Consider the following 112,244-nt stretch of genomic DNA (forward strand, 5'->3'; position numbering starts at 1 on the left):
GCTGCGGGACGAGGGCCAGGTGATCGCCCTGGTCAAGCCACAGTTCGAGGCCGGGCGAGACGCCGTCCCGCGTGGCGGCGTGGTGCGCGACCCGGCCACCCACCGTGCGGTGCTGCTGCAATTCTGCGAGGACGCGTCGGGCGCGGGCTTCTCACCGGCCGCGGTGATCGGCTCGCCGATCGTCGGCGCCGACGGCAATCGGGAGTTCCTGGTCCTGCTCTCCTCCGGACATGAGCCTCGGCCGGGATGGTTCTCGCAGGTGGACACGGTGGCGCCCTCGCCCGTATGACGGGCGCGGTACGATGGCCGCCATGAAGCGCAAGCCGGCCGCGGCTGCCGAACAGCTGAGCGTCTTCGAGGAGCTGGCGGCTCTGCCCGAGCCGATCCATGAGCCGGCGCCGGACACGATGCGCCAGATCGTCTCGCTGCGGATGCCCGACGCGCTGCTGGAGCGGGTCGAAGAGGTGGCCCGGGGGCGCGGCGTCTCCCCGTCGAGCCTGATGCGCGCGCTGATCGCGGCGGGATTGGATCGGTCATACGCCGCCGTGACCCCGGACGAGCTGGCGGCGGAGCTGGCCTCACTGCGGAAGGGGATCGACGAGATCGTCACGAGGCTGCGGACGAGCGAGTGAGCCGTTTCGGTTTCGCGTTCAACCCGACCAACCCACAGGCCCGCGCCGCGCTCGAGCGTGCACGGGCGTGGTGCGCCGCCAACGGGGTCGAAGCGTGGGACGCGGAAGCCGACGATGTCGATCGGATCGCTGCGGAATGCGTGGGGAGCGAGCTGATCTGCGTGCTCGGCGGGGACGGGACGTTCCTGCGCGCGGCGCGCGGCATCGGCGACTCGGCGGCACCGACCCTGGGCGTCAACCTGGGGCGCGTCGGGTTCCTGGCCAAGGTCGAGACCGACGACCTGGAGGAGGCGCTCTCCAAGGTGGCGAGCGGCGACTTCGCGCTCGAGGATCGATTCCGAATCGAGGCCACGCTGCTTCGAGCGGACGGTGAACAGCTGCGGCATGCCTGCCTGAACGAGGTGGTGGTGGCGCGCGGGACCCGGGTGCGAATGATCCAGGTCGAGGTCGAGGTCAGCGGCAGCCACCTGGCGACCTGGGTCTCCGACGGCGTGGTGGTTGCCACGCCGACGGGCTCGACCGCATATTCCTTCAGTGCCGGCGGCTCGGTGCTCGATCCCCGGCTGCGGAACATGATCATTACCTCGGTCGCCGGCTACCTGTCGCCGCTGCGCAGCGTGGTCGCGGGCGAGGAACAGGTCGTACGACTGTCGCTGCGCCAGGCGGTCTCGGGCGCGACGATCAGCATCGACGGGCAATGGGATCTGCCGATGGCGGTCGGCGAGACGGTGGAGGTGCGCGCGCTGCCGGTGCCGCTGCGCATGGTCGAGCTGAGCGGCGGCACGCCGTTCTACGACCTGCTGCGCACCAAGGCCTCCCTGCTGCCGTACTGACGCGACGCATGGCCGATGCGGCCGTCGATCCGGCACTGGACGCCGCCATCCGCGCGTTCCTGGACGAGCTGCAGGTGGAGCGCGGCCTGTCGCCGTTGACGGTGGCCGCCTATCGGCGCGACCTCGCCCAGTTCGCGGCGGTCGCGGGAAGGTCCTGGCGCCACGACCCGGAACCGGTGCGCGACTTCGTGAATGCGCTCCGGCGCGATGGGCGGCGGCCGAGCACCCAGGCGCGCAAGGTGGCGGCCATCCGCAGCTTCTATGGCTTCGCGCTGCGCGAGGAGCTGGCCGATCGGGACGTCGCCGCCCTGCTCGATGCTCCCAGGGCGGGAAGCTACCTTCCCGATGTACTGAGTGCGGAATCGGTCGCCAGCATCCTGGATGCGCCACCCGCCGATGACCCGGTCGGGATCCGCGATCGGGCGATTCTCGAGCTGCTGTACGCGTGCGGGCTGCGGGTCAGCGAGCTGACCGGCCTGGACACCGACCGGCTGGACCTTCCCGGGCTGCAGGTGCGCGTCATCGGGAAGGGCAACCGAGAGCGGAGGGTGCCGATGGGGGAGGAGGCGCGTGAGCGCATCCATCGCTACCTGGCCGGCCCACGCGCGACCTGGGCGGGGCGACGACCCAGCCCAGCCGTCTTCGTCAGCCAGCGGGGCGCACGGCTGGCGCGCGAATCGGTCTGGCGCCTGGTGAAGCGCTGGGCGGCTGCGGCGGGGGTCGAGGCGCGGGTGACGCCGCACACCTTTCGGCACAGCTTCGCCACGCACCTGCTCGAGGGAGGAGCCGACCTGCGGGTGGTTCAGACGCTCCTTGGCCATGCTAGCATCAGCACCACCCAGCTCTACACGCACCTGACCGGAGAGCGCCTCCGCGAGGTCTACGCGCGGGCGCATCCACGAGCCTGACCAGAAGCGGAGCACTCCGATGAGTTACGCGCGGAACCTTCTCAGCCGGGGCGAGGAGGTCGTCTTCGAGAGCCGCCAGCACTGGTTCGCGGTGCTCGGCGAGACCTGGCCCTTCGTGATTGCGGCGGTCCTGGCTTTTGCCGTGCTGATCTGGAGCTCGAGCAGCGACTCGACCCAGCTGCTCCAGATCCTCCAGATCGTGTCGCTGGTGGCACTCATCGTGTCGCTGGCACGCGTCGGGCTCAAGGTGTGGTCCTGGCGCAACCAGGAGTACCTGGTCACCACCAAGCGCTTGATCAAGGCCGAGGGCATCTTCAACAAGGCGATGTCCGACTCGAGCCTCGAGAAGATCAACGACGCGCACCTGACCCAGAGCTGGATCGGACGCATCTTCGACTTTGGGACGCTCGACATCCTGACCGCCGCCGACGAATCGATGGGGATCCAGGACTACTACATGCTTGCCGACCCGGTTCGTTTCAAGATCGCGATGCTCAACCAGAAGGAGAAGGTCGAGCACCCGGACCTGGCGCCCCCTCCGCGCATGCAGGCGCCCAGCACCTCGCCGGCCATGCAGCGCGCTGAGCCGATGGCGCCGCGCGCCGGATCCGATCGCGTGGCCCAGGTCCCGATGGAGGCATCCGCCGCGGCGCCGGCGGCTCCGGCGCCGCCCGTCGCGCCCGCCGCTCCGAATGCCGAGCCGCCTTCTGCCGCGGAGCAGCTCACCGCCACCCTCGAGAGCCTCGCCGCGCTGCGCGATCGTGGCCTCATCACGCCCCAGGAATACGAGGCCAAGAAACGCGACCTGCTGGAGCGGATGTAGGTGGAGGAACCCCGCCGCTCGTTCTCCGACGGGGTCTACGGAGCGGAGCTGGAGCGGCGCATCGATGAGGCGGCGGCGGTCATCCGGGACCGCATCGGCGTCGTCCCACAGCTTGCGTCCCCGCGCCTGGCGATCGTCCTCGGCTCCGGGCTGGGGGGCGTGGTTGAGCTCCTCGATCCCGAACCGCGGGTCGTCATCCCGTACCGGGAGATTCCGCACATCCCGGTGGCCACCGTGGCCGGGCATGCCGGGGAGCTGGTCGCCGGCCTCGCATCGGGGATCCCGCTCCTGCTCCTGTCCGGGCGCGCGCATGGGTACGAGGGCTGGTCGCATCGGCAGTCGACCATCCTGCTGCGCGCGTGCCTCAGCCTGGGCATCGGGACGCTGGTGGTGACCAACGCATCGGGTGGGATCAATCCGGCATTCGATCCGGGTGACGTGATGCTGATCGCGGACGTCGTCAACCTGTCCGGCGACAATCCGCTGGCGGGGCCCAACCTGGACCGCTTCGGTCCGCGCTTCGTTTCCATGACCGATGCGCTCGACGCGAACCTGCGCGCCCTGGCGCGAACCGCGGCCGAGCGAGCCGGGGTCACCCTGCAGGAAGGCGTGTATCTGATGCTGGCGGGGCCAAGCTACGAGACGCGCGCGGAGCTGCGCATGCTGCGTACCCTTGGCGCCGATGCGGTCGGCATGTCGACCGTTCCGGAGGTCCTTGTGGCGCGGCACCAGGGGGTGCGGGTGCTTGGCTTCAGCCTCGTGACCAACAAGGCGACGCCGGAGATGGAGGGCGAGGTGACCCACGAGGAGGTCCTGGCCATGGGCCCGATCGGTGCTGCGCGTCTCACGGCGGTCCTGGGTGAGCTCCTGCCGGAGCTCGGGTAGGTGCTCTTCGGATCGCTCACGCTGGCGGAGCTGGTGGGGATTGCCATTGCGCTGGTGTTGGGCATCACGTTCCATGAGTTCAGCCACGCGCTGGTCGCGGACCAGCTTGGCGACCACCGGCCGCGGGCCCTCGGACGGGTCAGCCTGAACCCGCTGCGGCACCTCGATCCGCTGGGCTCGCTCTTCTTCCTGCTCGCCGGCTTCGGCTGGGGCAAGCCCGTCCCGGTGAACGCCTACGCCCTGCGGCCCGGGAGGACCGGCCTGACCTACGTCGCGCTGGCCGGCCCGATCGCGAACTTCGCGGTAGCTGCCGCGGTGGCCGTCCTCTTTCGCGCGTTGCAGCTGGCGGGACTGCTGGATGCTCCCTTCCTCCGCGACGTGGTGGCGCTGACGGTGTACTTCAATATCGCGCTCGGCCTGTTCAACTTCATCCCGATCCCACCACTGGATGGGTACAACGTGGTGCTGCCGCTGCTGCCGCCGAGCCAGTCATTCGTCGTGCAGCGCTACGCGCAGTACGGGTACGTCGCGCTGCTCCTGTTGCTGGTGCTCTCCTACGGCCCGGGCAACGGCCCCCTCGGATGGCTCTTCGGCATGGCGTCGACGATCGCGGGGCTGATGCTTGGGACATAGGGTTGCGGAGTTCATCGGCCATCTGACGGCTCGCGTCGATCCGGGCGAGATCGAGCGTGCACGCCCCCTCCTGCCCGATACGGCGTGGCCGCTCTTCGCGGGGATGCCCACCGCCGACCGGCGCCACGCCCTCGACGTCGCCGCACGGCTGGTCGCCTCCGGGCAGCGGGAACCGGACCTGCTCGCCGCCGCGCTGCTGCACGATGCGGCCAAGGGCCACCGCATGCGCCTGTGGCACCGCGTCGCAGGCGTCCTGCTCGAGGCGGTCGCTCCGCGAGCGCTGCGGCGCCTCGCCTCGCCGGATCAACGATCGTGGCGCTACCCGTTCCACCTGTACCTGCAGCACGCAGCGCTCTCCGCCGACGCGGCCCTGGCGGCAGGCTGCAGCCCGCGCGCCGCGGCCCTGATCCGCGGTTCGACCGACCCGGCTGATGCGCCGCTGGCCGCCGCCCTGCGCCACGCGGACGAGGGCCGCTGACGCCATGTCACAGTTCGAGCCGATCGAGATCGTGCAGGCATCGGTCGACGCGATTGCGGTCGACAGCGCGGGCGCGACGGGGCCTGGCTTCGAGGTCCAGCTGCCCACCTTCTCGGGCCCGCTCGCGGTCCTCCTGCACCTGATCGAGTCGCGCCAGCTCGACGTGCTGACCGTGCCGCTGGCCGAGCTGGCGGACGCCTACGTCGCCCACCTGGCCGAGCATCCGGTCGACCCCGCGCAGCTCGCCGAATTCGTGGCCGTGGCTGCCCAGCTGATCCTGCTCAAGTCTCGCAGCATGCTCCCGGGCGAGGTACTGCCGATCAGCGCGGATGCGACCGACGAGCCCGATGAGGAGGAGCTGCGCCGACGCCTGGTCGAGTACCGGGCCCTGCGGGACGTGGCTCGCGCCCTGGGCGAGCGAGACCTGGTTAAGCCGATGCAGCGTCGCGAGCCGCGGGAATCGGATCTGCCGGTGGCCAGCCTGACGCCACTGCCGGTCGCGCTGCTGGTCGAGGCGATGCGGGCCCTGGCGGCGATCCCCGAGCCGGAGCCCGCGCCGCCCGAGATCGTGGCCCGTGAGATCACGATCGCGATGCAGATCACGGTCCTGCGAACCGCGCTGGCGGCCGGCGGCCGCGTCGTGCTCCAGCAGCTGCTGGCCTCATGCCGATCGCGCACCGAGGCGACGGTCACGCTGCTGGCAACCCTGGAGCTGGTCAGGCGTCGACAGGTTCGGGTTCGCCAGCGCGAGCTGTTTGGTCCGATCTTGCTGGAGACGATGGCATGACCGCGGCCGACGAACTCGGCGCCTTCCTGGAGGCGCTGCTCTTCATCGCCGAGCGACCGCTGAGCAGCATCGAGCTGGCCGAGCTGGCCGGCGTGCCGCGCCAGGAGGGCGAAGCAGCGCTCGCGAGATTGGCCCAGGACCTCGCCGCGGACCACCGGGGGCTGCGCCTGCAGCGCATGGACGACGCCTGGCAGCTCGCCACCGCCCCCGAGGTCGGGGAGCGGCTCGCGACCTATGCGGCCCGCGAAGAGGCACGCGTCACGCCGGCGGCGCTGGAGGCGCTGGCGGTGGTCGCCTATCGGCAACCGTGCACCCGCGGCGAGGTTGAGCGCGTGCGCGGCGTCGACTCGGACTACGTGCTCCGATCCCTCCTCCATCGGCGCCTGCTGGTCGAGATGGGCAGGCGGGACACTCCCGGCCGCCCGATCCTGTACGGAACGACCTTCGCCTTCCTCGAGCGCTTCGGCCTTACCTCGCTCGACGACCTGCCACCGATCGAGGAGGGCAACCCACCGACGCTGCCGGCTGCCGAGCAGCCGGAGCCGGTCGATGCCGGCTGAGCGGATCCAGAAGCTGCTGGCGCGGAGCGGCGTCGCGTCGCGGCGCGGAGCCGAGGTCCTCATCGCGGCCGGGCGCGTCACCGTCAACGGCCGGCCGGCGCGCCTCGGCGACAGCGCCGACCCTGGCGCGGACCAGGTGGCAGTCGACGGCAAACCACTGCCGGCCGCGTCGGCGACCGTTCACTACGCCGTCCACAAGCCTATCGGCCTCCTCTCGTCGGCGCACGATGAGCGTGGCCGTCGCTCGGTCGTGAGCCTGATCGATGCCGCGGGGGCCGCCCGCCTCTGGCCGGCCGGGAGGCTGGACGTCGATTCCGAGGGCCTGATGGTGCTCACCAATGACGGCGACTGGGCCAACCGCGTCCTCCACCCGCGCTACGGGGTCGAGCGCGAATACGCGGTGCTGGTCGATCCCACTCTGACGCGCTCGGACATGGAGGCGCTCCTGGCCGGTGTCGAGCTCGACGATGGACTTGCGCGGGTGCTGGCGGTCCAGCTGGCGCTGCCTCCACCGGAAGTGATCCGATCCTCCCCCGAGCGCGGTCGGTGGTTGCGGCTGCGGGTGGGGGAGGGTCGCAAGCACGAGGTCCGGCGACTCTTCGCGGCAGGCGGATACCGTGTCGAACGGCTGGTGCGAACCCGCCTCGGGTCGCTCTCCCTGGACGGCCTGGGCGAGGGGGAGTGGCGCGCGCTGCGCCCCGCCGAGGTGGAGGCGATGGCAGGCGCACGACCGAAGGTCAGGGCGGCCATTGCGCGCAAGCCGCTCACCGTGGCCGTGGACGGGCCGTCCGGCTCCGGCAAGAGCACGGTCGGGTACGCGCTGGCGCGGCGCATCGGTGCGACCTTCGTCGACACCGGGCTGATGTACCGGGCCCTGACGCTCGCCGCCCTGGAGCGGGGCATCGATCCCGCTGACGGCGAGGCACTGGGTCGCCTGGCCCGGGAAGTGCGCATCGAGGTCCGCCGGCCACGCCACGAGCAGACCGATCGTCGCGAGACGGTGCTGCTCGACCGGCGGGACGTGACGAAGGAGGCCCGCGCACCACGGATCGATCGGGTCGTCTCGTCGGTCAGCCGTCACGCCCCCGTGCGCGACGCGATGCTGCACGTCCAGCGCTCGGCCGCCCGACGTCACGACACGGTGATGGTCGGCCGCGACATCGGCACCGTGGTCCTGCCCGACGCCACGCTGAAGGTCTTCATGACCGCCGCCGCCTCGGTGCGCGCCGCGCGCCGCGCTGCCGAGATGGGGCGTCCGGATCGCCTGGATCGCTACCTGACCGAGATCGAGGAGCGCGACGCGGCGGACATCGGTCGCGAGGTTGCGCCCCTGCGCAAGGCGCCCGGGGCGCTGGTGCTCGACACCGGCGAGGTGGAGGTCGAAGCCTGCGTTGACGCCATCGTGGCGCACCTGCCGCCCCGACCTCCCGAGCGATGAGCACCTGGTTCTACTTCCCCGGCGCGGTGATGACCGCGTGGCTGAAGTGGCTGCTGGGCGGCGGCCACGTCGAGGGGATCGAGAACGTTCCGCGCTCCGGCCCGTTCATCATGGTCAGCAATCACACCTCCAACCTCGACCCGCCCTTCATCGGCGGCGCGATCGGGCGTCACATTGGTCGCCCGATTCATTTCATGGCCAAGGTGGAGATCGACGACTGGCCGCTGATCGGCTGGCTGGCGCGCGGGTCCGGCGTCTTCTTCGTGCGGCGCGGAGCGGGCGACCGGGGTGCGCAGCGAATCGCGCTCGAGCACCTGGCCGCCGGCCGGCCGATCGGGATCTTTCCGGAGGGGACTCGGTCCCGGACCGGCGTGCTGCGTGAACCGAAGGTCGGCGTGGCGTTGCTGGCCATGCGCAGTGGCGCGCCGATCCTGCCGGTGGGGATCAGCGGCAGCGGCAAGATCTTTCCCGGGCGCAGCCGGTGGCCGCACCGCACCCGCGTCGACATCTGCATCGGGAAGCCTTTCCAGCTGCCGCATCAGCCGACCGGGCGCCTCGATCGTGAGGCCATGACCGAGGCGACGGAGCGGATCATGCGGGAGATCGCGGCGCTCGTGCCCGAGTGGCAGCGGGGTCGATATCGGCCCGGACCGATAGAATCGGGGGAATGAGCACAGCCGTTCGACCCGAGGTTCGCATCGCCGAGCGCGCCGGCTTCTGCTATGGCGTACGCCTGGCGATCGACAAGGCGAAGCACGCCCGCGACGAGGGCAAGGAGGTCACCACACTCGGACAGCTGGTGCACAACCCCGGCATAAAGGCCGATCTGTCGGACCGCGGAATCCGCACCGCCGATCTGGCCGACCAGGTCGAGGGCGGGACGCTCGTCATTCGCGCTCACGGCGTCCCGGCGACGGAGCTGGAGCAGGTGCGTGGCAAGCCGGACCTGGAGGTGATCGATGCCACCTGCACCTGGGTCCTGCAATCGCAGAAGGCGGCCCGCGAGCTCGCTGAGGCGGGCTACACCGTGTGCATCATCGGCCACGAGGACCATCCCGAGGTGAAGGGCGTGCGCTCCTACGCCGGTGAGCGCCACGTCGTCGTCGACGACATGGACCGCTCCACCTGGGAGCGGGTGCCGCACACGAAGAAGATCGGCGTCCTGTCGCAGTCGACCATCCTGCCCTTCAAGCTCGAGGAGTTCGCCGCTTTCTGCCTGCGACGGTGTCACGACCTTCGCGTGGTCAACACCGTCTGTCCGGTGACGCTGACGCGCCAGGCCGATTCGGTGGTGCTGGCCGGCGAGGTCGACGCGATGATCGTGGTCGGCGGCAAGAACAGCAGCAACACCAAGGAGCTGGCCGTCAAGTGCGCGGAGGTCTGCGCCGATACGGTCCACGTCGCCGACGCCGATGAGCTCGAGGCCGAGCACCGCGACTGGGTAAGCGGCAAGGCGCGGATCGGGATCACCGGCGGGACTTCGACTCCGGAGGTGGACCTCGAGGAGGTCCGCGACCGGATCTACGCCCTGACCGGATAACGGCAGTTCCTTCGCAATGACCTCCCGGTAATCACAACGACCTGATCGGTCGTCGATCGCGTTGCTTTGATGACGGCAGGCTCATGGTTTGACGTGTTTGGCGCGTTACCTCGTCTCCTTCATTACCCTGGGGTCATATGTGCGGCGGCTGACGTGGCCTCGGTGGGAGCAGCAGCAAGCCATCCCCGTCGAGCGGCATCCCGGTTCGGATCGAGCGCCACACCGCGGCGGATGACCTCTGCAGTACGGGTGCGATTGCCGGGCGGATGGTGGCCAGGACGGACCGCGAGCGGCGCGTCCCCGGCACCGCCAGAACGAGCCTCACCTGCCTGCCGAACTGCTGCGCAAGCGCCGCGCGCTTGAGCTGAGCGGCTCGGAGTTGTGCCTGGAGGTCAACCAGCCCACCCTCCACTTCGATGTGCAGGATCTCGTCGCGTCCCACCAGGACGAGATCGGCGGCACGTCGATCTCCACCGGCGACCGGGTGCTCCATGCGCACGCGCCAGGATCCATCTGTCTGCGCCACGATTGCCTGGACCGCGCCGAGCTGGCCGCGATCTCGCAGCGGGACTCCATCGGCCGGGAATAGCCGGAGGCTCAGATCGTGTCCAGCCGCGGCGGCGAGGGCGCACGCGGTGGGCCAACTTGGCCGCTGCCGCCCATGCTCCACGCGGCTGACCAAGCTCTGGCTGACCCCTGCGAGCTCCGCGAGGCGTCGTTGCGAAAGGCCCCCGGCGGTACGCGCCAATCGCAGTTCCATGCCGAACCGCCTGGCCAGCGACTCGCTTCGCGCACGGCCAGCCCTGGCGTGCCGTGTTGACCGAGGGCGCATCGGCCGAGCATGCGACGGGCCGCTTACGGGCCGCTTACGGACCGCTTACGAGCCGATTCGCCGGGCCTCCTCCGCAGCGGCAGGCGGGGCCGGCTCGAGCAGGCGCCGCAGGCGGCGTCGCAGCAGCTTGTAGGACAGGTGGCGCTGCGCGATCTCGAAGTTGCGACGGGCGATGCGGCGCTGACGAGCCGGATTGGCGAGCACGGCGCGCACCGTCGCGACGGTCTCATCGGTGATGGCGCCGTCGATCTCGATCAGCTCCATGCCGAGCGGCGCGATATCCGCCACGTAGACCGGGTATCGGTTCACGAGCACCGGCTTGCCGTGGAAGACGGCCTCGATCAATGCGTTGCCGAACCCCTCGTACAGGCTCGGATAGGAGATCAGGTCCGCCGCGACATACGCGTCGCCCAGGGTGTGGGCCGGGCCGATCGGGATCCCCTCATGGTCGGGCTCGAACCGATCTGCGGCGTACTGCAGGCGGACGCCGGCACGTGCCGCCTGGAGCTCGAGCTGTACGAGGTACTCGAGTCCCTCGTCGCCGGCCGGGCTGGTGATCAGCAGCACCGAGTCGCGGTCGCCGAGTCGTCCGACGAGGTCGATTGCCAGCTCGATCCCCTTGCGTGGAACGACGCGGGTGGGCTGCACCACGAGCAGTCCGGAGTCTCCCATCCCCAGCTCGCGTCGCATTCGGTTGCGCACCTGCCGGCGGTGGGGCGGCAGCGGCTGGTTGAAGTCGAACACGTTCGGGATGACGAGCGACTCCAGGCCCCGTCGTCTTCGAAGCTGCGCCCCGGCAAGGCTGTTGATGCTGACGTGGCGGACGTTGGGAAGATCCGGAGGAAACGCGCTCTCCAGGATCTCGGGTACGACCGACCCCGCGAACCGATCGCGCTCCCACCAGTAGTCGTGGTGGTGGCCGATGGTCGGGATGCCGATCTGCTCAACCAGCCGGCGCAATGCGACCCCCAGCGGAAGGTGCATCGGGATTGCCCAGGCGTTCTCGATGATGAGCGCCTCGAGCCGGTGGGCGGCGAGCCAATCGCGCAGGGGCGGCAGGAGCTGGCCTGCGAGCCGCTCGATCTCGCCCAGCACGGAGTCCGGGTCGCTGGCGGGGTCGAATGCCGCCGCCGTGACGCGTGCGGCCGGCGGGTAGGCGAAGTGCATGGCGGGGATGAGGCGCGCGTTCGAGCGGAGGGCATCCAGCTCGCCGGCGCACAGGCGCACCTCGTGTCCCAGGCCGAGGAGAACGGTCTCCCACTTGGCGGCTTCGAAGGTGACCCCATCCACCCCGGCCAGCCGGGTTCCAACGATCCCGATCCGCATCCCGGCCATGCTACCCGTACACTCGGGGACATGTCCCTTCCCGTGGTCGCCATCGTCGGCCGCCCCAATGTCGGCAAATCGACCCTCTTCAACCGGCTGGTGGGGGAGCGGGTGGCGATCGTGGAGGACATCCCGGGCACCACGCGCGACCGGGTCTACGGCGTCGGCGAGTGGAATGGGCGCCGCTTCACCGTCGTGGACACGGGCGGGCTGGAACTGGACCCAGGCACCCACATCGAGGAGCGGGTCCAGGACCAGGCCCGGGTGGCGATCGAGGAGTCCGACCTGGTCCTGTTCGTGGTGGATGCGGCGGCCGGCATCGCCCCGCTCGACCACGAGGTGGCCGATCGCCTCCGGCGCGCCGGCAAGCCGACCATCCTGGTCGTGAACAAGGCCGACAACCCTCGACGCGAACACGAAGGCGCGGAGTTCTACGCCCTCGGGTTCGAGCCGACCATCGCCGTCAGCGCGCAGCACGGCCGCAGCACCGGCGACCTCCTCGACCTGGTGGTGGACGCCATCCCCCCGGCGGAGCCCGGCGAGGCGACGCCGGAGGCATCGGTGTATGACGAGGCGGGCCTGGCCGAGGGCGACCTGGCCGAGCTGGCCGAGACTGAGATGGGGCCGCCCCGGGTGGCCATCGTGGGCCGCCCCAACACCGGCAAGTCAACGTTCATCAATCGCGTGCTGGGCGAGGAGCGGATGATCGTCTCCGACCTGCCCGGGACCACCCGTGACCCGGTCGACTCTGCAGTGCTGGTCGACGGCGAGCCGATGATCCTGGTCGACACCGCCGGCATCCGGCGCCGTGGCTCAGTCGATCGTGGCATTGAGCGGTACTCGGTCCTGCGCGCCATGAAGGCGATCGAGCGGGCCGATGTCGCGGTCGTCATGGTCGACGCCACCGAGGGGTACACGGCCCAGGATGCCCATGTCGTCGGCCACGTGCTCGAGGCGAGCAAGGGGATCGTGCTGGTCCTGAACAAGTGGGACGCCCTGGAGAAGGATGGCCACACCGCCGATGAATGGCTGAAGACCCTCCGCCGCGAGGCACCCTACCTCGCCTGGGCCGACATCGTCTTCGCCTCCGCCCAGACCGGTCAGCGGGTCGAGCGTATCCTGCACGAAGCGCGTCGGGTGGCCGAGGAGCGCTTCCGTCGCATTCCGACCGGGGAGCTGAACCGCCTGGTGACCGATGCGGTCCGTGCTCACCCTCCGGCGCACGTCCGCAATCGGCAGCCGAAGATCCTGTATGCCACGCAGGTGGCGATCGGTCCGCCGACCTTCGTCGTGTTCGTCAACGATCCGGAACTGATCCACTTCAGCTACCGACGCTACCTCGAGAACCGGATCCGGGCCGAATACGGCTTCCTCGGCACGCCGATCAAGCTGATCTTCCGGCAGCGCGTCTCCGAGGATGCCGCGCGACGCTCCGCTCGCCCCCGCCGGGTCGTCCGTTCCAGCCGACGCTGAGCATGAAGCCCCGGATCCTCCTCTATACCGGGAAGGGTGGCGTCGGAAAGACGAGCGTGGCCGCGGCGACCGCCCTGGCCTGTGCGAAGCGCGGCTATCGCACCATCGTCCTGTCGACCGACATCGCGCACAGCCTGGGCGACGTCTTCGGGGTCGAGCTCGGGCCGCAGCCGAGGGAGATCTCGCCGAACCTGTGGGGCCAGGAATCGGACGTCTACTTCAACGTCGATCGCTACTGGGGACGCATCCAGGAGTACGCCGCCAGCGTCTTGCGCTGGCGTGGCCTCGACGAGGTGCTCGCCGAGGAGATGACCGTGCTGCCAGGCATGGACGAGGTCGGCAGCCTGCTGTGGATCGCCGAGCACCACGACTCGGGCGACTACGACGTGATCGTGGTCGACGCTGCGCCGACCGGTGAGACGCTGCGCCTCCTCTCCCTTCCCGAGGCGGGAAAGTGGTGGATGGAGAAGATCGAGCCGATCGGGAGGCGGATCACCAAGCTGACCGGACCGTTCATCCAGCGGGTGGTCGGGATGCCGATGCCCGGGGATGAGGTCTTCAATGCGGGCGAGGAGCTCTTCCGCCGACTGGAGCACATGCACGACCTCCTGATCGACCCGGATCTGACATCGGTGCGCGTCGTCCTGACGCTGGAGCAGGTCGTGATCAAGGAGGCGCAGCGCTCCTTCACCTACTTCCACCTCTATGGCTACCCGACGGACCTGGTCATCGCCAATCGGGTCCTGCCCGATGAAGTGGGATGGAAATACTTCCGGGGGTGGTACGAGCGGCAGCAGCGATACGGCCCTATGGTCGAGGAGGCTTTCGCGCCGATCCCGATCCTGCGTGCCCCGTTCCTGGATCGGGAGGTGATCGGGTTGCCGGTGCTCACCGAGCTGGGCGAACAGCTCTACGGCGACGCCGATCCGACGATGCAGTTCTACGTCGGTCGCCCGTATTCGGTGGCGCGCCAGGACGGCGAGTTCATCCTGTCGGTTGAGCTGCCGTTCGCGACAAAGGAGCAGATTGCGCTGTCGCGGCACGCGGATGAACTGGTGATCGACGTCGGTACCTGGCGGCGCAACCTGGTCCTGCCGCGCATCCTTGTCGAAGCGACCACACTGGGCGCCAAGTTCGACGACCATATTCTCAAGATTCGCTTCGCCGCCCCGCAGCGAAGCACGAATGGAGGTGGAAAGCGTGGCAGAAACGGATAACGCGTTGAATGCCGACCTCGAGGCGCGCATCGCCGACCTCGAGCGCCGCATGCCGCGCGGCGAGCGTCGCGAGAGCCTGGAGACGGCCTTCTGGGCAGTGATGCGCAACGTCTTTCCGAGCGAGACGCGCAGCCACATGAAGGCCGCCGGCCGCGAGCAGCTACTCGCCGCCCGGAGCTACCTCGATCACTGGATTGCCAAGATGGAGGCAGCGCACGAAGAGGAGAAGCCGGCGGCGCGCGAGAGCATCGAGGTCGAATGACCGACCAGGTGGGGGTGGTTGGCGCCGGCGCCTGGGGCACCACGCTCGCCATCAAGCTCGCCGCCGCCGAGCGACCAGTCACGCTCTGGGCGCACACCGCCGAAGCGGGTGAGGAGCTCGCCTCCCTCCGCGAGAACCGCCGCTACCTGCCGGGGGTCGTCTTTCCGCCGAACCTGCGGGTGGCGACCGACGATGCGTACCTGGCCGAGCCGCATCGCTCGTTCGTGCTGGCCGTCCCCTCCGCGCACCTGCGTGAAACGTTGCAGCGCCTGCGCCCCGCACTCTTCGCCGAGGCGTCCCTGCTGAGCGTGGTCAAGGGGATCGAGCAGGGGACGCACCTGCGCATGAGCGAGGTCGTCGAGGAGGAGCTGCCCGGCCGTCGGGTGGCGGCGCTCTCCGGACCGAACCTGGCGCAGGAGATCGCGGCCGGCCTCCCGGCGGTGAGCGTGGTTGCCTCGCCCAATGCCGAGCTGGCGGCGGAGTTCGCCAGGCTCCTGGGGAGTGACCGCTTCCGCCTCTACACCAATCCGGACATCGTTGGCGTCGAGCTCTGCGGAGCCCTGAAGAACGTCGTCGCCCTCGCCGCGGGATTTGTCGATGGGCTCGGCTTCGGCGACAGTGCCAAGGCGGGCATCATCACCCGCGGGCTGGCCGAGATGACGCGGCTGGGGGTCGCGGCCGGCGGGCAGCAGCTCACCTTCGCGGGCCTGGCCGGGGTGGGCGACCTGATCGCGACCTGCATGAGCCCGCTGTCGCGGAATCGGCGCGCGGGCGAGCTGATGGCGTCCGGTATGTCATGGGCCGATGCCGCGGGACATCTGAACGGCGTGGCGGAAGGGGTCGACACGGTTCGCGGCGCGCTCCAGCTGGCGGTCGAGTGGGGCGTCGAGATGCCGATCGCGGAGCAGGTCGCCGCGGTCGTTCACGAGGGGCGTCCGCCGATGGACGCCGTCACGGAGCTGATGTCGCGGGTTCAGAAGGATGAGCTGAGCGGCCTCCGGGCATAGGTCGCGGGGTAGACTCCGTCCGTGGCGCCGCGCTATGTCCCCGAGGACTCACTGCAGAGTCCGCGCTTCACCGGTCCCTCTACCTTTGCGCGGCTGCCGCACGTCAGGACAGTCGAGGACGTCGACGTGGCTATTGTCGGCGTCCCGTTCGACACCGGCGTGACGTATCGGGTCGGCGGTCGCTTCGGCCCGAATGCCGTCCGCGCGGCGAGCGTGATGCTTCGGCCATATAACGCGAACCTGGACGTGAAGCCGTTCGAGGTTCTCTCGTGCGTGGACTACGGCGACGTGGCGATCGTACCCGGCTACACGCAGCGCAGCTATCAGCTGATCGAGGAGGCGGTTGCGCCGATCGTCAAGGCGGGAGTCGTCCCGCTCCTGATCGGCGGCGATCACGCCTGCACCCTGCCGCATCTGCGCGCCACGCGATCCCTGGGTCCCGTGGCCGTCATCGATTTCGATGCGCACACCGACGCCTGGGACGGCTACTTCGGCGAGAAGTACAACCACGGCACCTGGATGCGACGGGCGATCGAGGAGGGACTGGTCGACGCCGCCCATTCGATCGAGGTCGGCCTGCGCGGGTCGCTCTACGGCGCCGAGGACTGGACCGGCCTGCGCACCGAGCTGGGGCTGGAATACCTGACGACCGAGGACGTCTTCGCGCTGGGTCCGATGGTGGTCGCCTCCCGCATCCGGGAGCGTGTCGGCGATCGGCGGGCCTTCATCACCTTCGACATTGACGTGGTGGACCCGGGGTTCGCCCCCGGCACCGGCACGCCCGAGGCGGGCGGACCATCGGCGCATGACATGCTGGCCGTCCTGCGCGGGCTGACCGGGATCGACTTCGTCGGCTTCGACGTGGTGGAGGTGATTCCGGCCTACGATCCTGCCGCACAGACCGCGACGTTGGCGGCCAACCTCGCCTACGAGATGCTCTCCCTGGTCGCGCTCCGACGCGCTGGCGCCTGAGGCCGTGCCGGAGGACCCCAGGCTCGAGGCGCAGACCGATGCCACCGGGCTTTGCGTGGCCACAGGGCAAACGAGCGGCCGCCTGCTTCACCTTCGACGTCGACGCGGAAGGCGCGCGTTGCGAACGACAAGGTCCATCGTCACCCGCCCTCCGGAGGTCGCGCCAGCGATGCGACGCGACGCTGCATGATGGCGCCCCTGCGACGCCCGGCGCACGCTCTTTTCGCACGAGAGCGGCTCTGGCACCCAGCTGCGCTCGGCCCGTCCGAGGTTATGGTCGGGCGGACTTGGGATGGCCGTCTGGACGGTCGAGGTGGGCGAAATATGCAGCCAGTGGACTCAGCCTGACCGGTTTCCACCCGAATCACGTCACTGCTAGTCCGCCCTGACATGACGGTGTCTCCGCCAGGCGGCACCCCGGCGCCTCGTCCCGGCCCGTGGCTCGATCCCAACGGACGCATCCTATACTGGGGCGGCGTGGTCGTCGGGGCGTAGCGCAGTCCGGTAGCGCACTTGAATGGGGTTCAAGAGGTCGCTGGTTCGAATCCAGTCGCCCCGACCATCAACCCTGGCTCTCAGCTTGGTGCGTCGGCGAGGAACACGCGCACGAGGCCGTGAAGGCCGTGCTGCTCAAGGACGGAACGTTCGCGAGCCTTGGCGCGACGCACGACGCGGCGCCTGATCACCTCCGCATACTCGGTCGTCGCAGCGATGAGAGCGGCCATGGAGAGCAGCCTGGCGAGCATCACGGTGTCCGCGGTCATGCTTGAAACGATCCGACCTGGGCCAGGCGCCCTCAAGAGGACGATGGTCATGGCCCGGTGAGCGGCCCTAGCTCACGTCCCACATGACGGCGTCAATCAGGGGACGATAGACCGAGTAGCTGAATTCAGCGCCGATGGGGAGATCCATAAACTTGGTCACTTCCCGGTTCAATCGGCCCCATTCGCTCTTCTCGTCGCGGGCTCCTTCGTGCATGGCATCGAAGGTGGCAAACGAGTCGAGCCGCAAGAGCACGCGGTACTCGCCGGCGTGCTTCTCCGAGGACATGGACACGACGTAGGTGCCGAGATACTCAATCCCGGGAGGTACGCTCTTCTTGAGGGCAGCGTCGTTATCGGTGATCCATTTCTGGAACGCTTCCTCCTTGCCGCGCTTGATGTTGAAGCCCTGCTCAGAAATCAACGACATTTGAGAACTCCTTGCTGCCAGGGGGGCACGCGCATCGGTGAAGTATGCGCTCGCGAGCCGCCTTATCCTTCGGGCGGGAGGAGATAGAGGGGAATGCTCAGCATCTCATTCGGCAACCCAGTCGCGGGCCGAATTCGTCCACCCGGCTCGCCGTTCATCGTCGGCATGTTTCGCGTGACCGCGAAGTTCGAGCAGATCGACGACGACCACCCGACACCGCACCAGGGCGTCGACATCGGCGACGGCAGGCCCGGCGGCGAACCGCGAGCCCGGTCCGGGTCGACAACCGCAAGGGTCTGGTGCTTCTCGACCGCACCCGATTCCGGTCCTCCCCGTTCATCGAGGCGGCCAACATCATCGTCGAATTCGCGAAGGATACCGAGGTCGCTCCCGACTTCATCGTGAACGGTGGCTTGGCAAGTGGTTCGGCAAAGTGGTACGGCGCCTGGGGCAAGACGCCGAACGCACGCCAATCGTCCGGACAGCAAGACGCCCGGCCCATGCGGGCCGGGCGTTTGCGAATCGCTACCGAGACGCTCGCGCGCCCCGGTGGGGATCGGTGCTAGGCGGCAGAGACCTTGCCGGCGCGGGGACCGCGCGGGCTGGACTCGACCTCGAAGTTGACCTTCTCGCCACCGACGAGACGATCGAACTCAAGGGAGCGATCGAGCCCGTCACGGTGGAAGAAGTACTCCTTGCCGTCATCGGCCGCAATAAAGCCGAAGCCGCGGTCGGAGACGACCTTCTTGATGGTACCTGCGGTCATGTGGACCTCGTTCTCTTCTCGAAGTGAGCCGACGACGCACGGCCGGCTCGAGAAGGAACCTGACGACCACGCGGGAGACTCCCAAGGGGGGAGAGTGCCTCCAGTCTACCGTGGATCGCCGATTTGTGCTCAGCGACCGCCCAGCGCGGTCGCGTAGGATGGCTGGACCCGATGACAGACGCACTCGGCATTACTGCCGCCACCTACGGCGTCCTGATGGCGGTTTCGCCCCTGCTGCAGATCCGCCGCATGCTCGAGACGCGCTCCTCAGCCGACGTCTCGCTCGGCTACCTGTGGGTGATCGAGATCGGCTTTGGGCTGTGGATCGCCTATGGGCTGTCGCTGCCCAACCTGGCGATCGTGATCCCCAACTCGGTTGCGCTCACCGTTGGCCTGGCCACGATCCTCGTGGCACGCCACTTTCGTGGATCGGGGCCGATGTAGCATCCCGCGGTGGATCCAGCGCTCGCCCTGCCCTCCGGTCCGCCCTACTCCCTCCGCGCTCGACTGCTGACGACGCTGGCCAGTGGTGGCCTGCGCTACGAGCCCGATGCCAGGATCGAGGTGGATGGCGGGGGACGGCTCGCGAAGGTCGAGCGCTGGCATGACGATGCGGACGCTGGGTCGGCGCTGGACCTGCGGCCATGGGTCCTGCTGCCCGGCCTGATCGACCTGCATGCCCATCTCCCGCAGCTGCCCAACGCGGGAGTCGGTGCCGGGCTGGACCTCCTGACCTGGCTCGAGCGATACATCTTCCCGCTCGAACGCGACTTCGACGTCCCGACGGCTGAGCTGATCGCACCCGCTGCCTTTCGCGCCTTCGCGCGGGCCGGCACCACCACCGTGGTCGCCTACGGGGCCCTGTGGGTCGAGAGCCTGGACGCCTGCTTCGACGCTGCTGAGGCGCACGGCATCCGGGCGGTGATCGGCAAGGTGATGATGGATCGGCTCAGCTACGACACCGATCGGGATCCGTCCGAGGTGCTCGAGCTGTCGATGCGGCAGTCCACCGAGCTGTGCGCGAAGTGGCATGGGCGTGACGATGGGCGGCTGATGTACGCCTTCACGCCTCGCTTCGCGGTCAGCTGCTCGGCCGAGATGCTGCGTCGCTCCGCCCTGGCCGCCAGCGAGGCCGGCGCCTACTGGCAGACCCATCTCGCGGAGGACCGCCAGGAGATCGCGGAGGTGGGACGGCTCTTTTCCGAGGCCACCGACTACACCGATGTCTACGACCGGGCCGGCGGACTCACGCCCCGCGCGATTCTGGCGCACGGGATCCACCTGTCCGATCGAGAGGTGGCTCGGCTGGCCGAAAGCGGCGCCGTGATCGCCCATTGCCCCAGCTCGAACCTGTTCCTGGCCAGCGGCGCGATGCCGCTGGCACGCTATCTCGCCGGCGGCGTCCGCGTCGGACTGGGCTCCGACGTCGCAGCGGGACCCGATGCGTCCCTCTTCAGCGTGATGCGCGCCGGGGCATACACCCAGAACGCCCTGCGGGCCGCCGGTCTGAGCGACGCGGCAGCGCTGAGCCCTGGCGACTGGCTCCGCCTCGGAACCCTGAGTGGCGCCGAGGCGCTCGGCCTCGAGGACCGCATCGGCTCCGTCGAGGTGGGAAAGGAAGCGGACCTGATCGTGGTCGACCCCTCGGTGACGCTCCCGCTCGAGGGCGTTGGCGCTCGTGACGAGGAACTACCGGACGAGATGCTCAGCCGGCTCATCTTCCGGGCGCATCCGTCCATGGTCCGCGGAGCCTGGGTGCGTGGGCGTCTGCTGGCCGCCTGATCCGGCTCGCATCGGCTAGGCTAGCGGCCATGAGCATGGACCGAGTCCTCCAGATCCTCATCAACGCGGGGGCGCTGTACGCGGCCGTCTTCGTGGTGGGTGGGATCGAATTCGTCGGCGAGTGGTGGAAGCTGCTGCTGGTGGCGCTCGCCTTCAGCCTGCTGAACACCTATGTCCGCCCGATCCTCCGCATCCTGACCCTCCCGATCAGCGTCATCACGCTGGGCATCTTCCTGCTGGTCATCAACGCGGCGATGCTGCTGGTCACCAGCGCCATCAGCGACCAGCTGACCCTTGGATTCCACGTCGCTGACTTCGGAGCCGCCTTCCTTGGGGCCATCGTGGTCGCGATCGTGGGCTGGATCCTGTCGATGGTGATCGGCGCCGCCCGGATGCCCACCAGGGCCCTCTGACGAGCAGGGCCTCAGGGGGGATCGGCTTCGCTTTCGTCCTGGCGGCCGCGCTGGCGATCGTGCTGACCGGGCCGCTCCTCCTCTTCAACCCGTGGCTGGTCAGCGCCGAGCAGGCGCGCCACGGCGTTCCCCAGTCGCTTGGCACGGATCAGGCCAACGTCGACCGGGTGACGGTGGCCATGCTGCGCGACCTGTTCGTGGACGGAGACTTCGCCGCGAGCCTGGATGGAGACGCCCCGATCCTGGATAACTCCGAGCGCAGCCACATGTCCGATGTGGGGGCCATGGTCCGAATCCTGGCCGGCCTCGAGGTCGCAGCGATCTTCGTCCTCGTGATCACCGCATGGTGGCTGCGCGGCGAGCCGGCGCGCCGCGGCCGGCTCCTCCTCAGGGCGGCGCTTGCCGTCGGCGCCGTCGCACTGGCGCTTGGGCTCTTCTTCGCTGTCGCCTTTGACACGGCCTTTGCGGCCTTCCACGCGCTCTTCTTCCGCGAGGGGACGTGGCAGTTCGGCCCCGAGTCGAACCTGATTCGCCTCTTTCCGGAGCCCTTCTGGTTCGAGACATCGCTGCTGGCCGGTCTCGCGATCGTGCTCGGATCTGGGCTGGCTGCCTGGCTGGCTCGTGGTGGGATGAGGTCAGGCTCGGCCCGGCGCTGAGGCTCGGCTACACTCGCGCGCATGGGCCCGTCGATTCGCATCGGCCGTATCTTTGGCGTCCAGATTGGCCTGCACCCCTCGTGGTTCGTGATCGCCCTGCTGTTGACCTACACCATCGCGGAGGGCCAGCTGCCGGCCGTATACCCGAATTGGGACGGAGTGCTGTACTGGGTCGTCGGCGCGGTGATCTCCCTCCTTTTCTTCGGGTCGGTGCTTGCCCACGAGCTGAGTCACGCCCTGGTGGCGCGCCGTTTCGGTCTCAAGGTCAAGGACATCACACTCTTCATCTTCGGTGGCGCGGCGAGCCTTGAGGGAGAGACGAAGCGGCCGCGCGATGAGGCGCTGATCGCGGCGGCCGGCCCATTGACGAGCCTGGCCATCGGCGCCATCCTGTTCGCCATCGGCCTGGCGATTCGCCAGCCGCAGCTGGGGGCGATCGTGGGATGGCTCGGCTTCATCAACGTCACGCTCGGCATCTTCAACCTGATCCCCGGCTTCCCGATGGACGGCGGGCGGATCCTGCGCGCGATCCTCTGGAAGCTGCGCGGCGACCGAAGCGCCGCGACGCGCAACGCCGCCGGTGTCGGGCGCCTGTTCGGATACCTGCTCATCGCGGGCGGGGTGTTCTTGATCTTCCAGGGGGGAGACGTGCTGTTCACCGGCGTCTGGTTCGCGTTGATCGGCTGGTTCCTCTCGAACGCGGCCGAATCGACCATCGCCCAGGTGAGCGTCGAGCATGCGCTGCGCGGGATCAAGGTTCGCGAGGTGATGGAGAGCGATCCTCCCTCGATCGCGCCCAACGAATCGGTCGCCGACCTCGTCAACGAGCGTCTCATCCGTGGCGAGCATCGGTCGTTCCTGGTGCGTCATGACGATGGGGGACTGGCCGGCATCGTCACCCTCTCGGACGTGCGCCGCATGCCCCGCGAGAACTGGGAGGCGGCCAGGGTGACCGACATCATGACCCGCTACGCCGACCTAGCTACCATCGGCCCCGACGCCGAGCTGGAGGCAGCCCTCAAGCTGCTCCAGGAGCGGGAGGTGAACCAGCTGCCGGTGGTCACCGATGAGGGTCGCACCGTGGTCGGGCTGCTGACCCGGGCGGGCATCCTGCGACTGATCGAGGCACGGATGCGCCTGGGTGTCTGACCCGATGCTCTCCGTCGAGGAGGCGCGCACCCGGATCCTGTCCCGCGTCCGATTGACCGAGCCGGAGTCGATCCCGCTCCGCGAGGCCCTCGGTCGCGTGCCGGCCGTAGCGAGCGTCACCGCCGCGGTTGACGTGCCGCCCTTCGCAAACTCGTCGATGGACGGCTTCGCCCTGCACGTCGCCGATGCCCCGGGTGAGTTGGCGCTTGCCGGCGAGGTCGCAGCCGGGGCGAGCTCGCTGCCGGCGCTGCAGCCGGGCACGACCGTCCGGATCATGACCGGCGCGCCGATCCCGCCGGGCGCCGATGCGGTCGTCCCCCTGGAAGAGGCGGAGATGGTCGGCGAGGATCGCGTCCGCCTGCCGATGATGGAGGCAGGCACCTACGTGCGCGCCCGCGGGCACGACACGCGCCGCGGCGAGCACGTGGAGCTCGCACTCGAGCCGCTCTCCCCGGCGACGATCGGGGTCCTGGCTTCGCTGGGGATGGGGCAGATCGCCGTCCGGCGGCGTCCACTGGTCGCCATCCTCTCCACCGGCGACGAGCTCGTGGCGCCCGGGGGGACACTCGGCCCCGGCCAGATCCACGATGCCAATACCGTGTCGCTGGCCGCCGCCGTGGTCGAGGCAGGCGGTGAGCCGATCATCCTGCCCCGCGTCGTCGACGAGCGCGGAGCGATCGAGGCGGCGCTCCAGGAGGGAGCAGCGGGCGCGGACCTGCTGGTCGTCAGCGGCGGCGTCAGCGTGGGCCGCCACGACCATGTCCGGGCCGGGATCGAGCGACTCGGCCATCTGGCCTTCTGGCGGATCGCGGTCCAGCCCGGGAAGCCACTCGCCTTCGGGTCGATCGGGGATCGACCGGTGATCGGCCTGCCGGGCAACCCCGTGAGCGCACTCGTGACGTTCGAGCTCTTCGTGCGGATCCTGCTGCGCGGAATGCTCGGACTGCCCGGCGACGGACGGCTGCACGTCACCGCGCGTCTCGACGCGACCGTGCCCAAGGACCGTGAGCGCCGGGCGTACCTGCGTGTCGTCCTTCGACCGGACACTGATGGCTGGCTGGCCAGCCCGGCCGGCGGGCAGGGGTCGGCGCAGCTTCGCTCGCTCGCCGCTGCGGATGCCCTGCTGGTGGTCCCGGAGGGGGAGGCGGCGGGAGAGGCCGGCGCTCGCTACGATGCCGTCCTGCTGCGAGGAGTCTCGTGAATCCATCTCACCTGGGCCCGGGCGGCGCGCCACGGATGGTCGACGTCGGGGGCAAGCCGGTCACCGCCCGCCGCGCGGTCGCGACGGCCAGCGTGCGGATGCGGCCGGAGGTGCTGGGCACGCTGCTGGATGCCGGCGGCCCGAAGGGGGATGCCTTCGTCGTCGCCCGGCTGGCCGGGATAGCTGCGGCCAAGCGCACCTCGCAGCTGATTCCGCTGTGTCACCCGATCGCGCTCGACCGGGTCGACGTGGAGCTGACTGCCGAGCGCGATGCCGGAGTCGTCACCGTCCGGGCCGAGGCACGCGCCACCGCACGCACCGGTGTCGAGATGGAGGCGCTGACCGCGGTGAGCGTGGCGGCGCTGACGCTGTACGACATGGCCAAGGCGTTGCAGCGCGACATCGTGATCGAGCACATCGAGCTGATCGCCAAGGAGGGCGGTCGGAGCGGGGCGTGGTCGAGGGAATTGGACGACGCTGCCCCAATCGCGGCCACCGCTGAGCACCAGGCCAAGGTCATCACCTGCTCGACCCGCGCCGCGGCGGGGGAGCGCACGGACGAATCCGGCCCGGCGATCGTCTCCGCGCTGCGCGAGGCGGGCTTCGACGTTGCGCCCGAGCCGATCCTGCTCGCGGACGACGAGGACCTGATCGCCTCGACGCTGGCCCGACTGGCCGATGCCGGGGCGCGGCTGATCGTCACCAGCGGGGGCACCGGGCTGACGCCGGGTGACCGCACCCCTTCTGCAACGCTCCGCGTCGTGGACCGCGAGATCCCCGGCCTGGCCGAGCTGATGCGTGCCGCCGGCATCGCATCCACACCGATGGCCTCGCTGTCGCGGGGCGTGGTCGGGGCCCGCGGGACGACGCTGATCGTCAACCTTCCAGGGTCGCCGCGGGGCGCGATCGAGTCGCTGCAGGCGGTCATGCCGGTCCTGCGGCATGCGCTCGAGCAGCTCGCCGGGGGAGATCACTAGCGCGGCTTGGGCCGAATGCCGATAGGGACCAGGAACGACCGCATTTCCCTCGGCTCGTGTCGAAATATGCCGCCCGCGGCATCCGAATGACCTGCCTCGACACCTCACTGGTCATTGCTAGTCCGCGCGGGCATGACGCCGGGGGAGCCGGGTAGCCGGGTAGCATGGCCGGCATGGAGGTCGGGATCCCGTTCTACCCCCTGATCGTGCTGCCGGCCACCGTCGCCATCGCGCTCTTCTGGCGCCGCGCCGGCCGCCACCTGGCCGTGCTGCGCGCCGGGCGGCCGATTGACCGACTCGACCAGCCCCTGCGCCGAATCTGGGGCGTGATCGTCTACGTCATCGCCCAGCGGCGGCTCCTCAACGAGCTGGGCCCGGGGCTGATGCACGCCTTCATCTTCTGGGGATTCCTGGTCCTGCTGGTGACGACCGGGAACTACTTCACCAACGGGCTGGTGGAGACGATCCTGCGCTGGCCGCTCGGCGGCATCGGCTGGATGGCCGCGGTCGCCATCGCCAACCTGTTCATCGGCCTGGTGCTGGGCGCCCTGGTGTATGCCACCTGGCGGCGGGTGGTGCAGCGGCCCGCCCGCCTGGCCCTGAGCCGGGACGCCTTCATCATCCTGGCCATGATCCTGGGGGTCGTCGTCAGCGAGGTGGCCGGCGACGCCCTGCGCTTCGTGGCCCAACCGGACGATCCGGCGCGCGTGGCGGCGATCCTGGCTGGCCCGGTCTCCCTGGCCCTCGAGCCGATCGGGCCCGATGCCGCCGCGACCGGCTTCGGCATCTTCGCCTGGCTGCACATCGGCTTTGTGATGGCCTTCGGCACGTACCTGCCGTACAGCAAGCACCTGCACATCGTGACCAGTGAGCCGAATGTCTACCTGCGCAACCTCGAGCCGCGCGGTGCCCTACGCAAGATGGACCTGGAGGCCGAACCGGCGCCGGGCGAGGAGCTGGTGTTCGGCGCCAAGGGCCTGAAAGACCTCACCTGGCGGCACCTGCTCGACGGGCTGTCGTGCACCGAGTGCGGCCGCTGCATGGAGTTCTGCCCGGCCTCGATGACCGGGAAGACGCTCTCCCCCAAGCACTTCATGGAGGGCCTGCGCGACCAGATCGTTGCCGCCGAGACCGCCCTGGCGGCGGCGGCCGGTGCGCAGCGCGCGGCGAAGGGCGGCGCATCCGGGGGAGTGGAGGCGTCCGAGAGCGCGCTGAGCCTGGCTCGCGAGCGAGCAGTTGACGCGCTTGCGCTGCCCCTGGTCGACCACGCCATTCCGGAGGAGGCGGTCTGGCAGTGCACCACCTGCGGCTGGTGCGTGGAGGGCTGCCCGGTCCTGATCGAGCACGTCGACAGCATCGTCGAGATCAGGCGCAACCTAGTGCTGGAGGAGAGCCGCTTCCCCAAGGAGCTGAACGCTGCGTTCCGAAACATGGAGACTGCCGGCAACCCGTGGGGACAGCCGCCCAGCGCTCGACTCGACTGGGCGAAGGGGATGGACGTGCCGGTGCTCGGGGCGGACGCCAGCTCGCCGGAGGCCGGTGCCGCCGCCCATCGCGGGGTCCTGTACTGGGTCGGCTGTGCCGGTGCCTTCGACGATCGAAACCGCAAGGTGGTGCGAGCGATGGCCGCCCTCCTCAAACAGGCCGATGTCCCGTTCGCCGTGCTCGGGCCACGCGAGACGTGCACTGGTGACCCGGCGCGCCGGGCCGGCAACGAATACCTGTTCCAGATGCTGGCCGAGGAGAACGTCGCCACGCTGACGATGGCCCACGACGAGCACAGCGTCCGAACCATCGTGGCCAGCTGCCCCCACTGCTTCAACACGATCCGGAATGAGTACCCGCAGTTCGGCCTGTCTGGCGTGGAGGTCGTTCACCACACCCAGCTGCTGGACACCCTGATCGCCGATGGCAGGCTCCGGCCCGATCGCAGCAACGAGGCGGTGGTCGCCTATCACGACGCGTGCTACCTGGGCCGCTACAACGAGGTATACGACGAGGGTCGGCGCGTGGTGGAGGCGGTCCCCGGCCAGTCGGTGGTCGAGATGGAGCAGCATCATCGCAAGGGGCTGTGCTGCGGCGCCGGCGGCGCGCGGATGTGGATGGAGGAGCGTGAGGGCCAGCGGATCAACCATCGCCGCACCGAGCAGGCGCTGGCAACCTCGCCGTCGGCGATCGCCACCGCCTGTCCCTTCTGCCTGGTCATGCTCCGCGACGGCGTGACTGACCTTGACCGCGCTGATGTCGCGGTCCGCGACGTCGCGGAGCTGCTCGCGGACGCGACCGACGCCTGGTCGCTGGAGGTTCGCGATCAGTCGTTGAGCCGCGGATTCCGCAGGATCTGGCCGTAGGCACCGCCGCGGGCGGCCCGGCCCGGCCGCCAATCGGCTAGCATCGGAGGCTCAGAAGGGAGGGACAGGTGGCCGTCGTCGAACGCCGAGAGGTAGATCGCGCCCGGGTCAAGGCGATCGTGGAGCGCGAGGAGGCAGCGTATCGCGCGCGCACGCCGCGCAGCGCCGAGCTCCACAAGCGTGCGCTCGAGTCGATGCCGCTCGGTGTCGCCAGCTCGTTCCAGACCTACGACCCGTATCCGCTCTTCATCACCGAGGGCCACGGCTCACGCATGTGGGACGCCGATGGAAACGAGTACCTCGACTTCGACATGGCCCTTGGCGTGCTCGCGGCTGGCCACTCGCATCCCGCCTTCGTGGAGGCGATCCAGCGACGAGCGGCGATCGGCACCGCCTTCACCTTCCCGATCGAGGAGCAGGTGCTGGTTGCCGAAGAGCTGAAGCGACGCTTCCGCGCCGACCTGGTCCGCTTCAGTAACTCGGGCACCGAGGCGACCATGGACGCCATCCGGGTGGCGCGCGGATTCACCGGTCGCGAGAAGATCATCAAGTTCGAGGGCGGCTATCACGGCCACCACGACGATGTTCTGATCAGCATCCAGCCGCCGCGCGACATGATCGGCGACGTGGATGCCCCCAACAGCGTCCCGACCAGCGCCGGGATCCCACGCAGCCGGATCGCGGAGACGGTCGTCGCGCCATTCAACCAGCCCGAGATCGTGGAGAGCATCCTGGAGCGCCACCGCGGGGAGATCGCCGCGATCATCGTCGAGGCGGTCCAGTTCAATATCGGTGTCGTGCCGCCCGAGCCGGGCTTCCTGGAGCGGCTGCGGGAGCTGGCGACCGCCCACGGCAGCGTTCTCATCTTCGACGAGGTGAAGACCGGGGTCGTGATCGCATACGGCGGCGCGACGGAGTATTTCAACGTCCTGCCTGACCTCTTCTGCCTGGCCAAGAGCATCGGCGGCGGGACGCCGATCGGTGCCTTCGGCGGCCGCGAGGAGGTGATGCGCGTGATCGAGGGTGGTGCCAAGGCGCCGCTGATCGAGACCGAGCTGGCGCACTCGTCGTTCGGCGGCACCTCCCGGGTCGCCCACATGGGCACGATGAACGGCTCGCCGCTGGTGATGGCGGCGGCACTGGCGGTGCTGACCAAGGTGCTGACGCCCGATGTCTACCCACGCCTGCAGGCGATGGGCGATCGGTTGACGGCCGGAAGCCAGGAGATCGTCGACACGTACGGGCTGCCGGGCTACGCCATCAACGTCGGGCCGAAGGGGATCGTGATGTTCGCGCCGCAGCGGGTCACCGGCTATCGCGACTTCATCGGCCTGGATGACGAGCTGTGGGCATCCTCGTTCTGGTTCCTCGCCAACCGCGGCATCCTCATCCCGCCCGCCCCCGACGACCAGTGGACGCTCTCGGTGCAGCACACCGACGACGAGATCGACCGCTACCTGGCGGTCTTCCGCGAATGGGCGATCGAGGTGGCCGGCTGACGAGTCGTGAGGCGTATCGGCTCGCGTAGGGAGCATCGGGATGCTTGAGCGATGGGCGAGGCCCTGGGCGCGTCTGTGGAACGGCACCGCGGGGGTGATAGACGCCATCTACCGCCGCCTCGGACGCACCGGGAAGCTGCTCCAGGACTTCCTGAACGGATCCTGGCTCGGCCACTCGCTGCACCCGGTGCTGGTCGACGTGGTGGTGGGCGGCTGGACGGCGTTGGTCCTGCTCCAGGTGCTGAGCTGGCTCGGCGTGGGCGACATGCGGGTCGCGATCCTCTGGGTCCTGGGGCTCACCTGGTTGACGGGCCTGTCGGCGATCGTCACGGGGCTGACCGACTTCAAGGACACCGCCACCGGGGACGAGCGCCACGTGGTGGGCCTCCACGGCCTGATCAACATCACCGCGACCGCGGTCCTGACTGGCGGGTTCGTGGCGCTGCTGGGCGAAGCGGACGCGATCGCCGGCTGGCTGATCGTGGCGGGTTTCGGGGTGCTCAGCGTCGGCGCCTTCATCGGCGGCCACGTCGTTTTCAAGTACGGTTACATGGTCAACCACAATGCCTTCTCGGGAGGCAAGAAGGCGAAGGAATTCACCCCCATCCTGCCCGCGGCGGACCTCGCCGAGGCGACCCTTACCAAGGCGATGCTCGGCCCCACCGCGCTCGTCGTGGTGCGGCGCGGCGACCTCGTCTTCGCCCTCAAGGAGACCTGCTCGCACGCGGGCGGGCCGCTCTCGCAGGGCACGCTGGCTGGGTACACGATCGTCTGCCCCTGGCACGCATCCGCGTTCCGCATCAGTGACGGCGCAGTGCGGCACGGTCCCGCCGCCACCCGCCAGGTCGCCTATCGCGCTCGGATCAGCGGCGACCAGGTGGAGGTCCAGGGACCGATCACCTAAGCAGCCGGTCAATTCGTGCCCGCCGGATACGGGCCCGACGGCCCTGATTCGGTATCCTGCTGACGCTGTCTCCGCACACCCGTCCGGTGAAAGGACCCGCGTGACCTACCGCCCCACCGCTGATCACGATGAGCTGCGCGCCGTGGTGCGCGAGCTCGCTGACAAACGCGTGGCGCCGCGCGCCGCCGAGATCGACGCCACGTCGGAGTTTCCGTGGGACCTCAAGGAGCTGCTCGCCAAGCAGGACCTGCTGGGCATCTCCTTTCCGGCGCGATTCGGGGGGACGGAGCTCGACAACATCTCGCAGGCCATCGTGGTCGAGGAGATCGCGCGGGCGGATGCCACCACCAGCCTCATCGTCCTGGTGCAGAAATTGGGCTCCCTGCCGATTATGGTTGCCGGCACCGAGGAGCAGCAGGCGCGCTACTTCCCGCGCCTGGCCAGCGGGGAGTGGCTGGCTGCGTTCGGCCTGACCGAGGCCGGCGCGGGGAGCGATGTTGCCGGCATTCGGATGCGTGCGCGGCTCGACGGCGACGACTACCTGCTCAACGGCAGCAAGCGCTTCATCACCCATGGCTCGATCGCCAACCTGGTCACCATCTTTGCCGTGACCGATCCCGAGGCCGGCGGGCGCAACGGGCTGAGCGCCTTCATCGTCGAGACCGACAGCCCGGGCTTCTCAGCGCCGCGCCTCGAGCACAAGATGGGGATCCGGGGCTCACCCACCGCCGAGCTGCACCTCGACGACGTCCGGGTCCCGGTCGGCAACCGGCTCGGGGCAGAGGGAGAGGGGTTCGCAGTGGCGATGGCCACCCTCGACCGATCGCGCCTATCAATCGCGGCCCAGGCGGTCGGCATCGCCCAGGGCGCGCTCGATTTCGCGGTTGGCTACGCGGCACAGCGCGAGCAGTTCGGCGCACGGATCGCCGACCTGCAGGGAATTCAGTTCATGCTCGCCGACATGGCCAGCGGCGTCGAGGCGGCCAGGCAGCTGACCTATGCCGCCGCGGCCGCGGTGGACGCGAATGCCCCCGACCTGGCGTATTGGACGAGCTCCGCAAAGCTGATCGCGGGCGATATGGCCATGCGCGTGACCACCGATGCGGTGCAGGTCCTGGGCGGTTATGGCTATGTGAGCGAGTACCCTGTCGAACGCATGATGCGCGACGCAAAGATCACTCAGCTGTACGAGGGAACACAGCAGGTTCAGCGAATGATCGTGGCGCGCCAGCTCCTGCGACGGGCGGGCGTGCCCCGGCCATCCGGGTAGTAGGGGAGTTCGGACCATCAGCCTGAAGATCGTGGTCTGCATCAAGCAGGTGCCCGCGACCACCGCCGAGAAGCGCTACACCGCCGACTTGCGGCTGGACCGAGCCGCCGCAGAGGCGGTGATCAATCCGCTGGACGAGTACGCCATCGAGCAGGCGCTGCGACTGCAGGAGTCCGGCGCGGTCGAGTCGGTCGGCTTCCTGTCGATGGGCCCCGAGCAGGCTGCCGAGGCCCTGCGCCGTGCGCTGGCCATGGGCGGCGACGACGCCACCCTGGTCACCGATCCGGTCCTCGCCGGGGCCGATGCATGGGCAACCGCACGGGTCCTGGCAGCCGCGCTCGACAAGCTGGCTCCGGACGTGGCCCTCATGGGGATGGCGTCCGATGACGCACGGGGCTCACTCGTCCCCGGCGCGGTGGCTGCCCTTCGCGGTATGCCGCTCCTCTCCTATGGCTCGGAGCTGCGCATCGAAGGCTCGTCCGCTCGCGTCCGTCGCCTGACGGCTGACGGGTTCGACATCGTCGAGGCGCCACTTCCCGTGGTCGCCAGCGTGACCGACCAGGTCGGCGAGCCGCGCTACGCATCCCTGAAGGGGATCATGGCCGCCAAGCGCAAGCCGATGGAGACCTGGGGCCTCGCCGACATCGGCCTCTCGCCCGATGAGCTCCACGGTGCGGCGCTGACCCGGGTGGTGGAGGCGCGCAAGCCGGAGGCCAAGTCGCCGACCGAGCGCGTCGAGGACGTGAGCGCCGACGAGGCCGTGACACGGATCGCAGATTGGCTCGCCGCCAGGAAGCTCATCTGATGAGCAATGACGTCGCCTTTCTCGCCGAATTCAGCGGAGGCTCGCCGACGCACGCGGCGCTCGAGCTGGCTGCGGGCGCTGCAGACCTGGCGGAAGGGAGCAAGGGCGCGGCGGTGGCCCTCGCCTACGGTCCCGGTGCGGCCGATGCAGGGGCGCTCGGCGCCGCCGGGGCGTCCCGCGTCCTCGTCCTGGGCGATGAGCCATCGCCCGCCATCACGCACGCCGCTGCGGCCGCTGCCGTCGTTCGTGATCTCAACCCGCTTCTTCTCCTTGCGCCTGCGACACCAAACGGCCGCGACTTGGCAGCCGCCCTGGTGGGCCTGGTGGCGCTCCCGGCATTCGGGCCGGTTCGCGCGGTGCGCATCGAGGCGGGCCGCGTGCGGACCGAGCAGGCCACCCTTCAGGGGACGGTTATCACCGTCAGCGAGCCGACCGACGACGCCGGCCAACCGGCGATCGTGCTCGTCCTGCCGAGCACCTTCACGCCGCGCGAAGGCGGAAGCGGCGCAGCGAAGGTCGAGCCCGCCGCAGCGTCCGAGGCGGGGCCGCTCGGCGCGGCGCGCATCGTCGAGTCACACCCCGCCGAGGCCGCGGTCGCCAACCTCGAGGAGGCGAGCGTCATCGTGGCCGGGGGACGCGGTGTCGGCAGCGCCGACGGCTTCGCGCCGCTGCACGAGCTGGCGGCTGCGCTGGGTGGTGCGGTCGGCGCCAGCCGTGCCGCGGCCGACGCGGGCTGGGTCCCGTACCAGCTCCAGATCGGGCAGACCGGCAAGGTCGTCAAGCCGGCGCTGTACGTCGGGTGTGGGATCAGTGGCGCGATCCAGCATCGGGTTGGGATGCAGACCGCCGAGAACGTGCTGGCCATCAACAAGGATCCCGACGCGCCGATCGGCGAATTCGCCGACCTGTTCGTGGTGGGAGACCTGTTCACCATCGTCCCGAAGCTCACCGCCGAGATTCGGCGCCGAAAGGGACGCTGACCACCATGGGACTGCTCGGCAGACGCCGGCCAAAGCGCGTGCACGGCCGGGAGCTGCAGGCATATCGGCGCGACCTCGCCGAGCTGACCACCATGATCGACCTGGAGCTGACCACGCTCGGTGACCTGGTCGACGCGTTGCGCCGCCGCGATGCCGATCCTGACGAGGCCGTGGTCGACCTGCAGGCCGGCGAGGAGAAGCTCGACCTCGCCGCCGAATCCCTGCGCGAGATGCTTGCGCCCATGGAGCTGCATGGGCTTCACGCCGAATACGAGGGGAGCCTGGAGCGCGCGTTGCGCGGGATCGTCACCGCGGAGCGCGGCTGCGGGATCACCCGGCTGCCCTACCGGCGACTCGACGATGAGGAGCCGCTCATCTATTGGAAGCGCGGCCATCTGAACATCCTCCATGCTCGCCTTCGGATGCAGGAGGTCGTTGCCACGCTGCTGACCTGGGAGCCGGGGATGCCGGCCGAGGCCACCGTCGCGGCACGCCTCGGCCGCGCCCGCTAGGTCAGAATCGCCCGCGGAAACGGGCAGATCAGGGCACATGTTGTGGTATGCTCCCTGCCGGTACCACCACTGGTGTAGTCCGCACGGGGAGCCTGCATGCTCTGTCCACGCTGCAACGAGTCGGGCACGCGGGTCATCGACTCGCGCGACCTCGAAGGGGGAAGCACGATCCGCCGCCGGCGGGAATGCGAGCAGTGCTCGTATCGGTTCACCACCTACGAGCGGCCCGAAGGGGCCCGCCTCACCGTCCTCAAGCGCGAGGGGAGCCGCCAGGAATTCGACCGGGGCAAGCTCCAGGCGGGGCTGATGCGGGCGCTTGAGAAGCGTCCGGTGACCCTCGCGCGGGTGGAGCAGGCGGTCGACGACATCGAGAGCGGCCTCCGCGCGCGCGGCGAGCCCGAGGTCACCAGCAAGGAGATCGGTCGCCTGGCGACCGAGGCGCTGCGCGACATCGACCAGCTCGCATACATCCGCTTTGCATCGGTCTATCACAGCTACGAGGACATCTCGACCCTCAAGCGCGAGGTCGACCGGCTGATGAAGCAGCGCACGCCCGCGGACGGCTAGTGGTCCTCTCCGACCGAGACATCCGGGCCGAGATCGCCGCCGGCCGGATCGTGATCGATCCGTTCATCTCCGAGGCCGTGCAGCCGTCGAGCGTTGACCTGCACCTCGACCGACGCTTTCGCGTCTTCCGCAACAGCCGCTACCCGTTCATCGACGTGCGAGCCGATCAGCCCGAGCTGACGGAGCTGGTCGAGATCGGTGGCGATGACCCATTCATCCTGCACCCCGGCGAGTTCGTGCTGGGGTCAACCCTCGAGCGGGTCGCGCTGCCGAACGACCTCGTCGCCCGATTAGAGGGGAAGTCGAGTTTAGGGCGGCTGGGCCTCCTCATTCACTCCACGGCCGGCTACGTCGACCCCGGCTGGGAGGGGAACCTGACCCTCGAGCTCTCGAACGTGGCCAACCTTCCGATCACCCTGTATGACGGGATGAAGATCGGCCAGATCAGCTTCCAGCGCCTCTCGAGCCCGGCCGAGGTCGGTTACGGCGACGCGAGCATCGGGAGCAAGTACCGCGGACAGCGGGACCCGACGGCCAGCCTGTACCATCGGGACTTCGAGCGAGGCCGCATCAAGCGCTGAGCCCGGCTGATATCCGGAGTTCGACGTAACCGAGCCACTCTTCGCCATCACGCCTGCCCGCCAGGCACGCATCTACGCCGGCGACGTCCGCGTTCGCGTCCTGCGCGCGGGCTGGTTTCGGCCCGATGCCGGCGGTTTCTTTGGCGTCGTCCCGCGACCGCTCTGGTCACGAATGGTCGAGGCGGATGAGCGTGGCCGGATCCTGTGCCGGCTCAACCTGCTGCTGGTGGAGGCGGGCGGCAAGCGCGTCCTGATCGAGACCGGCACCGGCGTCCGCATGACCGACAAGGACCGCGACATCAAGGGGGTCGAAGGGGGCGATCCGGCGGCAGCCCTGCGGGCCGTGAACGTCGATCCGGCGAGCATCGACTTCGTGGTGGTCAGCCACCTGCACTACGACCACGCCGGCGGCATGGTCGACGTCGACGGTCACCCGAACTTCCCCGAAGCGCGGTATGTGGTGCAGCGCGACGAGTCGGAGGCGGCCCACGGCGACGAGCTGCGCCTGGCGGGGATCATGGAGCGCGACCAGCTCGACCTCGTGCGCGCGGCCGGCCAGCTGGCGGAGGTGTCCGGCGAGGTGGAGCTTGTCTCCGGCGTGAGCGTGCTGCCGACCGGCGGCCACACCCGCGGCTCGCAGGCGGTGCTGTTGGGAGTCCGCAGCGAGGGACGCGAGGAGGATCTCGGTGAGCATGCGATCTTCTGGGGCGATCTGATCCCCACCCGCTGGCAGATCCCGGTACGCTGGACGAGCGCCTTCGATGACTACCCGATCCAGGCGATCGAGGTTCGAAACGAGCTCGTGACGCGCGCCGCCGCGGAGGGCTGGTGGTGCTACTTCACCCATGACCCCGGTGAGCTGCCAATCCAGATCGAGGCGACCGCCAGGGGATTCCAGGTCAGGAGTGAACCTTCGTGAAGACCCGTGTCAGCATCCTCCTTTCTCTGGCCCTGACGTTGGCGGGTTGCGGCTCGGGCTCCACCGAATGGACGCCGCTCCCCTCCGGAGCCGAGCCACCTGCGGCCTGTGCTCGGGCCGATGCCGACGGCGTGATCGCGATCTCCGCCGATCAGCTCCGCTTCAGCGCCCCCTGCATGGTCGCCCCAGCCGGCGTCGCGTTCATGATCCGCTTCACGAACGATGAGTCGGACGTGCACAACGTGGCGATCTACGCGGACCGCTCCAAAGCGGCCGCAGTCATTGTCGGCGACACGATCAGCGGGCCGAACAAGACGATCGACTATCCGGTCGAGGTGCTGGCCGCGGGCGAGTACTACTTCGATTGCACGATCCATCCCGCGATGAACGGCGCCCTGTACGTGCGCTAGGCGGGTCCCAGCAGCTCCTCGATCATCTCCAGCATGCGCGCCGGAGCCAACGGCCCGATCACCTCGCGCACCACCGTCCCGTCACCGTCGACGAAGTAGTGCCGCGGCAGGCCGGCCCGCGGCGACCAGCGGTAGAAGTTGTCGAGGCTCGGGTCGAGCAGGATGGGGTAGTCGATGGCGTAGCGCTCAACGAAGTCAGCCACTGAGGCGCTTGACTCTCCCCAGTCCACGCCCAGGACCAGCAGCCGGTCGCCGTAGGCATCGGCGAGGCGCTGCATGGCCGGCATCTCGGTGCGGCACGGCTCGCAGTTCGTGGCCCAGAAGTTGACCCAGGTGATGCGGCCCGCTCCCTCGGCGAGCGTCCAGTGGCGGCCATCGAGGTCGTCAGCCGAGATCGACGGAGCAGGGCGGCCGACGAGCGTCCCCTGCGTCCCGGCATCGTCGTCTCGCAGCAGGGGAATCGCCGCGAGGACGGCGAGAGTGACGGCCACGAAGCCGATCGCGATCACCCATAGCAGGGAACCTCGGCGCGCCCGTAGAAAGCCCACCGATCAGGCACCCAGCTCCGCAAGGAGCGCATGGAGGTCAGGAGCGGTGATCGGCGCTTCGAGGCGGTCGATCCCGTCAACGCCGATGACCGGGACGCGGAAGCCGTAGCGCAGCACGAGTGCGTCATCGGCCTCGATGTCGATCCGTGCATACCCTTCGCTTCCCAGCATCTCGTCGAGCAGGACGCGGGACTCGTCGCAAAGGTGGCAACCGTCGCGCTCGTAGAGGGTCACCCGCAACGGTCCTGCCATGGCCCGATGATAGGATCTCCGAGGCGCCGCCCCCGTAGCTCAGCGGATAGAGCGAGGCCGTCCTAAGGCCTGCGTCGGGGGTTCGATTCCCTCCGGGGGCGCTTCCAAGTAAGGCCGAGCCGAAGAACGGGCGGACCGGAGCGGCCCCACACGATTTGCTACCCTCCGCCGATGAAGCACTTATCGCTGTTCCTGGTGGCTCTTCTTCTGGTCGGTTGTCGCTTGGCTGGCGCGCCTGGGGCGTCCACCTCGCCCGAGGCGTCGACACCGTTTGTGGGGCCTGTCTCCCCAACCCCCGGGCCGCCTGCCTCACCCGAGTCGAACACGCGGTCGTTCACGCCCATGATCGAGTCGCCCGAGATCGGGGTGGACTACGACGTCTACCTGTCTCTCCACTGCGGATACGCGAACGTCCAGCAGGTCGGGTTCGGGGGGACGGAGTGGAGTTTCACGGAGAACGGATCCGCCGATTCGATCTTCGTGGAGGGAACCCTCCGGCTGGTTTCTGCCGACTCAGCTACGCTGACGGTGGATGGGGTTGCTCATCCCTTGGTCCCAGCGACCGATGACGGGGGGCCCATCTGCATCTGACCTAACCGCCGCGGGGGCGTGAGTCGCGACCGTTCGACCAGGCATGCGGCTCCGACACCCGCAACACGCAGGCGCCTCGCCACGCTGCCCGCGTCCGGCGGCTCCGCCGTGGTCTTCCTACGGTGACGGGCTGGCGTACCAATCGAGGGGGTCGGCTTTACTTAGTGAGCCCTCGATTCCCTCCGGGGGCGCCATCACCGACTGTTTCCCCCGCGGCATGAGCGACTCCACGCGTGATACGCGCCTGCAACGTTCTCCACCGCACCATCGGACAGTCTCGGGTGGGTCGCCATGGCTCGCCCGTTTGTTGGAGGAGATAGAGCCCATGAGTCAGACCAATGTGAACGTCCCGGGCAGCAACTCGGACGGAATGGGGGCCGGCATGATCGTCGGCCTGATCCTGGGAGTGATCGTCGTCGCTTTCCTCATCTGGTGGTTCCTGCTCAACGGCGGAGGCGGGGGAACGCCGGCGGATAGCAGTGCGCCGCTGCAGAGCGTCGTGGAGAGCATCCTGCCGACCGGCAGCTGAGCAGGCTCCCATATTCGGGGTGGGTACCGCGTCCTACTGGGCGGTCGCGGTACCCACTCCGTTCAGCATCACGACCCCGGTGATGATCAGGCCGATGCCGACCACCTTCACTGTGTCGAGCGTCTCGCGGAACAGGAAGAAGCCGATCACCACGATCGCGGCCGTCCCGACACCGGACCAGATCGCGTAGACCACACCCAGGGGGATGGTTCGCAGGCTCATCGACAGCGCGTAGAAGCTGAGCGCATAGCCGGCAACCACCACCACCACCGGAATCGGCCTGGTGAATCCGTCCGACAGCTTGAGCGAGACCGTGGCGATGATCTCGGAGCCGATCGCGATGGCGAGCCACAGCGCGGGATGCATCGGTCTACCTCGTCAGATGAAGGTGAACAGCCCCGCCATGCGGGCGAAGGCATTGGTCAGGATCAGCACCCCCATCGCCATGATGAAGAGGCCGGAGGCGACCTGTACCCAGCGACTGTGGCGTCGGAGGGCGTTGAGCAGCGGCCGCATGCGAGGCAATGCCACCGCCGCGGCAAGGAACGGGACCGCCAGACCGGCCGAATAGGCGACCAGCAGCAAGGCCGCCACCCAGGCGTCCTGGCTCGAGGCGCCCATCGTCAGGATGACACCGAGAACGGGGCCGATGCAGGGCGTCCAGCCGATGCCTACCAGTGCACCCAGCGCGAGGGCCCGCGCCGAACGGGCGGCGGGGAGGATGTCGGCACGTACGCCCACGCGCATGAAGCGGTCCAGCACGGGACCGAAGATGCCCGTCGTGACCAGCCCGATCCCGATCACCGCCACCCCGGCCAGTTCGCGGACCCCCTCGATCCGGAAAAGGACGCTTCCGAACAGGCCGACCGAGGTGCCGAGCAGGACGAAGAGGATGCTGAAGCCGGCGACGAACAGGAGCGCCTGGCCGAATACCGGGCCGCGCCAGGTGTGCGCCGCCGAGCCGGATCCGGCGACCGTCGCCGTTTCGCCGAGGAATGCGAGGTAGACCGGGACGAGCGCAAGCACGCACGGAGAGACGAAGCTCAGGATGCCGGCGACGAAGGCGAGGGCCAGGCTGACTTCCATCAGCGGACCAGGAAGGCAGCCGGGTTGGCCCCCGGCTCCAGGGTGATCGGCTGGGCGATGATCCAGAGGCTCAGCACGGTGTAGCCGATCATGAGCAGGACCAGGGGCAGCCCGGCCAGGATCGGGCGGCGTGCCGAATCTTGCAGGGCGCGGCGATGTGCGAGCACCACCGCGGCGACATGCCCCAGCACGATGGCGCCAACGGACAGGTACCAGACCGCGCTGATCGGCAACCAGTCGAGCGGCGGCGCGACCGTCGAGAGGGGATCGGAGATGAGGATTGGAATCCAGACCGCGCCCTGGATGACCAGAGTCAGGTAGTGGGCGATCAGATAGCCACCGGCGATCGGCAGCAGCGTGGCCGCATAGGCGCCGACGACGCTTCCGAGCGCTGACGGTTGCCGGTCGGCGTCATGCATGCGAAGGGTCACCCACGAGGCCAGGATGAAGATTCCCAGGAATGCGAGCCAGACGACCAGCAGGAGGATCGTCTGCACCGCCAGCACGGTGTTCAGCGCCCCGATCACCGGAAGCAGGGAGGTAAACAGCAGGTTCATGGCCGATCCGAACGGCGCCGTCTCCTGCAGGCCGTCGTAGGTCACCGCCGAGAGGACCAGCACGATGAAGGCCGCCTCTGACCAACCCGCCCTGCCTACCTCGGTCAGCCCCGCAAACCATGGGCGCAGCTCCGGACGGCGCTCTCCGGGCTCGGCGGCGACAGCGCACTCTGTGCAGTCCACACAGTGAGCGGGATCACATTCCTCGGAGCATCCCTCGCAGGTCTGTGGTACTACCACGCGCCGCCCGATCGGCCCGACGCGGCCGAACCAACCCAGGTACAGCTCAAACAGCTCCGCGTTGTGCAGCCAGGCGACGCGGCCGAAGAGGACCATACCCAGCAGCGTGAGGACGGTATATCCACCGAGCAGGACCGCGATCGTGGTTGGCGCTGTGCGATCCGGGAGGATGAGCTCCGCCCAGATGGCGAAGCTGAGAAGGAAGACCGCCGGCCAGCGACCCAGGGCGGCGGGGTAGCCCAGTCCGGCGTCCAGGTGGTCGAAGCCGATCAGCCTGGACAACCGCTCCAGGCCCGTGAACAGCGTGCGGAACGGGCTCATGGCGGGCCAGGGATTGCCGATCAGCACGCCGATGATGGGCAGCCCCACCCACATCCCGATCCAGAAGAGAACCGCCGGGAACGGAGAGATCGGATCCACCACGAGGCCGAGCGCGATCGTGCCGAACCACCAGGCCAGCCCGACCACTTGCAACGCGACCAGCGACCTGCTCGCCAAGGCCGGGCTCAATGGGCGGGTTGGGTATGCCGCCACCCGCCCAGCGGGACGCACGACCAGAACTGCCACCACGAAGGAGAGGGCGACGGTTGCCCCCGCCGCGGTCAGGTACAGGCCAAGGGGGACCGGGAGCGTGAAGACTCCGCCGAGCGCGTGCGCCGCCACCGGGAGTGGGGCCAGCGCCAAGAGCGCGGCGGCGATCAGTGGCGCGCTGGCGAGTCGCCTACCCCTCATGGACGGTGAGCAGTCCGACCTCGACCTCCGAATCATCGGCAGAGTGCAGCTCGATCACGAATTGGCCAGCCCGGTTGGCGGTGAAGGTAAAGGTCGCCGTGCCCCCCGCCTCGACCGTGACCTCGTCGTCGTAGCCATGGAGGTGAAGCTCTCCGCCGCGCTCGGAGGCGATCTCGATCGTCACTTCCTGGCCCTTGCAGACGTCGATCGATTCCGGGTCGAGCCGCTCGCCGCTCAGTGAGGTCTCGCGCTGCACCGCGCTCGCGTCGCAGTCGTCGGGCAGGTGAGCCTGCTCCACACAGCCAACGATGACCGCCGCGAGCAGGAGCAGGGCGATGGCGGTCCTCATCGCGCGACGTCCGTCCAGGTGGCGAGCAGGTCGTTCGCTGGTCCATCAGTGGTCATTCACGGAGAGCGTAATCGAGAACCCCGTATGCGGGTTGCGTCACTGCCCGCCTTCATTCCTCGGCGAAGAAGGGATCGTCGCCGAACAGCTCCAACCAGCGTCGCCGCATCTGGCGCACGGTTGCCACCACGGCGGCGTCGGAGGTGCCCGGCGGCAGCAGGCTGACGATCGCCGCCTGCACCGGTTCGCTGCCCTCCATCCCGAGCAGAGCGAGGTAATCGCGCACCCGCTGTGCCGGGGTCTTGCCGTGAGCGCGCGTGCGTACCAGCACATCGGCCTCGTGATCGAGGGCGCCCTCGTACTCGACCTCGCTCCGCTCGATCTCGGCGAGCAGCGCGGGGACGTGGTCGAGCCGAGGGTCCGAGTACGCCCAGCGCACGAACGAGTCGATCGCCGCTGGCTGGCGGTCGTGATGGCGCGCGTGGAAGGCCTGGAGATACTGCTGCCGCTCGGTCTCCGAGCGCGTCAGTGCGATCTGCGCCACCTGCCGCATCTCGGGTGTCCATCGGCGTAGAGACTCGACGAACTGTCGGAGGGTGAGGCTCCCCGCTGGCTGCGGCCGAAAGCGGTGATCATGGGTCGGCTGCACGGGCCCGTATACTAGCCCCCGCATGCGCCGCCTGACCTCGCGGGGCCGGCTGCCGCGCCTTGTCGCAGGCTTCGCAGCCATCCTCCTGGCCTTCACTTCGTCGCTGCCGGCGCATCCCGCCTCCGCAGCCGGTCCGGCATTGCGCTATGTCGGTGGCGAGCCCGCCACGCTCGATCCAGCCTTCATCGGCAGCGCCGGCGATGTGCAGTTTCTGCTTCAGCTGTACGCCGGCCTGACACGCCTCGACGAGGACGGCAAGCCATACGCCTCGCTCGCCGAATCGTGGTCGATGAGCGACGACGGTCGCACGTACACGTTCCGCATGCGATCCGGGCTGACCTTCAGCGATGGCAGTCCGCTCGATGCCACCGACGTGCGTCGCTCCTGGCTCCGGATCCTGGACCCCGCCACGGGGTCGAGTGCGCCGGACGTGCTCAGCGTCATCGAGGGTGCTGTCGAGCGACTTGCCGGCGGCTCGGAGGATGGCGTGGCCGTCGAAGCATCCGACGCACGGACGCTGACCGTCCGGCTCAAGCACGCCGCCGCCTACTTCACCGCGATTGCAGCGACTCCCACGGCGTTCGTCGTCCCACGCACAGCGACCGGGACCGACGACAGCTGGCAGTCGATCGACAACTCCATCGGCTCCGGGCCGTACGTCGCCCGCGGGACCGATGGCGCCGATCTGGTCCTGCGGGCCAACGATCGGTACGTCGCCGGCCCACCGCCGATCACCGAGATCCGCTGGGTTACCGATCTGACCGGGGACTCAGCCACCGCCTTTGCTGACGATGAGGTCGATCTGGCCAGCGTCGGGTCGTTCGATGCGGGATGGCTCGCCTACGACCGCGATCTCGGGCCGTTGCTGCACCGCTCGGCGGCGCTCGGCATCCAGTATTTCGGCTTTGACACCACCCGGCCTCCGTTCGACGACGCGAGGGTGCGCCGAGCGTTCGCCCTCGCCCTGGATCGGCCGCGCCTGGTGACAAACGCCGAGGGGAGCAGCGGCACGCCGGCCTCGAGCGTGGTGCCGCCGGCGCTGTGGCCGGACGGGCTCGAGGACGACCACGTGACCGATCTCGACGAGGCGCGCCGCCTCCTCGATGCGGCTGGATACGAGGATCGGACCCGCCTCGGCACGATCACGGTGAACGGCTCCGGCCTGGGTGTCGGACCGGCCGTGGCGATCTGGGAGCAGGAGCTGGGCGTGCAGTTCGCGGTTGAGACGATGGAGTTCAACGACTACCTGAAGGCGTTGGTCGTCGATGCAACGCAGGTCTTCACCATCAACTGGATCGCCGACTATCCGTCCCCGTACGCGCTCTACAGCCTCCTCCTGCTGCCCGATGCAACGAGCAACTACGGCCACTGGGACGATGCCGAATTCGTGCGGCTGCTGGAGGCGGCATCCGGCGCCGAGAGCGAGGCAGACCAGGCGATCGCCTACCGCGCGGTCGACGACCGGGTCGACAGCGAGGTACCCGTCATTCCATGGGCCTATGGCGCCGGCTGGTGGCTGGTGCGGCCGGGCCTGCGCGGGCTGGGCAACCTGACCACTGGCCTCCTCGACCTTGGGAGGGTGTCGTGGGAGCCGTAATGCGACGCGGCGCCCGGCTGGCGACGATCTTGCTGGCTCTGACGATCGCCCTGCCGCTTCCGACTGCCGCATTCAGTGGCTTCGGCTCCATGACCGCGAGCGCGACCTACGGGGGGCAGATGCGCTTCGCCGTTCAGCTGCCCGGTGGCCCGCCCGACCAGCTCGAGCTGCTGCTGCGCTTCGCAGGCTCCGACTCCACGGTCGTCGCCCCGGTGGACCCGGGCCCGTCGAGCGCGGAATATGTGTGGGATACCGGCACCCGGCACATCACGCCGAACACGTCGATCGCATATCGATGGCGGGCGACGACCGGCGAGCAGGTGAGCCTCAGCCCCGAGAAGACCCTCCTCCATGACGATGACCGGCCGGGACTCGACTGGCATGCGGTGCGGATCGGAGCCGCCACGGTGCACTGGTACGGCGGGGCCGAGACGCTGGCTCGCCATTTCGGCTCTGTCTCGGCGGACGCTGCCGCGACGGCGGAGACGCTCCTCGCTCACGACCTGGCTGGCCCGATCGACATCTTCGTCTACGACTCGCGCGACGACTTCTTTGGCGCCCTGGGATCCGGTGCCCACGAATGGACCGGCGCGGCGACGTTTCCGGCCCTGCGCACGATCTTCATGTGGCGGCGGGGTGGGTCGAACAGCTATCTCGAGACGACGATGACCCATGAGGTGACGCACGTTGTCTTCCAGGACGCCACCACCAACCCATTCCACGAGCCGGCCAAGTGGTTCAATGAGGGCCTGGCGGTGTGGTCCGAGGACCAATCGGCCAGCGGACATGAGGGTGCCGTCCGATCGGCCGCCGATGCGGGTGCTCTCCTGGCCTTCGACGGCATCACTGAGTCCTTCCCGATCGGCGATCAGGCGGCGCGCCTCGCGTACGACCAGGGGGCCACGATGGTGGAGATGATCATCGACACCCACGGCCGGCAGGCGATCGCCGCCATCGCCGCCGCATGGCGGGATGGTGCGGGCGACGACGAGGCGCTCGAAGCGGGGACCGGAGTCCCTGTCGACGAGCTGTATGACGCCTACTTCGCGTCGTTCGGTGTCCCGGCGCCGACCGCAGTGCAGCCCGCACCGATCCTGCCGTCGAACGTCGACAAGCCGCCTCAGCCGGAAGTCCCCGCCCCTGCCGGCGAGAGCGCCGCTCCCTCAGTCTCCCCCGTGCAGGAGCCCGTGGATTCGAGTGGCGATGTGGGCTGGATCCCGGCCGTGGCCCTCATCGGGTTAGGGGTGGGGGTCGCCGTGGCCCTCGTCGCAAGTCGGCGGCGACTCCACGCACAGCCATGAGCATCCGTCGCAGGCGACTGCTGGTCAGCCCGCAATGGGCGGTCAGCATCGCCGGGGCGCTGGCGGTGATCGGCTTCGTCGGGTACGCCCAGTGGAACGGGTCGCCGGAGAGGGCCCAGTTCACCACCTCGGTCCAGCAGGTGCTCGCGGACCAGGTCTCGCAGCTCGAGGAAGAGCAGGCGGAGCTTCGTGGCCAGCTCGCCGCGGCAGAGGCGCAGGTGCTGGAGTTCCAGAAGGCTTCCACGACCTCGACATCGGCCCTGGCGGAGGTGAATCGGCGCCTGGAGGATGCGCGTCTGGCGGTCGGTCTGACGCCCTTGCGAGGGCCCGGGGTGGTGATCGAGATCGCCGACTCCAACCGCGTGATCCCCGACGGCGAGAATCCCGCCAACTACATCGTGCTGGTCGACGACCTGCGCGACATCGTGGTCGCGCTCTGGGCATCGGGCGCCGAGGCGATCGCGATCAACGGCGAACGGCTGGTGGCGACCTCGTCAATCTATGGGGTGGGAGCATCGGTGCTCGTCAACACCGCATTTCTTTCGCCCCCGTTCCGGATCCAGGCGATCGGTGCCGAGGGCCTGCTCGACCGGTTCGCTACGAACCCAACCTTCCTGGGTCGCGTGGCTCAGCGCATCGAGGTGTTCGGGCTGGAGTTCGCGAGCCAGACGGCGGATGCCATTGAACTGCGAGCCTTCGTCGGCAACACCCGATTCCGCTGGGCTGTCCCGGCCGAAGAGCCGCCCTGATGAAGAGTCGCGTTGCGCAGGCGACCCTCTTTGCAGTGGCCATGCTGATCGGGCTGCTTGGGGTTGGCCAGCTGAATTCCCAGGCGCGCCCGATCGAGATCAGCCGTCTGTCGGCGCCCGAGCTGTCGACCCTGATCGAGACGCTCACCGCGCGCAACCGCGAGCTGCGCTCCGGCCTGGCCGACATCCGGGAGCAGCTGCGCCAGTACGAAGTGTCCGGTCCGCAGGGCGAGAGCGCCCTCCAGGTCAGCCGGGAGGATCTCCGACGCATCACCGCCTTCGGCGGACTGGCGGCGGTTGACGGGCAGGGGATCGTGATCGATGTGGACGGCAACCTCGATGCGATCGCGCTCAATGACCTGGTCAACGAGCTTCGCAACGCGGGCGCGGAGGCGATCGCGGTCGATGACGTACGGATCACGGCTCGCTCGGTGGCGACGGAGGGTCCGCGCGCGCTCGAGCTCGACGGGGTCGAGATTGGGGAGCGGTTCTCGCTGCGCGCGATCGGGTCGCCGGACGGGCTGCTTGGCGCGATCGAGCGCCCTGGGGGGATCATTTCGCAGCTGGAGCTGTTCATCAAGGCAACCATCCAGATACGGCAGGCGGAGTCGTTGGAGCTGCCGGCGACCGCCCTCTCGTTGCAGCCGGTGGTCGGCAAGCCGGTCGAATGAGGAGACGATGCAAGAGCTGATCGACCTGGCCCTCGACGTTGCGCGAAGCGCGGGCGCGGGGTATGCCGACATTCGCATCGTTGAACGGGGGACCGAGTCGCTGACCGTCAAGAACGGGAATCTCGCCGAGGCGAGCTCCAACCGGTCAGCCGGATTCGGTGTCCGGGTCCTGGTCGACGGGGCGTGGGGATTCGCCGGCAGCTCGCGGATGGAGCGGGCCGAGGTGGAACGCACGGCCCGCGAGGCGGTGGACATCGCGCGGGCAAGCGGCCTGGCCTTGCGGGAGCCGATCGTGCTCGACGACTCGCCGGCGGCCGTGGCGGTATACCGCACCCCGTATCGCGAGGACCCCTTCGAGGTGCCCCTGGACGAGAAGCTGCGTCTGATGTTCGAGGCCGATGCGGTCATGGGCAAGGTCGCGGGCGTCACCCTGCGGACAAGCAGCATGGATTTCGGTCGGGAGCGCAAGACCTTCGCGTCGAGCGAGGGCGCCCGCATCGAGCAGGAGATCGTTGATTCCGGGGCCGGGATCGAGGCGATGGCCTTCAACGAGCACGAGGTCCAGCGCCGCAGCTACCCCCAATCAGCGGGGGGTCAGCACGTCACCGGCGGCTTCGAGGCGATCCGCGACCTGCACCTGGATGACAACGCCCAGCGCATCGCCGAAGAGGCGGTCGCACTGCTGGATGCGCCGCAATGCCCGTCGGGCGAGATGACGCTGATCGTCGACTCACCGCAGCTGGCGCTCCAGGTGCACGAGTCCTGCGGCCATCCGATCGAGCTGGATCGCGTGCTGGGTATGGAAGCGAGCTTCGCGGGGACGAGTTTCCTGACCATCGACAAGCTCGACAAGCTGCAATACGGCAGCGAGATCGTGAACATTGAGGCCGATGCGACCGCGCCCGGGGGGCTCGGCACCTTCGGCTTCGACGACGAAGGAGTGGCCGCCCAGAAGGTCCCGATCGTGACCGCCGGGCGCCTCGTTGGCTATCTCACCAGTCGCGAGACCGCCCCGATCATCGGTCGCCGCAGCATGGGCAGCAGCCGCGCCTCCGGCTGGAACGTGATTCCGCTGATCCGCATGACCAACGTCAACCTGCTGCCCGGCGTAGCCGGCACGCTCGACGACCTCATCGCGGACACGTCCGAGGGTCTCTTCGTCAGCACCAATCATGCGTGGAGCATCGATGACCGACGCCTCAACTTCCAGTTCGGGACGGAGGTCGGCTGGCTGATCAAGAACGGTCGGCTGACGCAGATGGTCAAGAACCCCACCTATACGGGGATCACGCCGCGCTTCTGGGGCAGCTGCGATGCGATCTGCAGCCCGTCTGAGTGGACCCTGTGGGGCGTCCCGAATTGCGGCAAGGGGGAGCCGATGCAGACCCACGGTGTCGGCCACGGCGCCGCCCCCGCCCGTTTCCGTGGGGTGGAGGTCGGGGTCGGGCGATGGTAGAGCCGGGCGGCCGGGATCCGGCGGCGCTCGAGTCGCTGCTGACCCACGTGCTCTCCCTGGCGACCGACGCCGAGGCGGAGGCGATCTTCACCGAGCGGAATGCGGCACTGACCCGCTTCGCCAACTCGCGAATCCACCAGAACGTGGCCGAGCGTGATGCGACCCTGCGCATCCGGTTGGTGCGCGACGCTCGCACCGGGGTGGCCAGCACCAACCGACTCGACAATGATGGGCTGCAGGAGGCGGTGGAGCGCGCTTCGGCGACGTTGGCGCTTGCAACCCCGAACCCGCATGGTGCACCGCTGGCCGACCCCATTCCGTCCACTGCCGATGCTGAGCTGGGCTTCGTGGCCGCCACCGCTCGGGCCGATCCAGAGCTGCGTGCCGCGGGCGCCCGCGCTGTGATCGCCGCCGGCGATGCGGCGCACCTCGAATCCAGCGGAGCCTTCTCGACCGAGACGGCCACCCTCGCCGTTGCCAACTCGCGCGGCATGCGGAACACGCACTCGGTCACACAGGCCAAGCTGCTGACGGTGATGATGGACGGCAACGGCGCGTCGGGCTACGCCCAGGCGACCGGCCCGGATGTTCGCGCCTTCGACCCGGCGGCGGTGGGCGAGGAGGCAGCGGACAAGGCATCCCGGAGCACCGATGCAGTTGAGCTCGAGCCCGGCGAGTACCCGGTCATCCTCGAGGAGTACGCGGTCGCGACGATCCTCGAATACCTCTCCTGGATGGGTTTCTCCGCCCTGGCCGTGGAGGAGGGGCGCTCGTTCATGGACCTCGGCCAACGGATCATGGGGCCGAACGTCTCGATCTGGGACGACGGCCTGGATCCGCTCGGGCTGCCGACCGCGATTGACTACGAGGGCGTCCCCAAGCAGCGGGTCGACCTGATCAGCGACGGCGTGGCGCACGCGGTGGTCCACGATACCGCGACGGCGGCTCGCGCAGGGGTCGCCTCGACCGGGCATGGTCTGCCCGCACCGAATGCCTTTGGCCCGATGGCTTGGAACCTGTTCATGTCCCCAGGCTCGAGCGCCAAGGAGGTGATGCTGTCAGGCATCGAGCGCGGCGTGTGGGTCACGCGTTTCCACTACGTCAACATCATCCACGCCAAGCGGGGCATCCTGACGGGCATGACCAAGGACGGCACCTTCCTGATCGAGGACGGCCGGATCACGCGCCCGATTCGCAACCTGCGATTCACCCAGTCGATCCCCGAGGCGTTCAGCGCCATCGAGGCCATCGGCTCCGAGACCCGCCTCGTCGCGGCGGAGTACTCCGGCATCAACGCGCGGGTGCCGGCCCTGCGGCTCGCGAAGTTCGCCTTCACCGGAGCCACCGGCGCCGAGGCTCAGGGCTAGTTGTGGCCGCGGTCGACCTGCGCATCGGCGACCGGATCGCGCTGCGCAAGGCCCACCCGTGCGGCGCCCGGGAGTGGCGCGTGACCCGCATCGGGGCGGACATCGGGCTGGTCTGCGAGGGCTGTGGCCATCGGATCCTGATGGACCGGCTCGACGTCGAGCGCCGCTTCACCGCGCACCTCGAGCGCGGCCCGCGGACGGAGGACTGACCGATGGCCCACATCGAGCTGCCTCCACACGTTGAGCTGCCGGCCGATCTGCCGGTCTCCGAGCCTTCCGGCTCGGTATTTGCGAATCGCTCGTTCGTCCTGTTGTGGGTGGCCCAGGTGCTCAGCCAGCTGGCCAGCAACATGGTGCTGGCCGGACTCATGGCCACGGTGGTGCTGGCAACCAGGTCGAACACGGCCAACGCCGTCCTGATCCTCACCTTCCTGGTGCCGGCGGTCGCCTTCAGCGCCATCGCCGGGGTCCTCGTCGAACGCAGCGATGCACGCCTGATCATGCTTGCCTCGAACCTTCTGCGCGGTGGCGGGATCGTCCTCTTCCTGCTGGTCGGCAGCAACGTCGGGCTGATCTTCGTCATCAACCTCCTGGTCGCGACGGTGACCGCCTTCTTCGTGCCGGCCGAGCTGACGGCGATCCCGCGCCTCGTCGATCGACGGCAGCTGATGGCTGCCAACTCGACCTTTGTGCTGACCATCAACGCAACCTTCGCCATCGGCTTTGGCTTCCTGGGCCCGCTGCTGCTGACGACCGCAGGAGTGGAGGCCCTGTTCATCGTGGTGGCGGTCATGTTCGGCCTCGCTGCGCTCGCGATCGTGCCGCTGCCGGCCGTCCCACCCGAGAAGCACGCGGAGATCGGAGTGAGGGAGACCGGGCAGGCGCTCACCGTGGTCTTCGACCAGCTGAAGGAGGGCATCGCCTTCGTGCGCGGCCATCGAGCGATCGCCTGGTCGCTGGCCTATCTCGGGATCGCTGCCAGCCTGATCGCGGTGATGGGTGCCATCGGGCCTGGCTTCGCAACGGACATCCTGCTGCTGCGGCCCCAGGACTTCTTCTTTGTGATGGGTCCGGCGGGCATGGGCGCCGTGCTTGGAATCCTCCTGCTGAACGCATACGGCGGCAAGATCCCGAGACGGCTCCTCATCGACTGCGGTCTGGTGGCAATGGGCGTGACCCTGATCGCCCTTGCGCTGGTGAAGCCGATCACCGTTCTCGTGTCGCCTGCCCTGGAGCCGATCGAAAACAACCTGCCGGCCGCCCTCAGCCCGCTCCTGTCGCTGATCGCTCTCGTCGTGGTGATCGCGATCACGGCCGGTGTGGAGTACGCGTTTGTCGCCATCCCGGCTCAGACCGCCCTGCAGGAGGACCTGCCGGTGGAGGTCCGTGGCCGGATCTTCGGCATCCTCAATACCCTGCTGTCGGTTGCATCCTTCCTGCCGGTTCTGGTCGCGCCAGCTGCAGCCGACCTGGTGAACATCGCCTTCAAGGGCGCTGGGATCCCGGTCGTGATGGCCATCCTGGGACTCGTCACGCTGGGGCTGGGAATCGCCTCATGGCGCCGGAACAGGGCCGCGGGGTTGCACCGCGCCGACCCGGCAGGCCCCGCCGCGGCATGACGACGCGGGTCCTCGCCGCATCCATCCTGGTCGCTTCGGCCGTCATCGCCTGGATGGCGATCACGTTCGCCGTCGTGGCGCGCGCTCTGCAGGCGGCGATCGCCATCTCCCTGGTGTACGTCGCCTATCTCGCGCTGCGCGGCTACGGGGCGATGCGTGACGCGCATCGTGCGACGGCTACTCCGGGCGATCAGCCATGGGTCACGCTCCTGGTCGCCGCCCGCAACGAGGCACCGGTGATCGCCGCCACGCTCGCTTCGCTGGCGGCACAGGACTACGCACAAGCCGGGGAACGCCGCTTCGACATCGTCGTCGTGGACGATGGCTCGACCGATGAGACCGGGGCGCTGGCCCGCCATGCGGCCAGCACGCAGCCGGATCGGATCCAGGTCATGCGCCGCGAGCCCGGGGTCGGGCCCAGGACGAAGGCGGCGGCGCTGGCCTTCGCCCACGCGCACACGCGAGGCGCGGTGATCGGGGTGCTGGACGCCGACGCAGGCGTGTCCCCCGAGTTCGTGACCCGGGTCATGCGCGCCTGGCAGGCCGATCCGGGTGCGGCCGCCATCCAGGCCCAGCGCCGGGTCCACAACCGCGGCCACGGCTGGTTCGCCGCGGCACAGGACGAGGAGCTCCTGATGGACATGGCCAGCCAGTGTGGCCGGCGTGCCACCGACGGCACCGCCGAGCTCCGCGGCAACGGCATGTTCGTGCGGCGCGATGCGTTGGAGCGGCTCGGCGGCTGGAACCCGACCGCGCTGACCGAGGACCTTGAACTCTCGACCCGCCTCGTTGCGGCGGGGGAGCGGATCGCCCTGGCTCCGCAGGTGGAGGTCGGAGAAGAGGCGGTGACGACGCTCCCTGGCCTCTGGCGGCAGCGGCTGCGCTGGGCGGAGGGGAGCATCCGGCGCCTGATCGAGCTCGGGCCTGGCCTGCTGCGTGCAGAGCACGTGCCGCTCAGCCGGAAGCTCGATTTCCTGGCATTCACCGGCGAGTTCGTGATTCCTCCGCTCTTCGTGACGACGATCATCGCCAGCCTGCTGACCATCCCGCTGCCACGCGCCGCCGACTGGACCGTCCCGGCGTCCCTCTTCCTGGGGTACGGGATCGGGTCGTTCCTGCTTGCTCTCGCCGGGCTGGCGGCGCAGGGAGAGCGGGGGCCTGGGCTCATTGGACGAGCCGGCAGGGGCTCACTCTTCCTGTCGCACTGGCTGCTGGTGGTGCCCGCCGCCCTGCTGCGGATCGCGGCCGGCCGGCATGCGACGAGCTTTGTCCAGACGCGCCGCACCGGGCACCAGCCAAACAGATAAGCGGCCACGCATGAACGTGATGCAGGGTCGCATGGCGGAGCGTAGGATCGCGGCACGCGCTCGCCCGATGGCGAACGGATGGAGGCGATTGGCATGGCGGAGCACCCCGACGACCCACAGGCGTTTCACGTCGACGAGGATCCTCTGCAGCCCGTAGGCCCTGGACTGGATACGCCGCTGGCTGCGTCGTTCGATCCCACGCGGCTGGACTTCGGCCACTACGCCGGCAGGACGCTGCAGGAGCTTGCCAGCGTCGACCCGGACTACCTGCGCTGGCTGGTGCGCCATCCTTCGGGGGTGCGGTACCGGGCCGAGATCCATCGGGTGCTCGGGGTCGCGCCGTATTCCACCGACTGGAATCGCTGAGCGCCGCCGAGGCAGGCATGGCCGGCATCGAGCGACGGAGCTTCAACGAGCCCGACGAGGTCTATCCAACCGATGACGGGAGCCGCGCCGAGCTGATCCAGATCGGCGACAACATGGTCATGCGCTCGGTGATGCAGCCCGGCTGGAGCTGGGAGCAGTACGTCAAGCCGATGGGCGACGATCCCTCCTGCCCAATGGAGCATCGAGAAGTGATCCTGTCCGGTCGCATCCGCTACCTGATGGACGATGGGACCGAGGTGATCGGCCGGGCGGGGGACTACCTCGAGATCTCGCCGGGTCACCTCGCCTGGGTGCTCGGCGACGAGCCCTGCGTCACGATCGACTGGTAAGCCCAGATGTCCTGGACGGTTCGCTCGGTGATCGCAATGGTGCTCTGGGTGATTGCCGGCCTGCTGACCCTCTTCTTCATCTTCTCGGGCTGGTGGATCTTCGCGCCGTTCGCCTTCGCCAGCGGAACCGGCGGCAACGTGCTCATCCTGCTGTTGACGATCGCTGGCCTGGCGCTCGCCGCACATCTGATCGGGCGCCGCGCGCGCAGCTGATCCAAGCGCGCGGTGGACCCATCCGACTGACGGCGGCTTTCCACTGCGCCGACTACTTCGCCCATTTCGCGCCGGATGCGACGTTCGTGTTCTATACGACCGCGGCCTTCCTCGGCGCGCGCGCCGAGTACGAGGCCGAGTTCGACCGCTGGGAGGCGGACGGCTTCCGGGTCTTGTCGTGCGACTCGAGCGACCAGCGCGTCCAGGTGGCCGGCGATGCCGCGGTCTTCACCCATCGCGTTGCCACCCGCGCCATCATCGGCGGCGAGGAGGTCGCCTCCGACGAGCGCGAGACCATCGTCTTCCGGCGCGAGCCGGACGGTCGCTGGCTGGCGATCCACGAACACCTGTCCGCGACCCCCGCCGCGTCCTGCCCGTCGATGGCTCGCGCGATCGGCGTCGTCGGCGTCCAAGTCGCGCCGCGCCCGTACGACGTTGAGGTAACCTTGGACAAGTTCAGCCACGAGGTCCGCCGCCTGGCAGCGGCCTTCCCGGCCCTCGACCTGTATGTCTTCCCGGAGCTCTATCTATCGGCTCTCGGCTCCTACGGTGACGATCCGCCCGCGGGGTACGCGGCGAGCGTCGCCGAGCTAATCCCAGGACCGCTCGCAGAGCGAGTGGCGGACTTGGCGAGACAAGTCGGCAAGTGGATCGCGGCCGGCTCGGTCTACGAGCGGGCCGGCGACCGGATCCACAACACGGCCCTCGTCGTTTCGCCCGCCGGCGAGCTCGTTTCGACGTACCGAAAGCTATTCCCGTGGATGCCTTACGAGGAGACCGACCCGGGTGATGCGTACGCGGTCTTCGACATCTCGGGGGTGGGTCGGTTCGGGCTCGCGATCTGCTACGACGGGTGGGTGCCAGAGATCCCACGTACGCTGGCCTGGCTCGGCGCCGAGGTCATCCTCCAGCCGACCGCCACGCGGACTGTCGACCGGGAGCAGGAACTCGTCCTCGCCCGGGCGAATGCGATCGTCAACCAGGTCTTCGTCGTCTCCCCCAACAACGGCGGGATGTTCGGCGGCGGGCGCTCGGTCATCGTCGATCCAGAGGGGCGGCTGATGGTGGTCGGTGGGTCTGGCGAGGAGTTCCTGACCCAGGTCCTCGACCTCGACGCGGTCACCACGACGCGCGAGTACGGGACGGCCGGCCTGAAGCGGCTCTGGAAGCAGCTCCGCGACGCTCCGCCGCCACTCGCCGGCCCTTACCGCCATGGCTTCGCCGCAGGGCTGGTCATGGACAGGCTCGGACCGCTGTCGGGTCCCGGCTCAGGAAGTGCGACTCGCCGCGACGACGCGGGATCAGGCTAAGCACCGGCGGATGGTTCCGGCGTATCGGCCGCGTCTCCCGGCGGGGATCGACGAGCTCCATTGATGATTCGTCCGACTCAACTGAGCACGAGACTGGACGAATCGGTTGGCGGCTAACTCGGCTGTTTCGAGCAGTGGCTTGATGTGCTGTAATACGAATCGGCTCGGCTGAAATAACAACAATGTCTTACAGGCATGAGTTCATCCTGAGCACGATATCGGCGGGCGGCTAGCTCAGCTGGTTAGAGCACTTGCTTGACATGCATCCGCCGCCGAGCGCTGTGCTTCGAGCGTAGGAACGGGACCGTGATCGGCATAATTATGTGTTCATCGTCGAACACGCCCGAGCCGCTGTAACGGCTCAGGAGCCTCCCAAGACTCTTCGGAAGGTCAGAAGACCTCCACGATGCCCAGACTCGGGCCGCCGCGCGGCCTGCCGGACCGCTCACCGAGTACGCGTGGACCTAGTCCCGCTCATGTGTGAACTTCGACACTGCGGTCAGGCGATCGCGCGCCGCGACCGATCAGCGCCGCTGAATGCGAGGCAGCCACCGTCCCGTCCTTTCGTGGTAGGCGGCATAGGTTGGCCCGTGGCGCCCGGCCAGTTCGCGTTCCTCGTCACGCACCCACGTGGACGGCAGCACCGGTCCGTCGAGCGTCAGGTACGCGAGGAGGACCACGAGCATGACGGGGTTGAGCGTCAGGAGCAGCATGCCGATGGGCAGGAGGAAGAAGTGAAGGTAGAACGGGTGACGGATGGACGCATAGATCCCGCTCTGCAACAGCTCACGCTCATCGGTCGCCATTCGGTACACGTTGACCGCAAGGATCCGACCCACCCAGAACAGGATCACCAACCCGGCTGCGGCGCAGGCGACGCCCAGGATCTGGAGTGGGAGCGCAAGGGGGCCGCCGTAGGTAAGCGACGGTGCGTACAGGAGACCGAGCGGAACACCGAACCCATCGACGACGAACAGGGTCGGGACCAGGACGAGCCCCGTGCGCGCACCGATTTCCCAGGCCCGCCAGGCGAATGGGCGCGCACCGCGGCAGGCCCGGGCCTCCCGCTCAGCCTCGAGCTCGCGGCGCCTCGCCTCCGTGTGCTTGGTGTTCTCCCACCGACTGACCAGGATCCAGCCGGCCAACCAGGCAGCCGAGATGACAAGCACGAGGACCGCGACGGCGTCGTTCGGCAGCATCACGCATCACTCCTCGTGGCATTCACCTTGCGCATGAGCGCCGGGAAATCTTCGGGAGCAGTTGTCGCCCCACGCACCAGCCCGGAGCGCGGACTGGATCCCGCGGCTGCCGTCGCGGTCTGACGCGCTCATTCCCGATCAAGTCGCTGGCAGCGGTCACGGCAGTTCCCCCGATCGCGCCTGCGGATGTGCCCACATCACATACGCCAGGGGCCAAAGCGCCAGGATGCCGGCCGCGGCGATGACGTAGGGCGCCGCGCTGAGAGGGGCGAAGCGCGCGGCAGCCATCACGACCAGCGCGCCAACGACGAGCCAAGTCGCCGGCCTGCTCGTGACCCCGCTGCGAGCAATCGCCATCCCGAAGCCAAGTGCCCCAACGGCGAAGCTAATCCCGCCGGTCAACAGAATGGGCACGAACCATGGAATCAGCGCGGCTTGGATCGCCGCGCCGTCGGCTCCAGTTTCGGCAGCAGCGAGTGGGGCGAATTCCATTCCCGGCAGGACGGCGAAGAGGGTGCTGCCCAGGACGATGAACGGGAGCGCCGTGGCGCTCCAGCGCTCCTCGCCCGCCTCGCGGAGGTAGCTCCGGATGGCGATGAAGGCGAGCATCGCAAGCCCGTAGCCAACGGCGACGGCGAGGTGTGCGATGCCCCAGCGCGTCGTGTCGGCCGCCGCCGCTGCGGCGATCGTCATCGGGTCCGTCGGGTGGTGCAGAAAGGGGTGGTATGCGAATCCGGCCAACAGCACCGCGGGAGCAACGGCAACGATGGCCGCTCGCCATCGCGCTCTCGTCGTATCGATCTGGCCCATGGCGTTCCTGCTTTCTCCCGCGGTCGCGGGTACCTCCAAAGCTGGGTTCAGCCCCTTTCGGCTCTGATTGACCGAGCGGACGGCCGGCGGACCGGTTCGTCGGCGCGAGCCGCGATGGCTGCGACGACGTGCTCGGCGTCCCTTCCCACCCCCGGCAGGAATCCGGACGACATCGCGTACTGGAAGAACAGGCCGACGAAGTAGAGGCCGGGCTCGTCGCCGACGATCCCGCGGTAGTGCCGCGGCTCATGCCCTGCCGCATCGATCACGGGGAGGTCGATCCACGAGAACGCCGGGCGGTATCCCGTGCACCAGATGACGTTCGCCACCTCGAGGCTGCGCCCGTCTTCCAGGACCGGCAGCCCGTCGCGGACGCCCACCACCCTGCCGACGCGTTCGACTCCGGCGGCGGCCAGGTCGGATGGCTTGACCCGGACGAGCGGCTGGCCGTGCGAGAGCAGCTTTGGGCGCATTCTCCGGCCGAGCGGGGTGTCGACGGTTAGCAGGTGGTGCGCGATGAATCGGAACAGCAGCGGCAACACGACGCGCCGCGCGATGAGGCTGTCGATGCGGAAGGGGACGACACCGACCTCCTTCCCCGCCAGCGAGGTCGCGTGCCGGGCCGCGACCTCCACCGCAATCTCGCCGCCAGAGTTGCCGACCCCCACCACCAGCACATTGCCCTCTCGGAGCTGAGATGGATTGCGATACTCCGCCGCGTGCAGCTGGACGATGCCAGGATCCAGCTCGCCGGCAAACGGAGGAACGAACGGCACCTGGTGGCTGCCCATGGCCACGACGACGTTGTCGGCCGCGAACCGCATGGTGCCCGCTGTCAGCTCGAATCGGTCGCCGCGCCTTCGCAGGCGGTCGACCCTGACTCGCGTCCGAACGGGGAGCTCGAACCGGGCGGCATACGCCCCGAGGTAGTCGGCCATCTCATCCTTGGTGGGGAATGAGTCGGCTCGCCCGGGGAAGGGCATCCCCGGCAAGGCGTCGTAGCGAGCCGCGCTGAATAAGCGGAGCGAGTCCCACCGTGTACGCCACGCGTCACCGATCCGCGCATGGGCATCCAGGATCACAAACGGCAGGCCGCGCCGCGCCAGGGAATGGCCGACCGCCAGGCCTGCCTGACCGCCGCCGATGACCACGGTCTGGACGTGCACCACGTCGTTCGGCTGACCCTGGGTCATCTCGTTGCGGCCGGCGATGTCCATGCCGGGGAGGCTATTGGGGAGCGGAGGTCCTGAGAATCGGGAGTTCTCCCCACGTGACGAGGCCATGCTCCATCGCAAACAGCGCTGCGGCGGCCCGACTCGAGAACCCGATCTTGGCGTACGCGTTCTGCACGTGGCGATCGGCCGTCTTGACCGAGATCCCGAGCGCCGCGGCCACCTGCTTCGTCTGGTAGCCGCGCGCCAGCAGCCCGATGACCTGGGCCTCGCGCCCGGTTAGCCCGGCCGGCCGCTCTAGCTGCGGGACGGGTTGGCCAGACGCCTCGATCACCGCAGCCACCGCCTCTGCGTCCAGCCGGCCTGCGCGCACTTCCTGGCTGAGGGCCACGGCCGCCTCCTCCAGCGACAGCGCTTGGCGGTACGGCCGCAGCTCCGTCATGGCGTGATGGACATCGGCGGCGGCGAGCAGGCGCGCGGGCCGGTTGATGCCCGCCGCCGCCGCCCCCCTGTGATAGCCGGAGCCATCGAGCCGCTCGTGATGGAAGCTGGCCACCGGAGCCAGGGCGGCAAGAAACGGGGAACGGGTGAGCACGCGTTCGGTGTGATAGGCATGCAACCTGACCGCCTCCCATTCGTCCGGCGTCAGCGGCCCGGGCTTCTGCCAGACCTTGACCGGGACGGCGACCCGCCCCACGTCGTGGACCAGGGCGCCGCGCCGAAGTGCGACAACCCCGCTTGCGTCCAGACCGAACAGGTGGCCGGCATTCGTGCACAGCCTCGCCACGCCTCCCGAATGACCGACCAGGAACGGCGAGGCGAGGTCGGCGAAGTCGCCCACGGCGGTGAGCGCCCGATCGATGGCGTCGCCGCTGAGGGTGACCTGCGGGGTCGGCTCGCACCCCAGCGTCTCGACCCAGGCGGACCCGTCGTCATCGGCCGCGAGCAGGCCGGCGGCCCCATCTGCAAGTGTCGCGGCAACTACTGGATCGAAGGCCCTGCCGGCTCGTCGGCGGATGACGCTGGCCGCGTACTCCGGGCCGCCCAGCATGCGTTGGAAGGCGGCATCCCGAGCGACCTGGGCGATCCGCACCGCGAGCGGAATCCCGTCGCCCCTGGCATGATTCGGGTCTCCCTTCCCATCCCATCGCTCGTCGATATACAGGAACATCGCTCCGATCTCCGCGGGAAGGCCCAGCCGGTCGGTGAGCATCTGGGCCACTTCGCATAGCGCGGCTACCTGACCCGGGAAAAGGCGAGCCAGCTTCGGAAGCCCGTAGGCGAGCTGCCGCACTCGCAGGAGTGGGGTTCCGGTCGGCGGAGCCACCGCGCGCATCAGGCCGGCGACGCGCTCAGCGGGCGCGCCGAATCGGACCGGAGCGCCGTAGGTCGTGAGCGAGTTGTGATGGCCGAAGATCTCGGCGGCGATGTCGGCATTCGCCGTGCAGCCGACGTAGAACAGCAGGCAGGTGTAATACGTCTGCGACGCAGTCTTCGCATCCACGCCAAGCCGCTCGCCCAGTCGCATCGCGATGAGTGTGCTCTGCAGCCCATGCTCGAGCGGGACGCCGATTCCGAGGTCCGTCGCCAGGGACAGCGCTGCGATCACCTCGGCAGCACGGATCTGTTCGCCGGGATTCGGTGCGTCCGGTGTCACGTTCTGATCGCCTTTAGGGTGAACGCTCAGCTTGACGGCTATGTCTATCACGCTCGGCCTAACTTATTCGTTCGAGAGAACGCAAGCCAGAGGAAGCCCAGGTGCGTCGGGTGGACGACCACATACCGGCTCGCGGAGCCGCCCTCGACCGGCTTGAATTGAGTGTGGGTCGTTTGCGGGTGTGCCAGCGATGACCCGGTTAGACGCCATCGCGCCCGGAAATCGTACAAGCAAGAGTTCATCGAGCGCTGTGGTCAGGAAATCGCGCTTAGTTATGAGTTCTGATACGATCTCGGTCCGCTCGATGAACGTCTTGTCGGATAGGCAAGTGTTCATCCTGAGCACGAATTCGGTGGGCGGCTAGCTCAGCTGGTTAGAGCACTTGCTTGACATGCAAGAGGTCACTGGTTCGAGTCCAGTGTCGCCCACCAAAATCATCAATCTACGCACGACATGACCGCCATAACGGGGTCGAGCATCGAGGCGGTGCCACCCGCAGGGAAATCTGTGAGCGCCTACGAAAGAGCCTGCGGCGGGCATCTGGGCCATCCCTTCGCCGACGGTCCGCGGCCGACGGGATTGCGCTACTGAATCAACTCAGCCGCGCTGAAGCTGGAGCCGACGTCCCAGGGATGGCGCCGACCGCCGCCTCGTCCTAGCGTGCCACCTTCTCCGTCACGTCGACCTGGGTGTAGATGTGCACCTTGTCGACGAAGGTCCAGTTGCGGTCGGGGAGGAGCGGCAGGTCCATGCCGAAGTACGCGTGGAAGATGGCGCGGAACTGGTTGACCGGCGTGATCGAGTCGTACAGTCCGGCCTCCTGGGGCGTCTTGCCGGGCAGGTAGTAGGCACTCAGGATCCCGAACTTCTCCTCCAACTCCGCCCGGGTGGCCTTCGTCCAGTCCAAGCCACCCTCGGCGATGGAGCGCGCCGGTCGGGGCCCTTCGTCGGCCTGGATAATCACGATCGGCCGCTCGGAGGCGGGCACGGCAAGGAGCGAGCCGAGCCAGTCGAGCACTTGTGAGTTGGCGAACTGCACCTGGTCCGCGTAGTTGACATTGCGGGTGCGCGCGTTCTCTTCCTCCGCCGCCACGAAACTGCCGTCGGCGTGGAAGATGTACGGATCATGGGGCAGGACGAAGTGAGCGTGCACGAACTTTGGCCCGCCGAGCGTCGAGGCGTGGTTCAGGCGGGCCCACTCGTAGCGGATCTGGTTCCATCGGTTCCGGCGCCAGTCGATTGGAGCCTCGGGGCCGAGCCCTTCGAAGGCGCGCAGGATCGTTGAACGTTCGAGCACATCGAGGAACTCGGACGCCAGCTGGTCGTACACGTAGCTGATCTCGGCCGACGGGTGGCGTGCTGTGGGTCCCCATGTGCTGCCCAGGTACAAGAACCGATACCCGGCGCTGCCGAGGTAATGCTCCACCTGGAAGGGAGCCGAGAGGTCCGAGTAGACCGGTCCCCAGTCGTGGTCGGCCGTGGCCCGCTCGCGAAGCGAGGCGAAGTCCAGGTAGTCCATGCTGCGTGACGAAACCATGCTCAGGGCGGTGACGATGTAGTTGGCGGTGGCGTGCTCAGCGACGTAGAAGCCGCGTGCCCGCAGGTCATCGAGGAACGGCGAGTTGTCGTAGTCGTAGTACTTGTCGATGACGTTGCCTGACCCGTATCGGTCCAGGATGACCCAGTACACATCCGGCAGCTCCTGCCCGGGGCTGGGTGCCGGGCTCATCGTCAGCCCAGGACCGGTCACCACCCCGCCGGGGCGCACGTTCAGGGAGAAGGCGGCGATGAGCAGCAGGTTGAAGCACACGAGCAAGGCTCCGATGACATTGAGTGGCACCACAACGCGCCTGGCGAGGCCCTCGAAGCGCCAGATCATCGAGATGCCGATAACAGCCACCAGCGCCCACGCGCTGACCAGCACCCAATGCCCGAGCAGCATCTTCCCGATCCAGTCCCAGGCCATCCCGTAGGTGAAGAAGAGGACCACCAGGAGCGTGCTCATCAGCGCGGCTGATGGCCAGCTGCGGGTGAGTGCCCAGAAGACGAGGAGCGCGCCGAGGGTGATGCCGAGCGAAACGCCCAGCGGCAGCACGACTTCGTACGGCGCGATTGCCTCGTGCACGTTCTGCGCGTAGAGGAAGACGACCGGGTAGGCGGCGGCCAGGATCGGGTAGACCGGTACGGCGGTCGCGCGGAGGAGTCGGCCCGATTTGGTCATGAGCGCCGATTCTCGCACGACGGGGGGTGATGGCGGCAGCTCGCGGAGGTCCCCGGCGTGGCCACAACCCGCGTCCGGGGACGTTCCGTGACCGTCATGACGAACCCTGATGCCGAGTGCCGCCACCCTCACGGCCACTGCATAGGCCGCGATGCTTGACATGCAAGAGGTCACTGGTTCGAGTCCAGTGTCGCCCACCATGAACCCTGGCTGACCAGCCGCTCTCCTGCGCTGGCGACTGTCGCGCGTACAGCCGGGAGTACTCTCCGGGTACTGCATCAGACCGCACTCGCCGAATTTAGTGCCGTCGCTGACGCGTCATCGATCTGCCGGAAGTACTACTTCGTCATGGTCCTTCCGTCGCGGAGTCGCCATCCTCTGGGCATGTCCAAGCCGATCGCGTCCACACAGGATCGCCTTTCCGCTCGCGGTCTCCGCGGGCCGGCCGCCGCCGCCGGGGCTGCGGTGATCAGCCTTTCGCTGCTCCTGTCCGTCGGTCCGGCGCTCGGCGCCGGCAACAGCAACGGTAATGGCGCCAACGGAAACGGCTCCAGTGGCGGCGGAACTGGGACGTCGGGCAACGTGAAGGTCCACGATGCCGCGACCGGCGTGGAAACGTCAGGCGGCGACAACGAACCGCATGTGTGTGACTTCTGGCTTGGTTTCACCCTCGACGCCCCGTTCGAGGCCGGCACCTGGGTCGTGGTGAGCTGGGCGCCGACGGGCGATGGGTCGACCGTGGTCTCGGGCGTATACGACACGGCTGGCGATGGAATCGACAGTTCGAGCGTCATCGAGGTGCCGGCTGGGCACTATCGAGTTGAGTGGGCTGCCACCGGCGCTACGGTCAGCAAGAAAAAGACCTTCTGGGTCGATGCCGGATGCGATGAGTCGGAGACGCCCGCGGATGAGCCTCCCGTCGAGGAAGCGGCATCGCCGGTCGAGGAGTCCCCAGCAGAGGAACCCGCGCCACCCGCGGACGAGTCCGTCCCTCCGAGTGATGAGTCTCCGGCCGAGGAACTGGTCTCGCCGGTCGAGGAGTCCGAAGTGGAGCAGTCCTCAGGCGACGATCCTCCTGGAGATGAGTCTCCGGTCGAGGAACTGGTCTCCGCAGCTGAGGACACGCCAGTCGAGGAAGTCGCTTCGCCGGTCGACGAGCCGCTCCCTCCCGTGGATGAGCAGCGAGGTCCGGCCGATGAGTCCGGCGTCGAGGAGCCTGCCACGCCCGGCGACCAGACTGTCGCCGAAGGCGATGGCGCGCCCTCTGATGAGCTTCCTGCGACTCCCGGCGACGAGACAGTCGCTGACGGTGACGGCGCGCCGGCGGATGAGCCTCTGGCCACCCTCGGCGATGCGTCGGTCGAAGAGGCACCCGCCCAGGCGGTCGATCCGGGCTCGACCGACCCGGGAACTCCTCCCACGCAGGACCAGCTCGACGGCACCGCCACCTCAACGGAACCGACGATGTCGGACACCGCAATCCAGACCCTCCCCGTGTCGAGCGGTCTCGTGACAACCTTCCTGGTGCTGCTGCTGCTGCTGATCGTCGTTCACGCCACCGCCCGTCGCGGGAAGCGCGGCGGTATCCACGCATGACTGACGGCGTTCTGTGGTCCGGATCCAGCTACCCTAACGCGGGCTTTTCTTCCCGCTCGAGGTGAACCGTGAGCTTCCTGTCGAAGGGCCGCCGCGGCAAGGAATCGGAAGAGCCGCCGACGGATGAACCGACGGCCACGCAGCTTGCGGTGGTGGAATTCTGGGCCGCGGGCCAACGCACGCTGGCCGGCATGGATCTCAGCCAGGGTCGCCTGACAGACCTCATCAATCGCCAGGACATCCTGCCCGTGGTGCTTCTCGACGAGCGGCCGGAGGACCTCTCGCAGCCAATCGAGAAGCGCGCCGATCAGCAATGGACACATTTTCTGATCTGGGACGCGCTTCTCATCGTGCCTCCGCCGCGAGCGACCGATCCATCACGGAGGCTGCATCGCCCGAAACAGCCGGTCGAGCTCGTCATCGGCCCATTCGTCGTTTCCGGCATGGTGCACATCCCGCCCGGCGCCCAGGCGGCTGGCTTCCTGCTTCGTCAGAACCTCAGGTTCGCCCCCCTGACGCGGGCCGTGGTGCAGGACAGCGGGCGCGAGGGGTTCGAGCAGCGCGCTGAGGTGATCCTGGTCAACATGCGGCGGGTCGAGACGATGCGGGATATCGGTGTCGAGGAGCCAGAGGGACCGTCTAGTTAGAGAGGGTGTCGCGCCAATCGACTGACGGGCTATCAGGCAGCCCCGGACAACATCAGCGCATTGCGGATGCGCTCGGCATCCTCCACATCGGCGAGGCGTGCCAACCAGTTGGGCTCCAGGTCCCGGACGACCGAATCGAGGTCTTCTGCCTCGAGCTCGCGAAGGAGCCCATTGGCACACAGGGTCAACAGGACCGATGCGATCTGTGGGTCGTACCAGGTGCCGGAGCGGGCATGGATGGTCGTGGCGGCCGCCTGCGCACCCTCCTGCGCGACCGCAATCTCGAGACCGTCGGTGAGGGTCACGATGCGAGCGAAGAGTGGGATCGCCTCGCCGGTCAGCCCCATCGGCAGGCCGCGGCCGTCCCAGTGCTCGTGGAGCGCCATCACCGTGACGGCGACCTCCGGACCGAATCCCGCTCTCGTTGCGAACTGCGCTCCGCGGCGAACCCGCCGGTGCTCGGCCGCGATGCGTTCCTCGTCCGTGCCGCGGGCGACCGGCATCAGGCGACGCATCATGGCCGGGCGCGCCGAGCCAGGGTCAACGTCGGAGACGCTGCCGGCATCGTGCATCAGGGCGGCGTAGAAGAGCCCAAGCCGATCTCGATCGGCGATGCCCATCGCCTCGGCCAGGCGCATCGACAGGTGGCAGGTGCGCACGGCGTGGCCCGGCTCGTGTCCGGCCAGTTCGTCCAGCGTGGGTGCCATCTCCAGCAGGAGGTCGGCCACGCGTACGGCGTGCCGCGGATACGCGTTGTGTGCCGTTGCTTCGGCTCTCATGCGGGCCAGTGTCGGGCGCCCGGCGCTGAGCGGGAATGGCCCCAAGGTACCCCCGGGTACCGCCCTCACGCACGGGCTATCGTAGACCGATGTCCGAGCCCCTCCGCCCCGCGCCACCGCCTGCCGCGGTCATCTTCGACCTGGACGGGACACTGGTCGACACGGTCGAGTCGCGGATCAAGGCGTGGCTTGCCGTCTTCCGGGAGGAGGGGATCCCCGCTGAGCGCAGCCATGTTGCCGCCCTGATCGGGACGGATGGAAAGCGCCTGCCCCGCGAAGTGGCCACCGTCGCTGGAATCACGCTGGAGGCCGGACGACAGGAGCGCATCGACGCCCGTTGCGGCGCCATCTTCGCCCGGTTGAATCGCCAGCCGCAGCCGCTGCCCGGCGTCCATGACCTGCTCCGGCGCCTCGAGGTCGCCGGCGTGCCATGGGCGATCGCCACCTCCAGCCGGCGCGAGCAGGTGGCTGCCTCGGTCGACGCCCTGGACCTGGACCGTCCGCCCCTCGTCGTCGATGGCACGCACGTCGAGCGTGCCAAGCCCGCCCCGGACCTGCTGCTGCGTGCCGCCGACGAGCTGCACGCCGAGGCGGCGCGCTGTTGGTACGTCGGCGATGCGACCTGGGACATGCTGGCAGCCTCGGCCGCCGGCATGATCGCGGTCGGAGTCACCAGCGGGGCGGTCGATGCCGCAACGCTGCTCAACGCCGGCGCCCGCCACGTGGTCGCCTCCCTTTCCGAACTCCGGGTCTGACGCGGTGCCGCTCGAGACATATCGGTCCAAGCGCGACTTTTCGCGGACGCCCGAGCCCGAGCCGGGAGCGATCGGGCAGGGGAGCGGGCGTTTCGTCGTGCAGCGCCATCGGGCCAGCCGCCTGCATTACGACCTCCGTCTGGAGGTTGGCGGCGTGCTCGTCAGCTGGGCCGTCCCGCGCGGCCCGACCCTGGACCCCGATCAGCGCCGCATGGCGATGCGCACCGAGGACCACCCGATCGAATATCTCGACTTCGAGGCGACGATCCCGTCCGGCCAGTACGGCGCGGGCGACATGATCGTGTGGGACTGGGGCACCTTCAGTCCCGAGGAGACCGACGATCCGGCCGCGGCACTGGTCGCCGGTGAGCTCAAATTTCGGCTGAACGGCCAGCGCTTGCGTGGCCGCTACACGATCATCCAGACGGGCGGGAAGCGGGATGCCTTCGGCCGGAAGTCTGAGCCGGGCCAGTGGCTGCTGATCCACAAGCGAGACGATGACGCGGTGGCAGGTTGGGATGCGGAGGAGCATCTCACCAGCGTGAAGTCCGGCCGAACCAATGACGAAGTGGCTGCGGGGATCGCGCCCCATGTGCTTGCGCCGCCGCCCAGCGTGGAGCCGGAGCCGGATCTCGCCGCCGCGCGCCCCGCCGCGCTTCCTGACTTCGTGAAGCCGATGCTCGCCACCCTGACCGAGGGCGCATTCGACGATCCGGACTGGCTGTACGAGATCAAGTGGGATGGATATCGGGTCGAGGCGGTGGTACAGGGGAAGGGGGTTCGGATCTGGACCCGCAACCGCATCGACGCCGCGGTCTATTTCCCCGACCTGGCCGGCCCGCCCGACTGGATCGTGGCGCGCGAGGCGGTGGTGGATGGCGAGGTCGTGGCCCTCGACCCCGATGGCCGTCCCGATTTCTCGCTCCTCCAGGATCGGACCGGGCTGCGCGGCCTGGAGGCGGCCACCGGACGGCGCTCGCCGGATTCGCCTCGGCTCAGCGCAGACGAACGGAAGGCGATCCCGCTCGCCTACATGGTCTTCGACCTGCTCCACCTCGACGGCAGCTCCCTGCTCGACGTGCCGCTCGAGGAGCGGAAGCGTCTCCTCCATCGGGTGATCCGGCCGCATCCGCTGGTTCGCTACGCGGCCCACGTGGTCGGGGAGGGGGAGGCCTTCGTTCGCGCTGCCGCGGGTCGGGGCCTGGAGGGGGTCGTCGCCAAGCGACGCGCCAGCCGCTACGAACCGGGCAAGCGATCAGGGGACTGGCTCAAGATCAAGCTGCGCCGCGAGCAGGAGCTGGTGGTCGCGGGATGGCTGCCCGGGAAGGGGAGCCACGCCGACCTCGGATCGCTGATCGTCGCCGTCAATGCCGATGGTCGCCTCCGGCATGCGGGCCAGGTCGGCAGCGGCATCTCTGCCACCATGCGCCGGCAACTCCTCAAGGCCTTTGAGCCGCTGCAGCGCGAGGACTCGCCGCTGGATCCCGTGCCGCGCCTGCCGGCTGCGCGATGGGTCGAGCCACGCATCGTGATCCGCGCGGAATTTGCAGAATGGACGTCTGATGGTCTGTTGCGACAGGCGGCCTTCAAGGGGATCGAGGTGGGGAAGGAGCCTGCCGCGGTGGTTCGCGAAGAGGCACCGCCCGCCGCGCGGGTCGCGGCCCGCGCGCCTGCCGCAGCGCGCAACAGGAGATCAGATCACCTGAACACCACAGTGGTGGAGGCGACCGCTGCGGAGCTCTCGGCCCTCGACGCCATGGATCGCGACGGCACCTGGCAGGTTGCGGGCCACGAGGTGCGCGTGACGAACCTCGGCAAGGTGCTCTTCCCCTCCGCGGATGGGCATCCGGCGCTTACGAAGCGTGACCTCATTCGGCATTACGTGTCGGTGGGACCGATCCTCGTGCCGCACCTGGCGGGTCGCGGCCTCAACCTCCAGCGCTTCCCCGATGGAATCGGAAAGCCCGGCTTCTGGCAGAAGGATCTGCCCGGCCATGCGCCGAGCTGGATCGCGCGCTGGTCCTACACGGGAAGCGAGGGGGCCAAGGATTACGTGGTCGTCGATCGCGTCGCGACGCTCGCATGGCTGGCGCAGGAGGGCGCGATTGAGCTGCACCCGTGGACATCTCGCACGGAGGCTCCGGACCGGCCAACCTTCGCGCTGATCGACATCGACCCGGGAACCGAGACGACGTTCGATGAGATCCTCGTTCTGGCACGGCTGTATCGGACCGCGCTCGAGCATCTGGGGGTGATCGGCCTTCCGAAGGTGAGCGGCAAGCGCGGCGTCCAGATCTGGCTGCCGATCGAGCCCACCTCCACCTTCGAGCAGACCCGTGACTGGGTCGAGGCGCTCTCGAAGGCGGTGGGCCAGATGGTCCCCGAGCTCGTCAGCTGGGAGTGGTCGAAGCGCGACCGCGCCGGCCGAGCTCGGCTCGACTTCACCCAGAACGCGATTAACCGGACGCTGGTGGCACCCTATTCGGCTCGACCATCAGCAGGAGCCCCCGTCTCGGCGCCGATCACGTGGGACGAGCTCGACGATCCCGAGCTCGCACCCGACCGTTGGACGATCAGCTCCCTGCCCGATCGGGTCGCGGCCTTGGGCGACCTCTTCGCGCCTGCCCTGAGCCTGGCCCAGAAGCTGCCACCCCTGTGAGCGGCAAACGAAAGGCCGCGGGTGGAGCGCCGATCCTGGGAGTCACAGGAACGGAGCCGCCCGCGGCGAATTGCGAACGGTAAGGGGGCGACGGATCTAGCTGGGCCAGCCGCCGCCGGTGTGTGCGCTGCGCATTCCCGTCTCCCTCTCAAGGCAGCCGCCTCGCATGAGACGTGACCGCACACAGACATTCGTACCCGGAGGTCGCCCCTTCAATCACCCATCCGTACCTGCGTGGCGAGGGCCGGGCAGTACTTCCGGGGGACGCACTGGTCAAATGGGACTTGCCAAGCCCCGTATACTCCCGTCAATGCCGCGTACCCGCCTGCCGCTACAGAGCACTGCGCACGACAGCGCACTCGCCCAGCAGATCGGCGCGCGCCTCCGGGACGCACGCAAGCGGAGCGGGCTGACACAGCAGCAATTGGCGGGCGATCGGTACACGAAGGCGTACGTCAGCGCGCTCGAGACCGGGATCGCGCGCCCGTCGATGGTCGCGCTCAGCTACCTGGCCGAGCGGCTTTCGCTCCCACCCAGCCATTTCCTGGACGAGCAGAATCCCACGTGGAGCCGCTTGGCGGTCGACATGACGCTGGCCTCCGGAGATTGGCAGGCCGCCGCCGATGGCTACGCGTCACTCCTCGACATCCCTCTCGATGACCTTGGTCGCGCCGAGGTCCTCCGTGGTCGCGCCGAGGCGCTGGCACGCCTGGACAAGGGGAAGGACGCGGTCACCGCCGCGGCGGAGGCGGCCCGCCTCTTCAGCTCGCTTGGACGCGTCTCGGACGAGGCGCTGGCCCGCTACTGGCTGGCGTACGGGCTCTACCTCTCGGACCAGGAGGCGGATGCGCAGAGCCTCCTCAGCTCGCTCCTCGAACGGGTACGAGCGGGCCTGAAGGTCGAGCCTGACTTCGAGATGCGCCTCCTGATGGCACTCGCCGCCGTAGCGTCGCGCAGCGGCGACCACGCGCGGTCGCTGACACATCTCGAGACCGCCCGCGGCCTGGCCGAGGACCTCGACGACCGGCGACGCGCGATGTTCCTCTTCAACCTGGCCATCAGCTACCAGGAGACCGGGGATCTGGAGGCAGCGATCCGGACGGGGACGCAGGGGCTGGCTCTGCTTCGCTCCGCGGGTGCGGTCTTCGAATCGGCGCAGATCGAGAACACGCTGGCGCTGGCGTATCTGTCCAGCGGCAATGTCGAGCGTGCGGCAGAACTCGCCGACGAAGCTCGCGCCGCGTTTGAGGAGGTTGGCGACGACCGCTTCCTGTGCGCCGTGCTTGATACCGATGCGCAGGTCGCACTGGCCCAGGGTCGCCTCGATGACTCGGCGGCTATAGCCCGCCGGGCGATCGAGATGGCACGGGCCACCGGGAATCGCGGGGTCGAGCTGACTGCGATGCTCACCGAAGCTCGCGCGCTGCGCGCGAACGACGACGCGGAGGGGGCAGAGGCGCGCTACGACGAGGCGGCGATCCTCGCCCGAGCGGGGCACTCAGCCGGACGGACGCGCGAGGTGCTGCGGGAGTGGGCCGAGCTGCGCGCGACGCTGGGTGATCACCGTGGGGCCTACGAGTTGACCAGGGAGGCGCTCGCGGTCAAATAACGGTTGACAGGTGCGGTCCGGTGCAGTTACGCTGCCGACAGGGAGTTGGTCTGGGTACCCGCCAGGTGCAATGCCGGCGCGGGGCCAACTCTGAGCCGGGGAATCGGGATCGGAGATCGGGCACAGCTCCGATCCCAATGCCCGGCGAAATCAGGACGCCATCGGTGTTTCGACCAGCGTGAAGCGCCCTGCCGCGAATGGTTCGACCGCACCGGGCAGGTAGATTCGCATCGCGTACTCGCCCGGACCCCATGCGTCCAGCAGCGTCGCGCTGAGCACTTCGAAGGCAAGGACCCGCGAGGTCGGCACGATGCCCTGCTCACCGTCAGACAGCGACTGCGCGACCGTCTCGGTGCCATCGGCATTGAGCCGGATGATCTCGACCAGGACTGTTTCCACCCCCGGTGCGGCCGGCATGCGCACTGAGTAGGCGAAGGGGTCGCCATCCCGGAAGCGATCGGTCGGCTCGACCGCCTCCCCGCTGACGGGGTCCAGGGCGGTTCCATACGTGATCGGCAGGGGATCAGGCGCACTTGGCGAAGGCGTAGGGGACGGAAGTCCCGCCTCCGAGCCGGCACGTCCAACCAGGAAGGCCACGACGCCCACACCCAGCGCAGCCGCTGCCCAGGAAAGCCAGGTCTGCGCCCGGGGGCCCGGTCCTCGGCGCCGCTCGGCCGCCATGAGCCGTGTCTGCGACGGACGACCGCGCCCAAGGCTGAACCGCGAGCCATTAAAGCGGCTGCCCATGTCGGGCTCAACTCTAGCGAGGCGATTCCAGATACGATTGGCGCGATGGCCCGCCGCGTGTTCGACTTCGACACCCCTGACCGATTCGTTGCCGGCGTGATCGGCGAGCCCGGTGCGAGGACGTTCTACCTCCAGGCTCGGCAGGGGGGTGCGCTGGTCAGCATCGGGCTGGAGAAGACGCAGGTGGCAGCCCTCGCCGGCCGGATGTCCGAGCTGCTGGACAGCGTCGAGGGGCTCTCAGGTGAGCTTCCGGCAGCGGTGGCGCGCGATGACAAACCGCTCGACGAACCGACAGTGGAGCTGTTCCGGGTAGGAGCCATGGCGCTGGCCTGGGATGCCACTGCCGCGCAGATCGTGATCGAGGCACAGCCGCTGGGGGTGGACGCAGCCGCTGGCGAGATGCCTGACCAGGCGCCGGCCAGCCCCGATTTGTTTCGGGTGCGGGTCGAGCCCGCTCGAGCACGCGATTTCATTCGGCGCGCCGCCGCCCTGCTTGCGGCCGGGCGGCCGGCCTGCCCCTTCTGCGGACAGGCGCTGGAACCAACGGGCCATTTCTGCCCGAAGACGATCCTGAACTGATGCCCGAGGTGGGGGGCCAGAACGCCGACCACGCAGGATTCGACCCCGAGCTGCCGATCGCCTGGCTCGAGCCGGGGCAATTGGGCGACACTCTGCCGGGTCGCCTGGGCCTCACCATCCTGCCCGGCAAGCGTGGAACCTCGTTTCGCTATCCGGGGCGCACCTACCAGCGCGATCTGGACCACGACTTCGCGCTGCTCAGGGCGGTCGGCGTGGAGCGGCTGATCCTGCTGGTCGAGGACGCGGAGCTGCGGCACTGGAGCGACCCCGGGATCGTCGAGCGGGGGTATGCCGCCGGTGTCACCGTGCTCCGGCACCCGATCCCGGACGGGCGACCGCCCGACTCCACGGCCGAGATGCAGGCCATGCTCGACGAGATCCGGGAGGGGCGCGCGGCGGGAAATGTGGCGGTGGCGTGCATGGGCGGCGTCGGACGCACCGGCACGGTCGCGGCCTGCGCCCTCCTCGAGGGCGGAATGACACCCGATGCTGCCATCGCGACCGTTCGAGCGGTGCGGCATCCGACCGCGGTCGAGAGCGCTGAGCAGGAGCGGTTTGTGCGCTCGTTTGCGGAGGTCGCTACCGAACGAGAGCGCTCCTAGTCGGCCTGGACGGAAGCGTGGCCGGGAGACCGGCGACCTCCACGAACCGGCATAACGCGTTCGCGAGGCGCATCTGCTGAACGGTCCGCGCGCCTACCCGAGGCAGATCCGGAGAGGCGACCACCATGGCGACGCAACGGGCACGCGACGTCGCGACGTTGAGCCGATGGCCGCTGTACAGGAAGTCCATTCCCCGCGGCGCTTCCTCGCCGCTCGAGGCGGCCATGGAGTAGATCGAGATCGGCGCCTCCTGGCCCTGGAACTTGTCGACCGTGCCGACCCGAGCGTGCGGGAGGAGGCGCTGGATGGCGCCCACCTGCGCGTTGTACGGCGTGACGATGACGAGCTCGTCCCAGCCGATGCGCAGTTCGGCGCCGTGGTGGTCGACCCACGTCGCGCCCTCATCGACCAGCGAGCGTGCCAACGCCGCGATGACTGCGGCCTCCTCCTCGGACTCGTTGTCATTGCCGCGATGTGAAACGGGGAGCCAGCGAGGCCCGGTGCCCCCAGCGATCCCCGGTACACGGATCGCCTGGCGCTCGAGGTTCGGCTCCGGCTGGAGGCGGCCGTCGTAGAAGGTCTCCGAGGTGTATCGGCACAGATCCGGGTGAAGCCGCCACGTCGTTGCGAGGAAGAGTCCCTCGGACGAGGGGATGGTGGCGGCGCCATCGAGGAGATGGGCGAGTGCGGAACGCTCGGCCCCGGGTGGGTGGCTCCCCTGGATCACCTGGTCGAGCTGTTGTGGGTCACCGAGCAGCACGATGGACCTGGCAGTGTGCGATGCCGCCATGACGTTCGCGAGAGACATCTGGCCGGCCTCGTCGACGAAGAGGACGTCTACGGCATCGGCCATGCTGGGGGAAGCCCAGAGCCACACCGTCCCGGCGACCAGGTTTGCTTCGCCGCTCGCAAGCGCAGAGGCGGCATGTGCCGCGTCCTTCGCGAGTGCGACCCGTTCGTCGGGATGCTTCTGCTCCTTGTCGGCCTTCTGCAGTGGGCGGACCGGAACCTCGTCCTCCGCGGCAGCGACAAGGACTTCCTTGATCAGGTTGCCGATCACCTTGTGGCTGTTGGCGGTGATGCCGACTCGCTTCCCGGCCCGCAGGAGCGAGACGATCATGCGCGCGCCGGTGTACGTCTTGCCGGAGCCCGGTGGTCCTTGAATCGGCAGTGTCGCGTGGTCGAGCTGGAGTGCCAGCCGGCGCGCTGCTGCCAGCTGGCTCTCCGTGGGCTGGCGCAGCTCGTCGCCCGCGGCCTGGCCGGCGCGCGGTGCGCTTCGGAGCAGCAGATCGCGGGCAGCCCGGTATCGGCCCTCGGCGTCGATCCCATGGTCGGCGACCCACTCGCCGATCTCGTACAGACGCAGGCGCTGCTGCACGGTCCCGACGATGCCGAGCGCCACCAGGCTGGCGGGGTGCGGATCAAGAGCCAGTCGCTTGATGTCGATGGTCCGCGCCGCGTGGTCGATCGCACGCACCAAACCGATCGTCCACTCGCCGAACTTGGCGTTCGGCTTGAGCTGCGCCTTCCCAGGATCGTAGACCGCGTCATGAACCGACACCCGGTATTCCTGCGCCGGGAAACGATAGCGCCAGACCTGCCGCCCTTTCGGGTCAGGCTCTTCGAGCGGTTCGACGGGCTCAAGGCCTCCGATCGGGTCGGTCTCCTCGATCAGCTGGCTCGCATTCAGCGCAAGGAGACGGTAGAACTGCCACCAGGTCGCCTTGTCCTCGCGTCGGTGCCAGCTCAGCAGCTGGGCGAGCAGCCACGCCGCCTTCTGCTCGGTTGACCGCTCTGCTGGGTCAGCCGGCACGTCGAACGTGAGACGCGCTTCGAGCTTTGCCACTCGATCCAGCTCGACGGCCTGCTCCTCAGCCGGGGAGGCGTCGCGCCGCGCCGGCCGACCGACGTCGGCGCCGATGGCCTGGGCGAGCTCCAGCCGTCGGGCCTCCAACCAGTCGCGGAGCTCCCGCGTGCTGATGACGTCGTCGCGGTTGTAGCGCTCGATCCGCGTCAGATGGTCGGCTGCGGGGCGCTCGCCCTCGCCCAGCTCGAGCCACTGCTCGAAGGCGACGATGCTCGAGCCCGCGTCGCGGAGATCGACCTCCCGCTCGTAGCCGTACAGCGGCTCCAGCTTCTTCAACCCGTAGCTCTCGACCGATGCGCGCAGCGCCTGGCGCACGATGCGATGCAGGTCGACCATCACCCCCCCGCGCAGCAGCCGATCGACCTCCATTTCGCGTGTGGCGTGCTTGCCCATCAGGTGCTTGAGCGCACTCGGCTCGTAGGAATGGAAGTGATAGATATGCCCGTCGGGGAAACGGTCGAGGTGCGCGGTGAAGAGGTCCATCAGGGTCTCGAAGGCTGCCTTCTCGCCCGCGAAGGTGAACCCGCCGTCGGTATCGGTCGACCAGATCGCATGCCACTGCCCGTCGTTGTCCATCACCCCGAAGAGGTACTCCAAGCCATCTTCAAAGGCGTACGGGTCGCCCTCGATGTCGAAGAAGAGATCTCCGGCAGATGGGAGCGGGAGCGAGGCAAGGCCGCGCTCCGGATCGACCTGCTGCCCGGACTCGGGAAGGAGCAGTTCGTACTTGATGATGCCTGCCATCCGCCCCTCGAGCTGGATGCGAGCCTGCTCGCGGACCCGCTCCAGGGTCCGCTCGGTCGAACCATCGAGGGGTGGCACGAGCGGGAGCGGCAGCGTGCCGAGATGGGCCAGCGTCGTCACCGCGCGATCGACAAGGCCGCGTCGCTGTTGGCGGCCGATCCCGGCAACGAGGCTCAGGTGATCGTCGGCGCGCCGCCGTGCCTGGCACTCCACCGTCCAGCGGCAGACCTGGCAGTGCTCGACTGGATCCGGGTAGGTTCCGACGGGTGGATATGACGCGGGCCGTGCCTCAGGCCCAACCGTTTCCTCGAACCGCTGCTTGGCCGCTCGGTAGTAGGCCATGAAGTCGTCCACGCGCAGTCGAACCGTCTCGTGTGCGCTCCCCCCAAGGGCCACGTGCAACCACTCGGGCTGGATCCCCTGCAGGGCGGTGAGCTGGTCGACGTAGCTGCAGATCTGCAGGACCGCGCCCGCCTTGACATGCCTAGCCAGCTTGGTGTCGGCCACCTCGTAGTGGAATGGACCGTAGATGCTTGGCCGATCCGGCGATTCTCGCCGCAGCAGAAAGTCGGCATGGCCGCGCCATCGGCCGCGGAAGAAGGCGGCCTGGTAGATGACCTGGGCGCCCAACCGCATCGCCTCCACCGTCGCCGCGGCCGCCATGCGCAGCGCTTCGGCGTGGTCCGACGAGTACGCGTCCGGGGTGATCGTGACGACCGATCGACCGTCGGAGGCGAGATCGGCCAGGTATCGCTCCTCGTGCTCCACCCCGCGCTTGCGGAGCACGTCCAGCTCGGGATCGGGGAGGTGCGGACGCTCGGCCAGCCCGGCCAGCGCGGCTCGCTCGAGCTGGCTCAGGTGCTCGCAGGCAAGGAACCCGACGAGATCGGTCGCCGAGTAGACCGGGCTGCCATCGATCAGCTGCATGCCGTTCGAAGACTAGCCTTCTGAGCGACAGGTCGGGTGTCGCGCGAGGCGCTACCCTCCGACAGGCTCGCTTCGCAGAATGGTCAGTGCCCAGCCGCAGTCAGAGGTGACGCGCAGGAAGAGATCACCCACCAGCTCCGGATGCGACGTGAAGAAGTCGCCGTACAGGTTCCCCGGCGCCGGGGCAGTGCCGAGCGTGGCTCGCACCGTGGGCACCGCCTTCCCGCTTCCAGGAACCAGATCAGCAGAGATCGAACAGGCGCTGCCTCCGGGCAGCACGGCAGCGACCCAGCGCACCGCGTAGTTGGCGTCCTCGATGCGGATCGGACCGTACTCGCCGTTTCCCTCGTGGGCGAAGCCGGCGACAATCGGATTGAAGGGCAGTTCGAACGTGGCAGGCACCAGATAGGGCTTCGGCATGAAGCCGGCAGCGACCCAGCCCTCCTCGAAGGCTGGCTCCGCGGCATCCGCGTCGCGGACCAGGTACCAGCCCCAGCTGTCGGTGCGCACCGGTCCAAGCATGACCACGAGGTCGCTGCCGGTGGGCAGCAGCTTCAGCACGCCCTGGCTCAGCCCAGGTCCCGAGCGCACGCGCAGGCCGGAGGCGGCGGTGGTGACCGTCGTCCCCGCCGTGAAGGTCGGTATGTCGTCGGGTCCGGGGGTTGGCACCGGCGTGGCGGTGGCGGGCGGGTCCGATGTCGATGGCTGCACGCTTGCCGCCTGCGATGCGTCGGCGCTCGACGACGGGGAGGCGCTCGGCGATCCGAAGAGGCAGCCAGAGAGCAGCGTCGAGAGGGCCAGGGCGATTGGAGCGGGGCGTCGCATGCGGGCAGCCTAACGCAACGCTACGATGCTGGACATGACCACCAAGATCACCAAGACCGATACCGACTGGGCCCGCGACCTCACCCCGGAGCAGTTCCATATCCTGCGCGAGAAGGGAACCGAGCGGGCATTCACAGGAGCCTACTGGGACGAGCATCGGCCCGGCGTCTACCGATGCGCCGGCTGTGGTGCCGATCTCTTCACCTCGGACACCAAATTCGACTCTCGCAGTGGCTGGCCGAGCTTTTACGCCCCGGCTGACCCGGCGGCCGTGGAGGTCGAGAGCGACCGGGCCTTCTTCATGGTGCGCAACGAGGTGCACTGCTCCGCCTGCGGGGGGCACCTCGGGCATGTCTTCGATGACGGGCCGAACCCCACCGGCCTGCGTTACTGCATCAACTCGGCAGCCCTGCAGCTCGAGCCGAAGCCTGAGGAGTAACGGGCTCCCGCCTCAGCGCACCTGGTCAGTCACGTCGATGTAGGTGTAGATGTCTGACTGGTCGGGCCAGATGTAGTTGCGGTCCGGCAGGATCGGCAGATCGAGGCCGAACTCTGCGTTGAAGAGGACGCGGAACTGGTTGACCAGCGAGATGGAGGAGTAGAAGCCGGCCTCCTCCGGGTCCTTGTCCGGCAGGTAGACGGCATTGAGGATCTCGAACTTCATCCTCAGCACCTCGGGCGAGGCGGTCCTCCAGTCGTAGCCGCGCTCGTTGCGGCGATAACCAGGCGGCCACGGTCCCTCGTCTCCCAGCAGCATGATGATCGGCCGCTCGTCCGCGGGCACGTCCAGCAGCTGGTCGACCCATTCGAGCATCTGCGCATTGGTGTACTTCAGCTGCTCGACGTACGCCTCCTCGTGCGTCAGCTCACGCTCTTCGTCAGCGGTGATGAAGCGGCCGTCAGGATGGAAGACATACGGCTCATGGTTGAGCGCCAGCTGGGTGTGGATGAACTTCGGGCCGCCCAGCGTCGAGGCGCGTCGCAGTGAGCGCAGCTCGTAGACGGTCTGGTTGTAGCGGTTGCGGCGCCAGTCGTAGGGCGCCTCCGGACCCAGGTCCTCGAAGACGCGCAGGATCGTCGCGCGCTGGAGCACCTCCAGGAACTCGGAGGTGAGCTTGTCGTAGACGTAGTTGATTTCGGCCGAGGGATGCTGGCCCATCGGGTTCCAGAAGGTCCCAGCGTAGATGAAGCGGTAGCCGAGGCCGTCGAGGAACTGCTGCACCTCGAACGGAGACCGGAGCGCGCGGTAGATCGGGCCCCAGTCGTCCGCATCCTTTGCTTGCTCGCGCAATGCAGGACCGTCGAGATACTCCAGGTCGCGCGCCGCCTGGATCGCCGGGGCCGTCTTCAGGTAGTTGGCGGTGGAATCCTCCGCGATGTAGAAGCCGCGGTCGCGCAGGGCGTCAAGGAACGGTGAGTTGTCGTAATCGAAGTCATCCTTGAGCACCCTCCCTGACCCGTACTCCTCGAGGATGATCCAGTACACGTCTCTGCGATTCACCGGGACAGGCGCCTCGCCGCTGGCCGTGACCCCCGACCCGCTGTTCGCGGCGGTCGGCCGGACGTTGAAGACGAATGCGCCGATGGTCACCAGGTTGAAGAGGAGCGCCAGCCCGGTGATCACGTTCAGCGGCAGCGACAGACGACCCGCCAGGGCATGGAAGCGCCAGATGAAGGACAGGCCGATGACGGCGACGAGCAGCCACGCGACGATCAGCACCCATTGCCCGAGGAGCATCGTCCCGAGCCAATCCCAGGCCATGCCGTAGGTGAAGAAGAGGACGAGCAGCAGCAAACTGGCCAGGCCGGCGGCTGCCCAGGCGCTGGTGAGGGCCCCGACGATTCCCATCACGATCAGCGTCGCCACGATGCAGATCGCGAGCGGTCCGAAGATCTCGGCCGGGGCGATCGCCTCCTGCACGTTCTGGGCGTACAGGTAGATCACCGGGTAGGCCGCGGCCAGGACCGTGTAGATAGGCAGGCCCGGCACGCGACGGACCCAGGTCGGGGCAATCACTAAGCGGGGATTGTGGCACGGCAGGTCGTTGACCGGGGCTCGACGATCAGCGATGCTGCGGCCATGGTCGTGCCCACCATGGACCTGCGTTTACGCGACGGGCGGTCGCTGGACGTCTTCCTGGACGGCCCAGCGACCGGCACGCCGCTCGTCTATCACTTCGGGACACCGGCCGCCGGTGGCCCGACCTTCGCACCAATCGTCGACGCGCTGGCGGAGCGTGGCCTCCGCTATGTCAGCTTCTCCCGCCCCGGGTATGGATCGTCGACGCGGCGGCCGGGTCGTGACGTTGCGGATGTCGTGGACGACACCGTGGCCGTGCTCGACGCCATCGGCGCGGAGCGCTGTCATGTCATCGGCTGGTCTGGAGGGGGACCGCATGCCCTCGCCTGTGCAGCTCGGATGCCCGCGCGGGTGGTCAGCGTCGCGACCATCGGCAGTATCGCGCCCTATCCGGCCGAAGGACTCGATTGGATCGCGGGGATGGGGGCCGAGAACGTGGAGGAGTTCGAGGCGGCACTGACCGGGTCCACGGAGCTGATCGCGTTCAAGGAGCGAGTCGCTCCTGTGTTTCGCGACGTGACGCCCGAGCAGGTGGCGGAGGCGTTCGGCGACCTCATCGACGACGTGGACCGCGCGTCACTCACCGGTCCCTTCTCGGAGTGGATGGCGGACGACATGCACGAGGCCCTGCGCATCGGCTATTGGGGCTGGTTCGACGACGACATGGCCTTCACGCGACCGTGGGGCTTCGCGCTCGACGAGATCCGCGTGCCCGTCTTCATCTGGCAGGGGGGGCATGACCGGATGGTGCCGTTCGCCCACGGGGAGTGGCTGGCCGCCCACATCCCCGGGGCGCAGGCCCGTCTCTTCCCGGAGCACGGTCACCTGACGCTGGCGGTCGACTCCATCGGGCGCATAGTGGATGAGATGTTGTCCGTAGGCCTATGAGGGTCCGCGCCACCTCCACGCCGGGCTTGCTGCTGGCGCTGGCGGTGCTGAACCTTACAACTGCGGGAAGTTTGGTGGCCGTCGCGACGGCAAAGCTGACCGCTGGGGTCGTCACTCCGACCTCGGGCACGACGGCAACGTCGTTCCAGTTCTCGGTGCATTTCGTCGGAAGCACCACCGATGAGGCTGTGACCGTCACCGCATCGGTGGCAGGCCGCACGGTGCCGCTGTCCCGTGCCTCAGGCACAGCGCGGAACGGGACATGGACCGGCTCGTCGACCCTGCCCGTGGGCAGCTGGACTGTGACGTATCGATCCACGAGCACGGGGCTAACGAATCCAACCTTCAGGATGCCTGGCCAGGTGGTGGTGACCACGCCGACACCCTCTCCCACGCCTCGGCCGACGCCGCGGCCCACCCCCAGGCCGACGGCAAGGCCTACATCGGTGCCCGCCACGGCCACACCGAGACCCGGCAGCTCGGGCTCGCCGGCCGTCTCACCGACCCCGTTTGGAACCACCCTCACCGACCCGAGCGGCCTGCCGTCGGGCTCCGACAGCGCCCCTTCCTCACAGGAGCCGACCGCGTCGCCGAGCCAGTCCCTCGCGCCGGGCGAGGGTCCGCCGGGCTCCCGACCCTTGAATGTCCCGCTCGAGGGCGTCGTGGCGATCGGCCTGCTCGGGGCGGTCACCGCGGCAGCTGCGATGGGGGAGCGGCGTCGCCGTCAAGCGGTCCAGGCGTTCCGAGCCGCAGAGGCTTCGGCCGAGGGAGCGCCGCCATCGCAGGGTGAAGATCTCGACGAGGGGTGGGCATACGACATTGCCGACGAGGAGACCGTCGCCACGATCGATTACAACGCCCCCGACGAGCCCCCCGACGAAGCCCCTGACGAAGCCCCTGACCTGGCGAGCAGATGACTCCGGTGGTCATCTGTCCCGGGTGCCGGGGAGCGGTTCCCGACATCCAGGAGATCCGGCGGCAGGCGTACATCGGCTCGGCGCCGGGCTGCTGGCTGCTCTACAGCGAGGTGCTTGCACGCGAATATGGCGACTTCCGCTACGCGCCCGCACACCAGCTGACCGTGGACGCCTACGCCGTGCAGCACCCGGGCGTGGCCGAGCGGCGTTCGGCGCAGTCGGTGGCGATCCACCTGGTCGGGCTGTGCCTCAGCCTCGAGCGTGGTCGCGAGGCCACGGAGCTGCCCCGCCTCCGGCAGCGCCTGGCGGCGCCCAAGCGCATCTTCCCGTGGCTCGTCCCGCCGGCCTCCGTGGGTGAGGTCACGGTGGTGGATGTCCACGCGGCTGAGACGCCTGAGGCCCATCGCGCCACGGTGGACCGCTGGGCGCAATCGGCCTGGGAGGCCTGGTCGCCGCATCACGCCCGGGTCCGTGCCTGGGCCGACGAGCTGAACTGACCTACGACCGGCTCGGAGCCCGTGCGTCGGCGTGCAGCTGGCGCCGATACGCGACCACGCCGAACAGCAGCAGGCCGTGGAACAGGGCGACCTCGACCGTCGCGAATTGGCGCAGGTAGAAGGACGCGAGATCCGCCAGGGCGAGGGAGACCAGGAGGCCGAATTCGGCAAGGCTGGATCCCAGCCGATCCTGTCCGCGGAGCGCCATCAGCAGCGAGCCGCTGAGAAGCAGCGCGCCGGCCACGCCCTCGACCACCAGGTGCAGCATGTCAAGGCTGAAGAGCCGCGTGCTGGTGTCCGGATCGACGCCGCCGATGTGCGACACCGCGATACCGAGGGCGATCACTGCGCGGATGCCGGAGATGAAGAGAGCGACGAGCAGGACGATGCGTGCTCCCTGACCTCCAATCCAGTAGTCTCGACGCTCGGCCCACCAGTCGAAGAGCGGCTGCAGGCGACTGACCTGGTCGGGGGCGATGGAGAGCTCCTGTGACTGCACGAAGGCGAGGAGCGCGAATGCAAGCCGGCGCTGCTCCTCGAGCGGAGCCTGCACAGCCGCGGCGCCCAACCGGGACATGAGCGCGTCACGCTCGTCATCCTGCAGGTCGTCATCGACCGCCTCCTCGATCAGCTGCAGGGAGGTGAGGAGAAGGCTCCGTGGATCGGACTGCGTCCGTCTCCGCACGCGGAGGTAGACCAGCACGGCCAGCAGGAAGGTCGCGTAGATCAGCGGCGCGGCGGCCGGGTAGAAGTAGTCGTTCTGGGTGGTGATGAACTTGCCGACCTCATCGATGAACAGGCCAATGCCGATCCCGCCCAGCACCGCCGCAGTGCGGTACACACGCCGCCCGGCGAGCACGATCGGCAGGAGGGCGGCCCCGAACAGGAAGAACCCGCCGAACAGCGCATGCGCGATGTGCAGCTCGCCACCGCCGATCCGCGGGTAGCCGGTCAGCTCCAGGTAGACGCGCGTGGCCATCACCGTGCCGGCGAATGAGACGAGCGTCAGGAAGAGGTACTGCTCAGCTCCCTCGCGGCGGACGGGCCGACGGAGACCAAGCCGCGCGACCACGTCCGAGCGGCCGCTCGCATGCGATCGGGCCTCTTCCATCTGCGGCATGATAGGGCGGACGTCGTTCTTCGCTAGACTCTGCCACCCCGAGCTTTTGGAGAGACCTCCCCAATGACTGCCGCCCCGCCCGCCGCTGCCCCCGAATGGGATCGAGCCCCCCTCGAGCTGCCGCAGCGAACCAGGATCGAGATCTTCATCGTCGTGCTGCTGGGCATCTTCCTGGCCGCCCTGGACCAGACGATCGTCGGCACCGCGCTGCCCGTCATCGTCACCGACCTGAAGGGCAACGACGTCTACATCTGGGGCTTCACCTCGTACCTGCTGACCGCAACCGTCAGCGGCCCGTTGTACGGAAAGCTGTCCGACCTGTTCGGGCGGCGGATCATCTTCATGATCGGGGTGAGCGTCTTCCTGATCGGCTCCGTGCTGTGCGCCATCTCGGGCGAGATGGGTCAGTTCATCGTCTTCCGGGGGATCCAGGGGCTCGGTGCCGGTGCCCTCTTCCCGGTCTCGCTGGCGATCATCGCCGATATCTTCGCGCCGTCGGAGCGGGGGAAGTACCAGGGGTTCTTCGGCGCCATGTTCGGCGTCTCGTCGCTCATCGGTCCGGCCATCGGCGGGATCCTGACCGATAACTTCAGCTGGCACTGGATCTTCCTGGTCAACCTGCCGCTCGGTCTCGTCGTGCTCCTGGTGATCTGGCGAACGCTGCCGACCAGGATCGAGCGCGGCGTCGAGCGGTCGATCGACTACCTTGGTGCTGCGGTCTTCGTCGCGGCCCTGGTCCCGATCCTGATCGGCCTCACCAACAAGCAGTTCGGCGAATGGTCGGATCCGCAGGTCGGTGGCCTGATCGCCCTTGGGCTGGGCCTGGCCGCGGTCTTCGTCTGGGTCGAGTCACGGGCCAAGGAGCCGATCCTGCCGCTCGGCCTCTTCCGGATCCGCGCCTTCACGGCGAGCGTCTTCGCGATGTTCTTCGCCGCGATGGGGTTCTTTGCGGCAGTGGTCGGCATGCCGCGCTGGTACCAGGTGGTGCAGGGCAGCTCGGCGACCGAGTCCGGCTACCAGATCCTGCCCCTGCTCGGCGGCCTGATCATTTCGGCCATCGTCTCCGGCCAGATTGTCGCCCGTACCGGCCGCTACAAGCCGATCATTTTCGTGTCGCTGCTCTTCCTGGCGCTCGGCCTCTTCCTGCTGACCAACCTGCGCACCGAGACCGACGCCCCGCTCGTCTGGCTCTGGATGGCCATCACCGGGCTCGGCATAGGTCCTGCCTTTGCCGTCTTCACCCTCGCGGTGCAGAACAACGTTCCGCCGGTTGAGCTGGGAACCGCGACGAGCGGCCTGACGCTCTTCCAGCAGGTAGGCGGGACGGTAGGGCTGGCGCTCACCGGCTCGATCTTCGGGTCGGTCCTGCTCGAGGAGATGCCCGAGCAGATCGCCGCGGCAGGCGTTCCACCCGAACTCGCCGGCCAGTTTGCGCAGGGTGGCGCCTCGGCCCTCAACACGCTGTCCGGAGTGGGGGATCTCGGCGCCAAGATCCTCGCCAGCCTGCCGGCGGAGGCCCAGGAACAGGTGAAGCCGCTCATCCCGCTGATCGTCAGCGGGATTCACGAAGCGTTCTCGATCGCCACCGCGGCGACCTTCGTGATCGGCGTCGGGGCCGCCCTGATCTCAGCACTCATCGTGCTCGTCGGCCTCCCCGGCGGCCGAATGGGGGAGGGTGCCGACGCCGCCGCCACGACCCGCGCACCCGGCGAGCTGGGCATCGAGGTGGGCGCCTGACCAGCCGGTTCGACTTAGCGGCGGCCTACGCGATCGAGCTGCCCCACGTCGTAGGGAGCGCCCGGTCAGAAGTTGGCGCGTCGACCTTGCGATGCCTCTTCAACGATGGTCGCAACCCGCCGCTGGAGCGTTTCAGGGCGCTTGGCGGACATCACCCACCAGATCAGCGCGCGCCGGGGTGATCTCGGGAACGCGTCCCAATGGCGGCGAGCCGCGGGGTTGGCGTCCAGTGCCGCAGCCAGCTCGGCGGGCTCGATCAGGGCATCTGCCGCGTCCTGCATCGACCACGAGCCATCGGCCCTGGCAGCCTCGATCACGCGCAGGCCGGCCTCGGTCATCCGTCCGTCCGCGACGAGGCGCTCGACCCGCTCCTTGTTGGAGGGTGACCAGCCGCTTCCGCGACGACGCGGCGTCAACAGCTGAGCCTGGCGCCCATCGTCGAGCGTGTTGGTGACGCCGTCGATCCAGCCAAAGCACAGCGCCTCCTCCACGATCGCCGCGTAGTCGAGCGGAAGCTTGCCGCTGGCCTTCTTCCATCGGGCCAGCCAGACGCCGTCGGCGTCCCGATGGTGTTTCGTCAGCCATTCCCGCCACGCCGCGATCGTCATGGGGTGAATGAGGGGGCGGCCCCGGTACCTCATGGAGTCACGATTCGAGCGCTGTCATGCTCCAAAACGGTACACGCGCGCGAGCCCGACGTGGCGTTCCTAGAGGTCGGCGTCGAACGTGTCGCAGTCGCTGGGCTCGCCGCTGTCGAGACCGGTCCGGAACCACCTCTGGCGATCGGCCGACGAGCCATGGGTCCAGTTCTCGGGCGTCACTCGTCCCTGGGTCTTCTCCTGGATCCGATCATCGCCGACCGCTTCAGCCGCGTCGAGCGCCTGGGCCACCTGGTCCGGGGTGATCGGGTTCAAATAGCCGGTCTCGACGGCATTGCTGGCCCACACGCCCGCGAAGCAGTCGGCCTGGAGCTCGATCCGGACGGCCTGGCTCTCGGCTCCGGTCCCGCCGCCGCCCGGCTGCAGCGTCCCCAGCAGGTCCTGGACGTGGTGGCCGTACTCGTGCGCGATGACATAGGCCTCGGCGAAGGGCCCGCCCTCGGCACCGAACTGCGTCTCCAGCGTGTCGAAGAAGCCGAGGTCGATATAGATGCTGTCATCCAGCGGGCAATAGAACGGCCCGACAGCGCTCGTCGCCTGGCCGCAGCCGGTGTTGATCGCACCGTCGAAGAAGGTGGTGGGCGCGAGCGTGTACCCGTCGACCGCCGTCTCCCAATAGGCCTGAACGCTGTTCACGTAGCCGATGATCCGGCAATCCTCGCGGGTGTTGGCGTCGACATCGGTCTGGCATTCCTGGCCCAGGTCGTTCGGCTGCTGGTTGCCGACCGTGGTCCCGTCCAGGATGCCGGTCAGCGTCGCGGCGTCCTGTGGCGAGCCACCCAGGAGCATGACCAGCACGAGGACGACGACGCCGCCCAGCCCGCCGCCGACGGCCAGTGCACCGCCGCGGCCACGCATGTCCCGGACCTGGCCGGGGTCGAGGCGCGTGCCTCGTCGGAAGGTCATGCAGAAACCGTATCGAAAGCGCCTTTCAGGGATGCATCTCGAACGGTTGACCCCATTACAGGCGCCCGCTACACGCGGCGACTACCATGGGCTTCATGCCCGACGACGCCGTGGATCTGATCTCATCCCTGAGCCTTTTCGCCGATCTCGGCGGCCCGCAGCTCGAGGCCATCAGCCACATCTTCGAGGAGACAACCTTCGCGCCGGGCCAGCGGATCCTGCGACAGGGGATCACCGGCTCGAACTTCTACGTGGTCGTGGACGGCGAGGCGTCGGTCAAGATCGACGGTGAGGAGCGGGCCAACATCGGTCGAGGGGATTTCTTCGGTGAGATGTCGCTGCTCCTGGGCAGCGCCCCGACCGCCGACGTGACTGCGCGCACCCCGCTGCGCTGCCTCGTCCTGAGCGGGCCGGACCTCCATGGGTTCCTGGACAAGCACCCGACCGTCATGTATCGCATGCTGGTGGCCATGGCTCGTCGGCTGAGTGCCGCCAACCAGCATTCCGGATAGACGCGTGGCGGCAGCGACCGCGAAGGCCACCGTCGGCGAGCGGCCGTTTCCGCCCGGCGAGTACCCGGTGGTCGTGGTCGGCAGCGGTCCGGGCGCGATCCAGTTCAGCCACGAGCTCGATCAGCTGGGGATCGGCCACGCAACGATCAGCGCCGACCCATCGCCGGGCGGCATGTTCCGCCGTTTGCCGATCTACCAGCGCCTGCTGAGCTGGACCAAGCCTTTCGCCCTGGGCGACCCAACCGGACGAGCCGGCGAGTGGTACGACTGGAACAGCATCGTCTCGGACGACCAGGCGCTGCGCTCGATCATGCCCGGCCTGATGGATGGCAGCTCCTCCTTCCCGAGCCGGGCCAAGATGGAGGAGAACCTCGTCACCTTCGTGACGCGTGCCAACCTGCGGATCCGCTATGGCTGCCCCTGGCAGTCCACCAGCCGAGCCGATGACGGCCGCTTCATCATCGGCACACCCGACGGTGACTATGTCTGCGAGGTCGCCGTCTTTGCCGTCGGCATGGCAGAGCCCTGGAAGCCACCGACCCCCGGGCTCGAGTTGGTGCCGCACTACGTCGAGGCGGGGCCTCCCGAGTCCTACGCCGGCAAGCGAGTGTTCATTGCCGGCAAGCAGAATTCCGCCTTCGAGATCGCAACGGCATTCCTGCCGTGGGCCCGGCAGCTGGTTCTGGGATCGCCTCGCCCTGCAGCGCTATCGGTCGTGGAGCACTCGCTGGCGGGCGTGCGCGCGCGCTACGTTCAGCCGTACGAGGACGCCATGCTCCACAACGGCGTCTTCCTGCTGGACGTCAAGATCGAGCGGATCGAGCGTTCCGACGACGGCTTCCGAATTCGGCTGAGCCGAACCGACGGCGGCCGCGAGATGATCTACGAGGCCGACGCCGCGATCGCCACCACCGGCTTCGCCGTGCCGATGCGCGACCTGCCGGCGCTGGGCGTGGCCACCTTCGCACAGGGCAAGATGCCCGCCCTGACGCCGCTCTGGGAGTCGGCCACCGTGCCGGGCATCTTCTTCGCCGGAACGATCACGCAGGCCGCGGCCGGGCTCAAGAAGCACGGGATCCCGGCCAACTCCGGGGCATTGCACGGGTACCGGTACAACGCGCGGGTCCTGGTGCGGCACCTCGCCGCGAGTCGGTTCGGGATCGAGTTACCGCGTCCCGTCGTCGATCCGGACGACGTGGCTCCATTCCTGCTGGAGCAGCTGACACTGGGGCCGGAGCTGTGGAACCAGCGGTCCTACCTGGCGCAGGTGGCATCGGTCTCGGACGAGGGCTGGCGAAACGAGGGGATCTGGCCACTGGCCGACTTCGTCGACGCCGCGGGACCGGATGCCGTCGCCGTCACGCTTGAGCCCAACCCAGACTCGAGCATCTATCCGGTCGCGTACGTGCGTGTCACGGGAAACGTCAAGGAGCACCTGCTCGACCCAGATGCCATGAACGAGTACCGCGGCTCTCCGCATCGCGAGCAGATGGCCGCGATCCTGGCTCCGATGATGCGGCCATAGCGCTACCCTCCGCTCTCATGACTGACGCGCACGACGAGCACGACCACGACAAGCACGACCACGAGGGTCATGTTCATGGCCATGAGCCGACGATCCTCGACCCTGCCCAGCATCGGGCCGAGGGCGCAGCCCTCTTCAACCTGGTCTGGGAGATGCTCGATGCCCCCGTCCGTACCCCCGCGCAGGATGACCAGATGGTCCACGCCGCCCACGCCTCGCGCTGGCACTGGTCACAGGCCGGCGACCTGGGCGGGGATCAGCAGCGCGCGGTTGGGGAATGGCAGTGCTCGCGGGTCTACTCGGTCCTGGGACGCGGTGAGCCGGCACTCCATCATGCGCGAGCATGCCTGGTGATCTGCGAGGAGTCCGGCCTCGGTGACTGGGTGCTGGCGGCCGCTTACGAGGCCCTCGCGCGGGCCTCGGCCGCGGCTGGCGACGCCGACGAGGCGCGCGCCTGGCTGGCTCGCGCACGAACAGCCAGTGCGGCCATCGTCGATCCCGAGGACCGCGAGCAGATCGACTCCGACCTCAGGGCCCTGGCCGCGCTGCCGATCATGGCAGGCAACTAGGGGACGTAACTCACCGTGCCGGCGAGCTCGCCGTCGACCTCGGCCACCCAGACGAGCACTCCTGCACGAATGCGGCCGGCGACGTCCCGGAGTTCATCGGCGTAGTCGTCGAGGTCCGGGATGATCGACCGATAGACGTCGACGACAAGCTCGCCGACCGATGCGTACTCGGGCGGCAGGACGTCACGGATCACCATCGTGCGGCAACGATGAGCGGCCGGCGTATCCTCGCGCGCAGATGATCCGCCGTCTGGCCCAGACGCTCGGCGGCCCGGACAGCTAGGCTCCTCGCATGGCACGCGTCGTCATCCTGGGGGCCGGGTTCGGCGGCATCGCGACCGCGACAGCCCTCCGCGAACAGCTTGGCGATGCCGATGAGATCGTCCTCGTGGATCGCCGCGACGACTTCGCGATGGGGCTGCGCAAGACGTGGGCGATCCTCGGCATCTCGCCGATCGCGTACGGCACCCGCTCGCTGGCGAGCCTCGCCGCCCGCGGCATCACGGTGCTGCAGGGGACAGTCATGGGACTCGATCCTCGAGGCCGGACGGCCAGCGTCGACGGGACGGTGCTGGGGGCTGATGCACTGGTTGTGGCACTGGGTGCCGAGCAGGCCATGGACGCGATCCCGGGCCTGGCGGAGCACGGCCATAACGCCTGGGATCGATCTCATCTCGACCAGGTCCACGGGCTCGTCGACGCCTTTCGCGGAGGACGGGTGGTGGTCGGCATCTTCGGCACGCCCTACCCGTGTCCCCCAGCCCCCTATGAGCTCGCGATCCTGCTGGCCGAGCGGTTCGACGCGCGCGGCATCCCTGCCCAGGTCACGGTCTTCGCGCCCGTCCCGGTCGTCCTGCCGATCCTTGGCGCGGCCGACTGCGTCCCGCTCGATTCCCGGCTCGAGGAGCGCGGCATCACATTCCTGGGCAATCGTCTGGCGACCGCGGTGACCGCCCGGGCCGTGCAGTTCGGTCCGGACGAGCAGCTCCCGTTTGACCTGCTGCTGGCGGTCCCGCCGCATCGGTGCCCATCCATCCTGGTGGAGGCAGGCCTCGCGGCAGAGGGAGGGTGGGTCAAGGTGGATCGAGCGACCCTGGAGACCGAGTTTGCCGGCATCTATGCCATCGGGGACTCGACGGTCATTCCGCTGGCCAACGGGATGCCGCTGCCGAAGGCCGGCCTCTTCGCCCAGAAGGAGGGCGAGACGGTTGCCGCCCGGATTGCGGCCGTCCTGCGGGGCGAGACGCCGACCGCCGCGTTCGACGGGCAGGGTGCGTGCTTCATCGAGATGGGCAATGGCGAGGCAAGCACCATCTCCGGCGACTTCTTCGGCGACCCACCGTCAGTGGCGCTCTCCGTGCCCGACGCGCAACAGCGTGCCGCCAAGGAACAGTTCGAGATGGAGCGCCTGGCTCGCTGGTTCGACGGCTAGGCGCGACAGCGCACTGCGCGAGGATCGGCTCATCGGGCTATTCTTCGCAGCAGGCGGCTCCCGGGCAGTCGCCACCACCCGACGGAGGACTCTCCCGAATGGATCTTCTCGACCGAATCGATGCGCTCATCGCCGAGCGCCATCTGCTGAAGCACCCGTTCTATACCAAGTGGCGCGCTGGCGAGCTCACCCGCGACGAGCTCCAGGAGTACGCACGCCAGTACTACGCCTTTGAATCGACCTTCCCGCGGCTCCTATCGGCGCTGCACACTCGCTCAGAACGCCCCGACGTGCGTCAGTCCCTGCTCGACAATTTGTGGGACGAAGAGCACGGCGAAGTCAACCATGCGGAGATGTGGCTGCGCTTCGGCGAGGGGATCGGCGTCGAGCGAAGCTCCGTGCGCTCAGCTCCTGCCAATGACGGCACGCGGGCGCTGCTGGAGACCTACTGGTCGGCCGTTTCGGATGGGCCGATCGCGGCTGGCATTGCGGCGCTGTACGCGTACGAGGGACAGGTCCCCGAGGTTGCGAGCGAGAAGATCCGCGGCCTTGTCGAGCAGTACGGCATCGACGATCCGAGGACGCTGGCGTTCTTCACGGTGCACTCGACTCTGGATGTCGAGCACTCGGGTGCCGAACGCTCGATGATCTCGGACCTGGCGCCCACCGCCGCCGACGAGGAGGCGGTCCTGGCGGCCACGCGAGCTGCGCTCGATGCCTGGTGGGGATTCCTGGACGCGGTGAACGTCTGAAAGACCCGCTGAGCCGCGTTGCATTCGGATTCCCAAACAGGATCTGTTTCGGCGCTGGTGCGTGACCGCAACGCTTGACAACCGCTCGTCCTAGTCGGGTCCCGGTCCACACGGTAGACTACGCGCCGATCTGTCCATGCCCTGCCTGCCCGGCAGGCACTCTGGACAGCCTACCGAGGACTGAACACCCGATGTCCCTTCGCCGCCGACCCATCCGCCTGTCCATCATCCTCGCGATCACGACCGGCCTACTGCTGAGCAGCCTGATCACGCCCGCGCTCGGCAAGCTTGCCAATGTCACCGTCACCGCCACCGCAGTCCCCGGCTCAGTCACGCCAGGCGCGAACGTGGCGATTGACGTGGAGTTCTACAACTTCCCGAGCATGTCTAACATCTCGCAGCTGTACCTGACCGCCGCGGCACCACCCAATGGCTGGATCCTCGACGGCGTCGAAGGTCAGAGCCAGGGCGATCCGTGTGTTGTCGGCACAGCGACCTTTTCCTGCTCGCTCGGCGCTGTTCCCGCGGGCAGCACCGCCACGGTGCGCGTGGTGTACATCACGCCCTCCACCGGCAGTGGCTCGGTGAGCCTGAACTGGTTCCTCTTCAACACCACCGGCGTGGCAGGTGACAGGAAGGGAAACAGCCACGGCGACGACTACATGACGACCGGCACCGTCACGCTGGACCCGTCCAGCGACTTCGCCGGGGCCTACACCTCGAGCGATAACCTAACTGTGGCCGACAACCCTGTGCTGCACGTCCGCCGCAACCCGCAGTCCACTTCGGTCACCTCGCCCACGGGGCTGATCGGAGTGACGGTTGGTGAGGTGCCAGGGGGCACTTTCAGCTGTCCCGCGGTCGCCAGCACCTGTTTCGGCCAGTGGTCGGTCATCTCCGTCAACGATGGAGCCCCATATCCCGACGGGTTCAGCGTCGTGCTTGGATACAAGGGCAACATCGGCAATGCGAGTTTCGTGCACCTCTTCGACAGCTACGACTCGGTCACGAACCCCACGGCCTACGAGACGATCGCCCACCCGGGGGACCTATGCTCAAGTTCAACGCCGTCGGCCAGTGAAATCCCGTGCATGATTTTGAGTTCCTCGGGAGGCGAAAGTTTCGCGACCCTTTGGCTGAATCGGAATGGCCAGGTCAAGGCCTACTGAGGCTATTCACGCCCATCGCGAGCCTGACGCCGGAGCCCACAGCTCCGGGGTCAGGACATCTCGGTCAGGCGCGCAACGGAGGCCAGGTCGCCCTTCTCGGTGAAAAGCGCGCGCGCCTGCGCCAGCGTGGCTTCCCAATTCGCGTCGCCCGCGAGCCGCTGCACCTCGGCCAGGTCCCTGAGCGCGTCAGCGCTGTGCGCGAGAGCGTCTGAACTCGCCCGCAATGCGACCGCCTCTTCAACGAGAGCTCGTCCCCGCGCGACGTCCCCACGTCTAGCAGCGACCTTGCCCCGGACGGCTCGCCAGCGTGCCTGTGCGTCAACGTCATCCGGATCAGCTTCTGCCTCGATGCGCGCTGCAACCTCGTCAGCATCGTCGATGCGATCCTGCTCGTACAGAACCCGGGCCAGCAGGCCGGCCAACGACTGGCTGATGAATGTCTCGCCTAGACGTTGGAGAGTGGCAAGATCCCGTCGCAGGATGGCCTCTGCCGCCTTGGGCTTGCCGGCAAGCACCTCGACCTGAGCAATCTCCATGGCGCTGGCAGCTGCCCACAAGCCGGCCCCAACCTCTTCGAGCATGGTGCGACCAGCGGCATATTCACGACGCGCCTTCCGGATGTCGCCCTGCATGGCGTACAGCACGGCGAGGTAGGTGTGTAACACGCCCTCGGTGCGGCGGTCGCCATGCACGCTCTCTGCCGCGACTTCTAGTTGCCGTACGGCTTCATCCACACGTGTAGGCCCGAGGAAGGCTGCGATGGCGTATGCACTGGCTCCCCGTCGCTCGAGCCGACTGTCGTCGATCAGCCGAGCCTCAGAGACTACTTGCCGTGCGACGAGGGCGGCCTGTCCCCACCTGTAGGCGGTCCCGTGGACGCCGAACTGCAGGCGGGAGGCAAGCGCGAGACCAGCATGATTGGCGCCGCGTTCGAATAGGGGAATGGCTCGGTGCACCGCCTCCATCACGCGGCTGCTCCAGTCCTCACCCGCGGTGTATTGGCTAACGAGCAGCTTGACCAGCTCCGCTTGCGCGGCCAGGGATGCGTCACCTTGCGATTCCGCCGTAGCCTGGGCGTCGGCCAGCAGCAGCTGTGCTTGCTCGAGTTCCCCCGATTCCATGAGTGCCTCGCCGAGATCCGGCAGGAGGCGCAGTTGCTCCACGCTCCCCGTCGGCAGCACGCCGGACGCCCGCCGCAGCAGGCTGACGGCGGCGTGAAGATCGCCACGCGCGAAGGCGCGACGGCCAGCCGACGCCAGTTTCTCTGCCGCTCGCTCGCCGAGGGATCGGGCGTGCTCGTCGACCTTGCCCAATTCGACCAGATAGCGATACGCCTGCTCTAAGTGGTAGCCCTGGATCTCCTCGAACTCGGTGACCCGACCCTGGGCGGTGTTGATCGGCTCCGCCCACTCCACGAACCGTTCGTGGAGTGTCGCGCGGTCACGCTTCAGGAGGCCTGCGTACGCGGCGTCCCGGAGCAGGACGTGGTGGAATCGATATAGGCCGTCATCGGCGGTATCCGGGTTTGGCTGGATAAACTGCTTGCCTGTCAGCGCGACTAGGCGGTCTGGCACCTCTGGGGCGTTCTCGGGCGTCACCAAGGCCGTGACCGCCGCCACAGCGAAACTCTGCCCGATCACCGATGCGGGCTCAATGACAGCTCGCTCCTCCCTGTCAAGTAGGTCGAGACGAGCGGCGAGCAGGGCCTGCATGGTTGGCGGCACCTTCAGGGTCGAAACGTCGCCTACCGTGATCCAGTGGCCGTCTTCGTTGTGCAGCGAGCCGTTGTCGATCAGCATCGACAACAACTGCTCGACGAAGAGCGGGTTCCCGGCGGCGGCCTCGACGATCCGCGTCGCGAGCCCGGGGTCGATGCCAGTTCCACCCATCAGCGCTTCGACGACTCGACCGGCATCTGCGTCGGTGAGTGGTTCGAGCACCAGCCGTGTGCTGCCGGCGGTCTCCCCCCACTCCCCCTCGCGATCCAGAAGCTCCCGTCGGCTGGAGCAGAGCAGAATGACCGGCGCCGCCTCGACGGTCTGCACCAGGTTGCCGATCAGGTCCAGGAAGGTGGACTCCGCCCAATGGATGTCGTCGATGAACAGCAGCACGGGCCGGTCGGCGGCGAGCTCCTCGAGGAAACGTCTGGCCCCCCAGAAAATTTCAGGCACAGGGAACGGCGCGTCAGAAAGTCCGATGACGGAGGCCAGGCGGTCCACCACAGCAACATCGGCGATCCGCGCGCGCAGCTTGGCGAGGGCCTCGGTGGGCACGTCGTCGTCGGCGATGGCGGCCGCATCGCGCACCGCCTCGCGCAACGGCCAGAAAGTGATGCCATCCCCGTACGGCAGGCAGCGTCCGCGCATGACCAGGGCATCGCCAGCGTGCTGCGCAATGAACTCGCGGATGAGCCGCGACTTCCCGACGCCAGCGTCGCCGACGACGGTCGCCAGCCGACAGGACCGGTGTTCCATCGCCTGGGAGAAGACCTCGCCGAGAGCGGCCAGCTCGCGCTCCCGGCCGACGAGCGGCACCTCCTCACGGCGCTCAACGCCCTGGTGGGCCTCGGTGAGGCGGGTGACCGTGGTGAGCCGGTAGGCCGGGACCGGCTCGGCCTTCCCCTTCAGGGTCAACGGGGCGACCGGCTCGACCTGGACGGCGCCACGGACGAGGCGGTAGGTGAGATCGCCCAACAGCACCTCGCCGGCACCCGCGGCCTGTTCCAGCCGGGCCGCGACGTTGACGGTGTCACCGCTCACCAGCCGCTGCCCGACGCTTGCGTCGCCGGCCACGACCTCACCCGTGTTGACGCCGATGTGATTGCCGAGCGTCACGCCCCAATCGCGCTCGAACGCGGCGTTCAGGTCGGGCAGCGCCTGCTGCATGCCGGCGGCTGCGCGGACGCCGCGGAGGGCGTCGTCCTCGTGCCGAACGGGAAGGCCGAAGACGGCCATCACCGCATCCCCGATGAACTTCTCGATGGTGGCTCCGTGCCCATCCAGCACGCGCTGCATCCCTTCGAAGTAGCGCGACATGACGTCGCGCAGCGCCTCAGGGCTCGGAGAGGAGCCGTCCTGGGAGGCGGGCTTGGGATCGGCGAAGACGATCGTCACCGTCTTGCGGCTCTCCTGGAACTTGACCCGCCCGGTCAGTGCCGTGCCACACGTGGCACAGAAGCGGTGCTCGATCGGGTTCTGCTCGCCACATACACCGCAGATCTGGGCCCCCGCTTCGGCCTGCCCGTCTGCGGCGGGCGCCCCCTGAGTGGGACTCGAGACGGTGAGCAGCCGATGAGCGGCGAGCGGCTGCTGGGAGCCCTTGGCGAAGACCGCCTCGTACGGCTCCGCCTCGACCTGATCGGCAACCAGCTGGTAGGTTGAGTCCGCCAGCAGGACCTCCAGGGGTGGCGCGTTCTGCTCCATGGTCCCGGCCATCTGAATCGTCTCGCCGGTGAGGACATGCGCCCCGGCCGTCAGCTCGCCGACGATCACCTCGCCGCTCGCCACGCCGGTACGCGTGACGAGGCGAACCCCCCAGACCTCTTCGAGCTGGTCGTTGAGTACCGTCAGAACACGCATCGTCTCGGCCGCCGCCTGGACGGCGCGCAGCGCGTCATCGTCGCGGCGGGTGGGGAGGCCGAAGACGGCCACGATGGCGTCGCCGATGATCTTCTCGATCGTTCCGCCGTGCGATTCGAAGACGACCCGCATCTCGTCGAAGTAGCGTGTCAGGATCTCCCGCAGCGACTCTGGGTCGAGCTTCTCCCCCAGGGCGGTGGAGCCCTTCAGGTCGGAGGTGACGACCGTCGCGATGCGCCCGATCTCCTCCGGCGCGCGGTTCTCGGCCAGCTGCGCTCCGCATTGACCGCAGACACGGAAGCCGCGTGACGACTCCGCGCCACAGTTCGGGCAGGTGACCATGGCGATGAGTGTACGAGCCGTCAACCGAGGTCGATTTCACGAACGCGGCAACCTGATCGAGTGCCTCCTCGAAGACCGGACCGATGCCGTGCCCGACCCCGGGGTAGACGATCAGCTCGGCGGAGGGCAGGCGCCGCACGGCGTCACGCAACAACCCGGTCTTCGCGAAGGGATCCCTGTCGCCGGAGAGAAGCAGCACCGGGCAGCTGATCCGCGGCCAATGGGCCGTGCGCTCGTCCCATCGCTCGGCGCCCCCAGGCGGATGCAGCGGGTAGGAGAGGAGCACCAGGGCTCCGTATTCATGCTCGGCGGCGATCAGCGACGCGACGCGGCCGCCGAAGGAATGGCCACCGATTGCCGTCTCGGCGGATGGGGGAGCCGCGGCGAGATAGACGGGCACGGCGCGCTCGGCACGGCCCTTCGGCAGCTGCACCGCGCTCGCGTCGACGCCGCGCCGCCGCAGGCCGGCGATCTGGGGCGCAAGGCCGGTCGCGCTGCCCGATGCGCCGTGAGAAAGGTACAGGCGAGCCACATCAGCAAGCGTAGAGCGGGGGAGCCCAAGGCGTGGTACACATGACGCCGGCATGGCCAGCACGCCCTTACCTCCCGTCCCGTCGCGTGGCGCTGCCGCGCTCGCCGGGATCGTGGCCGGGGGGCTGGCGCTTGGCGCCACCGAGCTGCTGGCCGGGATCCTGCCAGGCGCGCCGTCGGTCGTACTCGAGATCGGCGCATTCCTCATCTCCCTCCAGCCCCCCGGCGCCAAGCAGATCGTGGTGGACCTGTTCGGGACGGCCGACAAGCTCGCGCTCAACGTCGCCATCGTGCTCGGGGCGCTCGTCCTCGCCGCAGGGCTGGGGATCCTGGCGCGCTATCACCGTCCGTGGACCTATGCCGGTTTCACCGGGATCGCAGCCCTTGGCCTCCTGGCCTCGCTGCGCGACCCCTTGGTCGATCCGCTGCTCGCGCTTGTGGCAGCGGCGGTGGGGATCGTTGTCGCGTACTACGCCCTCGGCTGGCTGCTGCGCCTCGCCACGCCCCGAGGCGAGCCCACGGCCGAGATGCCTGACTGGGGACGCCGGCGCTTCATCGGAACGGCGGTCGGCGTGGCGGCCGGCGCCGTTGTCGGCGGAGGGATCGGTCGCACGCTCCTCAACAGCCGGGCGGAGGCGGCGCCCACCGCCGAAGGCATCCCGGCGGCGATTGACCCCGTTGCTCAGCTCCCCGCGGGATCGGAGCTTGCCGTGGCCGGGATCAGCCCGCTGGTGGTGAAGAACCAGGACTTCTACCGAATCGATACAAGCCTGCTGACGCCGCGGGTCGATTCCGCGACGTGGACCCTGAGCGTCGACGGCATGGTCGATCGCCCGTTCACCATCAACTACGCCGAGCTGTTGGCGATGGAGATGCACGAGCAGTACGTCACCATCGCCTGCGTCAGCAACTTTGTCGGCGGGGACCTGGTGGGCAACGCCCTGTGGAAGGGCGTCCGGCTGCGGGAGCTCCTCGATCGAGCCGGCGTCCAGGCCGGTGCCACCCAGATCGTGGGCCACGCATTCGACGGCTGGACGGCAGGCTTCCCCACCGCCTGGGTTGAGGATCCCGATCGCGAAGCGCTGGTCGCGGTGGCCATGAACGGGGACCCGCTGCCGGCCGAGCATGGCTTCCCGGCGCGACTGATCGTGCCCGGCCTGTACGGCTACGTGTCGGCCACCAAGTGGCTGGCCAAGATCGGACTCACCACGCTCGAGGCGTTCGACGGCTACTGGGTCCCCCTCGGCTGGGCAAAGGAGGCTCCGATCCTGACCCAGGCGCGCATTGACGTGCCCAAGCGCGGCGCATCCGTGAACGCCGGGGAGGTGGCGGTGGCCGGCGTTGCGTGGGCTCCGGATCGAGGGGTCTCGAAGGTCGAGGTGCAGGTCGACGGCAAGGACTGGGCGCAAGCTGAGCTCTCGGTCCCCATCTCCGACGCAACCTGGGTGCAGTGGCTCTTCCGCTGGACCGCCACGCCGGGCGACCACAGCCTCAGCGTGCGCGCCACGGATGGGACGGGAGAGGTGCAGACCGCTGAGGTCACGCGCCCGGAACCGGATGGCGCACGCGGCCATCACACCATCAGCGTCTCGGTCGGCGGGTAGCCTCGAGCGCCTTGACGGCCGGCGCAGAATCGGGGGCGTGCCAGTCCCCACAGCGCCCCTCTTCATCGTCAACCCCATCGCCGGCAGTGGTCGCGCGCACAGCGTCGTGCCCCACATCGAGGCCTGGCTGGCGGAGCAGCGGATCGACGCGCGACTGCTGGAGACACGTGAGGCTGGGCACGCGGAACGTCTCGCGGCGGCTGCCACCGACCTGGGCCACGACCGGGTCATCGCGGTCGGTGGCGACGGCACCATCCAGGAGGTGATCAACGGTCTGCTGGCCTCCGGGGTCGGGACCGATGGCGGCCCGCCGGCGCTGGGCATCATCCCGGCCGGTCGGGGCAACGACCTGGCGCGCAGCGTCCACCTGCCCATCGATGCCATGGCCTGCCTCCCCATCGCCGTCGGCGAGACCACCCATCCCTTCGACGTTGGCAGCGCGCGGGGCGGAGGCGGGAGCCAGCGCTACTTCGGGGCGGCCGGGGGCGCCGGCTTCGATGCCGCGGTGGCATACACGATGGCCGTCGATCGGCGCTTCTGGATGCGAGGCGAAGCCGGCTACTTCCTCGGCACGCTCAACGAACTGCGCCGGTACCGCAACTCGGAGCTACGGGTGACCCTCATCGGCGACGGGGAGGATCGCGTGGTCGGGCAGCGCTTCCTGTTCGTCGCCTTCGCCAACGGGCCGTACTACGGAGGGGGGATGCAGATCTGCCCCGATGCCGAGACCGACGACGGCCTGCTCGACGTCTGCCTCGTCGGCGACCTGTCCAGGCTGGCGGCCCTGCGCGAGCTGCCGGGCATCTACCAGGCCAGGCACCTCAAGAACCCCAAGGTCGAGATCGTGCGGGCCCGCAGCGTTCGCATCGAGGGCGACGCGACGACCCGCGTGCATCTCGACGGGGAGCCGTTCGGCAGCGTGCCGGTGGAGATCACGCTGCTCCCCGGAGCCGTCAGCGTCGCAGTCCCAGCTGCGACCCCGGTGCAGTGACGGAGCACGAGCCCCTGGTCGAGGTCCAGCCGGGCGATCGGCTGCTCGGCCCGCGCGGCCGTCGCATCGGCCGGGTCGATGCCGTCTTCGCCGACTACCTGCTGGTCCGGACCGGGCTCATCCTGCCGGTTGACCTGTACGTGCCACGGGATGCACTGAGCAGCTCGGACGGCGCGCTCTGGGTCGAGCTGGATCGGAAGGCGGCGTACGAAGCGTGGCATCGGCCGCTCAAGCGCGCCCCACACGACGAACTGCGATGAGCTCGGCCTTCGAGGCAGCCGACCTCGCGCTGCTGCGCGAGGAACAGAAGATCAGGATCGAAACCGCGGCGAGCGAGGCAGGCCCGCGGCACAGCACCACAATCTGGGTCGTGGTCGATCCGGCCGGCCGCGTGCTGATTCGCAGCTATCGTGGCGCCGGCGCACGCTGGTATCGAGAGGTCACGTCTCGGCCGGACTGCCACCTCAAGGTAGCGGGTCGGATGCTGGCGGTGCGTGCGATCGCCGCCGCCGATCCGGATCGAGTGGCGGCCTGCTCGGACGGCCTGCTGGTGAAATACGTGGGCCAATATGGCGTGCGGAGCATGGTCAGCGCGCACCTCGAGACGACCCTGGAGCTCGTCCCGCGCTGATGCTCAGCCGCGCCCGGTGGCCGAGCGGATCCGATCGGGCTCGATCACGAAGATCTCGCGCTCCATGGTTCGCATCATGTAGTCCCGCCCGGTATAGCGGCGCGACAGCTGGTCGATGAAGGCCAGCCCGGTGTCCGGACGAATCTCCACGACCCGGCCACTGATCGAGACCCAGCGCCACGGGTTGGCCGCGTCCACGACCGAAACTGCGATCCGCGGGTCGGCGCGCAGTGCCCTTCCCTTGGCGGAGCCCACGCGTGAGCTGGTCAGCACGTGCCCGTCCTCGTAATCGATCCACATGATGTGGGTGGCGAGGGCTCCCCTGGGGGTGAGGACCGTGACGTGTCCGAGGGTGCTTCCGGTGAGCAGGTCGACCAGCTCGACGGGGACCTCTTCGATGGCGGTTGGCATGTGGGCGGGACGTCCGATCTGCTGCGAACTAGTTGACGGAGCAACAGTACCGCCTCGTGCGGCGGCCTGCCACTCGATCGGTCTTGCGCTACCCTAGGCGCCATGGACGACGCAGCACGGGCCGATGCGTTCTACGCGCGCGTGTCGGGCGGCGGCAAGGTCGAGCCGGACGACTGGATGCCGGATGACTACCGCGCGGCGGTGCTCAAGTTCGTCGAGATGCACGCCAACAGCGAGCTGATGGGCGTGCTCCCCGAGCGGGAGTGGATCCTGCGCGCCCCGACCCTGCGCCGAAAGCTTGCGCTCACCAGCAAGGTCCAGGACGAGGTGGGCCACGCCCAGCTCCTGTACCGCGTCGCCGAGGACCTGGGCAAGAGCCGCGAGCAGATGCTGCAGGACCTCATCGACGGCAAGACGAAGTTCCACAACGTTTTTCACTACCCGACCCGCAACTGGGCCGACGTGGGCATCATCGCCTGGCTCGTCGACGCCGCGGCGATCGTCAGCCAGCAGGCGCTGCGTGACTCGTCATACGCCCCGTACGCGCGCACCATGAAGAAGATCTGTTGGGAGGAATCGGTGCACATCATGCATGGGCGGGATGTGGTGCTCACCCTCATGAACGGGACCGATGCCCAGCGCGCCACGGTGCAGGACGCCCTCGACCGATGGTGGGGCCCGCTGATGCAGATGCATGGCCCTCCCACCAACCCGGCCACGGACCGCGACCTGATCTGGAAGATCAAGGCCAAGGGCAACGAGCAGCTGCGCCAGGAGTTCCTGTCGATCTACGTGCCCCGCATCCGTGAGCTCGGCCTGGTGATCCCGGATTCCGCCCTCGCCTACGACGAGGAGGCCGGTCGCTGGATCTACACCGAGCCAGACTGGGACGAGCTGCGCTTCGTCGTAACCGGCCACGGTCCGAAGTCACAGGAGCGCCTGGAGTTCCGGCGCGACGCCCGCGCCACCACGCAGTGGGTCCGCGACGCGATCATCGGTCCGGTCGGCGCGGCGGCCTGAGGCCGCCATCGGCGCAATGGGCTCCAAGGATCGCGTCTGGGAGGTCTTCCGCCAGGAGGCCGAGGGCGACCCGATGATCCACGGCGGCAGCGTCAAGGCACCGGACGAGGAGCTGGCCACGCACTACGCCCGCGAGTTCTACGGCCGAAGGCAGGAGAGCCAGCGCCTGTGGATCGTGCCGCGGGACGCGATCACCGAGCTGGATGATCCGGATCTCCTCAAACCGCCGTTCGATCGGTCGTTCAAGCGCCCCGGCGGGTTCCTGATCAAGCACAAGCTCGAGGCAGCTCGTGAGCGGGCTGGCAGCCCGCAGCTTGACGAGGCGGGGGAATGACCGAGCTGGATCGCGAGACGCGAGACGCGCTGGCCGAGCTGCTGCTGGCGATGGCCGACGACGAGTTCGTGCTGGGCTTCTGGGATTCCGAGTGGACCGGCATTGCGCCCATCCTCGAGGAAGACGTCGCGATGAGCTCGGTCAGCCAGGACGAGATCGGGCATGCCAAGGCGCTGTACGAGCTGCTGGCCGAGCTGACCGGCGAGGACGCGGATCGGATCGCGTTCGGGCGTCCCGCTGACGGCTACCGGCATGCAGCGCTGATGAACCATGCACGCACCGATTGGGCCTTCAGCATCGCCCGTCGCTTCCTGTACGAGCACGCCGATGCGGTGCGCCTCGAGTCGCTGGCCGCCTCCGCGCACCAGCCACTCGCCGACCTGGCGGTCAAGATGCGACGCGAGGAGACTTACCATATCCTCCATTTCGATCTCTGGCTGCGGCGTCTGGCGGAGGGCGGTGAGGAGTCGCGGACGCGCCTCGCGGCGGCGATCGAGCAGCTCTGGGGGGATGCCCAGGCGGTCTTCGCGCCGCTTGCCGGCGAGGGGACGCTGGTCGCCGCGGGAATCCTGCCGGAGGCACTGGAAACGCTTCGCTCACGCTGGCTGGAGCGCGTCTCGGCGCGCCTGGGGGCCGCCGGGCTCCCCGTGCCGAGGAACGCCGAGCGGCCCCATGCCGACAGTCGCACGCGGCACACCGACGAGTTCGCCTGGCTGCATGGCGAGTTCACGATGGTGTCCGGCTCCGAGGCGGACGCGACGTGGTAGCCGCGGCGCCAACCCGCGAATCGGCGGTGTGGGCTGCGCTGGCTCAGATCGCGGACCCTGAGATCCCTGCGATCAGCCTGGTGGACCTTGGTGTGATCCGGGGCTTCACGTTCGAGCCGCAGCCGACCGGCGGGGAGCGCCTCACGGTGGAGCTGATGCCGACCTTCGTCGGCTGTCCGGCGATCGACGTGATGCGCCAGCAGATCGGCGAGCGACTGACGGATCTGCGTCTTGCGGATGAGGTTGCGGTGGAGCTGACCTTTGCCGAGCCATGGACCTCGGACCGCATCTCGCCAGCCGGACGCGAGGCCCTGCGCGCCAGCGGATTCGCGCCACCGGTGACCATCGGCTCAACCTTCAGCGGCGATTCGCTGACGGTGCTGCCGATTGCGACCTGCCCGTACTGCGCCTCGCGCAACACGACCCTGGAGAACCCATTCGGACCGACTTTGTGCCGGGCGATCTACCACTGCGCAGACTGCCGCCAGCCGTTCGAGGCCTTCAAGCCGGTCTGAGGTGATGCGCTACCCTTCGCCGCATGGCGATCGACTCTGACGAGGTCCGTTCAGCGGCCGACGAGCTGCTGGATGCCGGCGCCCACGACAGCCTCGACACGATGCGCCACTCGACCGCGCACGTCATGGCGGCTGCCGTCCTGGAGCTGTTTCCGGAGGCGAAGCTGGGGATCGGGCCGGCCATCCGTGACGGCTTCTACTACGACTTCGACCTGCCGCGTGCCCTGACGCCCGCCGACCTCGAGGCGATCGAGGAGCGGATGCGGTCGCAGGTCGCTGCCAAGCTGCCGTTCGAGCGCAGCGAGCTCGGTCGCGACGAGGCGGTTGCCCGCGAGACGGCGGCGGGGCAGACGTACAAGGCCGAGATCATCGGTGAGCTGCCGGCTGGCGAGGTGATCAGCTTCTACCGCCACGGGAACTTCACCGACCTGTGTCGCGGCCCCCATCTCGAGTCGACCGGCAGGATCGGTCCCTTCAAGCTGCTCAACTCGGCCGCCGCCTACTGGCGCGGCGACGAAAAGCGGCCGATGCTGCAGCGCATCTACGGCTCGGTGTGGGAGAACCAGGAGGACCTGGACCGCTACGTGTGGCGCGTCGAGGAGGCGAAGAAGCGAGACCACCGCAGGATCGGCCGGGACCTCGACCTCTTCAGCTTTCACCCCGAATCGCCCGCCGCCCCGTTCTGGCATCCGCGCGGGATGGCGCTCTGGCGTGCGCTCGAGGCCTGGTCGCGACAGGTCCGCCGTGAGGGCGGCTTCGTCGAGGTGCGGACTCCTGCCCTGGTCCGCAAGGAGCTGTGGGAGACCTCAGGGCACTGGAGCCACTTCCGGGAGAACCTCTTCGTGCTCCAGGACGGCGATCACCTGGCCGGTCTGAAGCCGATGAACTGCCCCGAGTCGATGCTGATCTTCAAGACCGCGCTTCGTTCGTATCGCGACCTGCCGATGCGTCTGGCCGACTACAGCTGGCTCTTCCGCAACGAGCGGACGGGCGCCCTGGCGGGGATGTTCCGCGTGCGGCAGCTGACCCAGGACGACTCCCACGTCATCTGCCGCGAGGACCAGGTGGTCGACGAGGTGAATCTCGCCCTGCGGCTGGTGCGGCGGCAATACGAGCCATTCGGCTTCGAGCCTCGCTTCAAGCTCGCCACCCGCCCGGACAAGAAGCTCGGCAGCGACGAGTTCTGGGACATGGCCGAGGGGCAGCTGGCCGGTGCGCTCGAGTCGGCCGGTATCGAGTACACCATCGATCCCGGTGGAGGGGCCTTCTACGCACCCAAGGTCGACGTCTTCATCGACGACGCGCTGGGGCGCGAGTGGCAGATGGCGACCGTGCAGATCGACTATCAGCTGCCGCAGCGCTTCGAGATGGAGTATCGCGCCGCCGATGGCGGGACCGCGCGCCCGGTGGTCGTGCACTACGCCATCTACGGCAGCTTCGAGCGATTCATCGGCGTCATCACCGAGCATTACGCGGGGGCCTTCCCGGCGTGGCTGGCGCCGGTGCAGGTCATGGTCATCCCGATCGCGGACCGACACGTGGAGTACGCGGGCAAGGTGCGAGACGCCCTCTTCGAGGCCGGGCTGCGGGCCGAGGTGGACGACCGCTCCGAGCGGATGCAGGCCAAGCTGCGAGACGCCCAGGAGCAGAAGGTGCCGGTGATGCTGGTGCTCGGCGATCGAGACCAGGAGGCCGGCGCCGTCAGCCCACGCCTTCGGACCGGCGAATCAACGCAGGGGATCGGGCTGGCGACTTTCATCGCGGACCTCAGCGGGCGGGTCGAGCGTCGCGAGCTGTGGCCGTACGCTCCAGGGGAGGAGCAGCCCTGAGGAAGATGCGCGGCATCGGCCAGCTGGCCCTCCATTCGACCGATCCGGGCCGGGCCGCCGAGTTCTACGAGTCAGCCTTCGGCTTCAGGCGCCGAGCGGCGGACGACGGCGGGGTGGACCTCGAGCTCGGCGGGTTCGAGCTCAGCTTCCGTCGTGCCGAGCGGGCGGCGCGGGACGGGATGCAGATCGGCTTCCGGGTCGACACCGCGTCGGAGGTCGACGGCTGGGCCCAGGACCTCGCCCTGCGCGGATTTGCGCTGGTCGGGCCACCATCGGGCGACCGGTATGAGGGGACACGATCCTTTCGGGTGGCTGACCCCGACGGACGCCAGGTGGCGATCTTCTACCACTACCCGTCCTGAGCGGTCCCGCGTTGACCCGTTCGAGGGCGCCGGTGTATAGTCGGCCGGCGTTTGCGCATCGGTATGGGCCACGCGTCCGGATCGGACGGTGGCTCATTTGTTGAAGGAGCGGCAGCACTCATAGCCAAGGATCTCCGAATCAACGACATGATCCGCGTCCGCGAGGTACGGGTCATCGATGAAGAGGGTCAGCAACTCGGCGTCCTGCCCACCACGGAAGCCCTGGCGCTGGCCCAGGAGAAGGGACTCGACCTCGTGGAGGTCGCTCCCGCCGCGGTACCACCGGTGTGTCGCATCCTGGACTACGGCCAGTACAAGTACGAGCTCCAGAAGCGCGAGCGCGAGGCGAAGCGAAAGCAGAAGTCACAGACGTTCAAGGAGATCCGTCTTCGGGTCAAGATCGACGTCAATGACCTGCGAACCAAGCTGCGACGAGCGGGGGAGTTCCTGGACGAGGGCGACCGCGTCAAGGTCACCGTGCAGTTCCGGGGGCGGGAGATGACCCACGCCAACCTGGGGCGTGATCTCCTCGATCGGGCGTCGGCGATGCTCGAGGAGCACGGGGTGGTTGAACGGCCACCACTCCTCGAAGGCCGCAACATGTTCATCGTGATGGCCCCGCCCGAGAAGCGGGTCGAGAAGAAGAACGGCGCGGCCGAGGGAGCCACCCCCGCATCGGCCTCGAATGGAGAGACGATCGGCGACGCGGTTGTCGCCAAGGGGCTCACGGTCGAGCCAGAACCTACGGAGCAGGCCCAGCATGCCGAAAATGAAGAGCCACAAGGGAACAGCCAAGCGGTATAAGAAGACAGGCTCCGGCAAGTGGGTTCGCCCCAAGGCGGGGAGCGGCCACCACCTCGAGATCAAGTCGAGCAGCCGCAAGCGCCGCTACGCCGGCAAGACCAGCGTCGACCCGGTGCACGCCAAGCAGCTCGCGCGGCTGCTTCCCTACAGCTAGAGACTGAACGATGGCACGAGTCAAGCGCGGCGTCGCAGCGCACAAGCGCCACAAGCGACTCCTCGCGCAGGCGCGGGGGCGTCGCGGTACGCGCTCGAAGCTGATCAGACCGGCTCGCGAGGCGCTCTTCCACGCCCTGGTGTACGCGTACCGGGATCGTCGCGACCGCAAGCGCGACATGCGCCGGCTGTGGATCGAGCGCATCAACGCCGCCTCTCGCCAGCACGGGATGCCGTACGGCCGCTTCATCGCCGGCCTGAAGTCCGCGGGCGTCGAGGTCGACCGGAAGATGCTCGCCGACCTCGCGATTCGCGATGCCGGTGCCTTCGGCAAGATGGTCGAGATGGCAAAGGCCTCGTTTAGCGGCTAGCCGGCGTTTCCCTGACGCCGGCCCCGGGCCCTGCTCCGAAAGAGGAGCGGGGTCGTTTGTTTTCCCCGATGATTCCGGAGCATTCATGAGCGACCTTGCCGACCGACTGCAGCAGCTTCAGACCGAGGCCGAAGCCGAGCTGGCCGCAGCCGCCGACGCTCGGGCGGTGGAAGGGCTGCGCGCCTCGCTCTTCGGCCGATCCGGGCGCCTGACCATCCTGCTCCGCGGCCTGCGAGAGGTGGATCCGGCCGAGCGGCCGGCAACCGGCAGCCTGGCAAACGCCGTTCGCGAGGCCCTCGAGGCGGGGATCGCTGCGCACCTGGCAGGCCTGGGCGAGAGCGACGCCAGTGCGCGGCTCTTCGACGAGGCCATCGACATGAGCGCACCGGGCCGGCCATGGCGGGTGGGGCACCTGCACCCCACCATGACCGTCGAGCGCGATCTGCGGGAGATCTTCCACGCCTTCGGCTTCGAGGTCTTCGAGGGTCCCGAGATCGAGACCGAGGCGATGAACTTCGAGGCGCTCAACATCCCGCCGGACCACCCGTCGCGGGACCTGTGGGACACCCTGTACGTGGCCGGCGAGGGCGGGGACCCACGGCAGCCGGCATCGGACGGCACGATCCTGCGCACCCACACCAGCCCGGTGCAGATCCGGGCAATGCGCGCGCTGACACCACCGATCCGGGTGATCACCCCGGGCCGCTGCTTCCGCTACGAGGCGGTCGATGCCTCGCATGGCTTCGAGTTCTTCCAGGTCGAGGGGCTGGTGGTCGACCGCGACACGAGCCTCGCCGACCTCAAGGGGATGCTCGAGGAGTTTGCGCGCGCACTGTATGGAGAGGCGACGAGGACCCGGTTCCGCCCCGGCTATTATCCGTTCACAGAGCCGAGTGTCGCCTTTGACGTCAGCTGCCTGGTCTGCGGTGGCTCGGGCTGCGCCGCCTGTGGCCGATCGGGCTGGATGACGATCCTGGGCGCCGGGATGGTCCATCCGACCGTGCTGCGCGCCGGCGGGATCGATCCGGATGCATTCCAGGGCTATGCCTTCGGCATGGGGCTCGACCGCATCACGCTGCTGCGCCATGGCATCCCCGACCTGCGGCTCCTGATGAGCGCCGATCTGCGCTTCCTCGAACAGTTCCCGGCGGGGCGCTGAGCCGATGCGCGTCCCGCTCTCCTGGCTGCGCGAGTACGTCGACTTCGACCTGTCCCCACAGGCCCTGGCCGAGGAATTGACGATGCGGGGCCTCGAGGTGAGCGCCATCGAGGTGTCCGGCGCGGACTGGACCGACGTGGTTGTCGGGCGGCTCCTCTCCATAGAGCGCCATCCGAACGCCGACAAGCTGTGGCTGACGAGCGTCGATGTGGGGTCGGGGGAGCCGCTCCAGGTCGTGTGCGGGGCGGACAACATCGCGGTGGGCGACCTCGTCCCCGTCGCACTGGTTGGGTCGGTGCTGCCCGGCGAGCGTCGCATCGAGCGGAGCAAGATCCGCGGCGTCGAGTCGCAGGGGATGCTCTGCTCGGCGATCGAGCTGGGGCTGGGCGACGACGCAGAAGGGATCCACATCCTGGGCGCCGGGGACGAGCTGGCACTCGGCGCCGACCTGCGGCCGCTCCTGGGCGAGGTGGTGATGGACGTCGACGTCAAGCCGAACCGGGGCGATGCGCTCTCGATGGTCGGGCTGGCCCGCGAGGTCGCCGCCCTGGCCGGTTCATCGGTCCGCATGCCTGAGACATCGGTCAGTGAGGATGCCGGCCTGCCGGTGGGGGAGAGGATCAGCGTGGTGATCGAGGATGCCGAGGGCTGTCCGCGGTTCACGGCCCGCTGGTTCGAGGGGGTCAGCAACGGCGCCTCTCCCGGCTGGATGCAGCGGCGCCTCATGGCAGCCGGCATGCGCCCCATCAGCGCGGTGGTGGATGTCACCAACTACGTGATGCACGAGCTGGGTCAGCCGATGCATGCGTATGACGCCGATGCCATTCCCGACGGGAGGATCGTGGTGCGTCGCGCGCATGACGGCGAGCAGCTCGAGACGCTCGATCACGAGAAGCGCACTCTCGACGGCCGGATGATGGTGATCGCCGATGCGCAGCGCGCCATCGGCCTGGCCGGGATCATGGGCGGGGCCGCCACCGAGGTCACCGGGAACACGACCCGCGTCATCCTCGAATCGGCGATCTTCCACGGGCCGATCATCCGCAACACGGCGCGGCGGCTGGGCCTGCGCTCCGAGGCCAGCCTGCGTCACGAGAAGGGGATCGGGCATCACCTGCCGCGGGTCGCCGCAGACCGAGCGGCTCGGCTCATCGCCGAGATCACCGGCGCTCGCGTGGCCCAGGGCATCGTGGACAACGATCCGCAGCCACGTCCGCCCGGCGTGGTGACGCTCGAGATTGGCCGCATCGAACGCCTCCTGGGCCTTCCGCTGGATCAGTCCCGGATCGCCACCCTGCTGGCGCCCCTGCTGTTCGAGGTGGCGGGCGCTGGCGAGGGGCAGGTGGCGGTCACCGTTCCCGAGCATCGCGCCGATGTCGTCGCAGCGGAGGACGTGGCCGAGGAGATCGCCCGCAGCCACGGCTACGAGCGCATCCCGGGCCGTCAGCCCAAACCCGCCCTGCCACCCTTCCGTCCGGACCCGACCGAACCACGACAGCGGGTGCGGCGCGTGCTGGTAGGGCTGGGCCTGGACGAGGTGCTGACCCACGCGCTGATCGGGCCGCGCGACCTCGAGCTGGTTGGTCTCGATCCCGGTGACCCCACCCTGGTGCGAGTCGCAAACCCGCTGGCCGAGGCCCACAGCATCCTGCGCCCCACCATGGCCGCCTCGATGTTCGCCTCACTGGCCGAGAACGTGCGCCAGCGCCGAAACGACGCGTGGATCTTCGAGGTGGGCAAGACCTATTGGAGCGACAAGGCCCGCGGTCCTGCGTGGGCCGACACGGCTGGGACCGGCAGGTTCGAGGCCTGGCATGTCGGCGTTGCGTTGCTCGGGCCACGGGTGCCACGGTCCCCGGGCGTGGAGTCGCAGGATGCCGAGGTTAGCGACCTGAAGGGACTCATCGAGGCGCTGCACGCTGCGCTGGGGGCACCCTCACCTGCCTTTCGGCCGGAGACAGCGGAGGAGCGTCACGCTCATCTCCATCCCGGGCGAGCGGCGCGGATCGTCGATCCCGCGGGCCACGCCTATGGCCACGTCGGGGAGGTTGAGCCACGCGTCGCGGCCGCATGGGACCTGCCCGGCCGGCCGGTGATCGCCGTCATCAACCTGCCGCAGCTGCTGGCCCTCGCCCCGGCAGAGGTCCGGGCGGTGGCCATCCCGAGCGCGCAGCCGATCGACCGCGACCTGGCGGTGGTCGTGGACGCGGGCAGGCCGGTCGGTGAGCTGCTGCGCGTTGTGCGCGCCAATGCCGGTCCGCTGCTCAGTCACTCGCGCCTCTTCGACGAATACCACGGGCCCCAGGTGGGGGAGGGCAAGGTCTCGTACGCGATCGCCCTTCGCTTCCAGCCTGAGACCGCCGGAGACGAGCGCGGCGTGGAGCGCGCCATGAAGCGGATCCGCGGCGCGCTCGAGCACCACCTCGGTGCCCAGATCCGATGAGGGCTGCTAGGCTTGCGCCCCGAGGGAGGCACCCGTGGATTTTCTGACCAAGCTTGGACCGATCGACCTGTTCGTGGCCGCTGTCCTGGCCGCCGGCGTATTCGCCGGCTTCATGCAGGGCATGGTGCGACAGGCGCTGAACATCGTGGTGGTGATCGTGGCATTCATCATCGCCGGGCTGCTGCACGATCCATTTGACAGCATCCTCAGTGGCTGGAACGTCTTCGGCCCCGAACTCCGGCTGCAGCTGGTCTTCCTGATCCTATTCGTGGGTCTCACCATCGGCGGCTGGTTCATCGTCCGCGTCTTCTGGCGTGGGACCCGCCTCCCGATCGCCAAGCAGCTCGACGAGCTCGGCGGGGCGGTGCTCGGCTTCGTCTTTGCCGCACTCTCGATCGTGATGACGCTCGTGGTCATGGACACCTTCTTTCGGACGGCGCCGGATGCCGCAGTCAACTCGGCCGGCCCGCTGAAGGGCTTCTACGACGCGATGGACTCATCGGTGTTGGTCGACTTCTTCCGCGCCACCCTGATCCCAACCCTGGGCCAGGCTGCGCGCCCATTCGTGCCATCCGACATCGCCGAGTTCCTGACGGGGTCGTGATCCCGGCGGCCGCCGCCGGTGGGTCGGGCATTGCCGGGCGCCCATCCTTCATCGACGACCGCGCCTGGTTCGACCGGTCGGCGGCCGATGTGGCGCCCGACCTGCTTGGCGCGTTCCTGATCCACGACACGCCCGCCGGCCGGATCGCCGGTCGGATCGTGGAGGTGGAGGCCTACCTGGGACCCGAGGACCTGGCAGCGCACTCCTCGCGCGGGCAGACCCCGCGGAACTCGGTCATGTTCGGCCCGCCCGGACACCTGTACGTCTACCTGGTGTACGGCATGCACCATTGCGTCAACGTGGTCTGCGGCCCGGACGCCAAGCCCGAGGCTGTCCTTCTGCGCGCCGCCCAGCTGACGACGGGGGAGCGGCTGGCTCGGACCCGGCGCGGGAAAGTTCCGGCCGCCAGGCTCGCCGCGGGACCGGGCAACCTGGCCTCCGCTTTCGACATCGAACGGCGGCTGAACGGTGCCGATCTGCTTGCGGGGCCCGTCCGGCTCGGCCGCGGCCCGGCACCCGTGGAAATTGACCGGACCGCGCGCATCGGCGTGGACTACGCGGGCGACTGGAGCGATCGACCCCTCCGCTACCTGATCCACGATGACCCCCACCGATCCCGGCGCTGAGCCCGGCGCGGGCGCCGCAGCCGATGCGGGCACGCTGCGCGCACTCGAGTTCGCGGCAATCGTCGATCAGCTCGCCGGCCTGACGGCCTTCGGGCCGTCGCGGGAGCTGGCCGAGGCAGCCGTCCCGCTCGCTGACGCGGTGCACGTCGGATTGCTGCAGGACCAGACGGACGAGGCCAGCCGCCTCCTGGTGGAGCAGTCGCAGGCCACCGTCGGAGGCGCCCGTGACGTGCGCCAGGCTCTCGAGCGCGCGCGGCGGGGAGGACGCCTGGCACCCGCCGACCTGCTTGACATCACCGAGACCCTGCGCGCCACCTCCGCCTTTGCCGCGCGCCTCGGCGAGTGGCGAGGGACGCACCTCACCACGGTCCGCGGCGAGCTTGACGACGCGCCACAGCTGCGGGCGCGGATCGAGCGGACGGCGGACGAGGCGGGTGAGATCCTCGATTCGGCGTCCGCCGAGCTCGCCGCCATCCGCAAGCGCCTCCGAACGGCCCAGGACCGAGTTCGGGAGCGGCTGAACACGATGCTGCGCTCCAGCACCCTGGCCGGGGTCATCGGCGAGGCGATCGTGACCATGCGCGCCGGCCGCTACGTGATCCCGATCCGGGCCGAGGCCAAGGGAAAGCTCAAGGGGATCGTGCACGACCAGAGCGCCTCGGGCGCAACCCTCTTCGTCGAGCCGCTGACCGTCGTGGAACTGAACAACACCTGGACGCAGGCCACCCTTGACGCAGCCCGTGAGGAGGAGCGAATCCTCGAGGAGCTGTCGCGCGAGGTCGAGGCGCATGCCGAGGCGCTGCTCGCCTCACTCGCGGCACTGGCTCGCGCCGACCTGTGGATGGCGCGTGCGCGGCTGGGGCTGCAGCTTGACGGCGTGCGTCCGCAGGCAGCCGATGACGCTGCCGAGCTACTCTCGGCGCGACACCCACTGCTCGGCCCAGGGGCCGTGCCGATCGACCTTCGCATCGGTGAGCGGTTCGGCTATCGGGCGCTGATCGTCACCGGCCCGAACACCGGCGGCAAGACGGTCTCGCTCAAGACGCTCGGCCTCCTGGCACTCATGCATCAGGCCGGCCTGCGCGTTCCGGCCGCCGAGGGCGCGCGTCTGCCGGTCTTCGCCCGGGTCATGGCGGACATCGGCGACGAGCAGAGCATCGCGCAGTCGCTCTCCACCTTCTCGAGCCACCTGCGCAACGTGGTGCGCTTCGTTGCCGCCGCCGGACCGGGCACGCTGGTCCTGCTCGACGAGATCGGGGCCGGCACCGATCCCACCGAGGGGTCGGCCCTGGCCATGGCGATCGTCGAGCGGCTGCTCGCTTCGGGAGCGATGGTCGCCGCCACCACCCACTATGCGGAGCTGAAGGCGTTTGCCCAGGAGCATGCGCTGGTGACCAATGCCTCGGTCGCCTTTGACGTGGCGACCCTGCGGCCCACGTATCGGCTGGAGATCGGCCTCCCCGGCAAGTCGCAGGCCTTCGCCATCGCAGAGCGCCTCGGCCTGTCAGCTGAGATCCTGGAGGATGCCCGGTCGCGCCTGGGGGCGGAGCACGTGAGCATGGAGGAGACGCTCGCGGCGATCGGCCGAGCCGAGGCCGATCGCTCCGTCGCGCTGGAGCGAGCCAGGGAGGAGCGCCAGGCTGCGGAGGGCGATCGCGAGCGGGCGCGCAGCGGCGTGGCTCGCGCGCGCAGCGAGGCGGCCCAGATGCTGGCCGATGCGCGGCGGGTCGCCGACGTGATCCTTTCCCGCGCCGAGCGCGAGGTGGAGGAGGTCCGGCGCGAGCTGACCCGCCAGCGCAACCTCCGCACCCCGCGCCGCGGGGGAGCGGTTGCCGGCGACGCATTCGACGGCCTCTCAGAACGGGGAGCTCGAGCTCGATCCGATGCGTCAGGCACGGACGAGACTCCGGTCGAGGGTGAGGGCGAGACCGCCCAGCCGCGCGTCGGCCTGTGGGGTCGCAGCCGCACCCTGGGCAGCGCCGGGCGGATCGTGGACATCAGCGGTCGCACCGGGCGCGTTACCATCGAGACCGATGGGGCACGGGTCGTCATTCCCGGAGACGACGTCGAGGTGGTGGCCGAGCCGATCGCCGGACCGGCCCCGCGCGACGAGGAGCTGGCCGAGCTGAAGCGTCGGGCGGCGAGCCGTATCGCGCCGCGCCTCGACCTCCGCGGGGAGCGTGTCGAGGCGGCGCTCGAGCAGCTGGGTGCCTACCTGGACGAGGCACTCCTGGCCGGCCTGGACGAGGCGGTCATCGTGCACGGGGTGGGGACCGGCGCGCTGCGCCGCTCCATCCGCGAGTACCTGGCCGAGCATCCGCGGGTGCGCTCCACGCGACCCGGTCGACGCGAGGAGGGGGGCGACGGGGCGACCGTCGCGGAGCTCTAGGGGCTCGACGCTGGCGACGGCGTCGGGATGGGAGGCACACTCGGCAGCACGATCGGCGTCGGCAGTGGAGCCTGCGTCGGCGTCGGCGACGGGACTGGTGTCGGGGAGGGAGTCGGCGACGGGCTGGGCGACGGTGTCGAGGTCGGGATCTCGCCCGGCGTGCAGGTCTCGATCGGGGCGAGCGGCGCGTCGAAGGCCGGTGCCGGCGCACGACGCACGGTCTCCTCCTTGCCCAGGTAGCGCTCGATCCACTCCCGGTTGGCCTCTTCCCAGGTCGGGTGCGACCCCTCGTAGTCGACGAGGTCCAGATAGACCTTCTCCTCGGGTGCGCGTGAGCCGGGCGATTCGCCTGGAACCGGCGAGGCCGGGATCGGATCGCCGCAGCCGGGCTGCCAGATCTTGCCGGTCGCCTCTTCCACCGCCAGCTCGCGGTGGAGCGAGTCGCGCTGCGTGGGCTGGTGCGCGGCGGCGAAGTCCTCGGTCACCGTCTCGGTCGTGAACTCGCCCGGCAGCATCCCCGTGAGAGCGTCGACCTCGGCCTCGACGATGCCCGCCGGCCGTGTGAATTCCCGCAACGGCAGTTCCTTGGCCGCCGTCACCTCGGCCATGTAGTCGTGCCAGATGAAGGTCGGGCCATCGGCCGCGAAGACGTCCTGGATCGCCGAGAAGTCGCTGTTCCCGACCCAGACGCCGGTGATGATGGCACCCTCGTCGACGGCCGGATCCTCATCGGGCGCCAGGTAGCCGAACGCCTGCAGGTCGCGGAAGTCATTGGTGGTGCCGGTCTTCAGGGTCGCCGGACGGCGACCCGCGTCGGTGGTCAGCTGGAAACGCTGCCCCCAGATGATGTTGGTGGCGGGGTTGGTGTTGTCGGCCAGGATGTCGGTCACCAGGTATGCGGCGTCCTCGCTCAGGACCCGTTCCGGCTCCGGCGCATCCGCGGCCTGGTCGTAGATGACGGTCCCTTCGCGGTCGGCGATCTTGGCAATCACGAACGGCTCGGAGAGGACGCCGCCGTTGGCGAGGGCGCCGTACGCCGCTGCCAGGTCGAGCATGTGGACGCCGATGGTGCCGAGCGTGAGGGAGGGGACCGCCACGTCCTTCTGCTGTGGATCCCACTCGAGCCCGAGGCGCTCCCCCATGTCGACCACGTTCTGGGTGCCGATCAGCTGCTGCGCCTTGGCGACCGGGATGTTCCAGGAGTACTTGAGCGCATCGCGGACACGGACCGGGCCACGCTCGTTGCC

At 68.7% G+C, this 112,244-nt stretch carries 117 protein-coding genes, 3 tRNA genes and 2 pseudogenes (2 of these 122 running past the window's edge); 92 read left to right on the forward strand and 30 right to left on the reverse strand.

Features of this window, described 5'->3' with window-relative positions; all coding sequences use genetic code 11:
- The 13 genes in view from WEB29_05095 to ispH are tightly spaced (at most 22 nt apart) and all read left to right on the forward strand, a layout consistent with a single transcriptional unit that may run on beyond the window.
- Positions 1–289, forward strand: the final stretch of a protein-coding gene (locus tag WEB29_05095; GenBank protein MEX2136326.1) for a TlyA family RNA methyltransferase. The gene continues 500 nt to the left of window position 1, outside the view; the window shows 289 of its 789 coding nt (coding positions 501–789); the start codon falls outside the window, past its left edge; the stop codon is at positions 287–289.
- A gap of 22 nt (positions 290–311) precedes the next feature.
- Entirely contained in the window at positions 312–632 is a 321-nt protein-coding gene (locus WEB29_05100; protein ID MEX2136327.1) for a ribbon-helix-helix protein, CopG family, read from the forward strand.
- Entirely contained in the window at positions 629–1,465 is an 837-nt protein-coding gene (locus WEB29_05105; GenBank protein ID MEX2136328.1) for an NAD(+)/NADH kinase, read from the forward strand. Before WEB29_05100 ends, WEB29_05105 begins: the two co-directional genes overlap by 4 nt.
- A gap of 8 nt (positions 1,466–1,473) precedes the next feature.
- Positions 1,474–2,373 (forward strand): site-specific tyrosine recombinase XerD, encoded by a 900-nt coding sequence (gene xerD, locus WEB29_05110; GenBank protein MEX2136329.1) that lies wholly within the window; start codon positions 1,474–1,476, stop codon positions 2,371–2,373.
- 19 nt (positions 2,374–2,392) lie between these two features.
- On the forward strand, positions 2,393–3,196 hold the full coding sequence (locus WEB29_05115) for a PH domain-containing protein (GenBank protein MEX2136330.1): 804 nt from the start codon (positions 2,393–2,395) through the stop codon (positions 3,194–3,196).
- Positions 3,197–4,081 carry a purine-nucleoside phosphorylase gene (locus WEB29_05120; protein ID MEX2136331.1) on the forward strand — a complete coding sequence of 295 codons (885 nt, stop codon included), beginning with the start codon at positions 3,197–3,199 and terminating at the stop codon, positions 4,079–4,081.
- On the forward strand, positions 4,082–4,714 hold the full coding sequence (locus WEB29_05125; GenBank protein ID MEX2136332.1) for a site-2 protease family protein: 633 nt from the start codon (positions 4,082–4,084) through the stop codon (positions 4,712–4,714).
- Positions 4,704–5,192, forward strand: a complete 489-nt coding sequence (locus WEB29_05130) for a hypothetical protein (GenBank protein MEX2136333.1) — start codon at positions 4,704–4,706, stop codon at positions 5,190–5,192. Before WEB29_05125 ends, WEB29_05130 begins: the two co-directional genes overlap by 11 nt.
- Before the next feature lie 4 nt (positions 5,193–5,196).
- Positions 5,197–5,979, forward strand: coding sequence for a segregation/condensation protein A (locus WEB29_05135; protein ID MEX2136334.1), 783 nt, complete (start codon positions 5,197–5,199; stop codon positions 5,977–5,979).
- Positions 5,976–6,539: an SMC-Scp complex subunit ScpB gene (scpB, locus tag WEB29_05140; GenBank protein ID MEX2136335.1), complete on the forward strand. Its 564-nt coding sequence runs from the start codon at positions 5,976–5,978 to the stop codon at positions 6,537–6,539. Before WEB29_05135 ends, scpB begins: the two co-directional genes overlap by 4 nt.
- Complete coding sequence (cmk, locus tag WEB29_05145) at positions 6,529–7,977, forward strand: (d)CMP kinase (protein ID MEX2136336.1); 1,449 nt, start codon at positions 6,529–6,531, stop codon at positions 7,975–7,977. Before scpB ends, cmk begins: the two co-directional genes overlap by 11 nt.
- Positions 7,974–8,648, forward strand: coding sequence for a lysophospholipid acyltransferase family protein (locus tag WEB29_05150; protein MEX2136337.1), 675 nt, complete (start codon positions 7,974–7,976; stop codon positions 8,646–8,648). Before cmk ends, WEB29_05150 begins: the two co-directional genes overlap by 4 nt.
- Entirely contained in the window at positions 8,645–9,517 is an 873-nt protein-coding gene (gene ispH, locus WEB29_05155) for a 4-hydroxy-3-methylbut-2-enyl diphosphate reductase (protein ID MEX2136338.1), read from the forward strand. Before WEB29_05150 ends, ispH begins: the two co-directional genes overlap by 4 nt.
- Positions 9,518–9,650: 133 nt before the next feature.
- On the opposite strand, the gene WEB29_05160 is transcribed toward ispH, so the two are convergent.
- Positions 9,651–10,277, reverse strand: coding sequence for a helix-turn-helix transcriptional regulator (locus WEB29_05160; GenBank protein ID MEX2136339.1), 627 nt, complete (start codon positions 10,275–10,277; stop codon positions 9,651–9,653).
- Positions 10,278–10,394: 117 nt separating this feature from the next.
- Entirely contained in the window at positions 10,395–11,675 is a 1,281-nt protein-coding gene (locus tag WEB29_05165; GenBank protein ID MEX2136340.1) for a glycosyltransferase family 4 protein, read from the reverse strand.
- A gap of 30 nt (positions 11,676–11,705) precedes the next feature.
- On the opposite strand from WEB29_05165, the gene der reads away from it, so the two are divergent.
- The 6 genes from der to WEB29_05195 all read left to right on the forward strand — a co-directional run bounded on the left by der (position 11,706) and on the right by WEB29_05195 (position 17,168).
- Positions 11,706–13,148 (forward strand): ribosome biogenesis GTPase Der, encoded by a 1,443-nt coding sequence (der, locus tag WEB29_05170; GenBank protein ID MEX2136341.1) that lies wholly within the window; start codon positions 11,706–11,708, stop codon positions 13,146–13,148.
- 2 nt (positions 13,149–13,150) lie between these two features.
- A complete protein-coding gene (locus tag WEB29_05175) occupies positions 13,151–14,365 on the forward strand; it encodes a TRC40/GET3/ArsA family transport-energizing ATPase (protein ID MEX2136342.1) in 1,215 nt (404 codons plus the stop codon).
- Positions 14,349–14,627, forward strand: a complete 279-nt coding sequence (locus WEB29_05180; GenBank protein ID MEX2136343.1) for a hypothetical protein — start codon at positions 14,349–14,351, stop codon at positions 14,625–14,627. Before WEB29_05175 ends, WEB29_05180 begins: the two co-directional genes overlap by 17 nt.
- Positions 14,624–15,634 carry an NAD(P)H-dependent glycerol-3-phosphate dehydrogenase gene (locus WEB29_05185; GenBank protein ID MEX2136344.1) on the forward strand — a complete coding sequence of 337 codons (1,011 nt, stop codon included), beginning with the start codon at positions 14,624–14,626 and terminating at the stop codon, positions 15,632–15,634. Before WEB29_05180 ends, WEB29_05185 begins: the two co-directional genes overlap by 4 nt.
- Positions 15,635–15,655: 21 nt before the next feature.
- Positions 15,656–16,606 carry an agmatinase gene (gene speB, locus WEB29_05190; protein MEX2136345.1) on the forward strand — a complete coding sequence of 317 codons (951 nt, stop codon included), beginning with the start codon at positions 15,656–15,658 and terminating at the stop codon, positions 16,604–16,606.
- A gap of 485 nt (positions 16,607–17,091) precedes the next feature.
- Positions 17,092–17,168 (forward strand) — tRNA-Pro (locus tag WEB29_05195).
- A gap of 13 nt (positions 17,169–17,181) precedes the next feature.
- Here the strand turns inward: WEB29_05195 and WEB29_05200 are convergent.
- Both WEB29_05200 and WEB29_05205 read right to left on the reverse strand, forming a co-directional pair.
- Positions 17,182–17,370 carry a hypothetical protein gene (locus WEB29_05200; GenBank protein MEX2136346.1) on the reverse strand — a complete coding sequence of 63 codons (189 nt, stop codon included), beginning with the start codon at positions 17,368–17,370 and terminating at the stop codon, positions 17,182–17,184.
- 67 nt (positions 17,371–17,437) lie between these two features.
- The gene (locus WEB29_05205) at positions 17,438–17,797 is read right to left on the reverse strand and encodes a hypothetical protein (protein MEX2136347.1); all 360 of its coding nucleotides are present in this window, start codon (positions 17,795–17,797) and stop codon (positions 17,438–17,440) included.
- 299 nt (positions 17,798–18,096) lie between these two features.
- On the opposite strand from WEB29_05205, the gene WEB29_05210 reads away from it, so the two are divergent.
- On the forward strand, positions 18,097–18,363 hold the full coding sequence (locus tag WEB29_05210; GenBank protein MEX2136348.1) for a hypothetical protein: 267 nt from the start codon (positions 18,097–18,099) through the stop codon (positions 18,361–18,363).
- Here the strand turns inward: WEB29_05210 and WEB29_05215 are convergent.
- Positions 18,360–18,563, reverse strand: coding sequence for a cold shock domain-containing protein (locus WEB29_05215; protein ID MEX2136349.1), 204 nt, complete (start codon positions 18,561–18,563; stop codon positions 18,360–18,362). The two genes, WEB29_05210 and WEB29_05215, sit on opposite strands and share 4 nt — an antisense overlap.
- 171 nt (positions 18,564–18,734) lie before the next feature.
- On the opposite strand from WEB29_05215, the gene WEB29_05220 reads away from it, so the two are divergent.
- The 18 genes from WEB29_05220 to WEB29_05305 all read left to right on the forward strand — a co-directional run bounded on the left by WEB29_05220 (position 18,735) and on the right by WEB29_05305 (position 35,539).
- On the forward strand, positions 18,735–19,007 hold the full coding sequence (locus tag WEB29_05220; protein ID MEX2136350.1) for a SemiSWEET family transporter: 273 nt from the start codon (positions 18,735–18,737) through the stop codon (positions 19,005–19,007).
- Between the two features lie 9 nt (positions 19,008–19,016).
- Positions 19,017–20,345: an amidohydrolase family protein gene (locus WEB29_05225; GenBank protein ID MEX2136351.1), complete on the forward strand. Its 1,329-nt coding sequence runs from the start codon at positions 19,017–19,019 to the stop codon at positions 20,343–20,345.
- 29 nt (positions 20,346–20,374) lie between these two features.
- Positions 20,375–20,758, forward strand: a complete 384-nt coding sequence (locus tag WEB29_05230; GenBank protein ID MEX2136352.1) for a phage holin family protein — start codon at positions 20,375–20,377, stop codon at positions 20,756–20,758.
- 38 nt (positions 20,759–20,796) lie between these two features.
- Positions 20,797–21,414 carry a DUF1461 domain-containing protein gene (locus tag WEB29_05235; GenBank protein ID MEX2136353.1) on the forward strand — a complete coding sequence of 206 codons (618 nt, stop codon included), beginning with the start codon at positions 20,797–20,799 and terminating at the stop codon, positions 21,412–21,414.
- A gap of 21 nt (positions 21,415–21,435) precedes the next feature.
- A complete protein-coding gene (locus WEB29_05240) occupies positions 21,436–22,563 on the forward strand; it encodes a site-2 protease family protein (GenBank protein ID MEX2136354.1) in 1,128 nt (375 codons plus the stop codon).
- Entirely contained in the window at positions 22,556–23,764 is a 1,209-nt protein-coding gene (gene glp, locus WEB29_05245) for a gephyrin-like molybdotransferase Glp (GenBank protein ID MEX2136355.1), read from the forward strand. Before WEB29_05240 ends, glp begins: the two co-directional genes overlap by 8 nt.
- On the forward strand, positions 23,761–24,741 hold the full coding sequence (gene moaCB, locus WEB29_05250; GenBank protein ID MEX2136356.1) for a bifunctional molybdenum cofactor biosynthesis protein MoaC/MoaB: 981 nt from the start codon (positions 23,761–23,763) through the stop codon (positions 24,739–24,741). The genes glp and moaCB overlap by 4 nt, the downstream gene beginning before the upstream one ends.
- Before the next feature lie 173 nt (positions 24,742–24,914).
- Positions 24,915–27,092 (forward strand): (Fe-S)-binding protein, encoded by a 2,178-nt coding sequence (locus WEB29_05255; GenBank protein MEX2136357.1) that lies wholly within the window; start codon positions 24,915–24,917, stop codon positions 27,090–27,092.
- A 68-nt stretch (positions 27,093–27,160) separates the two neighbouring features.
- The gene (locus tag WEB29_05260; protein MEX2136358.1) at positions 27,161–28,591 is read left to right on the forward strand and encodes an aspartate aminotransferase family protein; all 1,431 of its coding nucleotides are present in this window, start codon (positions 27,161–27,163) and stop codon (positions 28,589–28,591) included.
- Between the two features lie 40 nt (positions 28,592–28,631).
- The gene (locus tag WEB29_05265; GenBank protein ID MEX2136359.1) at positions 28,632–29,495 is read left to right on the forward strand and encodes a Rieske (2Fe-2S) protein; all 864 of its coding nucleotides are present in this window, start codon (positions 28,632–28,634) and stop codon (positions 29,493–29,495) included.
- Positions 29,496–29,595: 100 nt separating this feature from the next.
- On the forward strand, positions 29,596–30,765 hold the full coding sequence (locus WEB29_05270) for an acyl-CoA dehydrogenase family protein (GenBank protein MEX2136360.1): 1,170 nt from the start codon (positions 29,596–29,598) through the stop codon (positions 30,763–30,765).
- A gap of 31 nt (positions 30,766–30,796) precedes the next feature.
- Positions 30,797–31,570: an electron transfer flavoprotein subunit beta/FixA family protein gene (locus WEB29_05275; protein MEX2136361.1), complete on the forward strand. Its 774-nt coding sequence runs from the start codon at positions 30,797–30,799 to the stop codon at positions 31,568–31,570.
- A complete protein-coding gene (locus WEB29_05280; GenBank protein ID MEX2136362.1) occupies positions 31,570–32,550 on the forward strand; it encodes an electron transfer flavoprotein subunit alpha/FixB family protein in 981 nt (326 codons plus the stop codon). Before WEB29_05275 ends, WEB29_05280 begins: the two co-directional genes overlap by 1 nt.
- Before the next feature lie 5 nt (positions 32,551–32,555).
- The gene (locus WEB29_05285) at positions 32,556–33,062 is read left to right on the forward strand and encodes a hypothetical protein (protein MEX2136363.1); all 507 of its coding nucleotides are present in this window, start codon (positions 32,556–32,558) and stop codon (positions 33,060–33,062) included.
- A gap of 96 nt (positions 33,063–33,158) precedes the next feature.
- The gene (gene nrdR / locus WEB29_05290; protein MEX2136364.1) at positions 33,159–33,629 is read left to right on the forward strand and encodes a transcriptional regulator NrdR; all 471 of its coding nucleotides are present in this window, start codon (positions 33,159–33,161) and stop codon (positions 33,627–33,629) included.
- Positions 33,629–34,210 carry a dCTP deaminase gene (dcd, locus tag WEB29_05295; GenBank protein ID MEX2136365.1) on the forward strand — a complete coding sequence of 194 codons (582 nt, stop codon included), beginning with the start codon at positions 33,629–33,631 and terminating at the stop codon, positions 34,208–34,210. The genes nrdR and dcd overlap by 1 nt, the downstream gene beginning before the upstream one ends.
- Positions 34,211–34,382: 172 nt before the next feature.
- The gene (locus WEB29_05300) at positions 34,383–35,129 is read left to right on the forward strand and encodes an MBL fold metallo-hydrolase (protein MEX2136366.1); all 747 of its coding nucleotides are present in this window, start codon (positions 34,383–34,385) and stop codon (positions 35,127–35,129) included.
- Positions 35,126–35,539 carry a cupredoxin domain-containing protein gene (locus WEB29_05305; GenBank protein ID MEX2136367.1) on the forward strand — a complete coding sequence of 138 codons (414 nt, stop codon included), beginning with the start codon at positions 35,126–35,128 and terminating at the stop codon, positions 35,537–35,539. The genes WEB29_05300 and WEB29_05305 overlap by 4 nt, the downstream gene beginning before the upstream one ends.
- On the opposite strand, the gene WEB29_05310 is transcribed toward WEB29_05305, so the two are convergent.
- Both WEB29_05310 and WEB29_05315 read right to left on the reverse strand, forming a co-directional pair.
- Entirely contained in the window at positions 35,536–36,048 is a 513-nt protein-coding gene (locus WEB29_05310; GenBank protein ID MEX2136368.1) for a TlpA disulfide reductase family protein, read from the reverse strand. The genes WEB29_05305 and WEB29_05310 overlap by 4 nt on opposite strands.
- Positions 36,049–36,090: 42 nt before the next feature.
- On the reverse strand, positions 36,091–36,339 hold the full coding sequence (locus WEB29_05315; GenBank protein MEX2136369.1) for a glutaredoxin family protein: 249 nt from the start codon (positions 36,337–36,339) through the stop codon (positions 36,091–36,093).
- 28 nt (positions 36,340–36,367) lie between these two features.
- Between WEB29_05315 and WEB29_05320 the strand changes: the two genes are divergently transcribed.
- From WEB29_05320 to WEB29_05330, 3 genes are all read left to right on the forward strand, one after another.
- Positions 36,368–36,440: transfer RNA gene (locus WEB29_05320), tRNA-Arg, on the forward strand.
- Between the two features lie 70 nt (positions 36,441–36,510).
- Entirely contained in the window at positions 36,511–36,930 is a 420-nt protein-coding gene (locus WEB29_05325; GenBank protein ID MEX2136370.1) for a hypothetical protein, read from the forward strand.
- A 325-nt stretch (positions 36,931–37,255) separates the two neighbouring features.
- On the forward strand, positions 37,256–37,459 hold the full coding sequence (locus WEB29_05330) for a hypothetical protein (GenBank protein MEX2136371.1): 204 nt from the start codon (positions 37,256–37,258) through the stop codon (positions 37,457–37,459).
- A gap of 33 nt (positions 37,460–37,492) precedes the next feature.
- Here the strand turns inward: WEB29_05330 and WEB29_05335 are convergent, their stop codons facing one another.
- The 5 genes from WEB29_05335 to WEB29_05355 form a co-directional block, all read right to left on the reverse strand.
- Positions 37,493–37,825: a multidrug efflux SMR transporter gene (locus WEB29_05335; GenBank protein ID MEX2136372.1), complete on the reverse strand. Its 333-nt coding sequence runs from the start codon at positions 37,823–37,825 to the stop codon at positions 37,493–37,495.
- A 12-nt stretch (positions 37,826–37,837) separates the two neighbouring features.
- Positions 37,838–38,545 carry a cytochrome c biogenesis protein CcdA gene (locus tag WEB29_05340; GenBank protein MEX2136373.1) on the reverse strand — a complete coding sequence of 236 codons (708 nt, stop codon included), beginning with the start codon at positions 38,543–38,545 and terminating at the stop codon, positions 37,838–37,840.
- Positions 38,545–40,074: a hypothetical protein gene (locus WEB29_05345; GenBank protein ID MEX2136374.1), complete on the reverse strand. Its 1,530-nt coding sequence runs from the start codon at positions 40,072–40,074 to the stop codon at positions 38,545–38,547. The genes WEB29_05340 and WEB29_05345 overlap by 1 nt, the downstream gene beginning before the upstream one ends.
- Positions 40,064–40,423 carry a hypothetical protein gene (locus tag WEB29_05350; GenBank protein MEX2136375.1) on the reverse strand — a complete coding sequence of 120 codons (360 nt, stop codon included), beginning with the start codon at positions 40,421–40,423 and terminating at the stop codon, positions 40,064–40,066. The genes WEB29_05345 and WEB29_05350 overlap by 11 nt, the downstream gene beginning before the upstream one ends.
- Before the next feature lie 109 nt (positions 40,424–40,532).
- Entirely contained in the window at positions 40,533–40,964 is a 432-nt protein-coding gene (locus tag WEB29_05355; protein MEX2136376.1) for a hypothetical protein, read from the reverse strand.
- Between the two features lie 127 nt (positions 40,965–41,091).
- Here WEB29_05355 and WEB29_05360 point away from each other — a divergent pair, with 127 nt between their 5' ends.
- From WEB29_05360 to WEB29_05420, 13 genes are all read left to right on the forward strand, one after another.
- Positions 41,092–42,666, forward strand: coding sequence for a peptide ABC transporter substrate-binding protein (locus WEB29_05360; protein ID MEX2136377.1), 1,575 nt, complete (start codon positions 41,092–41,094; stop codon positions 42,664–42,666).
- Positions 42,654–43,967 (forward strand): peptidase MA family metallohydrolase, encoded by a 1,314-nt coding sequence (locus WEB29_05365; protein MEX2136378.1) that lies wholly within the window; start codon positions 42,654–42,656, stop codon positions 43,965–43,967. Before WEB29_05360 ends, WEB29_05365 begins: the two co-directional genes overlap by 13 nt.
- Positions 43,964–44,716 (forward strand): DUF881 domain-containing protein, encoded by a 753-nt coding sequence (locus WEB29_05370; GenBank protein MEX2136379.1) that lies wholly within the window; start codon positions 43,964–43,966, stop codon positions 44,714–44,716. Before WEB29_05365 ends, WEB29_05370 begins: the two co-directional genes overlap by 4 nt.
- Positions 44,716–45,387, forward strand: a complete 672-nt coding sequence (locus tag WEB29_05375) for a DUF881 domain-containing protein (GenBank protein MEX2136380.1) — start codon at positions 44,716–44,718, stop codon at positions 45,385–45,387. The genes WEB29_05370 and WEB29_05375 overlap by 1 nt, the downstream gene beginning before the upstream one ends.
- Before the next feature lie 7 nt (positions 45,388–45,394).
- Entirely contained in the window at positions 45,395–46,843 is a 1,449-nt protein-coding gene (locus tag WEB29_05380; protein MEX2136381.1) for a TldD/PmbA family protein, read from the forward strand.
- Positions 46,837–48,210, forward strand: coding sequence for a TldD/PmbA family protein (locus tag WEB29_05385; protein MEX2136382.1), 1,374 nt, complete (start codon positions 46,837–46,839; stop codon positions 48,208–48,210). The genes WEB29_05380 and WEB29_05385 overlap by 7 nt, the downstream gene beginning before the upstream one ends.
- A 2-nt stretch (positions 48,211–48,212) precedes the next feature.
- The gene (locus WEB29_05390; GenBank protein ID MEX2136383.1) at positions 48,213–48,419 is read left to right on the forward strand and encodes a DUF951 domain-containing protein; all 207 of its coding nucleotides are present in this window, start codon (positions 48,213–48,215) and stop codon (positions 48,417–48,419) included.
- 3 nt (positions 48,420–48,422) lie between these two features.
- Positions 48,423–49,829, forward strand: a complete 1,407-nt coding sequence (locus WEB29_05395; GenBank protein ID MEX2136384.1) for an MFS transporter — start codon at positions 48,423–48,425, stop codon at positions 49,827–49,829.
- Positions 49,826–51,136: a glycosyltransferase family 2 protein gene (locus tag WEB29_05400; protein MEX2136385.1), complete on the forward strand. Its 1,311-nt coding sequence runs from the start codon at positions 49,826–49,828 to the stop codon at positions 51,134–51,136. Before WEB29_05395 ends, WEB29_05400 begins: the two co-directional genes overlap by 4 nt.
- 93 nt (positions 51,137–51,229) lie before the next feature.
- Entirely contained in the window at positions 51,230–51,502 is a 273-nt protein-coding gene (locus WEB29_05405) for a hypothetical protein (protein ID MEX2136386.1), read from the forward strand.
- Positions 51,503–51,519: 17 nt separating this feature from the next.
- Positions 51,520–51,852: a cupin gene (locus tag WEB29_05410; protein ID MEX2136387.1), complete on the forward strand. Its 333-nt coding sequence runs from the start codon at positions 51,520–51,522 to the stop codon at positions 51,850–51,852.
- Positions 51,853–51,858: 6 nt separating this feature from the next.
- Entirely contained in the window at positions 51,859–52,065 is a 207-nt protein-coding gene (locus tag WEB29_05415) for a hypothetical protein (protein MEX2136388.1), read from the forward strand.
- Between the two features lie 26 nt (positions 52,066–52,091).
- Positions 52,092–53,375, forward strand: a complete 1,284-nt coding sequence (locus WEB29_05420; protein ID MEX2136389.1) for a nitrilase-related carbon-nitrogen hydrolase — start codon at positions 52,092–52,094, stop codon at positions 53,373–53,375.
- Positions 53,376–53,899: 524 nt separating this feature from the next.
- Here WEB29_05420 and WEB29_05425 read toward each other — a convergent pair.
- The 4 genes from WEB29_05425 to WEB29_05440 all read right to left on the reverse strand — a co-directional run bounded on the left by WEB29_05425 (position 53,900) and on the right by WEB29_05440 (position 58,264).
- The gene (locus tag WEB29_05425) at positions 53,900–54,574 is read right to left on the reverse strand and encodes an isoprenylcysteine carboxylmethyltransferase family protein (protein MEX2136390.1); all 675 of its coding nucleotides are present in this window, start codon (positions 54,572–54,574) and stop codon (positions 53,900–53,902) included.
- Between the two features lie 156 nt (positions 54,575–54,730).
- Positions 54,731–55,384 (reverse strand): hypothetical protein, encoded by a 654-nt coding sequence (locus WEB29_05430; protein ID MEX2136391.1) that lies wholly within the window; start codon positions 55,382–55,384, stop codon positions 54,731–54,733.
- Positions 55,385–55,431: 47 nt separating this feature from the next.
- A complete protein-coding gene (locus WEB29_05435; GenBank protein MEX2136392.1) occupies positions 55,432–56,601 on the reverse strand; it encodes an NAD(P)-binding domain-containing protein in 1,170 nt (389 codons plus the stop codon).
- 10 nt (positions 56,602–56,611) lie between these two features.
- Entirely contained in the window at positions 56,612–58,264 is a 1,653-nt protein-coding gene (locus tag WEB29_05440; GenBank protein ID MEX2136393.1) for an HD domain-containing phosphohydrolase, read from the reverse strand.
- Positions 58,265–58,567: 303 nt separating this feature from the next.
- Here WEB29_05440 and WEB29_05445 point away from each other — a divergent pair.
- Positions 58,568–58,644 (forward strand) — tRNA-Val (locus tag WEB29_05445).
- Between the two features lie 85 nt (positions 58,645–58,729).
- A pseudogene (locus tag WEB29_05450) lies at positions 58,730–58,804 on the forward strand (peptide-methionine (R)-S-oxide reductase).
- 64 nt (positions 58,805–58,868) lie between these two features.
- On the opposite strand, the gene WEB29_05455 reads toward WEB29_05450, so the two are convergent.
- Positions 58,869–60,434, reverse strand: a complete 1,566-nt coding sequence (locus WEB29_05455; GenBank protein ID MEX2136394.1) for a hypothetical protein — start codon at positions 60,432–60,434, stop codon at positions 58,869–58,871.
- A gap of 384 nt (positions 60,435–60,818) precedes the next feature.
- Between WEB29_05455 and WEB29_05460 the strand changes: the two genes are divergently transcribed.
- Together WEB29_05460 and WEB29_05465 are read left to right on the forward strand one after the other, a co-directional pair.
- Positions 60,819–62,030, forward strand: coding sequence for a hypothetical protein (locus WEB29_05460; protein MEX2136395.1), 1,212 nt, complete (start codon positions 60,819–60,821; stop codon positions 62,028–62,030).
- A 68-nt stretch (positions 62,031–62,098) separates the two neighbouring features.
- Positions 62,099–62,677: a hypothetical protein gene (locus WEB29_05465; GenBank protein ID MEX2136396.1), complete on the forward strand. Its 579-nt coding sequence runs from the start codon at positions 62,099–62,101 to the stop codon at positions 62,675–62,677.
- A 32-nt stretch (positions 62,678–62,709) separates the two neighbouring features.
- On the opposite strand, the gene WEB29_05470 is transcribed toward WEB29_05465, so the two are convergent.
- Entirely contained in the window at positions 62,710–63,456 is a 747-nt protein-coding gene (locus tag WEB29_05470) for an HD domain-containing phosphohydrolase (protein ID MEX2136397.1), read from the reverse strand.
- An 89-nt stretch (positions 63,457–63,545) separates the two neighbouring features.
- Here WEB29_05470 and WEB29_05475 point away from each other — a divergent pair, with 89 nt between their 5' ends.
- The 3 genes from WEB29_05475 to WEB29_05485 all read left to right on the forward strand — a co-directional run bounded on the left by WEB29_05475 (position 63,546) and on the right by WEB29_05485 (position 68,479).
- Positions 63,546–64,211: an HAD family hydrolase gene (locus tag WEB29_05475; protein MEX2136398.1), complete on the forward strand. Its 666-nt coding sequence runs from the start codon at positions 63,546–63,548 to the stop codon at positions 64,209–64,211.
- Positions 64,212–64,215: 4 nt separating this feature from the next.
- Complete coding sequence (gene ligD, locus WEB29_05480; protein ID MEX2136399.1) at positions 64,216–66,870, forward strand: DNA ligase D; 2,655 nt, start codon at positions 64,216–64,218, stop codon at positions 66,868–66,870.
- Between the two features lie 310 nt (positions 66,871–67,180).
- On the forward strand, positions 67,181–68,479 hold the full coding sequence (locus WEB29_05485) for a tetratricopeptide repeat protein (protein MEX2136400.1): 1,299 nt from the start codon (positions 67,181–67,183) through the stop codon (positions 68,477–68,479).
- A gap of 150 nt (positions 68,480–68,629) precedes the next feature.
- Here WEB29_05485 and WEB29_05490 read toward each other — a convergent pair whose 3' ends face one another.
- The gene (locus WEB29_05490; GenBank protein MEX2136401.1) at positions 68,630–69,226 is read right to left on the reverse strand and encodes a hypothetical protein; all 597 of its coding nucleotides are present in this window, start codon (positions 69,224–69,226) and stop codon (positions 68,630–68,632) included.
- A 45-nt stretch (positions 69,227–69,271) separates the two neighbouring features.
- Here WEB29_05490 and WEB29_05495 point away from each other — a divergent pair, with 45 nt between their 5' ends.
- A complete protein-coding gene (locus tag WEB29_05495; GenBank protein MEX2136402.1) occupies positions 69,272–69,805 on the forward strand; it encodes a DUF3090 domain-containing protein in 534 nt (177 codons plus the stop codon).
- Entirely contained in the window at positions 69,805–70,407 is a 603-nt protein-coding gene (locus WEB29_05500) for a cyclin-dependent kinase inhibitor 3 family protein (GenBank protein MEX2136403.1), read from the forward strand. The genes WEB29_05495 and WEB29_05500 overlap by 1 nt, the downstream gene beginning before the upstream one ends.
- On the opposite strand, the gene WEB29_05505 is transcribed toward WEB29_05500, so the two are convergent.
- Positions 70,385–73,945 (reverse strand): TM0106 family RecB-like putative nuclease, encoded by a 3,561-nt coding sequence (locus WEB29_05505; protein MEX2136404.1) that lies wholly within the window; start codon positions 73,943–73,945, stop codon positions 70,385–70,387. The genes WEB29_05500 and WEB29_05505 overlap by 23 nt on opposite strands.
- 51 nt (positions 73,946–73,996) lie before the next feature.
- On the reverse strand, positions 73,997–74,770 hold the full coding sequence (locus WEB29_05510; GenBank protein ID MEX2136405.1) for an SH3 domain-containing protein: 774 nt from the start codon (positions 74,768–74,770) through the stop codon (positions 73,997–73,999).
- Between the two features lie 34 nt (positions 74,771–74,804).
- Here WEB29_05510 and msrB point away from each other — a divergent pair, with 34 nt between their 5' ends.
- Positions 74,805–75,209, forward strand: coding sequence for a peptide-methionine (R)-S-oxide reductase MsrB (gene msrB, locus WEB29_05515; GenBank protein ID MEX2136406.1), 405 nt, complete (start codon positions 74,805–74,807; stop codon positions 75,207–75,209).
- A gap of 12 nt (positions 75,210–75,221) precedes the next feature.
- On the opposite strand, the gene WEB29_05520 is transcribed toward msrB, so the two are convergent.
- Positions 75,222–76,787: a hypothetical protein gene (locus WEB29_05520; protein ID MEX2136407.1), complete on the reverse strand. Its 1,566-nt coding sequence runs from the start codon at positions 76,785–76,787 to the stop codon at positions 75,222–75,224.
- A gap of 63 nt (positions 76,788–76,850) precedes the next feature.
- Here WEB29_05520 and WEB29_05525 point away from each other — a divergent pair, with 63 nt between their 5' ends.
- From WEB29_05525 to WEB29_05535, 3 genes are all read left to right on the forward strand, one after another.
- Positions 76,851–77,738 carry an alpha/beta hydrolase gene (locus WEB29_05525; GenBank protein MEX2136408.1) on the forward strand — a complete coding sequence of 296 codons (888 nt, stop codon included), beginning with the start codon at positions 76,851–76,853 and terminating at the stop codon, positions 77,736–77,738.
- Positions 77,739–78,184: 446 nt separating this feature from the next.
- Positions 78,185–78,655: a hypothetical protein gene (locus tag WEB29_05530; protein ID MEX2136409.1), complete on the forward strand. Its 471-nt coding sequence runs from the start codon at positions 78,185–78,187 to the stop codon at positions 78,653–78,655.
- Positions 78,652–79,152, forward strand: a complete 501-nt coding sequence (locus tag WEB29_05535; protein MEX2136410.1) for a DUF5946 family protein — start codon at positions 78,652–78,654, stop codon at positions 79,150–79,152. The genes WEB29_05530 and WEB29_05535 overlap by 4 nt, the downstream gene beginning before the upstream one ends.
- Position 79,153: 1 nt before the next feature.
- Here the strand turns inward: WEB29_05535 and WEB29_05540 are convergent, their stop codons facing one another.
- Positions 79,154–80,263, reverse strand: a complete 1,110-nt coding sequence (locus WEB29_05540; GenBank protein MEX2136411.1) for a hypothetical protein — start codon at positions 80,261–80,263, stop codon at positions 79,154–79,156.
- 72 nt (positions 80,264–80,335) lie between these two features.
- Between WEB29_05540 and WEB29_05545 the strand changes: the two genes are divergently transcribed.
- Positions 80,336–82,009, forward strand: a complete 1,674-nt coding sequence (locus WEB29_05545; GenBank protein ID MEX2136412.1) for an MDR family MFS transporter — start codon at positions 80,336–80,338, stop codon at positions 82,007–82,009.
- Positions 82,010–82,074: 65 nt separating this feature from the next.
- Here the strand turns inward: WEB29_05545 and WEB29_05550 are convergent, their stop codons facing one another.
- Positions 82,075–82,617, reverse strand: coding sequence for a YdeI/OmpD-associated family protein (locus tag WEB29_05550; GenBank protein ID MEX2136413.1), 543 nt, complete (start codon positions 82,615–82,617; stop codon positions 82,075–82,077).
- 99 nt (positions 82,618–82,716) lie between these two features.
- On the reverse strand, positions 82,717–83,574 hold the full coding sequence (locus WEB29_05555; protein ID MEX2136414.1) for a neutral zinc metallopeptidase: 858 nt from the start codon (positions 83,572–83,574) through the stop codon (positions 82,717–82,719).
- A 95-nt stretch (positions 83,575–83,669) separates the two neighbouring features.
- On the opposite strand from WEB29_05555, the gene WEB29_05560 reads away from it, so the two are divergent.
- Genes WEB29_05560 through WEB29_05570 form a run of 3 tightly spaced genes read left to right on the forward strand, consistent with a single transcriptional unit; the run spans position 83,670 to position 86,180 of the window.
- Positions 83,670–84,086, forward strand: coding sequence for a cyclic nucleotide-binding domain-containing protein (locus WEB29_05560; protein MEX2136415.1), 417 nt, complete (start codon positions 83,670–83,672; stop codon positions 84,084–84,086).
- A 4-nt stretch (positions 84,087–84,090) separates the two neighbouring features.
- Complete coding sequence (locus WEB29_05565) at positions 84,091–85,611, forward strand: NAD(P)-binding domain-containing protein (GenBank protein MEX2136416.1); 1,521 nt, start codon at positions 84,091–84,093, stop codon at positions 85,609–85,611.
- Between the two features lie 17 nt (positions 85,612–85,628).
- Positions 85,629–86,180: a hypothetical protein gene (locus tag WEB29_05570; protein ID MEX2136417.1), complete on the forward strand. Its 552-nt coding sequence runs from the start codon at positions 85,629–85,631 to the stop codon at positions 86,178–86,180.
- Here WEB29_05570 and WEB29_05575 read toward each other — a convergent pair.
- Positions 86,177–86,377: a hypothetical protein gene (locus WEB29_05575; protein MEX2136418.1), complete on the reverse strand. Its 201-nt coding sequence runs from the start codon at positions 86,375–86,377 to the stop codon at positions 86,177–86,179. The genes WEB29_05570 and WEB29_05575 overlap by 4 nt on opposite strands.
- Positions 86,378–86,472: 95 nt before the next feature.
- Between WEB29_05575 and WEB29_05580 the strand changes: the two genes are divergently transcribed.
- The 3 genes from WEB29_05580 (at position 86,473) to WEB29_05590 (ending at position 89,533) form a co-directional block, all read left to right on the forward strand.
- Positions 86,473–87,612 carry an FAD-dependent oxidoreductase gene (locus WEB29_05580; protein ID MEX2136419.1) on the forward strand — a complete coding sequence of 380 codons (1,140 nt, stop codon included), beginning with the start codon at positions 86,473–86,475 and terminating at the stop codon, positions 87,610–87,612.
- A gap of 98 nt (positions 87,613–87,710) precedes the next feature.
- Positions 87,711–88,364: a CADD family putative folate metabolism protein gene (locus WEB29_05585; GenBank protein MEX2136420.1), complete on the forward strand. Its 654-nt coding sequence runs from the start codon at positions 87,711–87,713 to the stop codon at positions 88,362–88,364.
- Between the two features lie 191 nt (positions 88,365–88,555).
- The gene (locus WEB29_05590; protein MEX2136421.1) at positions 88,556–89,533 is read left to right on the forward strand and encodes a hypothetical protein; all 978 of its coding nucleotides are present in this window, start codon (positions 88,556–88,558) and stop codon (positions 89,531–89,533) included.
- 50 nt (positions 89,534–89,583) lie between these two features.
- Here the strand turns inward: WEB29_05590 and WEB29_05595 are convergent, their stop codons facing one another.
- Together WEB29_05595 and WEB29_05600 are read right to left on the reverse strand one after the other, a co-directional pair.
- Positions 89,584–93,453, reverse strand: a complete 3,870-nt coding sequence (locus tag WEB29_05595; GenBank protein MEX2136422.1) for an adenylate/guanylate cyclase domain-containing protein — start codon at positions 93,451–93,453, stop codon at positions 89,584–89,586.
- Between the two features lie 145 nt (positions 93,454–93,598).
- Positions 93,599–94,039: pseudogene (locus WEB29_05600) on the reverse strand (alpha/beta family hydrolase).
- On the opposite strand from WEB29_05600, the gene WEB29_05605 reads away from it, so the two are divergent.
- Genes WEB29_05605 through WEB29_05620 form a run of 4 tightly spaced genes read left to right on the forward strand, consistent with a single transcriptional unit; the run spans position 94,038 to position 97,210 of the window.
- Positions 94,038–95,588 carry a molybdopterin-dependent oxidoreductase gene (locus WEB29_05605; protein ID MEX2136423.1) on the forward strand — a complete coding sequence of 517 codons (1,551 nt, stop codon included), beginning with the start codon at positions 94,038–94,040 and terminating at the stop codon, positions 95,586–95,588. The pseudogene WEB29_05600 and the gene WEB29_05605 overlap by 2 nt on opposite strands.
- A gap of 37 nt (positions 95,589–95,625) precedes the next feature.
- Positions 95,626–96,579 carry a diacylglycerol kinase family protein gene (locus WEB29_05610; protein MEX2136424.1) on the forward strand — a complete coding sequence of 318 codons (954 nt, stop codon included), beginning with the start codon at positions 95,626–95,628 and terminating at the stop codon, positions 96,577–96,579.
- Positions 96,576–96,839, forward strand: coding sequence for a hypothetical protein (locus tag WEB29_05615; GenBank protein ID MEX2136425.1), 264 nt, complete (start codon positions 96,576–96,578; stop codon positions 96,837–96,839). The genes WEB29_05610 and WEB29_05615 overlap by 4 nt, the downstream gene beginning before the upstream one ends.
- Complete coding sequence (locus tag WEB29_05620; GenBank protein ID MEX2136426.1) at positions 96,836–97,210, forward strand: DUF2255 family protein; 375 nt, start codon at positions 96,836–96,838, stop codon at positions 97,208–97,210. Before WEB29_05615 ends, WEB29_05620 begins: the two co-directional genes overlap by 4 nt.
- A 3-nt stretch (positions 97,211–97,213) precedes the next feature.
- Here WEB29_05620 and WEB29_05625 read toward each other — a convergent pair whose 3' ends face one another.
- Positions 97,214–97,621 (reverse strand): TIGR03618 family F420-dependent PPOX class oxidoreductase, encoded by a 408-nt coding sequence (locus WEB29_05625; protein MEX2136427.1) that lies wholly within the window; start codon positions 97,619–97,621, stop codon positions 97,214–97,216.
- 102 nt (positions 97,622–97,723) lie between these two features.
- Here WEB29_05625 and paaA point away from each other — a divergent pair, with 102 nt between their 5' ends.
- The 14 genes from paaA (at position 97,724) to WEB29_05695 (ending at position 110,997) form a co-directional block, all read left to right on the forward strand.
- Positions 97,724–98,641 carry a 1,2-phenylacetyl-CoA epoxidase subunit PaaA gene (paaA, locus tag WEB29_05630; protein ID MEX2136428.1) on the forward strand — a complete coding sequence of 306 codons (918 nt, stop codon included), beginning with the start codon at positions 97,724–97,726 and terminating at the stop codon, positions 98,639–98,641.
- A gap of 16 nt (positions 98,642–98,657) precedes the next feature.
- On the forward strand, positions 98,658–98,975 hold the full coding sequence (locus WEB29_05635) for a phenylacetic acid degradation protein PaaB (protein MEX2136429.1): 318 nt from the start codon (positions 98,658–98,660) through the stop codon (positions 98,973–98,975).
- Positions 98,972–99,742 (forward strand): 1,2-phenylacetyl-CoA epoxidase subunit PaaC, encoded by a 771-nt coding sequence (gene paaC / locus WEB29_05640; protein ID MEX2136430.1) that lies wholly within the window; start codon positions 98,972–98,974, stop codon positions 99,740–99,742. Before WEB29_05635 ends, paaC begins: the two co-directional genes overlap by 4 nt.
- The gene (gene paaD, locus WEB29_05645) at positions 99,736–100,257 is read left to right on the forward strand and encodes a 1,2-phenylacetyl-CoA epoxidase subunit PaaD (GenBank protein MEX2136431.1); all 522 of its coding nucleotides are present in this window, start codon (positions 99,736–99,738) and stop codon (positions 100,255–100,257) included. Before paaC ends, paaD begins: the two co-directional genes overlap by 7 nt.
- Positions 100,258–100,280: 23 nt before the next feature.
- The gene (gene thrS / locus WEB29_05650) at positions 100,281–102,086 is read left to right on the forward strand and encodes a threonine--tRNA ligase (GenBank protein MEX2136432.1); all 1,806 of its coding nucleotides are present in this window, start codon (positions 100,281–100,283) and stop codon (positions 102,084–102,086) included.
- Positions 102,087–102,091: 5 nt separating this feature from the next.
- Entirely contained in the window at positions 102,092–102,448 is a 357-nt protein-coding gene (locus WEB29_05655; protein MEX2136433.1) for a VOC family protein, read from the forward strand.
- 63 nt (positions 102,449–102,511) lie between these two features.
- Positions 102,512–103,252, forward strand: a complete 741-nt coding sequence (gene infC, locus WEB29_05660; protein ID MEX2136434.1) for a translation initiation factor IF-3 — start codon at positions 102,512–102,514, stop codon at positions 103,250–103,252.
- Complete coding sequence (gene rpmI / locus WEB29_05665; protein MEX2136435.1) at positions 103,209–103,406, forward strand: 50S ribosomal protein L35; 198 nt, start codon at positions 103,209–103,211, stop codon at positions 103,404–103,406. Before infC ends, rpmI begins: the two co-directional genes overlap by 44 nt.
- Positions 103,407–103,416: 10 nt before the next feature.
- Positions 103,417–103,776: a 50S ribosomal protein L20 gene (rplT, locus tag WEB29_05670; protein MEX2136436.1), complete on the forward strand. Its 360-nt coding sequence runs from the start codon at positions 103,417–103,419 to the stop codon at positions 103,774–103,776.
- Between the two features lie 85 nt (positions 103,777–103,861).
- The gene (gene pheS / locus WEB29_05675) at positions 103,862–104,935 is read left to right on the forward strand and encodes a phenylalanine--tRNA ligase subunit alpha (protein ID MEX2136437.1); all 1,074 of its coding nucleotides are present in this window, start codon (positions 103,862–103,864) and stop codon (positions 104,933–104,935) included.
- A 4-nt stretch (positions 104,936–104,939) separates the two neighbouring features.
- Positions 104,940–107,378: a phenylalanine--tRNA ligase subunit beta gene (pheT, locus tag WEB29_05680; GenBank protein ID MEX2136438.1), complete on the forward strand. Its 2,439-nt coding sequence runs from the start codon at positions 104,940–104,942 to the stop codon at positions 107,376–107,378.
- Positions 107,379–107,412: 34 nt separating this feature from the next.
- Entirely contained in the window at positions 107,413–107,982 is a 570-nt protein-coding gene (locus WEB29_05685) for a CvpA family protein (GenBank protein ID MEX2136439.1), read from the forward strand.
- The gene (locus WEB29_05690; GenBank protein MEX2136440.1) at positions 107,979–108,608 is read left to right on the forward strand and encodes a DNA-3-methyladenine glycosylase; all 630 of its coding nucleotides are present in this window, start codon (positions 107,979–107,981) and stop codon (positions 108,606–108,608) included. Before WEB29_05685 ends, WEB29_05690 begins: the two co-directional genes overlap by 4 nt.
- Positions 108,583–110,997, forward strand: a complete 2,415-nt coding sequence (locus tag WEB29_05695) for an endonuclease MutS2 (protein ID MEX2136441.1) — start codon at positions 108,583–108,585, stop codon at positions 110,995–110,997. Before WEB29_05690 ends, WEB29_05695 begins: the two co-directional genes overlap by 26 nt.
- On the opposite strand, the gene WEB29_05700 is transcribed toward WEB29_05695, so the two are convergent.
- On the reverse strand, positions 110,994–112,244 hold the end of the coding sequence (locus tag WEB29_05700) for a transglycosylase domain-containing protein (GenBank protein ID MEX2136442.1). The gene runs 1,476 nt beyond the window's last position; only the last 1,251 of its 2,727 coding nucleotides appear in the window; the start codon falls outside the window, past its right edge; it ends in the stop codon at positions 110,994–110,996. The two genes, WEB29_05695 and WEB29_05700, sit on opposite strands and share 4 nt — an antisense overlap.

It is taken from the genome of Chloroflexota bacterium (assembly GCA_040902225.1).
Taxonomy (GTDB): domain Bacteria; phylum Chloroflexota; class Limnocylindria; order QHBO01; family QHBO01; genus CF-167.

Coding starts and splice junctions, on each gene's coding strand:
- WEB29_05220 (MEX2136350.1), top strand. CDS start 18,735: ATGACAGACGCACTCGGCATTACTGCCGCCACCTACGGCGTCCTGATG.
- WEB29_05655 (MEX2136433.1), top strand. CDS start 102,092: ATGCGCGGCATCGGCCAGCTGGCCCTCCATTCGACCGATCCGGGCCGG.
- WEB29_05200 (MEX2136346.1), bottom strand. CDS start 17,370: ATGACCGCGGACACCGTGATGCTCGCCAGGCTGCTCTCCATGGCCGCT.
- WEB29_05300 (MEX2136366.1), top strand. CDS start 34,383: ATGGTCGAGGCGGATGAGCGTGGCCGGATCCTGTGCCGGCTCAACCTG.
- infC (MEX2136434.1), top strand. CDS start 102,512: ATGGGCCACGCGTCCGGATCGGACGGTGGCTCATTTGTTGAAGGAGCG.
- WEB29_05280 (MEX2136362.1), top strand. CDS start 31,570: ATGAGCAATGACGTCGCCTTTCTCGCCGAATTCAGCGGAGGCTCGCCG.
- WEB29_05380 (MEX2136381.1), top strand. CDS start 45,395: ATGCAAGAGCTGATCGACCTGGCCCTCGACGTTGCGCGAAGCGCGGGC.
- WEB29_05560 (MEX2136415.1), top strand. CDS start 83,670: ATGCCCGACGACGCCGTGGATCTGATCTCATCCCTGAGCCTTTTCGCC.
- WEB29_05570 (MEX2136417.1), top strand. CDS start 85,629: ATGACTGACGCGCACGACGAGCACGACCACGACAAGCACGACCACGAG.
- WEB29_05590 (MEX2136421.1), top strand. CDS start 88,556: ATGTCCCTTCGCCGCCGACCCATCCGCCTGTCCATCATCCTCGCGATC.
- WEB29_05335 (MEX2136372.1), bottom strand. CDS start 37,825: ATGCATCCCGCGCTGTGGCTCGCCATCGCGATCGGCTCCGAGATCATC.
- scpB (MEX2136335.1), top strand. CDS start 5,976: ATGACCGCGGCCGACGAACTCGGCGCCTTCCTGGAGGCGCTGCTCTTC.
- WEB29_05115 (MEX2136330.1), top strand. CDS start 2,393: ATGAGTTACGCGCGGAACCTTCTCAGCCGGGGCGAGGAGGTCGTCTTC.
- WEB29_05360 (MEX2136377.1), top strand. CDS start 41,092: ATGCGCCGCCTGACCTCGCGGGGCCGGCTGCCGCGCCTTGTCGCAGGC.
- WEB29_05695 (MEX2136441.1), top strand. CDS start 108,583: ATGACCCCCACCGATCCCGGCGCTGAGCCCGGCGCGGGCGCCGCAGCC.
- WEB29_05370 (MEX2136379.1), top strand. CDS start 43,964: ATGAGCATCCGTCGCAGGCGACTGCTGGTCAGCCCGCAATGGGCGGTC.
- WEB29_05605 (MEX2136423.1), top strand. CDS start 94,038: ATGGCCAGCACGCCCTTACCTCCCGTCCCGTCGCGTGGCGCTGCCGCG.
- der (MEX2136341.1), top strand. CDS start 11,706: ATGTCCCTTCCCGTGGTCGCCATCGTCGGCCGCCCCAATGTCGGCAAA.
- WEB29_05585 (MEX2136420.1), top strand. CDS start 87,711: ATGGATCTTCTCGACCGAATCGATGCGCTCATCGCCGAGCGCCATCTG.
- WEB29_05575 (MEX2136418.1), bottom strand. CDS start 86,377: ATGGTGATCCGTGACGTCCTGCCGCCCGAGTACGCATCGGTCGGCGAG.
- WEB29_05315 (MEX2136369.1), bottom strand. CDS start 36,339: ATGGCAGGACCGTTGCGGGTGACCCTCTACGAGCGCGACGGTTGCCAC.
- WEB29_05240 (MEX2136354.1), top strand. CDS start 21,436: ATGGGCCCGTCGATTCGCATCGGCCGTATCTTTGGCGTCCAGATTGGC.
- WEB29_05345 (MEX2136374.1), bottom strand. CDS start 40,074: ATGAGGGGTAGGCGACTCGCCAGCGCGCCACTGATCGCCGCCGCGCTC.
- WEB29_05460 (MEX2136395.1), top strand. CDS start 60,819: ATGTCCAAGCCGATCGCGTCCACACAGGATCGCCTTTCCGCTCGCGGT.
- WEB29_05430 (MEX2136391.1), bottom strand. CDS start 55,384: ATGGGCCAGATCGATACGACGAGAGCGCGATGGCGAGCGGCCATCGTT.
- WEB29_05375 (MEX2136380.1), top strand. CDS start 44,716: ATGAAGAGTCGCGTTGCGCAGGCGACCCTCTTTGCAGTGGCCATGCTG.
- WEB29_05580 (MEX2136419.1), top strand. CDS start 86,473: ATGGCACGCGTCGTCATCCTGGGGGCCGGGTTCGGCGGCATCGCGACC.
- WEB29_05395 (MEX2136384.1), top strand. CDS start 48,423: ATGGCCCACATCGAGCTGCCTCCACACGTTGAGCTGCCGGCCGATCTG.
- WEB29_05500 (MEX2136403.1), top strand. CDS start 69,805: ATGCCCGAGGTGGGGGGCCAGAACGCCGACCACGCAGGATTCGACCCC.
- WEB29_05625 (MEX2136427.1), bottom strand. CDS start 97,621: ATGCCAACCGCCATCGAAGAGGTCCCCGTCGAGCTGGTCGACCTGCTC.
- WEB29_05525 (MEX2136408.1), top strand. CDS start 76,851: ATGGTCGTGCCCACCATGGACCTGCGTTTACGCGACGGGCGGTCGCTG.
- WEB29_05100 (MEX2136327.1), top strand. CDS start 312: ATGAAGCGCAAGCCGGCCGCGGCTGCCGAACAGCTGAGCGTCTTCGAG.
- WEB29_05475 (MEX2136398.1), top strand. CDS start 63,546: ATGTCCGAGCCCCTCCGCCCCGCGCCACCGCCTGCCGCGGTCATCTTC.
- pheT (MEX2136438.1), top strand. CDS start 104,940: ATGCGCGTCCCGCTCTCCTGGCTGCGCGAGTACGTCGACTTCGACCTG.
- msrB (MEX2136406.1), top strand. CDS start 74,805: ATGACCACCAAGATCACCAAGACCGATACCGACTGGGCCCGCGACCTC.
- WEB29_05350 (MEX2136375.1), bottom strand. CDS start 40,423: ATGAGGACCGCCATCGCCCTGCTCCTGCTCGCGGCGGTCATCGTTGGC.
- WEB29_05435 (MEX2136392.1), bottom strand. CDS start 56,601: ATGGACATCGCCGGCCGCAACGAGATGACCCAGGGTCAGCCGAACGAC.
- WEB29_05175 (MEX2136342.1), top strand. CDS start 13,151: ATGAAGCCCCGGATCCTCCTCTATACCGGGAAGGGTGGCGTCGGAAAG.
- WEB29_05160 (MEX2136339.1), bottom strand. CDS start 10,277: ATGGAACTGCGATTGGCGCGTACCGCCGGGGGCCTTTCGCAACGACGC.
- thrS (MEX2136432.1), top strand. CDS start 100,281: ATGGCGATCGACTCTGACGAGGTCCGTTCAGCGGCCGACGAGCTGCTG.
- WEB29_05485 (MEX2136400.1), top strand. CDS start 67,181: ATGCCGCGTACCCGCCTGCCGCTACAGAGCACTGCGCACGACAGCGCA.
- WEB29_05595 (MEX2136422.1), bottom strand. CDS start 93,453: ATGGTCACCTGCCCGAACTGTGGCGCGGAGTCGTCACGCGGCTTCCGT.
- WEB29_05635 (MEX2136429.1), top strand. CDS start 98,658: ATGGGCTCCAAGGATCGCGTCTGGGAGGTCTTCCGCCAGGAGGCCGAG.
- WEB29_05325 (MEX2136370.1), top strand. CDS start 36,511: ATGAAGCACTTATCGCTGTTCCTGGTGGCTCTTCTTCTGGTCGGTTGT.
- WEB29_05150 (MEX2136337.1), top strand. CDS start 7,974: ATGAGCACCTGGTTCTACTTCCCCGGCGCGGTGATGACCGCGTGGCTG.
- WEB29_05470 (MEX2136397.1), bottom strand. CDS start 63,456: ATGAGAGCCGAAGCAACGGCACACAACGCGTATCCGCGGCACGCCGTA.
- WEB29_05185 (MEX2136344.1), top strand. CDS start 14,624: ATGACCGACCAGGTGGGGGTGGTTGGCGCCGGCGCCTGGGGCACCACG.
- WEB29_05135 (MEX2136334.1), top strand. CDS start 5,197: ATGTCACAGTTCGAGCCGATCGAGATCGTGCAGGCATCGGTCGACGCG.
- WEB29_05415 (MEX2136388.1), top strand. CDS start 51,859: ATGTCCTGGACGGTTCGCTCGGTGATCGCAATGGTGCTCTGGGTGATT.
- xerD (MEX2136329.1), top strand. CDS start 1,474: ATGGCCGATGCGGCCGTCGATCCGGCACTGGACGCCGCCATCCGCGCG.
- WEB29_05455 (MEX2136394.1), bottom strand. CDS start 60,434: ATGACCAAATCGGGCCGACTCCTCCGCGCGACCGCCGTACCGGTCTAC.
- WEB29_05555 (MEX2136414.1), bottom strand. CDS start 83,574: ATGACCTTCCGACGAGGCACGCGCCTCGACCCCGGCCAGGTCCGGGAC.
- rpmI (MEX2136435.1), top strand. CDS start 103,209: ATGCCGAAAATGAAGAGCCACAAGGGAACAGCCAAGCGGTATAAGAAG.
- WEB29_05330 (MEX2136371.1), top strand. CDS start 37,256: ATGAGTCAGACCAATGTGAACGTCCCGGGCAGCAACTCGGACGGAATG.
- cmk (MEX2136336.1), top strand. CDS start 6,529: ATGCCGGCTGAGCGGATCCAGAAGCTGCTGGCGCGGAGCGGCGTCGCG.
- paaC (MEX2136430.1), top strand. CDS start 98,972: ATGACCGAGCTGGATCGCGAGACGCGAGACGCGCTGGCCGAGCTGCTG.
- WEB29_05230 (MEX2136352.1), top strand. CDS start 20,375: ATGAGCATGGACCGAGTCCTCCAGATCCTCATCAACGCGGGGGCGCTG.
- WEB29_05510 (MEX2136405.1), bottom strand. CDS start 74,770: ATGCGACGCCCCGCTCCAATCGCCCTGGCCCTCTCGACGCTGCTCTCT.
- WEB29_05505 (MEX2136404.1), bottom strand. CDS start 73,945: ATGCAGCTGATCGATGGCAGCCCGGTCTACTCGGCGACCGATCTCGTC.
- WEB29_05285 (MEX2136363.1), top strand. CDS start 32,556: ATGGGACTGCTCGGCAGACGCCGGCCAAAGCGCGTGCACGGCCGGGAG.
- WEB29_05540 (MEX2136411.1), bottom strand. CDS start 80,263: ATGGAAGAGGCCCGATCGCATGCGAGCGGCCGCTCGGACGTGGTCGCG.
- WEB29_05385 (MEX2136382.1), top strand. CDS start 46,837: ATGGTAGAGCCGGGCGGCCGGGATCCGGCGGCGCTCGAGTCGCTGCTG.
- paaA (MEX2136428.1), top strand. CDS start 97,724: ATGGACGACGCAGCACGGGCCGATGCGTTCTACGCGCGCGTGTCGGGC.
- WEB29_05535 (MEX2136410.1), top strand. CDS start 78,652: ATGACTCCGGTGGTCATCTGTCCCGGGTGCCGGGGAGCGGTTCCCGAC.
- WEB29_05550 (MEX2136413.1), bottom strand. CDS start 82,617: ATGACGATCGCGGCGTGGCGGGAATGGCTGACGAAACACCATCGGGAC.
- WEB29_05490 (MEX2136401.1), bottom strand. CDS start 69,226: ATGGGCAGCCGCTTTAATGGCTCGCGGTTCAGCCTTGGGCGCGGTCGT.
- WEB29_05405 (MEX2136386.1), top strand. CDS start 51,230: ATGGCGGAGCACCCCGACGACCCACAGGCGTTTCACGTCGACGAGGAT.
- WEB29_05425 (MEX2136390.1), bottom strand. CDS start 54,574: ATGCTGCCGAACGACGCCGTCGCGGTCCTCGTGCTTGTCATCTCGGCT.
- WEB29_05255 (MEX2136357.1), top strand. CDS start 24,915: ATGGAGGTCGGGATCCCGTTCTACCCCCTGATCGTGCTGCCGGCCACC.
- WEB29_05410 (MEX2136387.1), top strand. CDS start 51,520: ATGGCCGGCATCGAGCGACGGAGCTTCAACGAGCCCGACGAGGTCTAT.
- ispH (MEX2136338.1), top strand. CDS start 8,645: ATGAGCACAGCCGTTCGACCCGAGGTTCGCATCGCCGAGCGCGCCGGC.
- nrdR (MEX2136364.1), top strand. CDS start 33,159: ATGCTCTGTCCACGCTGCAACGAGTCGGGCACGCGGGTCATCGACTCG.
- WEB29_05165 (MEX2136340.1), bottom strand. CDS start 11,675: ATGCGGATCGGGATCGTTGGAACCCGGCTGGCCGGGGTGGATGGGGTC.
- WEB29_05545 (MEX2136412.1), top strand. CDS start 80,336: ATGACTGCCGCCCCGCCCGCCGCTGCCCCCGAATGGGATCGAGCCCCC.
- WEB29_05495 (MEX2136402.1), top strand. CDS start 69,272: ATGGCCCGCCGCGTGTTCGACTTCGACACCCCTGACCGATTCGTTGCC.
- WEB29_05400 (MEX2136385.1), top strand. CDS start 49,826: ATGACGACGCGGGTCCTCGCCGCATCCATCCTGGTCGCTTCGGCCGTC.
- WEB29_05215 (MEX2136349.1), bottom strand. CDS start 18,563: ATGACCGCAGGTACCATCAAGAAGGTCGTCTCCGACCGCGGCTTCGGC.
- WEB29_05205 (MEX2136347.1), bottom strand. CDS start 17,797: ATGTCGTTGATTTCTGAGCAGGGCTTCAACATCAAGCGCGGCAAGGAG.
- WEB29_05620 (MEX2136426.1), top strand. CDS start 96,836: ATGAGCTCGGCCTTCGAGGCAGCCGACCTCGCGCTGCTGCGCGAGGAA.
- rplT (MEX2136436.1), top strand. CDS start 103,417: ATGGCACGAGTCAAGCGCGGCGTCGCAGCGCACAAGCGCCACAAGCGA.
- WEB29_05265 (MEX2136359.1), top strand. CDS start 28,632: ATGCTTGAGCGATGGGCGAGGCCCTGGGCGCGTCTGTGGAACGGCACC.
- WEB29_05340 (MEX2136373.1), bottom strand. CDS start 38,545: ATGGAAGTCAGCCTGGCCCTCGCCTTCGTCGCCGGCATCCTGAGCTTC.
- pheS (MEX2136437.1), top strand. CDS start 103,862: ATGAGCGACCTTGCCGACCGACTGCAGCAGCTTCAGACCGAGGCCGAA.